Annotated in this window: 71 protein-coding genes (1 of these 71 cut by a window edge); 46 read left to right on the top strand and 25 right to left on the bottom strand. The window is 37.5% G+C overall.

Annotated elements, in window-relative coordinates:
• From QM481_RS22025 to QM481_RS22015, 3 genes are all read right to left on the bottom strand, one after another.
• A partial coding sequence (locus tag QM481_RS22025) for a (2Fe-2S) ferredoxin domain-containing protein (protein ID WP_283383354.1) occupies positions 1–246 on the bottom strand: 246 nt, incomplete at its 3' end.
• Between the two features lie 201 nt (positions 247–447).
• Positions 448–1599 (bottom strand): PepSY-associated TM helix domain-containing protein, encoded by a 1152-nt coding sequence (locus QM481_RS22020; RefSeq protein ID WP_283383353.1) that lies wholly within the window; start codon positions 1597–1599, stop codon positions 448–450.
• Positions 1600–1666: 67 nt separating this feature from the next.
• Positions 1667–4003 (bottom strand): TonB-dependent receptor, encoded by a 2337-nt coding sequence (locus tag QM481_RS22015; RefSeq protein WP_283383352.1) that lies wholly within the window; start codon positions 4001–4003, stop codon positions 1667–1669.
• 259 nt (positions 4004–4262) lie between these two features.
• Between QM481_RS22015 and QM481_RS22010 the strand changes: the two genes are divergently transcribed.
• The 5 genes from QM481_RS22010 to QM481_RS21990 all read left to right on the top strand — a co-directional run bounded on the left by QM481_RS22010 (position 4263) and on the right by QM481_RS21990 (position 10398).
• Positions 4263–4478 (top strand): hypothetical protein, encoded by a 216-nt coding sequence (locus tag QM481_RS22010; protein WP_166551181.1) that lies wholly within the window; start codon positions 4263–4265, stop codon positions 4476–4478.
• Between the two features lie 32 nt (positions 4479–4510).
• A complete protein-coding gene (locus QM481_RS22005) occupies positions 4511–4852 on the top strand; it encodes a DUF6686 family protein (RefSeq protein ID WP_283383351.1) in 342 nt (113 codons plus the stop codon).
• Positions 4853–5304: 452 nt separating this feature from the next.
• Positions 5305–8499, top strand: a complete 3195-nt coding sequence (locus QM481_RS22000; RefSeq protein WP_283383350.1) for a SusC/RagA family TonB-linked outer membrane protein — start codon at positions 5305–5307, stop codon at positions 8497–8499.
• Positions 8500–8531: 32 nt separating this feature from the next.
• Entirely contained in the window at positions 8532–10022 is a 1491-nt protein-coding gene (locus tag QM481_RS21995; RefSeq protein ID WP_283383349.1) for a RagB/SusD family nutrient uptake outer membrane protein, read from the top strand.
• 157 nt (positions 10023–10179) lie between these two features.
• Positions 10180–10398 (top strand): hypothetical protein, encoded by a 219-nt coding sequence (locus QM481_RS21990; RefSeq protein WP_283383348.1) that lies wholly within the window; start codon positions 10180–10182, stop codon positions 10396–10398.
• Between the two features lie 3 nt (positions 10399–10401).
• Here the strand turns inward: QM481_RS21990 and QM481_RS21985 are convergent, their stop codons facing one another.
• The 10 genes from QM481_RS21985 to QM481_RS21940 form a co-directional block, all read right to left on the bottom strand.
• A complete protein-coding gene (locus QM481_RS21985; RefSeq protein ID WP_283383347.1) occupies positions 10402–11469 on the bottom strand; it encodes a formylglycine-generating enzyme family protein in 1068 nt (355 codons plus the stop codon).
• 225 nt (positions 11470–11694) lie between these two features.
• On the bottom strand, positions 11695–14064 hold the full coding sequence (locus QM481_RS21980; protein WP_283383346.1) for a glycoside hydrolase family 127 protein: 2370 nt from the start codon (positions 14062–14064) through the stop codon (positions 11695–11697).
• A gap of 173 nt (positions 14065–14237) precedes the next feature.
• On the bottom strand, positions 14238–16319 hold the full coding sequence (locus QM481_RS21975; RefSeq protein ID WP_283383345.1) for a beta-galactosidase: 2082 nt from the start codon (positions 16317–16319) through the stop codon (positions 14238–14240).
• A gap of 233 nt (positions 16320–16552) precedes the next feature.
• The gene (locus QM481_RS21970) at positions 16553–17137 is read right to left on the bottom strand and encodes a LutC/YkgG family protein (protein WP_283383344.1); all 585 of its coding nucleotides are present in this window, start codon (positions 17135–17137) and stop codon (positions 16553–16555) included.
• 174 nt (positions 17138–17311) lie between these two features.
• The gene (locus tag QM481_RS21965) at positions 17312–18688 is read right to left on the bottom strand and encodes a lactate utilization protein B (RefSeq protein ID WP_166551188.1); all 1377 of its coding nucleotides are present in this window, start codon (positions 18686–18688) and stop codon (positions 17312–17314) included.
• Between the two features lie 134 nt (positions 18689–18822).
• On the bottom strand, positions 18823–19563 hold the full coding sequence (locus QM481_RS21960) for a (Fe-S)-binding protein (protein WP_283383343.1): 741 nt from the start codon (positions 19561–19563) through the stop codon (positions 18823–18825).
• A 234-nt stretch (positions 19564–19797) separates the two neighbouring features.
• The gene (locus QM481_RS21955; RefSeq protein WP_283383342.1) at positions 19798–21201 is read right to left on the bottom strand and encodes an FGGY-family carbohydrate kinase; all 1404 of its coding nucleotides are present in this window, start codon (positions 21199–21201) and stop codon (positions 19798–19800) included.
• Positions 21202–21346: 145 nt separating this feature from the next.
• Positions 21347–22621, bottom strand: coding sequence for a sugar isomerase (locus tag QM481_RS21950; protein ID WP_166551190.1), 1275 nt, complete (start codon positions 22619–22621; stop codon positions 21347–21349).
• Between the two features lie 33 nt (positions 22622–22654).
• Entirely contained in the window at positions 22655–22969 is a 315-nt protein-coding gene (gene rhaM, locus QM481_RS21945; protein WP_283383341.1) for an L-rhamnose mutarotase, read from the bottom strand.
• An 80-nt stretch (positions 22970–23049) separates the two neighbouring features.
• The gene (locus QM481_RS21940; RefSeq protein ID WP_283383340.1) at positions 23050–25194 is read right to left on the bottom strand and encodes a bifunctional aldolase/short-chain dehydrogenase; all 2145 of its coding nucleotides are present in this window, start codon (positions 25192–25194) and stop codon (positions 23050–23052) included.
• A 389-nt stretch (positions 25195–25583) separates the two neighbouring features.
• Between QM481_RS21940 and QM481_RS21935 the strand changes: the two genes are divergently transcribed.
• Positions 25584–25925, top strand: a complete 342-nt coding sequence (locus QM481_RS21935; protein WP_283383339.1) for a thioredoxin family protein — start codon at positions 25584–25586, stop codon at positions 25923–25925.
• A gap of 50 nt (positions 25926–25975) precedes the next feature.
• On the opposite strand, the gene QM481_RS21930 is transcribed toward QM481_RS21935, so the two are convergent.
• Positions 25976–27400, bottom strand: coding sequence for a replication initiation protein (locus tag QM481_RS21930; RefSeq protein WP_283383338.1), 1425 nt, complete (start codon positions 27398–27400; stop codon positions 25976–25978).
• A 926-nt stretch (positions 27401–28326) separates the two neighbouring features.
• On the opposite strand from QM481_RS21930, the gene QM481_RS21925 reads away from it, so the two are divergent.
• The 6 genes from QM481_RS21925 to QM481_RS21900 all read left to right on the top strand — a co-directional run bounded on the left by QM481_RS21925 (position 28327) and on the right by QM481_RS21900 (position 40460).
• Positions 28327–29283 carry a ParA family protein gene (locus QM481_RS21925; RefSeq protein WP_166551195.1) on the top strand — a complete coding sequence of 319 codons (957 nt, stop codon included), beginning with the start codon at positions 28327–28329 and terminating at the stop codon, positions 29281–29283.
• Between the two features lie 7 nt (positions 29284–29290).
• Positions 29291–30211 (top strand): ParB N-terminal domain-containing protein, encoded by a 921-nt coding sequence (locus QM481_RS21920; protein WP_283383337.1) that lies wholly within the window; start codon positions 29291–29293, stop codon positions 30209–30211.
• Between the two features lie 594 nt (positions 30212–30805).
• The gene (locus QM481_RS21915; RefSeq protein WP_283383336.1) at positions 30806–34231 is read left to right on the top strand and encodes a transglutaminase family protein; all 3426 of its coding nucleotides are present in this window, start codon (positions 30806–30808) and stop codon (positions 34229–34231) included.
• A gap of 269 nt (positions 34232–34500) precedes the next feature.
• Positions 34501–37074 carry a circularly permuted type 2 ATP-grasp protein gene (locus QM481_RS21910; RefSeq protein WP_283383335.1) on the top strand — a complete coding sequence of 858 codons (2574 nt, stop codon included), beginning with the start codon at positions 34501–34503 and terminating at the stop codon, positions 37072–37074.
• Positions 37064–37930: a transglutaminase family protein gene (locus tag QM481_RS21905; RefSeq protein WP_283383334.1), complete on the top strand. Its 867-nt coding sequence runs from the start codon at positions 37064–37066 to the stop codon at positions 37928–37930. The genes QM481_RS21910 and QM481_RS21905 overlap by 11 nt, the downstream gene beginning before the upstream one ends.
• A 208-nt stretch (positions 37931–38138) precedes the next feature.
• Positions 38139–40460, top strand: a complete 2322-nt coding sequence (locus QM481_RS21900) for a glycoside hydrolase family 3 protein (RefSeq protein ID WP_283383333.1) — start codon at positions 38139–38141, stop codon at positions 40458–40460.
• A gap of 69 nt (positions 40461–40529) precedes the next feature.
• Here QM481_RS21900 and QM481_RS21895 read toward each other — a convergent pair whose 3' ends face one another.
• A complete protein-coding gene (locus tag QM481_RS21895) occupies positions 40530–41594 on the bottom strand; it encodes a phosphotransferase family protein (protein WP_283383332.1) in 1065 nt (354 codons plus the stop codon).
• 11 nt (positions 41595–41605) lie between these two features.
• The gene (locus QM481_RS21890; RefSeq protein ID WP_283383331.1) at positions 41606–42817 is read right to left on the bottom strand and encodes an acyl-CoA dehydrogenase family protein; all 1212 of its coding nucleotides are present in this window, start codon (positions 42815–42817) and stop codon (positions 41606–41608) included.
• A gap of 618 nt (positions 42818–43435) precedes the next feature.
• Here QM481_RS21890 and QM481_RS21885 point away from each other — a divergent pair.
• Entirely contained in the window at positions 43436–43765 is a 330-nt protein-coding gene (locus tag QM481_RS21885) for a hypothetical protein (RefSeq protein WP_166551203.1), read from the top strand.
• Between the two features lie 86 nt (positions 43766–43851).
• Here the strand turns inward: QM481_RS21885 and QM481_RS21880 are convergent, their stop codons facing one another.
• The 3 genes from QM481_RS21880 to QM481_RS21870 form a co-directional block, all read right to left on the bottom strand.
• Positions 43852–44565: a recombinase family protein gene (locus QM481_RS21880; protein WP_283383330.1), complete on the bottom strand. Its 714-nt coding sequence runs from the start codon at positions 44563–44565 to the stop codon at positions 43852–43854.
• A gap of 163 nt (positions 44566–44728) precedes the next feature.
• Complete coding sequence (locus QM481_RS21875; protein ID WP_283383329.1) at positions 44729–45145, bottom strand: organic hydroperoxide resistance protein; 417 nt, start codon at positions 45143–45145, stop codon at positions 44729–44731.
• 93 nt (positions 45146–45238) lie between these two features.
• On the bottom strand, positions 45239–45670 hold the full coding sequence (locus QM481_RS21870) for a MarR family winged helix-turn-helix transcriptional regulator (RefSeq protein ID WP_283371300.1): 432 nt from the start codon (positions 45668–45670) through the stop codon (positions 45239–45241).
• Between the two features lie 136 nt (positions 45671–45806).
• Here QM481_RS21870 and QM481_RS21865 point away from each other — a divergent pair, with 136 nt between their 5' ends.
• A complete protein-coding gene (locus QM481_RS21865) occupies positions 45807–46799 on the top strand; it encodes a bile acid:sodium symporter family protein (protein WP_283383328.1) in 993 nt (330 codons plus the stop codon).
• Here the strand turns inward: QM481_RS21865 and QM481_RS21860 are convergent.
• Positions 46796–47401 carry an RNA polymerase sigma factor gene (locus QM481_RS21860; protein WP_283383327.1) on the bottom strand — a complete coding sequence of 202 codons (606 nt, stop codon included), beginning with the start codon at positions 47399–47401 and terminating at the stop codon, positions 46796–46798. The genes QM481_RS21865 and QM481_RS21860 overlap by 4 nt on opposite strands.
• A gap of 333 nt (positions 47402–47734) precedes the next feature.
• Here QM481_RS21860 and QM481_RS21855 point away from each other — a divergent pair, with 333 nt between their 5' ends.
• The 20 genes from QM481_RS21855 (at position 47735) to QM481_RS21760 (ending at position 79322) form a co-directional block, all read left to right on the top strand.
• Positions 47735–48784: a FecR family protein gene (locus tag QM481_RS21855; RefSeq protein WP_283383326.1), complete on the top strand. Its 1050-nt coding sequence runs from the start codon at positions 47735–47737 to the stop codon at positions 48782–48784.
• A gap of 228 nt (positions 48785–49012) precedes the next feature.
• Positions 49013–52402 carry a SusC/RagA family TonB-linked outer membrane protein gene (locus tag QM481_RS21850; protein ID WP_283383325.1) on the top strand — a complete coding sequence of 1130 codons (3390 nt, stop codon included), beginning with the start codon at positions 49013–49015 and terminating at the stop codon, positions 52400–52402.
• A gap of 86 nt (positions 52403–52488) precedes the next feature.
• Entirely contained in the window at positions 52489–54042 is a 1554-nt protein-coding gene (locus QM481_RS21845; protein WP_283383324.1) for a RagB/SusD family nutrient uptake outer membrane protein, read from the top strand.
• A 202-nt stretch (positions 54043–54244) separates the two neighbouring features.
• The gene (locus QM481_RS21840; protein ID WP_283383323.1) at positions 54245–55729 is read left to right on the top strand and encodes an arabinan endo-1,5-alpha-L-arabinosidase; all 1485 of its coding nucleotides are present in this window, start codon (positions 54245–54247) and stop codon (positions 55727–55729) included.
• Between the two features lie 166 nt (positions 55730–55895).
• Positions 55896–59249, top strand: coding sequence for a VCBS repeat-containing protein (locus QM481_RS21835; RefSeq protein WP_283383322.1), 3354 nt, complete (start codon positions 55896–55898; stop codon positions 59247–59249).
• Positions 59250–59465: 216 nt separating this feature from the next.
• Entirely contained in the window at positions 59466–61448 is a 1983-nt protein-coding gene (locus QM481_RS21830; RefSeq protein WP_283383321.1) for an alpha-L-arabinofuranosidase family protein, read from the top strand.
• Positions 61449–61539: 91 nt separating this feature from the next.
• Entirely contained in the window at positions 61540–62502 is a 963-nt protein-coding gene (locus QM481_RS21825; RefSeq protein WP_283383320.1) for an arabinan endo-1,5-alpha-L-arabinosidase, read from the top strand.
• Positions 62503–62953: 451 nt separating this feature from the next.
• Positions 62954–63655, top strand: a complete 702-nt coding sequence (locus QM481_RS21820; RefSeq protein WP_166551217.1) for an NUDIX hydrolase — start codon at positions 62954–62956, stop codon at positions 63653–63655.
• Positions 63656–63854: 199 nt separating this feature from the next.
• A complete protein-coding gene (locus QM481_RS21815) occupies positions 63855–65492 on the top strand; it encodes a ribulokinase (protein ID WP_283383319.1) in 1638 nt (545 codons plus the stop codon).
• Between the two features lie 111 nt (positions 65493–65603).
• Positions 65604–67109, top strand: coding sequence for an L-arabinose isomerase (gene araA / locus QM481_RS21810; RefSeq protein WP_283371288.1), 1506 nt, complete (start codon positions 65604–65606; stop codon positions 67107–67109).
• Between the two features lie 152 nt (positions 67110–67261).
• Complete coding sequence (locus QM481_RS21805) at positions 67262–68800, top strand: alpha-N-arabinofuranosidase (protein WP_283383318.1); 1539 nt, start codon at positions 67262–67264, stop codon at positions 68798–68800.
• 76 nt (positions 68801–68876) lie between these two features.
• On the top strand, positions 68877–69578 hold the full coding sequence (locus QM481_RS21800; RefSeq protein WP_095168303.1) for an L-ribulose-5-phosphate 4-epimerase: 702 nt from the start codon (positions 68877–68879) through the stop codon (positions 69576–69578).
• A gap of 284 nt (positions 69579–69862) precedes the next feature.
• Complete coding sequence (locus tag QM481_RS21795; RefSeq protein WP_166551221.1) at positions 69863–71518, top strand: sodium/sugar symporter; 1656 nt, start codon at positions 69863–69865, stop codon at positions 71516–71518.
• A 159-nt stretch (positions 71519–71677) separates the two neighbouring features.
• Entirely contained in the window at positions 71678–72622 is a 945-nt protein-coding gene (locus QM481_RS21790) for a glycoside hydrolase family 43 protein (protein ID WP_283383317.1), read from the top strand.
• Positions 72623–72630: 8 nt separating this feature from the next.
• Positions 72631–73287 carry an HAD family hydrolase gene (locus QM481_RS21785; RefSeq protein ID WP_283383316.1) on the top strand — a complete coding sequence of 219 codons (657 nt, stop codon included), beginning with the start codon at positions 72631–72633 and terminating at the stop codon, positions 73285–73287.
• Position 73288: 1 nt separating this feature from the next.
• Positions 73289–73945, top strand: coding sequence for a fructose-6-phosphate aldolase (fsa, locus tag QM481_RS21780; protein WP_166551224.1), 657 nt, complete (start codon positions 73289–73291; stop codon positions 73943–73945).
• A 159-nt stretch (positions 73946–74104) separates the two neighbouring features.
• Positions 74105–75268, top strand: a complete 1164-nt coding sequence (locus tag QM481_RS21775; RefSeq protein ID WP_283383315.1) for an aldose epimerase family protein — start codon at positions 74105–74107, stop codon at positions 75266–75268.
• A 175-nt stretch (positions 75269–75443) separates the two neighbouring features.
• Positions 75444–75803, top strand: coding sequence for a hypothetical protein (locus QM481_RS21770; RefSeq protein WP_166551226.1), 360 nt, complete (start codon positions 75444–75446; stop codon positions 75801–75803).
• A 148-nt stretch (positions 75804–75951) separates the two neighbouring features.
• Positions 75952–78297, top strand: a complete 2346-nt coding sequence (locus QM481_RS21765) for an efflux RND transporter permease subunit (RefSeq protein WP_283383314.1) — start codon at positions 75952–75954, stop codon at positions 78295–78297.
• 155 nt (positions 78298–78452) lie between these two features.
• Positions 78453–79322, top strand: coding sequence for a hypothetical protein (locus QM481_RS21760; RefSeq protein WP_283383313.1), 870 nt, complete (start codon positions 78453–78455; stop codon positions 79320–79322).
• A 202-nt stretch (positions 79323–79524) separates the two neighbouring features.
• On the opposite strand, the gene QM481_RS21755 is transcribed toward QM481_RS21760, so the two are convergent.
• Positions 79525–82125, bottom strand: a complete 2601-nt coding sequence (locus QM481_RS21755) for a TonB-dependent receptor (RefSeq protein WP_283383312.1) — start codon at positions 82123–82125, stop codon at positions 79525–79527.
• A 367-nt stretch (positions 82126–82492) separates the two neighbouring features.
• Between QM481_RS21755 and QM481_RS21750 the strand changes: the two genes are divergently transcribed.
• The 9 genes from QM481_RS21750 (at position 82493) to QM481_RS21710 (ending at position 89852) form a co-directional block, all read left to right on the top strand.
• The gene (locus tag QM481_RS21750) at positions 82493–83527 is read left to right on the top strand and encodes a sensor histidine kinase (protein ID WP_283383311.1); all 1035 of its coding nucleotides are present in this window, start codon (positions 82493–82495) and stop codon (positions 83525–83527) included.
• Positions 83517–84212: a LytR/AlgR family response regulator transcription factor gene (locus QM481_RS21745; RefSeq protein ID WP_166551231.1), complete on the top strand. Its 696-nt coding sequence runs from the start codon at positions 83517–83519 to the stop codon at positions 84210–84212. The genes QM481_RS21750 and QM481_RS21745 overlap by 11 nt, the downstream gene beginning before the upstream one ends.
• Positions 84213–84447: 235 nt before the next feature.
• Positions 84448–84831: a hypothetical protein gene (locus QM481_RS21740; RefSeq protein ID WP_283383310.1), complete on the top strand. Its 384-nt coding sequence runs from the start codon at positions 84448–84450 to the stop codon at positions 84829–84831.
• A gap of 162 nt (positions 84832–84993) precedes the next feature.
• The gene (locus tag QM481_RS21735) at positions 84994–86091 is read left to right on the top strand and encodes a cytochrome-c peroxidase (RefSeq protein WP_283383309.1); all 1098 of its coding nucleotides are present in this window, start codon (positions 84994–84996) and stop codon (positions 86089–86091) included.
• Between the two features lie 31 nt (positions 86092–86122).
• Positions 86123–86932 carry an MbnP family protein gene (locus QM481_RS21730; protein WP_283383308.1) on the top strand — a complete coding sequence of 270 codons (810 nt, stop codon included), beginning with the start codon at positions 86123–86125 and terminating at the stop codon, positions 86930–86932.
• A 249-nt stretch (positions 86933–87181) separates the two neighbouring features.
• The gene (locus QM481_RS21725) at positions 87182–88195 is read left to right on the top strand and encodes a cytochrome-c peroxidase (protein ID WP_283383307.1); all 1014 of its coding nucleotides are present in this window, start codon (positions 87182–87184) and stop codon (positions 88193–88195) included.
• A gap of 35 nt (positions 88196–88230) precedes the next feature.
• Positions 88231–89145, top strand: a complete 915-nt coding sequence (locus tag QM481_RS21720) for a transporter family protein (RefSeq protein ID WP_283383306.1) — start codon at positions 88231–88233, stop codon at positions 89143–89145.
• Between the two features lie 14 nt (positions 89146–89159).
• A complete protein-coding gene (locus QM481_RS21715; RefSeq protein ID WP_205690865.1) occupies positions 89160–89408 on the top strand; it encodes a YHS domain-containing protein in 249 nt (82 codons plus the stop codon).
• Between the two features lie 105 nt (positions 89409–89513).
• Entirely contained in the window at positions 89514–89852 is a 339-nt protein-coding gene (locus QM481_RS21710; protein ID WP_166551138.1) for a hypothetical protein, read from the top strand.
• A gap of 87 nt (positions 89853–89939) precedes the next feature.
• Here the strand turns inward: QM481_RS21710 and QM481_RS21705 are convergent, their stop codons facing one another.
• Positions 89940–93677 (bottom strand): ThuA domain-containing protein, encoded by a 3738-nt coding sequence (locus QM481_RS21705; protein ID WP_283383305.1) that lies wholly within the window; start codon positions 93675–93677, stop codon positions 89940–89942.
• Positions 93678–93935: 258 nt separating this feature from the next.
• On the opposite strand from QM481_RS21705, the gene QM481_RS21700 reads away from it, so the two are divergent.
• Positions 93936–94679, top strand: coding sequence for an NUDIX hydrolase (locus QM481_RS21700; RefSeq protein WP_166551140.1), 744 nt, complete (start codon positions 93936–93938; stop codon positions 94677–94679).
• A gap of 319 nt (positions 94680–94998) precedes the next feature.
• Here the strand turns inward: QM481_RS21700 and QM481_RS21695 are convergent, their stop codons facing one another.
• Positions 94999–96330, bottom strand: coding sequence for an FAD-binding protein (locus QM481_RS21695; protein WP_283383304.1), 1332 nt, complete (start codon positions 96328–96330; stop codon positions 94999–95001).
• Between the two features lie 167 nt (positions 96331–96497).
• On the opposite strand from QM481_RS21695, the gene QM481_RS21690 reads away from it, so the two are divergent.
• Positions 96498–97352 carry a sugar phosphate isomerase/epimerase family protein gene (locus tag QM481_RS21690; protein ID WP_283383303.1) on the top strand — a complete coding sequence of 285 codons (855 nt, stop codon included), beginning with the start codon at positions 96498–96500 and terminating at the stop codon, positions 97350–97352.
• 82 nt (positions 97353–97434) lie between these two features.
• On the top strand, positions 97435–100809 hold the full coding sequence (locus tag QM481_RS21685) for a DEAD/DEAH box helicase (protein ID WP_283383302.1): 3375 nt from the start codon (positions 97435–97437) through the stop codon (positions 100807–100809).
• 97 nt (positions 100810–100906) lie between these two features.
• On the opposite strand, the gene QM481_RS21680 is transcribed toward QM481_RS21685, so the two are convergent.
• Together QM481_RS21680 and QM481_RS21675 are read right to left on the bottom strand one after the other, a co-directional pair.
• Complete coding sequence (locus QM481_RS21680; RefSeq protein ID WP_283383301.1) at positions 100907–102244, bottom strand: alkaline phosphatase family protein; 1338 nt, start codon at positions 102242–102244, stop codon at positions 100907–100909.
• Between the two features lie 174 nt (positions 102245–102418).
• On the bottom strand, positions 102419–105150 hold the 3' portion of the coding sequence (locus tag QM481_RS21675; protein WP_283383300.1) for a TonB-dependent receptor. It continues 493 nt past the right edge of the window; only the last 2732 of its 3225 coding nucleotides appear in the window; the start codon falls outside the window, past its right edge — the gene reads right to left on this strand; it ends in the stop codon at positions 102419–102421.

The raw sequence follows: 105150 nt of genomic DNA, 5'->3' as shown, positions 1-105150 counted from the left end.
CTTTTTAAACAGTGCATCAGCTTGCCATACGGTAACTTCAGACAGCCATTGATTTTGCGGTTGAAAACATAATATGGGAGCATGTTTACAGCGATCAGTACATTCAATTTTCACAATTTCAACCTTGTCTTTGAGTCCATGGTCTTTTATAGACTCCTTAAAGAACTTCCGAAGTTCTTTATGTTTTCCGCATTTGCTACCATCGCAAATCAGAATGGTTCTTTCGGGAAATGTTACATGAGACATAACTTTTGAAGATTTTTAGTACAAGATAAAAAAAAACCTATCCAAAATAAACGGATAGGTTTCTGATAGCGAAATAAAGGTATAGAGGTCGACTTTCTAAATACAAATTGAAATGGCTTTTTGATTCAAAAGGACCAACTGCATTGCGCCAGTTGCACTACGCCAGTCGCACTGTGCCAATCCTTTCATCAGCCATTTTAGTTACTCAGTAATTAATGCGGTTTTATTTTTTTGTTTTGGTAAAGTATCTCTCTTTTTATTGCGGCGGCCCCACCAAATCATAAATCCAGTAATAGGCAAACTTGCTGAAATGAGACTTACTGAAAAAGCTAAAATTTTTCCTGCAATACCCCAAATAGCACCAACATGAATATCATAATTCATTCTGAAAAGTTTGTCAGACGCAGTAGCATCTTTGAGACGACCATAAATGTGTGAAACATTAATTTCTTTGAGAGTATATTGATCAAAGTATCGATAATCTGTTGTCCAGTAAGTACCTTTTTGATGATTTACATTCACAGCAATTGAAGCAGAATCGGATTCGGGAACGTGGACTTCGATGGATGCTGCGTGAGGTGTTTCTTTCAATACTTTTTGCCAAGCTTGGTCTATGGCTACTTCTGAACTTGAGGTAGGGACTTTTCTTGAAAGTGGTTCAACAAATTCTAAAGATTTTTTTCCGCCAATACCAGCATAAACTCCTTTAGAAAACCATTGAAATCCCCAAACCAATCCCGTTATAACCAATACAACCACCACCCACGAAGCATAAAAACCTAAAACGTTGTGTAAATCATAGTTTTTGCGACGCCATTGAGCATTCCATTTAATTGAAAATCGCTGTTTGGCAGCACTTTTATTTTTAGGCCACCAAAGAATAATGCCAGAAATAAGCAGGACAAAAAAGACCAGTGTTGCCGAAGCCACGATAGGTTGTCCAACTGTAGGAGGTAACCACAAATAATAATGCCCATCTAACACCCATCTAAAAAAATCCTTTGACATATCTTTCACATGCAGCACCTTGCCTGTGTATGGGTCGAGGTACACGAGGAAATAATGGTAAGGTTCGAAATGATAAAATATAGCTTGAACTGATTGATCGGACGTGCCGTACATAATTGCATGTAAATTTCTGGTAGGCAAAGTTTTAGTAGCAATCTCCTGTAATTTGGAAGGAGATAACATCGATGTTTTTTGGGGTGTAACAAAACGAAACTCCTCAGTTGCATTTTGTATTTCTTCCTGAAAAGCATACAAACAACCCGTAACACTAATGATAAAAACGATAATCCCTGAAGCCAAACCCAAGAATAAATGAATTTTTCCGACAAGTTTTTTAAAATTCATTGAAGAATAATTTTAGATGTATAATCAATAAATGAGCATCCCTCCTATTGGAAGGATGCCTCTACAATTAAAATTTGTATCCTACTGTCAAGCGAGCATTGCGTAGGGCTTCCGTTTGATAATAATAAAAACCACCCCAGTTGTAATAAGCACCTGAATACAAATAGGCATTAAGTAAATTATTGATATTCAATGCAAAAGATAATTTATTGACTTGATATGAAACTGCGCCATCCATTTTGAAATAATCTTTCAGAGGTTGTTTCGTTCCATCAAATACGTACCAAGACGAACGACCATTTTGATATTGAGCTCCCAACGAAACGCCCCAGCCTTTCAATTTTCCATTGGTAGCTTTATATGATAACCAAGCATTGGCAATGTTTCTGGTTGAACCGGGCACATCAACACCCTCATTTACAGGATTGGTATCTTTGGTAACTTTTGCGTTAGTATAAGCATAATTTAAGGTTAGGTCTAGTCCATGAAGGATTTGTCCACGAAGGTCAAATTCAACACCTTTTGTTTGAGTTTGTCCCAACTGCACAGAAAAATTAGGGTTGCTAGGATCAGCAGTTAGTACATTATTCTTGGTGATATTATAAGCAGCCACAGAGGTAGTCCACAAGCCTCCCAGCCATTCTCTTTTCAAACCAATTTCTTTATTATTGCCTGTAATAGGCTTAAAACTTACACCATTTTGACCAGCACCAGCTTGTGGAATGAATGCTTCATCAAACACCGCGTAGGCAGAAGTATGTTTATCAAGCGAATAACTTAAGCCAACTCGTGGTGTAAATTTGTTTCCAACAGCTTCGCCAGCATAAGGATTACCGTCAGTTGAGGACGTAAAGCGACCAGCCAAGGTTAATCTTAATTTGTTTTCAATCAGATGAATTTCATCTTGCACATAAAACGCATAGTATTTTTGGTAATAATGCGCCCCACGTTCTTTTAAGCTTTTACTTCTATCATACACAGGATATACCGATTCGGGAGTAATACCGTATTGTGGATTGTAAATTGCCAAAGGAGTAATTTCCTTTCCATCTACAAAATCATGATAATAATCCTTGTAACCAATGTCGGTACCTCCCAACAAAAGGTGTTTAAAAGAGCCCGTTTTAAAATCTCCATTTACAAAAAACTGTCCAAGCTTATTTTCACCTAATACATCCCAGATAGACATTTTACGATAAAGTGTATCGCCATTGGCTGATATACCAGTAGGCCACATCGATTGTCCCACTTGGCTATAATTCATATAAGCCACCTGTCCTGTAAACTTCCAATTAGGATTAAACGCATGAGCAAACGTCAAAAAAATCGTATTGTCGTTGATATTGGTCGGATCCATATTTTTCTCAGCAGTCGTAAAACTTGCTGGTAAATCAGCAAAACCTTTTTTCGAATAAGAATAATTAGACCCAATCATTGACATTTGGTTATACTGGTAGGTGTACTCAGCGGTCAATGAAGTTTTAGGTGAAATTTGGTATTTGATAACTGGTGCTACCGACACACGATTATTGTGCTCAAACAAGCGGTGCGAGCCTTTCGACTGCCCCATAATGTTTAGACGGTACAGTAATTTTCCATCATTCGTCAACTTTCCATCCAAATCCAATGTAGTACGATAGGTATTAAAACTTCCTACAGTACCAGTTACCTCGCCACGTGTAATCCCCGTTGGCTTTTTGGTTACTACATTGTAAAAACCCGCAGGTTCACCATTGGCAAGCATAAATCCAGCAGGACCTTTGACAAACTCAATACGCTCGACCATACTCATATCTTCAGCAAGAGGTCCCCAAGCCATTTGCACATTCATTCCATTTCTAAAAGCTGCAATTTGCGAACCACGCATATTCAAAAGTGCATAATTATCCCAGTGCTCAAGGCGTGTAACGCCACTTACATTGCGGGTTACGCCTTCGAGCATGTCAAAAATTTGTTGGTCTTGAAGGAGTTGTTTCGTAACAACTTGGATATTTTGAGGTAATTCGAGTAAAGGGGTTTTTAATCTTAAAGAGATTGAAGGATAATCTGTTACATATTTACTAGGGTTCGAGTTTACGATAACTTCCTGTAATTCTTTGGCACTTTCAGGTAAAGTCAAGGTAATTTCCAGTGTTTGTCCAGAGGTTAAACTTACTTTTTGTTGAACAGCTTCTAAGCCTACAAAACTAGCCTGAACTATATAGTTACCAGCTTTAAGCCCTTGAATTTCAAAATTACCAGCATCGTTGGTCACTACACCTTTATTAGTACTACGTAAAATTACATTCACAAATTCCGCAGGTTTGCCCTCTTTAGTTTTGACTTGTCCTTTCAATACTGCGGTTTGAGCTATTGATAACCATGAACACATCAATAGCATCAATGTAAAATAAATGTTTTTCATTATAGAAATATTTGAGAGTTGATCAAGTGGTTAGTGTCCACTATTTAGGGTATCCCCAAAGCCATATTTATAGATTGAAATCCCTAATTATTTTGATTTTGATGAAACAAAACTATAGCTTATTTAGACTAAATACAAATAAATACACGTTTTTATTTGGAACAATTCTAAACAAGTAAATATATTTGCTTAGAATTTAACACAAGAAAATATATTAATTATCTATTAATCAAATAGTTAAACTTAAATTAGCAAGCCTATGAATATTTTAATGTTTAGAACCGATATACAATCACCGATAGGTATCCAATCGGTATGGGAAGCTTTACAGCCACTCGGAATTAAATCATTCAGTATTGATTTTTCTGATTTTAATCACGCACTTTCTGTGGTGTCAGAAGAACTGATAACTCCTCAATCAATCAGTACTGCATTGAAAGGGATTGGGTATTACAGCGAATACCTTTCGAAGTAGATTTTGACCTTAAAGCTAAAAACGTATATACTATGCGTCATCAAGAACATCAAACTCAAAGCATTCTGGAAAAAGAAAATGCTTTTGTTAGTCACTGCACTTGTTGCAATCAATATAATCTTTCCTATAAAAATTTGCTTTTTGCACTTTCTTTAGCTGAGCTTAGACAATTTAAAGCTGTCATGGAGGAAAAAATAGGCTTTTATGAGTATCCAAGTTCTCATGGGAAAGAGTTGTTATTCAAAACTCCGCTACAGCACTTCTTTTTATTGTTTTCAGAAGCCGAAATCCTTGAACTATGTGATTTCATAACCGAAGCATTGTTGGTTATTGAAGCACGATTTATACTATCAAACAGTCAAATTGACGAATAAAAATATAAAAATTTAACAAGATGCAGAATACTATTTTGTATAATTAAAATAAGACAAAACAAAGTTTATAAATGCCCTAGTTTAACAATTGTAGACCGTTAAACTAAGGCATTTTTTATATACCTAAGCGAAGAAATATCATGATAAATAGCACATATTGAGAATAATTTGAAAGTAAAATTTAGGAATAAATACTCATCTTAAAGAAATTATATTAATCTTTTGTAAAATTTTAGTAAAAAATACGCTAATTTTACCTCAAATCAATAAAATTCCTGTTTTCCACATACAAGCAGTTATTTTATTTTGATATTTATAAAAACCACCATACATAATTTTTTCGATAAACCACAGCACCCCATTGGACTGCATTATTATTGGTACTTTTCATAGATATCTTCTTTTGCTAATTATTGTATTTTCTTTATCTACTAACTAAAAACGCACAAAAAATGAATAATCATTTACGAAATTTTCTCGTATTATTTCTGTTTGTGTTGACTTGTGGCTATGCCCAAGCTCAAACTACCGTGAAGGGGGTTGTTTCTTCGAAAGAAGACGGTACAGCCTTACCTGGTGTTACAGTTGTTCTAAAAGGTACTACCAAAGGTACGACCACCGATAAGGATGGTAAATTTAGTATCGCTGCTACTGGAAATGGCACTCTAGTTATTTCATCGGTAGGTTACACAAAACAAGAAATTGCTATCCAAAACCGTACAACTATCGATGTTTCGCTTGAAGGCGATGCTCAGATGCTGAACGAAGTATTAATTGTTGGCTATGGTACTGTAAACAAAGCTACACACGTAGGTTCGTCTGCTCAAATCGGCAAAGACGTAATTGCAACTAAACCAGTAGCAAACGTAATGAATGCCCTAGTAGGTGCTGCTCCAGGGGTTCAGGCTACTTTGTCTGGTGGTGCTCCAGGTTCTGAACCAACCATTCGTGTAAGAGGCTTTGGCTCACTTTCTGCTTCAAACAGTGCTCTTTATGTGGTTGATGGCGTACCTTTCAACGGTAGTACTGCAACATTGAACCCAGATGATATTGAGTCTATCTCAGTATTGAAAGATGCTGCCACTACAGCTATCTACGGTTCACGTGGTGCAAACGGTGTAATCATGATTACTACCAAAAAAGGGAAAGAAGGTCGTAATAACTTCAATGTAAGCGCATCAGTAGGTGTAATTGCTAGAGGTTTGCCGGAGTATGAAACTGTAAGCGCTCAACAATATTATCCTTTGATGTGGGAAGTAAACCGTAACACATTGGTTTATGGTTCTTTGAAAGTACCGCAGGATATAGCAAGTAGTATTGCCTCAGGTTTGACAACTGCTTATGGTGGTAGAACATTCTCTAGTACTTATAACTTATTAGGTAACTACAACCCATTCAACGTTTCTCCTACACAAATTGTAGACGTAAACGGACAATTGAACCCTAATGCTCAGCTATTATATCCAGAAGACTTGAACTGGGCTAATGCTATGCAACAAGGTGGAAAAAGCAGAAAAAACTATACGATCAACTATGATGGTGGTACTAGCAAATCTGACTATTTTGTTTCATTAGGTTATACAAAAGAACAAGGTTATTTGTTAAAATCTGATTTCGAACGTTTCACAGGTCGTGTTAGTGTAAATACACAAGCTACGAAATGGTTGAAAACTGGTTTGAACTTGAACGGTACATACAGTATGGCAAATATCGATGCAGGTTCTGATGGTGGTACATCTTTCATCAACCCATTCTATATTTCTCGTTTCATGGCTCCGATTTATCCAGTTTACAAACATGACCCAACTACAGGAGCGTATGTTTTGGATGCAAACGGTAACAAAGTTTATGACATGGGTGACTCTAGACCAAACTCAAGTGGTCGTCACACAATTTGGGAAAATGAGTTGAACCAACGTAACCAAATTCGTGGTTTGTTAGGTGCTCGTACATTCGCGACAATCTCTATTTTGCCTAGCTTGAAAGCTACAACAAATTTGAGCTTTGACTTACAAGATACTCACTACCGTACTTATGACAACCCTACGATTGGTGATGGTGCTCCTGCAGGTCGTTCATATCACTACTTGTATCGTACTACGAACTATACTTGGAACCAATTGTTAGAATATGACAAATCTTTTGGCAAACACCATGTAAATGTATTGGGTGGTCATGAGAACTTTACTTACAAATACAACTATTTGCAAGGTTCTCGTTCAGGAATTATCGTTGATGGCATTACTGAATTGCCAAACTTTGCAACAGTATTAGGTGTTTCTTCTTATGAGGATAATTATACTTTAGAAAGTTTCTTTGCTCGTGCTAATTATGACTTTGACAAAAAGTATATCTTGAATGCTTCTATCCGTCGTGATGGTAACTCTCGTTTCGCTCCTGGCGTACGTTGGGCTAACTTCTGGTCAGTTGGTGGAGCTTATAATATCGAAAGAGAAGATTTCTTTGATGTGAAATGGGTTGACTTGTTAAAAGTAAGAGCATCTTATGGTGTTGTAGGTAACGACCGTCTAAACGACCCTAGTGGTAACGCAATGTATTATCCTTACCAAGCATTATATACTTTAGGTAGAAATAACAACGCTGAACCTGGATTTACACAAGCATCCATTCCAAATCCTAATTTGACATGGGAAACAGCTAACAATTTTGACTTAGGTGTTGACTTTAGCTTGTTTAAAGGTAGACTATCTGGTAGCCTTGAGTATTTCAATCGTGAAACAGATGGATTGATTTTTAATGTACCGCTTCCATTAGCATCAGGAGGAACGACAAGTGGTGGATTTACGACACCAAAAAATATTGGTAACCTTTACAACAGAGGCTTAGAATTGCAATTGACAGGTGATATCATCAACACAGGTGATTTCAAATATTCAGCAACTATTAATGCGACTACTTTGAAAAACCAAATCACTAAAATGCCAGAAAACCAACCATTGATTATCTCTGGTTCAAAAGGTTTAAGTGTTGGTCACTCAATTTATGATTTCTACATGCGTCAATTCTATGGTGTTGACTCTGAAACAGGTAATGCTTTGTATAAAACGAACATCCTGACGACTAACGGTAAGGTAATCGGTGCTGATACAGTAACAACAGTATTATCGGAGGCGAACCTTCGTTACAATGGCGCATCTTCTATTCCAGATGTCTATGGTTCGATGAATAACAACTTCTCATACAAAAACTTTACATTGAGCGTACAATTAACTTACCAGTTAGGTGGTAAAGTGTATGATTCAGCATATGGTTCGTTGATGCACGGTGGTACTTATGGCACAGCTATGCACGTAGACGCATTAAGACGTTGGCAAAAAGCGGGTGACGTAACAGACGTTCCTCGTTTTGATAACGGAAACATCGCTAACCAAGCTGGTGGTAGTACAAGATTCTTAACAGATGCTTCATACTTAATGTTGAATAATGTTACCCTAACTTATAAAATCCCTTCAAACTGGTTGGCTAAGATTGGTGCTAAAAATGCAAGCATCTATTTCTCAGGTGAAAACCTTGGTCTATTGTCAGCAAGAAAAGGTATGAACGTAACAGGTTCATTCAACGGTACTGTAGACAACACCTATAACTTCAACAGAGTTATGTCAATTGGTGCTCGTTTAGGTTTTTAATTAGGAAATCATCAATAAAAGAGAAAAAGCAAATGAAAAATATACTTAAAAAAGGCGTTCTAGGATTAATGACTGTATTGTCATTATCTGCGTGCGAATCGGATTATCTCGAAACAGCACCTACAGACCAAGTTGCTACAGTAGATGCTTTTAAAACAACTAAAAATGCTTGGGCGGCATTAAATGGTATTCACCGTTTGATGTACTCACAAATTTTTAGCGTGCAGGCACAGGGTGGTCAGTCTGGTAACATGTTATATACCGACATTTTGGGGGAGGACTTAGTATTTCCTAACGTTTCAAACTCATGGTTGAGAAGTGAGTATCAATGGATTAGTCACCGTACTGCAACTAGCTCAATTTGTTATTATAGCTACACTTTCTATTACATGCTTATTAGTAACGCAAACATGATTATTGCGAACATTGATAAAGCAGAAGGGTCGGATGCTGATAGAAATGCAATCAAAGCAGAGGCTTTAACTTACCGTGGTTGGGCGTATTTCCAAATGGTACAGTTATTTGGAGAACGCTTTGTGGCTGGTGCTGCTAACAGTGGTTTAGGTGTTCCGTTAGTTCTTGAACCAAAAACTACTCCAACGCCACGTGCTACTGTTGCTGAGGTTTATACTCAAATCAACAAAGACTTAACAGATGCTATTGCTTTGTTTTCAGGCTATACTCGTTTAGACAAGTCTCACTTCAATATCAATGTAGCAAAAGGTATCAAAGCTCGTGTTGCACTTACTCAACAAGATTGGACTACTGCTGCTACCTTAGCAAAAGAAGCAAGAACTGGCTTTGCATTGATGTCAAATACAGACTATTTGGGTGGTTTCAACAACTATTCAAATGGAGAATGGATGTGGGCTTCTAGAATTGTAGCGGATCAGACTAACTACTTCTACTCGTTCTTTGCTTATATGTCGAACAACTATAGCTCAACGGCTATTCGTTCAACTCCAAAAGTGATGTTCTCGGCATTGTACAATAAAATTACTGATACAGATATTCGTAAGAAATTGTGGGATCCAACAGGTAAAAACACCGTTGATTTCCCTCTTCCAGCTTCTACGTTCAACAGATACGCTTACCATCCTAAGAAATTTAAGGTTGCGGATGTAAACTTAAGTATCGGTGATGTTCCTTACATGCGTGCTGCCGAAATGTATTTGATTGAGGCTGAAGCTTTGGCTCGTTCAGGAAATAACTCAGGTGCTGCCGATGCGCTTTATCCTTTAGCAATTAACCGTGACCCTTCTTATGTAAAATCTACAAAGACTGGAGATGCATTAATCGAAGAAATCATGACTCAGCGTCGTGTTGAACTTTGGGGTGAAGGTTTCCGTTTCTACGATTTGAAACGTACAAACGCTGCTTTGAACCGCAATGGTGGTAACCACAATGCTGCTTATACAAACGGTGTAATGGATGTATCTGCTGGTGATAAGAGATGGGTATTCTTGATTCCTCAAGACGAAATCAATAACACTAATGGTGTGGTTGTCCAAAACCCACAATAAGCTAATTTAGGGCTTAAAAATAGTAGGGCTGTTATCAACTTAGGTTAATAACAGCCCTCTTTTTTGAGAAAAAATGAAATAAATAGCGTGTATAATTTAAATTTTATACAATATTTGTTTAATATTTATTTGTCCAATCCATACTTTATAAAACTATATGTTATATCGACACAAAAAAAGCCTTTCTCGTATTAAGGTAATTAGTAGCTCCATCTATAATCGCGATATTGAAGCCTTCTGTGTATTGTTTACTCGATTCGACGATACAACTGAAGAACTATTCTTCATGACAAAAGATGAGTTTGATCAACAGTTCGAAGTACAAAATGCCTCCCACAAATCAAACGAAACAGCCTGTGTAAATATTCCTAGTTAGTACTTACATATCTTTAGCACATCGAAAACCAATATGGTTTGTCGAACTCATGGCCTCTCCTTTTCCTCTACTCCCCGCCTCATATCTCACACAATACTGATCACTGCACAGATAAGAGCCACCTCTTTGAACATACTTTACGACGCCAGGTTCTTCTGGATCAAAGCTATTTTTGGGTCCTTTAGGATTCTGCGCGGGACTCGACTTGTAATAATTCACATGATACAAATCACTACACCATTCCCAAACATTTCCTGTCATATCATACACACCCGTGGTATTAGCAGGGAATGACCCTACTGGAGCTGTAGCAGCATAACCATCCTTTTTAAGATTACTTGTCGGAAAGGTACCTTGAAAAATATTTGCCATCCATTTTCCATTAGGTAGTAACTGATTTCCCCATTCGTATTTGGAACTAGTATTTTTACCCTTCGAGGCAAATTCCCATTCGGCCTCCGTAGGTAGACGTTTTCCTGCCCATTTGGCATAAGCCACAGCATCTTCATGGGCAATATGAACAACGGGATAGTTCTCCTTCCCTGCAATATTACTCTTAGGACCTAATGGATGTTGCCAGTCTGCGCCAGCTACAAACTCCCACCATTCGAAGTAGTTGTCAAGTGAACTTACTTGCTTTGGTACTTTAAAAACCAATGACCCTGCCTTTAATTTTTCTAATGGAACACCAGGAAATGCTTTAGGATCGAGTGGTCTTTCTGCCACGGTGATATATTTGGTAGCTTTTACAAATGCTGAAAACTCCGCATTCGTTACCTCATGCGCATCTATCCAATATGAGTTGACTGTGACTTTATGAACAGGTACTGCATCTGAGAAGTCTTTATTTCCCATCATAAAACTACCTCCTTGCACAAACACCATTCCGTTGTCTTTCTTGTCTGCATTAGCCTTGATACTATTTTTCGTAGCTATTCTAGCCAAGCTTTTTTTCTTAGGTTCTGTTTTACAAACAACTACAGAAGGCTTTTGTTGAGTGGTGATAGCCTCAGGGGAAATTGGGTTTAAGATCCATCCCACCAGACTTGTCAGCATTATTATTCTCATCATGTTACAAAATTTTATAGAAAATAGGAGTTATCATTTTTATGGATAATGTTCAAATTTAGCAAAAACTCAAGAGTTTTGTATCCTTTAGTTTTATTCTCCTTACTATCCTAAAATCTGCTGATTATTTATCTTAAACAAAAAACGCTTCCTAAGGTCTGTACCTCAGAAAGCGTTTTATTGACAAAATTAGTTAGGTTACTGCAAGTGTTTGCATGAATTGAGCCTCTATTTCACCAATCGGATAGATTGTATAGCACCAGAACCATTTTCTCCTGTCGCGACTATTTTAATTTGAATGCTTTTCTGCATCAAAATATTTTCCCCTAAGTCTATGGTAAAGACTTGTGATTTTCCGTTTTCTGTACTAGTCTCTACTTTTTGAGTTAAGGTATCATTTAACCAAACTTCGAAAGCATGAGCTTTTGAATCTTTCAATATGGTTATTTCAATCGCTTTGGACTTTAAGTCTGGGTTATTTAGTTTATAAGACATCCATGCAGTTGTCGAACGCCAAAAATTACCAATACTCCCTCCTACTCTAGTCTGTTTTCCGTCAAAGGCGTGATCTGCTTCTGGTTGTTGTTCGCCCAAACTAATCCAATCTACAGTTTTTTGACGCAAAATAATATCAGCCTGCTCTTCTGCCTTCAATTTTTCCTGGTGCTGACTTACCTCATTAGCATTCATCAAAGGCCAGTACATCATGTAACGAGCATCATGCAACTGATAAAATGGCTTTAAAATCAAACTTGTTTTTTGAGTAAAAAACAAATTAGGATTTTCTATTTTATAAGCAAGAGGCTGGTTTTTAAGAGGCTTCAAACTCGCAATTACGGCATTTTGTGAACCCACCAATACAGGAGCTTGATTGATAGGATACAATTTACCCATAGCTTCATGACCCATTCTTGAATCATCCGCAACTAATCCCTTCAAATCCAAAGAATCCGTAGCAGCAGCCAAAATGATTGGCCCGTGAGCAAAAGCATACCAATTAGAGCCATCAGGCAATTGCTCCAAACGGGTTTGCATTGGTAATGCTAATTGAATTTTGTCGCCATTTTTCCACGTCTTCTCAAGTGAGACATATCCCTGTGCATCAACTGTTAAGTATTGAGATTGATTATTGACTTTCACCAATAATTTTTCGCTATTTAGCCAGAATGGCTTTCTCAGAAATAACTTAAATTTTTGTGTTTGCTTCAATGAAAGTTGAATGACAGTGCTTTCTTGATTTGGAAAATCTGTTTTTTGGATAAAACGAATACCTCTTTCTTTCCAATCAAGTTGTGATGGCATAAATAAGTTTACCCAAATATTTCTATCATCATGAGCATATATCAGCTCGGCATACTTCCCGTGGTTTTCTATCCCAGACCCAACGCAACACCAAAAACCTTTCTGAGCATCAGAATATACTCGATAATGTTGAGGACGAATCGGTGTAAAATAAACCAATCCTCCATGTTCAGGATGCTGGGAAGAAAGAATATGATTGTAAAGTGTTCTTTCGTAAAAATCTATATATGAAGACTTTGGCTCATGCAAAAATAATGCTTTGGTGAGTTTTAGCATATTGTACGAGTTACAAGTCTCAGGTCCTTGGTTAGACTCCAACATAGGCTTGAAATCGTTAGTCGCGTTGAAATGTTCACGATAACTATTTCCTCCAAAAGCCACACTACGTTTTTGGGTCACATTTTGCCAAAAATATTCACTCGCCGAATGCCAATCTTGACGGTTTTTCAACTCAGCAATTCTTTCAAAACCTATGACTTTCGGAATTTGTGTATTGGCATGTAAACCTGTTAATTTATCTTCATGGGATACCAATGGCGCAAGAATAGCCTGATGCGACATTCTTTCGGCTACATCCAGATATTTGTTTTGTTGAGTTATTACATACACATCTGCCAAAACCTCATTCATACCTCCATGCTCTGTTTTGAGCATCTGTTGAATTTGCGTATCGTTCAGGGGCGCTATTAGATTACAAAACCAGTCCGTAAGATGAATCAGCACTTCCTTAGCTTTTTGGTTTCCACCAATCAAATAGGCATCTCTTAAACCAGCAAATAACTTGTGAATGTTATACAAAGGCACCCAAGTATTATTCAAACCAAAGCCACTACCATCAATATCACCTTTACCAATCCTTTCCCAAAAAATTTTGCCATTGGGTATTCCACCCACATAACCATTCTTGTTTTGCTGTTGACAAAGCGCTAGTTCAGCGATACAATAATCTAGCTTTTCTTTCAAACGCTTATCATCTGTAGATGCATACATCAACGCCAATGCAGACAAATAATGCCCCCCAATATGACCGTCTAGGCCAGAACTCTCCCAGTTACCATACGCTGGTGCTTTTACGGGTAAACCTGCTTCCTTGCGATACGGCGCAAGCAATCTGTCGGCATTCAGTGAAAGAATATAGTCTAAATCCTTTTGTTGGGCATGCAGAAATGCACCGCGTGTCAATCTGACTTCATTCAAAGAAAAAGCCTCAATCGGCTTTGGAGAGTTTTGGGCATAGCTTACTGAAGAACTTATCGTAAAGCCAAGCCCAATGAGCATAGAGGTTACTTTTTTCATTATCGTCAAAAAAATAAATTGTGTATTTTTGACACAAATATAAATAACAGAAAAGTAACTAAATCATGATTTGTCATGGTTTTTTAAAAATAAATCTCTTTAAAATGAAATTGTCTTTCAAAACGAGTACAAAACTCTTTTGAAAGACAATCCATTAGCTAAAAAAGAACCTATTATTTCTCTTCTATTATCACAAATCCCCACGGCTCAAGCGATATTCCTTGATTAGCAGTCACTACCTTATTACCTAACAAATCATTGCCAGCATTTTCTTTGTAGGTAAAATTTTGAGAAGCTCCTGAATAATTAAAATAGTAATGTAATTTCTTCCCCAGTTGATTGGTACCCGAACGATGAACTAGTGGAAACTCCAACCCTGATTTCTCCTTTGGTAATTGAGCTTTATCTAAAACATTTTGTAAAACCTGCTTGTAAACAAACTCACTGGTCAAACATCCAACATAAGTTGCTGTTCCTTTACCAAATTGATTTTGAGTAATAGCTGCGTATTTTCCCCATTGAGGATGCTCATAATTAGCCAAAACTTTGGCTGTTGTTGGAGTCAGCAATTCCATCCATTGGGTTACCTTAGTTTTGTCTGATGTCCATTTTCCTTCTGTATCTTTCAAACTTACGCCATTGGGGATTGAAAATTGGGAATATTGTACTCCACAAGCTTCGGATATGATGGCAGGTTGTATTTCTGTTCTGACTTTGACGTTTTCGTCAGAAAAACCGCTCTTCAAAGTATAAACCACATGTCCGCCATTTTTGACAAAATCATTCAGTTTTTTCAAAAGATTTGTTGGAGCAGCATACAACGCTGGAACAACAATTACTTTGTATTGCGAAATATCCTCTGTTGAAGGGTCGATAAAATCAAGCTCGACATTCATTTTATATAAAGCATCATAGTAAGGTCTCAAAATATCATTATAAGTCTCACGAGCTCCCCAACCAAAACTAAATGCATTAAATGCTGTCAAAGCCTCGTTACTGAATAGAATTGCTACTTGATTATTCTTTTTAAGATTGATTAATTTTTGTCCAACTCTTTGAAAATCTTGACCTATCGTAATAGCTTCATTATACGTAGGATTAGGCTGAAAATCATGACTTAGCAAACCTTTCCAATACGTTTCGGCCGAGTTATGAATTGAGTGCCAATGCCAATATTCAACCATATTGGCTCCAGAAGCTAAATGACTAAATGCCTGTAAACGTAATTGATTAGGATATGGTGTCCATTGTGGAAAGCCTTGAGCTTCAGTTTCTAATACAAAATAATTCTTTCCATTCTTCATCGAACGAGTAATGTCTCCCCCCAAAGCAATTTCAGTCCCAGTTAATTGGTCTTGACTAGGGTGATAAATATCTATCCCTGCCACATCCAAGGTCTTAGCCGTTGCAAAATGATCTACATCAGGCTGAATCCCATAAGAATACCCTCGCCAATCAAGGTCAAAATTTTGGGTAATAAATTGCTCAGGACGCTTATATTCACGAACTATATCTGCTTGCCATTTCAAGAAATCAACCACCAATTTACGTTGGAACTTAGCAAATTCAGCAGCGAAACTTGCATTGATAGTCCCAACTGTTGAAGGAAAATCTTCCCATGTATTAATTCTGTTACTCCAATAATCAAAACCAAAAGCTTTATTTAGTTTATCAAGTGTTCCAAATTTTTGTTTACAATATTCTACAAAAGCCTTTTGTACATTGGGTCCTGCTGTACCGTAAGCCTTAGTTTCATTATCAACTTGATACCCTATTATAGCAGGATGCTTACTAACATGTTCCATTAGTTTGCGGATAACCCTCTCGCTAGCTTCACGATAGTGCACATTCGAAATATCCATATTTTGTCGCGCGCCATATTGATTCTGTCCACGAGAGGTCACAGCTAAAACATCAGGATGCTTACGAACCAGCCAAGTTGGTACAGCGTAAGTAGGCGTTCCTATAATTACAGCAATTCCAGCTTTGTGCATGGCATCTAAAACTCGATCAATATGCGAAAAGTCAAAGGTATTTTCTTGAGGCTCTAAAGTGCTCCAAGTAGACTCAGCAATACGGACCACGTTAATGCCAGCCTTTTTCATCATTTCAACATCTTGCTGAAGCCTATCATAGGGCATATACTCATCATAATAAGCTACACCATAATAAGGAGTTTTGGGAGAGAAATTCTGAGCTTGTAAACCATAATGAGAAGCAACAGCCAAGCAGATAGCGCACCAAATTTTTTTCATAGTAAAATAAGATATTTATTGAATCATAAAGATACAATAAATATAGTCAAACAAATACTTCGTAAAGTCTAAATTTAGTAAAGGGATTTTTGCAGATACTTATCAAAAAACAAAAAAGAAGCTATCCTATTCAGGATAGCTTCAATCGCTAAAACGCAGTGCTTGAATGAACATTTTATAAATATTATTCAAGTAAACATTTAAAAACAATTCCTGAAATCAGGATATACCAATTACACTTTTAAAAACACCGTTAAACCACGAGCCCCATGTGCACCCAATACCAATGATTGTTCAATATCTGCCGTTTTGGAAGGCCCAGCTAAGAAAGTCGCAAAACCATATTCCTCCATTCCGATTTGAGCATAAGCTTCATGCATTGATGATACTAAAGAATTTGCTTCCAAAACAATCGCCAAATATTGTGGAATAAATGCCGAAACACGTTGCTTCAAAAGGGATTCGGTAATCCATATAGCGCTATTTTCAGCAACGCCCAAATGACCTCGTATAATAGTGAAATCAACATTCTCCAAAGTATGCGGGTCATTATCGACCCAATCAAGCTCGGCAATATCCGCCAATTCGGGAAGAGTTGAGGTAATTCTGGCATTCGAATCGAAATGTTCGTGGACGAAAGCCTTTATTTCTGACCAATCCGAAAACTCGATTACTTTACCTCCAATACCTTCCAAAATTGTTTTAAACTGTTGGGCAGGGCTTTCATAGACGTTCCCCAATCCTTTCAAATCAGGTAATGCACTAAATTCTGGTTGATTTTGAGCTATTTTTGCTAAAATTTTATCTCTGCTACTCATGATATTTGGGTAACCAATGAAGGTTTTATCAATGTGATTCAACTTTAGTTTGATGCAAAATAGAAGAAAAGAAGGCGGGTGGAAAATCTCTCACCCAATCCGACTTTTACACCTCACTATGTCATGGATAAACTCCAAATTTTGCATTGTCGTTTGTCAATCCTCTCGGACAAACTAAGATTTTTTATTATTCAGATACCATTCTCTAAAAGATTCCTTTGGAGGCTCTGGCATTTCTCTATTTTTGAACCAAGGATTTAACCCATTATTAACCACAAAAGGTATATTACGCATAAACCATCGCCCAACTTTCCCTCCTGTTTGATAAATAGCAGGATTTGATAATGTAAAGGTCATTGCGCCCATTCCTAGTTTTTTGGAAGTGGTGGCATAGCCCTCTTTTACAATCACCTGACGCCATTTATAAAGTTGGTCATGAATATCAATTTTGACGGGGCATACATTCGAGCATGAACCACATAGCGTCGAGGCAAATGGTAAATCTGCATTCTTACGCATATCCAAATTAGGCGCTAAAATAGAACCAATTGGACCAGCAACCGCATTATGATAACTGTGACCACCACTACGACGATACACAGGACACGTGTTCATACAAGCCCCACAACGAATACACTTCAACGAGTTACGAAAATCCTCACGACCCAACTGCGTCGAGCGACCATTATCGACAATCACAATGTGCATTTCTTGACCTTCACGGGGCTTTTTGAAATGACTCGAGTATGTTGTAATAGGTTGCCCTGTAGCACTTCTCGCCAACAATCTCAAAAATACACCGAGGTGTTCACGACGAGGTATTAATTTTTCAAAACCCATACATGCAATATGAACATCAGCCAAGTGGGCTCCCATATCTGCATTTCCTTCGTTGGTGCAAACCACAAACTCTCCAGTTTGAGCTACTGCAAAATTCACACCTGTCAGTGCTATTTTACGAGTCAAGAAAGTTTCACGCAAGTGATGGCGTGCAGCTTCAGTAAGATATTGCGGATCTTTATTTCCTTTTTCAGTTCCTAAATGTATGTGGAAAGTTTCACCAACATCCTCTTTTTTCAAGTGAATCGCAGGTAAAACAATATGACTTGGTGGCTCATCGCGCAATTGAACAATGCGTTCACCTAAGTCAGTGTCAATTACCTCAACACCATTTTTGGCTAAATAATCGTTCAAATGGCATTCCTCGGTCAGCATTGACTTACTCTTTACCATACGAGTAACGCCATGCTTAGCAATAATACCATGTACAATCTTGTTATGCTCCTCGGCATCGGCAGCCCAGTGCACATGTACGCCATTGGCCAAGGCATTCTTCTCAAACTCGACTAAATAGTCGTGCATATTTGACAGCACATTATGCTTGATATTCGAAGCCGTAGAGCGCAATAATTCCCAATCAGGAATATTATGGGCAGCTTTATCTCGCTTACTTCTTACAAACCAAAGTGTTTCGTCATGCCAACCTACACGCTCTTTGTCTTTATTAAATACCTCCGAGGCTTTGCTATGTTCAAGAACTTTAGATTCCATATTTGATTACTGAATAAGTAAGTACTAGTGCTGAATGATGAGTTGTGAACTTTGCGTAAAACTGACAATTAGATCCTTACATTCACAATTTAACAGTTACCAATCAGCATTATAACTTAAGTTGGTAGCAAAATCTATTTGACTGTACTATTTAATATTTCCGCAATATGTATCACTTTTACAGGGCTTTGTTGACGACGAAGTATTCCTTCCAAGTGCATCAAACAAGACATATCTCCTCCAGTAATGAACTCCACGTTCTTGTCTTCATGGTCTTTCACACGGTCTTGTCCCATGCGTACCGAAATGGCTTCTTCGGTCACACAGAAAGTTCCACCAAAACCACAGCATTCGTCTTTTCGAGACAAAGAAACCAAATCCAATTGTTTGACTTGTTTCAATAATTGTTCAGGTTTTGAGAAAAAAGGTGCATTCAACTCCGTCATTTGTGCCAATTTCAAACCTCGCTGACCATGACAACTTTGATGCAAACCTACTCTGTGTGGGAAATTAGCCTCCAGATTCTCCACTTTTAGTACATCCGTCAAAAACTCTGTCAATTCATAAACTCGTTTACGAATCGTGGAAGCTTTATCTTCTCTTTTCTCCTCATGTAAGTGTTCTTTAATATGCAAAGTACAACTTCCAGAAGGGCAAACGATATAATCAAAGCCTTCAAAATTATCAATGAATAAGGAATTACATCCTCCTGTCAAATGTTCAAATCCTGAGTTGGCCATCGGCTGACCACAGCAAGTTTGATTTAAAGGAAAATGAACCTCACATCCCAATTTTTCGAGCAACTCCAAAGTTGCCACTCCTATCTGAGGATAAAATTGGTCAACATAACAAGGAATGAATAAGCCAACACGCATAATCTTGGATATTTCATATTGGTGGCACTTGAGCGTACCACTTTAAATGTATTTCAAATTCAATAAAAGTGATCTTCAAAAAAGCCTAAAGCTATTATAATCAACAAATTGTACTTTTTTATGTTTACCCAAATATGTCAAATATTTTCAATCACCACTCAAATAAGGTATTTTACTAAAAAACTACTCTTATTTCAGACTGGTTTTCTATAACTTGAGATATAGAGGTTCAACTTAACCTTTAGGTAAAAGCGTCGGCTGACACGCATAAAACTTCAAATCTATCAAATCTCCTGGCAAAGCTTTTGAATTCCAATGCTTATGAATCGCTAATGCAGCCCCTAAAGAACTAGCCTGTGCCATCGATGCCGCAAACACTTCTAATTCAGGAAAAGCAGCAGCTAAGAGGTTCATGAATATAGGATTTTTACTAAAACCACCATCTACAAAAACTCGCTTCACAGGGTAATTGTGCAAAACCAATTCCGTAGAAATTAATTGTTGGGTCATAATATCCAACATCAATTGATGGTAAGCTTCCTCAACCGATGAATAATCTGCCAAGTCACGATGTTCAAATAAAGAACTTTTTAATAGTTCATATTTATTATCCTCTTCCGAAACCGATGGGCTTTGTGCATTTTTCAATCGATCGATGATTTGTGCATCATAAGCTACGGTTTTGAAGAAATCATTTTCTACGCCAAAATGATGTGCAATACGCTTCGTTTGAATTTCATGTTCGTAACCCGAAAACAAACGAGAAGCTTTTACAGGCTTGCCTTGATAGTGCATATAACATAAACAGTCATATTGCAACTCTTCAAAAGTAAGCGGAATATCATTGAATGGGTTCAAGGTAATACTCCATGTTCCCGTTGAAAGCAAAATAAAAGGTTCTTGAAAATTTATCAAATAAGGAATCAAAGCTGATGAACTATCGTGTAAGCCAACCCCTACAGATACTGTCTTATCCTCATTCGCTAATTTTACCACTTCGTCTGAATAGAAAAGTGTTGGTAGTTTTGTTTCAATTTTTTCGCGAGAAGTCCATTCGTGATACTTCTGCACTCTGAAATCCCAGAGATTGGTATGACAGCCAATACTAGTAATATCAGAATAATATTTTTTTGTAAAGAGGCTATGTAAAAACTGAGGCAAGTGAAGACAATATTTTACTTGCTCAAATATTTCAGATTTTTCGTATTTCAAACGATAAATCTGCATACCAGAATTAAGAGAACCTAATACTGGAGAGGCAGTTCTGACTGCAAATTCTTCCTCACCGCCATAAGTATCATAAAACTGCTTTTGCAGCTCAGCCGAATAGGACTTTAGATAATTATAAAGTGGAGTCAATACATTTCCCTCTTCATTTACATAGACAAAACTTGCCCCATAAGTTGAAAAATTAAGCGCATTTACTACAAAGTTATCTAACGAAAGTACTTCATTCCATGATTCTAATACCCATGATTGCAGCAGGTTTACATCCTCGCAAGCATCCCCATCCTCGTCGGTAGTTTCGGGGAATTGCATACTTTTTTCCCAAACAATTTGGTATTGTTCGTCAAATAAAAACAGTTTTTTATTGGTTTTGCCAATATCAAAGATTGCGCAAACTGGTATCGGATTCATATTTCGGTAATGAATTTTAAAACAGCCTAAGGCCTCAACAGATATGTCAGTAAATGAAGGGAAGAATATTCCCGAGCTATTAGTCACTCGGGAATACAAATTCTAAAGTATATAGAAAAAGAGAAGAGGTTTCTCTTTTAAAATCTTACAAACCAGTAGATACAGTTTTCAGACCACGCTCAGCAATAAGATTTTCTCTTACTTTCAACTCACGGTACAATGCTACTGGGTTCAAAGCAGCACCTGCGCGCAAACGAGCCTCAGCTACGATAGCACGAACGTCGGTACGGAAAGCATTTTGAAGAATTTCTTGAGCACGAACCACATCGTTGTTTTCTTGAGCATCTTCAAGCGCTTTTCTGTCTACTGAAAGTGCTTGAGCATAAGCAATCATGATAGCCTCAACAGACTGTAACAAATCCTCCAAAGGATCTTTTACATTGTGAGAAGCATCAATCATCCAGCCCAAATCTTTGGCATGATTCATACCACGAGCGTCCATACCTTCAACTAATTCATTGAAAATCAAGAATAATTGATAAGGTTTTACTGAACCAGCCGTTAAATCGTCATCGCCATATTTAGAGTCATTGAAGTGGAAACCACCCAATTTCTCTTCCATCAACAACAACGACACAATTTGTTCGATGTTAGCGTTTGGTAAATGGTGTCCCAGGTCAACCAATGTGTAAGCCTTATCTCCCAATTTGCGAGCGTACGATAATGATTGTCCCCAATCCCCTACAGTCATTGAGTAGAAGTTTGGTTCAAATGCTTTGTACTCAACAAAGATTTTCCAATCATCTGGTAAAGCTGCGTAAATTTCTTGCAAACTTTCCAAGGTATTTTGATAAGCCTTTCTAAAGTTTAATTGACCCGGGAAGCAAGAACCATCTGACAACCAAACAGTCAATGAATCAGAACCCAACTCGATACCATGCTTAATCACCTCGATATTATGGTCGATAGCCTGCTTACGAATGGCTTTGTTTACATTTTGTAAAGAACCAAACTTATAAGTATGTTCTTGATCAGCTTGATCTTGGAATGTATTTGAATTTACTGCGTCAAACTTCAAACCATGCTGAGCAGCCAAAGCACGAATCGCCTTAGGATCAGTTGGAATATCCCATGGAATATGCAACGAAATAGCCCCAGAAGCTTTGTTCAAAGTGTGTAAAAGACCAACGTCTTCGATTTTTTCTTCCAAAGTACGTGGTTCACCACCACCTGCAAATCGTCCGAAACGAGTACCACCAGTACCTAAAGCCCAAGAAGGAATAGCAATTTGGAAGTCAACAAGTTTTTGAATGATTTCTTCAGTTCCAGCGATTTCAGAGCGAGTAAACGCCAATTTATTTTCGTGGCCTTTCAACAAAGAGTCGTTGTGTGAGGCAATTTTGTATGATTCGAGTAACATGAGATGTTTCTGTTAAAATTCGGATAGTTTGTCCTAAGGTAAATGAAATACATCAACGAGTGGTACACTTACTGGGGAGTTATCTGGATTGGCATCCATGATATCGCCCATATATTTCCACCACTTTTGCATAACTGGATGTTTAGGAAGTTCATCCATCAATGCAGGGTCTTCTATTTTTAAAACGCCAAACAAGGCATAAGTGTCTGGATCAAGGAAAATCGAATAATCTTCAATTCCTATGCTTTTGAGCAATTCTACTAGTTCAGGCCAAATTTCGTCATGACGACGCTTGTATTCTTCTACCTGTCCTTGATGCAATTGCATTTTGAAGGCAACTCGTTTCATAATTTATGGAGTGATTGAGCAAATGAGCAAATGAATGATTTTGTTTGTAAATCGCTCATTTACTCATTCGCTAAATAAATCTATCTATAGAAGCCCATTGCAACACCACCGTCTACGTTCAAGGCATTTCCTGTTGATTTACCCAACAAACCACCAACAAACGCAAAACAAGCATTAGCAATATCAACTGGCAAAATGATTTCGTTCAACAACGTACGTTTTGCATAATAAGCTGGCAACTCTGCTACTGTAATACCATACGCTTTTGCACGACCTTCAGCCCAGCCACCTGCCCAAATATTTGAGTCAGAGATAACCGCATCAGGGTTAACAGTATTCACGCGGATTTTGTCAGCACCTAATTCTGCTGCCATCAATCTTGTCAAATGCGCTTGAGCAGCTTTAGCCGAACCATAACCAGGGTTGTTTGGTCCTGCAACTACCGCATTTTTAGAAACAATATTTACGATGTCACCACCAAAACCTTGCTTACGCATTACTTCGATACCAGCTTTAGAAACGATAAATTGACCTTTTACCAAAATATCATATAATCTATCCCATTCTTCTAAGCTATGATCAGCAATAGATTTTGAAATACTGATACCTGCGTTATTGATAACAATGTCAACCCCACCAAATGCCAAACAAGCATTATCAAGCGCTTGCTCAGTACTAGCTGCATCTGTTACGTTCAACAAAGTAGAAGCTACCGCATCTTTTCCGAAGATTTGAACAAACTCAGCCTTTGCACCATCCAAACGCTCTTCGTTGATGTCGTTGATAATAACACAAGCACCTTCTTCTGCAAATTTCTTAGCAATAGCTTTACCAATACCACCAGCAGAACCAGTCACTAAAGCCACACGACCTGACAATGCTTTTGGTTTTGGCATTCTTTGCAATTTTGCTTCTTCCAACAACCAGTATTCAATATCAAAAGCCTCTTGACGTGGCAATGAAGTATATTCAGAAACAGCTTCAGCACCTTTCATTACATTCACAGCGTTGATGTAATATTCTGAAGCCAAACGAGCTGTAGTTTTATCTTTTGCAAAAGTAAACATACCTACACCAGGGTAAAGAATTACTACTGGGTTCGGGTCGCGCATCGCTGGCGAGTTATCATGTTTGCAAGTGTTATAGTACTCTGTGTACATCGCACGGTATGCCTCAAACGCAGGAGTCAATTTAGCTTTAATACCTGCTACATCAGACAAATCTTCGCTTGGAGCCAATTCCAATACTAAAGGAGAAATTTTAGTACGCAAGAAGTGGTCAGGACATGATGTACCAAGTGGAGCTAATTTCTCTAAATCGTTAGAGTTGATGAATTCCAAAACACGTACATCATCTGTGAAATGGCCAATCATTTGGCGCTCTGATGAGCAGAAACCACGTAAAATTGGCGCAACTTTAGCTGCTTGTAATTTACGATCTGCTTCTGGCAAACTATCGATTTTAGCACCTCCAAACACTGGACGAGATTTACCGTAGTTAGATTCCAAATATTCAGCACATTTTTCAATTACTTCCAACGTGTTGATATAACTTTCGTAAGCAGTGTCGCCCCAAGTAAACAAACCGTGAGAACCCAACATGATACCACGAAGTTTGATTCCTTTTGCAGCAGCTTCTTCCAAACAAGCACGCAATTGCAATCCTAAGTCGAAACCTGGACGTTGCCAGCCTACCCAGCCAATTTCGCCATTAAATAATTCTTCTGTGATTTTTTGACCATCTTTCGCAGCGGCAATTGCAATCGCAGCATCTGGGTGAAGGTGATCGATATGGGCAAATGGAAGGAATCCATGAAGAGGCGTATCAATTGATGGCGCTTTTGAATCCAAATCAAAAATACAATGGTTGAACAATGCTACCATTTCATCTTCAAATTCGATTCCACGATATACATTTTCCAATGAACGAAGTCTATCTACGTACAACGCAGCACAACCGCTTTTTTTCAAAGTACCGATGTCACCACCCGAACCTTTAATCCACATTATGTCCGTTTCCTGACCTGTTAATGGATCCACATCCTTGAGCTTTACAGAAGTGTTACCACCGCCATAGTTAGTCAAACGAAGGTCGGCACCCAACATGTTTGAACGGTAAATGAAAAGAGCTACTTCATCGCCTGCCAACGCTGCTGCTTTGGCATCGTCCCATAAATAGCTTACATGCTTAAATTTAGTTGCATCCACTGTTGAAATCGTTGTCATTGTTTTTTGGTATTTGATATTCAAGCGAATTTGCATCGCTTTTGAATAGATTGTTTTATTTCTGTTTAAAGGGTAATTAAAGATAGATTTAAAATTTCGTTATGTGATTAATCCCAAAAATCTCTCTATCATTTATTCTATATCGAATTGTTTTTTTCTTAGATAGCACAAACTTAACAGTTGTAATTCAGTCAACTTTCCTTTACCGTCCTGTATCAAACAAGCAAATAATCATAAGTAATTGACTTACTGAATGTTACATCATAAAAATATTTTGTTTTTTTATAAAATTGTTTAATTTTTCTACCTAAAAACCACACCTTTGGTAGAAAAACAACTTTCCTTTATGATAAAAGGAGTAATTTTGACTTGAAAAGAGACGATCCACAATGAAAAAAAAGTCAATAGAGCTTCCTGCTTCACTCGAAGCTAATATTAATGCTAAAACACCGCTTTTGTTGGTGTTTCATGCACAATGGTGTCAGCCTTGCAAAGGACTTGCTCCAATCTTAACTGATTTGAGCAAACAAATGGGTGATGGGATATTGATACAAAAAATAGATGTGGATAGAGAGAAAAATATAAGCGACTATTTTGGTGTAAAAAGTATGCCTACCCTGTTTTTATTTCAACAAGGCGAGCTTATTTGGAAACACGTGGGTATTATCACCAAAAGTTCATTGGAGCAGGTTATTAAGACCAAAACTATCAAACCTTATTTACTCAAATAACAGAAAATGCATTGGACTAATTAGTTCAATGCATTTTCTGTTATTCTTTACTAGTAGGTCAATCTCAAGCCTATTTCTTTTGCTTTAGGTAGATATTCATCTTTGATATATCCAAATACGGGAAATTCGGCCTCCAAGATATTCATTACGATTCCATAAAAACCCGTTCCTAGGTTAAAATAAGTCAGAAACGTATCAATTGATATTTGTCCACCACAAAACTGGAGATAACTATCATACTGCATCGATCCAAGCAAATTAGCGCTCATTCTGTCGAGAATACTTAAGTATAGCTGAGGATTTTGATTTAGTATGTTATTGGCTTCATACCGCTTGGCATTTGTATACTCCTCTAATAGTTGATCTTTCCGATATTGTTGTTCTTTTTTACTTTGAACTTCCGCCTTTTGACTGGCTTGTATTCTTTTGGCTTCCTCTTTCTTTTTTACCTCCCGTTGCTGTGCTTGCATTAGGTCTGGACTTTTTACCATGGTGGTCAGATAACCTCCAATATTTTTGATATTTCGTCCAGTAGCAAGTTCTTTTTTCAGATAGTTAATTGCTAGTTGTATTTGTTCTATTGATATTTCATCAAGCCACTCTTTAATGGTGTGCTGAGTAATCCCAAAATCTTTTACCTGCTCGTAAATTAAGTTTAGTGTCTCGTTTGCTTGAATTTCTATAGATTGCGTTATCAACGGCAATGGGTCTTTATTAGCCTCTTTAAAACTAGCCGATATTTGCTCTACCAATGGATCTTCAACTTCCTCTAGTTTATTTTTCTTTACTACAAACCTTAATTTAACTACTTTTTTCCCTTGTTTGATTTCGTTAAACTCAAAATACAATTCCGAATTTTTCATTAATTCGTTTTGTGCTTGTACGACTACTTTCATTTTAAAATCAAAGTAGTTTTTGTACTTGTGTTCAATGTTAAACATTCTTTTGAGCTTATCTACTTCAAATTCAAATGTCCCGATGCGTTCTTTCTCTTTACATATTTCATAAAAACGCATCGCATACGAACTATCTAGCCGTAAAATATTTCGAATATCTAATACCGTAAAGTTTTCTTTGAGTTGTAATAAAAAAGGTTTTAGGAGGTTGGGAAATTCTAATACAAAATACCCTTCTTTTTTGAAATATACATAGCCACTTATCAAGTGTGAATCTAATTCTATGCGATCGTCTTTGTAATAAACTTTCTTGTCAATCATCTTCTTCACCTCTTGTTGCAGGTGCGAATACAAGCTTCCTCCTTCTACACCAGTAAATTTTTGAAAGTCTTTCACTGTGATAGTTAGTGGAACAAAGCTTTCTTTGCTGATGTCCAATAACGACAGCATGTAAATAAAAAGCTTCATTTGAGTCGGAGTCAACTCAAAACGAGCTTCTATCAGAGGATTGCCCTTGACAATCCGATAAGGGTCTTTGGTCACGCTATCCAAAGCTTGCTCTCTTTTCTCTGTCTTCATATCTTCCATGACATTAGGGAAACCGAGTATTTATACTAATTGGCTTAGAATGAAATACTTAATTTTTTATTAAGACCCTTAATCAAAAAATTGTCACAGACTTCGGTTTCTTTCCTTTATTGTACAAAAATAAGAGTAATTAAAAAAAAAGCATCACAAAAACTACTTTTAATTTATACAGGTAGTTTTAATCACCATAAAAGTAGTTTTAATACACCATAAAAGTAGTTTTAATCACCATAAAAGTAGTTTTAATACACCATAAAAGTAGTTTTAAGCACCATAAAAGTAGTTTTAATGGTGCTTAAAAAACTGAAAATCAAATAGTTACAGACCCCTAAAAGATTTAAAAGAATAAAAGATTTAAAAGACAACAAAGGAAATTGTTGATTTTTTATTAATTTTTTTCTTAAAAATTCAAGTTTAAAAATCTTCTAAAATTAGTCATGGATAAAAATCGTACGAGAAAGAATTGAAAGTGGAGACACCATAAAAGTAGTTTTTAGTGAAAGTAGTTAAAACAGCACCAGCACCATAAAAGTAGTTTTTATAAAATGATAAAAATTAACGAAACACCATAAAAGTAGTTTTTTAAAAGCTGTAAAAAATCCTCATGGCACCATAAAAGTAGTTTTTGGGTAACTCGATAGAGGAATATAGACACCATAAAAGTCGTTTTTTGAATTTATGATTAGACCTTGTAACGCACCATAAAAGTAGTTTTTTGAAATTCCATCAAAATTATAAATGACACCATAAAAGTAGTTTTTATTGGTGGCTTATCTTTTGCAAAGTGACACCATAAAAGTAGTTTTTACTTTCAATAAAATATGTTGCTTGAAGAAAGAATTATTATAAAGCAGTTGTATCAAAACTGATACTTTTTTGGTATATTTGTATGAAATGTAATACAAACGATTTTACCTATGATAAGCCAAGAATTAGTCCTAAAATTCTTAAGACATAATCCAGCACTTTCTGTTTCGACTGTAGAAAAGGAATCAACACTAGCGAAAGGAACACTTACCAAAGCCATCACAGGCGAGCGAAATCTTAATGAAAGGCATTTAGCTGCGCTATTACCAGTATTGACTAAATATGGATATTCGCCGAATCTTTATCAAAACGCTCGTGTGATTTCGATAATTAATCACAAAGGAGGTGTTGGTAAAACTACTACGACAGGTTCTTTGGGTGAAGCTTTAGCCAGAAAAGGATTTAATGTATTATTGATAGACATGGATCCTCAGGGAAATTTGTCTCAAATACTAGGAGTAGATACCCCAGAAAAGCAAGTTGTAGATGCCCTGCTGAAAGCAGATGAGTTGCCAGTCATGAATATTGCTCCAAATTTAGATCTTAGTCCATCAGATATAGATTTGGCCAAGGCCGAAATTGAATTAATTATTTCTTTGGGGGGAGTGTCGAGGCTCAAAAACAAATTAGTCCCATTGATGGAGCAATACGATTACATTCTGATCGATTGCCCTCCCTCGCTCAACGCACTTACCTCTTCGGCATTGATTGCATCCAAAAGCTGTTTAATCACACTTCAACCAGAAATATCAGCCGTTAAAGGATTAAACACCCTTTTAGATAGAATTTCAGAAGTTCGTACAAGCTGGAACCCTGCTATTGAAATTGACGGAATCGTGTTTACCATGGTAAAGAAAAACTCTGTACACGATGGCGTGAAAGAACACGTTAGAGAAAGTATGTCACAGTTCAGAGTATTTCGTACTGAAATAAAACATCTTGTAGATTTTCAAAAAGCACAAATAGAACAAAGCACAATATCCAAATTTGCTGAAAATTCGGAAGCAGCCAAATTGTATCGTGAGTTTTCGGAAGAGTTTATACAGTATTTACAAGTGGTAAAATAGAGATTAGATGAAAGCAAATTTTAAAGACGTTATAGCCTCCAAAACCAAGCAAGCCTTGGGTAGTAATCTCATATCCCTCGAGGCCATCAAGCAAAATATACAAATCCTTGAAGAACTTCGCGATTTTATACCTCCTTTGAGTGATGAAGAATCTCAACAACTTGAACAAAACATTTTAAAATACGGATGTAAAGATGCACTATTGATATGGGAAACCACTCGAAGTGTAGCTGGATTAAGTCCCACAGAAGACTCCACACCAGCCTATATCCTAATAGATGGACACAACCGCTATCGAATTTGTCAAACCAATCAATTGAATTTTAATATTCAATTACTGTCTTTTAACACCTTGAAGGAAGTAAAAGACTATATGATTGATTTGCAATTGGGGCGTCGTAATCTTACACCTCAACAGGCATCTTATTTCAGAGGTTTGCGCTATAACAACGAAAAATCTGAAAGAGGTAAATATGACCGTGTTACTGACGAAGGACTCATTAACGTCGATGATTATTTTGAAAGTAAGAAGGTGAAAGTTTCCACAGCATCGAAACTATCTGAGGAATATAAAGTAAGTCCTGCTACAATTCGCCGTGATGCTGAGTTTGCAGAAGGGCTGGGAAAATTGTCTACCACCTTACGAAATGAAGTCTTGGCTGGAAATCAAAATATTGAAAAAGGGCTTTTACAAAAAGTCGCTAAAGTAAAGGAGTTACCTAAACCCATTGAAAGCGCTGATGAATTGGTAACGGTGTTACAAACAAGTGGATTGGTAGAAAGAGTTGAAACCGTTCCAACAAACCATACACTTGTCAATTGTTCCAATGAAATTATAGCCCTTGTAAAGAAAATTGTTAATGCAAAGGATAAAGAAAGACTAGAAGAATTAAAAAAGTTAGTTGGTAAACTAGAAGAATTACTTTAACAAAAAAGAGGTCAATCGACCTCTTTTTTGTTATCAGCCATATTGCTCATTTTGAGCATTATGGTTTGGGCATTCTCATCACTATCATATTGCTCATTTTGAGCAATATGGTTTGAGCGTTTTCATCACTATCATATTGCTCATTTTGAGCACTATGGTTTGAGCGTTTTCATCACTATCATATTGCTCATTTTGAGCATTATGGTTTGAGCGTTTTCATCACTATCATATTGCTCATTTTGAGCATTATGGTTTAGGCATTCTCATCACTATCATATTGCTCATTTTGAGCACTATGGTTTGAGCATTTTCATCACTATCATATTGCTCATTTTGAGCATTATGGTTTGAGCATTTCAGACAGCATGATCAATGACAAATAGATATCAAGGGCAAGTTGCTATTTCTCAATAATGCTAAAATATAATTTTGAATAAAGAGCGTATTCTAAAATAATCAAAAAGTAAAATGAATATTAAGTAGAATATAATTTCTTTAAGAGAATGTATAAATTTTCATTTGGAGGTTGATATTTTATGGATTTTTTCACTTTTTTTACATAAATCCATGATTGAACCTTCAAAATAATCTCGTATGTCTTTAAAAGTTGCGATTTCTCATAAAACTAAGTATAAGTTTGATCGTAGCGTCAGCTTGTCTCCCCATATTTTTAGATTAAGACCTGCACCGCATTCACGAACTGCGATTGAAGGATATTCTTTAAAGATTACTCCTGAAGAGCATTTTATTAACTGGCAGCAAGATCCATTTGGAAATTATCAAGCAAGAGTTGTCTTTCCTGAAAAAACAAAAGAGCTAAGTGTAGAAGTTGAGGTAATAGCTCGCATGGAAGTGATTAACCCTTTTGACTTTTTCGTGGAAGAATATGCCGAAAAATTTCCATTCAGATACGATGAGATTTTAGCAAAAGAATTAGTGCCATATCTAGAGGCACGTGAATCAGGACTATTATTGACGGAGTTTTTGAAAGAAGTAGAAGCTCAGGAAGATATTAATACTGTTGATTTTTTGGTGTATGCCAATCAAAAAGTCTATGGTCATCTTGATTACAATATTCGAATGGAGCCAGGGGTACAAACTTGCGAGGACACACTAACCATTAAAAGTGGGAGTTGTCGTGATTCAGCTTGGTTACTGGTTCAGATTCTACGTCATAAAGGTATTGCTGCTCGATTTGTATCTGGCTATTTGGTTCAACTAACGCCAGATATAAAATCCTTGGACGGACCTTCTGGCCCAGAAGAAGATTTTACAGATTTACATGCTTGGGTTGAGGCATATATCCCAGGTGCAGGATGGATTGGATTAGATCCAACATCAGGATTATTTGCAGGAGAAGGACACATTCCATTGTGCTGTACACCTGATTATGCAAGCGCGGCGCCTGTTACTGGGGCTACAGATATTTGTGAAGTAACTTTTGAGTTTGATAATAAAGTTTTCCGAATTCATGAAGACCCAAGGGTAACCAAACCGTATACTGACGAACAGTGGGAGAAAATCATGAAAGTTGGGAATATCGTAGAGAAAGATTTACAAGAAGGGGATGTGCGTATGACGATGGGAGGAGAGCCAACCTTTGTATCTATCGACGATTTTGAATCTGCTGAATGGAACTCGACTGCCGATGGACCACTCAAGCGCCAACTTGCCTATAATCTTGCTTTGCGCCTTAAAAATCGCTTTGCTCATGGAGGCTTATTGCATTTTGGGCAAGGGAAATGGTATCCGGGTGAATTGTTCCCTCGTTGGCAGTATGCCCTTTACTGGAGAAAAGACGGACATACTATTTGGAAAAATGATGACCTTATCGCAAAAGAAGGACAAACAAATTATACCTTCCATGATGCAGAACTATTTGCTACAGAGCTCACCAAATATTTGGGTATCCGTCCCAGTAATTTATGCCCTGCTTTTGAAGACCCTATTTATTGGACGTTAGAAGAAGGTAAATTACCTGTGAATGTAGACCCATCGGCAGTCAACCTAAAGGATTCGATTGAACGTCGAACCTTAGCCAAGGTATTGGAAAAGGGCTTAAATAACCCTGTCGGTTTTGCCTTACCCATACGATGGAACTGGAATACCAGCTCATGGACAAGTTGTGTTTGGGAGTTTAGAAGAGAGAATTGCTTTTTAATTCCGGGTAATTCTCCTGTAGGTTTAAGATTGCCGTTAAATTCTTTACCTGCGATTTCTAAATTTCAAAGAGAAGAACCGCTAGAACGTAGTCCATTTGAAGATTTACCTGAACTGGGAGATTATAGTGCAGTTGCCGAGGCACGATATGGATCTGAAGCACCTGACTATGTGGCTCCTGTCAAAAAAGCCTCCAAAATTAAGGATGAAGAAAAAATAAAGAAGGCAGATGACTTGGAAGAAAAGCCTTTGTTGTTTGAGGTAAATACGATTCAAACAACCTTGGTAATTGAGGAAAGAGAAGGAATCCTATATGCCTTCCTGCCTCCAACAGAATACCTAGAGCATTATTTAGATCTTATTGCTTCTATTGAGGCTACCGCAGAGATACTGCAAATGCCTGTAAGAATCGAAGGATATACGCCTCCATCTGATTATAGAATGGAGAAACTTGTGGTGTCGCCAGACCCTGGGGTAATTGAGGTAAATATTCACCCATCAAAAAATTGGCAGGAGTTAGTTGACAATACCACGGCTTTGTATGAAGAAGCATTTCTGTCGAGATTAGGTACAGAAAAGTTTATGGTAGATGGACGACACACAGGAACAGGCGGTGGTAATCACGTAACGATTGGTGGAGCAAAACCTGCTGATAGTCCGATTTTACGTCGCCCTGATTTATTGCGTAGTTTAGTTACTTATTGGCAGCATCACCCTGTATTGAGTTATTTATTTGCTGGGTCATTTATTGGTCCAACAAGTCAAGCACCACGAGTTGACGAAGGTCGTGACGAGCGTTTATATGAACTCGAAATTGCTTTTGACCAAATCCCAGACGATGGCAATGTGCCATTTTGGATGGTAGATAGAATTTTCAGGAATCTCTTGGTTGATATTACAGGAAATACACACCGTACCGAATTTTGTATAGATAAGCTGTATTCACCCGATTCTTCTACAGGTCGTTTGGGAATTTTGGAGTTTAGAGCGTTTGATATGCCACCACACAAGCACATGAATTTAGTACAAAATTTACTAGTTCGTGCCTTGATTGCTAAGTTTTGGAAACAGCCATATAAGAAAAAACTAGTTCGTTGGGGAACAGAATTGCATGATAGATTTTTATTGCCTCACTTCGCCTATTTGGATATGATTGATGTAGTAAACGATTTGAAAGATGCAGGCTATGACTTTGATATTTCATGGTTTGATGCCTTTTTCGAATTCAGATTCCCACACCATGGTGGGGTAACTGTCGATAATCTACAACTGGAGCTTCGTTTAGGAATCGAGCCTTGGCATGTACTTGGCGAAGAACTCTCAAATTCTGGCACCGCTCGTTTTGTGGACTCATCATTAGAAAAACTACAAGTTAAAGTTTCTGGATTTGTTCAGGATCGACATATTTTAGTTTGTAATGGATGTCGAGTGCCATTACGTCCAACAGGAACTAAAGGCGAATATGTAGCTGGAATTAGATACAAAGCTTGGAACCCACCGTCTGCTCTCCATCCTACAGTTGGTGTCGATGCACCATTGGTATTTGATATTGTAGATACTTGGAATAACCGTGTGATTGGTGGATGTACCTATTTTGTATCACACCCAGGTGGAAGAAGTTTTGATACGTATCCGATTAATAGCTACGAGGCGGAGTCGAGAAGAATTAGTCGCTTCTGGGGTTTTGGACATACTCCATCGACAACAGAGATGGTGCCTGCTCCTGTTAGATTTAATACAGCGCCTTCACGATTTGTGGCTGAAAACAAAAAGGAAATGAAAATCGATACGCCTGTTGAGCTGATTAATGCTGAATATCCTACTACACTCGACTTGAGAAGATTCTGGAAGGCGAGATAAGTTTATCTGTAGTGCTAGGAGTGGTAAGGTATGAGTTTAAAAATATTTACAGACTCCTAACTTATCATTTGTAGAAAACAATTGAGTAAGACTTTTGAAAGGGATAGGTTATCTGATGTTTTTTGATTCGTCGGGATAACCTATCCTTGTATTTTTTTCGTAAATACTTACATTTATACTTTTTACGCTCATAGAATTATATGAGATAAATAAATCGTAAATGATTTACCATTTTGCAGTCAATATTTTGAGTGCTTGCTTATGATAATATGATTACTGAAGTGAAAGATAGTTTACTCAAAGCATACCTTGGCGAAATAGAGTCTTACGACGAAATTTTGGACGCCAATCAACAAGTAAAACCTTATTGGAAAAAAATGTTTGATACCCTCGAAAAGTTGGGTATGGAACAACTCGTGGTGCGTAGTCAGGAATTAGCTAATAAACTACGTGAAAATGGTGTTACTTATAACGTATATGGTAGTTCTGAGGTAAGCGCTAGACCTTGGCAATTAGACCCTATTCCTTTTTTATTGGAAAAGTCAGAATGGGATTTGATATCGGAAGGGTTGAAGCAAAGAGCCGTGGTGTTGGATTTGATGCTGAAAGATATTTATGGACCTCAACTTTTAGTAAAAGAAGGTATATTACCTCCTGAGTTGATTTACGAAAATAGTGGCTTCTTTCGCCCTTGTATGGATGTAAAATTATCATCCGAAAAACAATTACTTGTTCATGCAGTAGATATAGCTCGTGGACCAGATGGTCGCATGTGGGTAGTTGACAATCGTACTCAAGCGCCCTCAGGGTCGGGATATGCACTGGAAAACCGTACAGTTATGAGTGCCATATTGCCTGAACTGACCACTGGTATGACAGTTAACCGTCTTTCTCCTTTCTTCAAAACTTTTCATAAAGAAGTTACTGCTCTGACAGGAAAAAGTCGAGAACATCCGACTATTGTGTACCTGACCCCAGGTTCAGGTAATGAAACCTATTTCGAACATGCGTATTTGGCTTCGTATTTGGGCTATACTTTGGTTCAGGGCGATGATTTAGTAGTGAGAGATGGTTTTGTATGGCTACGTTCAATAGATGGCTTAGAAAAGGTTGATGTGATAATTCGTCGAGTAGATGACGATTGGTGTGATCCGCTTGAGTTGCGGGAGGATTCTCGATTGGGCATTCCTGGCTTATTACAGGCTATGCGCTTAGGCAATGTTGCAGTGGTCAACACACCAGGAGCTGGAGTTCTTGAAAATAGTGGACTTTTAGCATTTATGGCGGCTGCTTGTCGCTTTTTTCTGAAAGAAGAGTTGATATTACCTTCCATTGCCACATGGTGGTGTGGACATCAACATGAACTCAATTATGTGATTGAAAACCTGCCTCAACTTATCATTAAAAAAGCGAATCGTAAGCAAGTTTTTCGTTCTGTATATGGCAGATTGTTAACGCCAGAACAGCGAGAAGAGTTAATACAACAAATTTTACTGGCACCTCACGAATACGTTGCCCAAGAAGAAATTGGACTTTCGACCACACCAGCCTTGGTAAATGGGAAGTTGGTGCCTCGTTTGGCGGCGCTTCGAGCTTACTTGGTAGCCAATGGCGACGACTATATGGTTATGCAAGGCGGGCTGACAAGAAGTTCTGCTGTAAAAGGTCGTTTTGAAGTTTCGCATCAACATGGGGGGTGTTCTAAAGATACTTGGATTGTATCTGACACTGAAATAGCGCAAAAGGAGATTCGCATCGAAATGCCCAAAGAGTCGGTGCATCATCATACTTCCTTGCCTAGTAGAAGTGCTGAGAATCTTTTTTGGGTTGGTCGTTATGCCGAGCGAACTATGTCGACTACCAAATATATCAAGTTGTTGATTAATGCACTCCATGAAAGTGTCAAGTTTGGGAATGCTTCAAAATCAGAGCATATCGAAGTTTTGTTGAAAGGTCTAACACACTTGACGTTAACTTATCCTGGATTTTTAGATGAGGAAAAACCTGAACTATTGGCTAATCCCTACTCCGAAATACACAAGATTGTTCATGATCTTAAAATATTGGGATCCGTGGCTTCCAGTACTGAGGCTTTTTTGAGAGGTGTGATTTCTGTTAGTGATCGGTGGAATCATGATACATGGCGTGCTATTTACTCGATTGAGAATACATTTAAAAAAATTAAACGACCCGACGATGCTTATTCCAATAGCAACACGATGCAAAAGATATTAGATAAACTTCATGCACGTTTATTTACTTTTTATGGAATTGTAGCCGATACTATGCCAAGGGATAGTGGGTTTTATTTGTTCGAATCTGGAAAGTTTATTGAAAGAATTTTACTAAAAATCAGTACAATTCGTGCTTGTTTTAGCTTTAAAAGCGAATCCCACATTGAGAATGAACTTATTGAAGCAGTTCTTATCAACCATCATTTGTTGATTCATTATCGACAGCTTTATAAATCCAACTTGAATTTGGAAGCCATGCTTGATATGATTTTTTTGGAAACAAAACTACCTTATTCTTTGGCTTTTCAGTTGGATGAACTGGGGCGTTGTTTATCAGAATTACCCAAACCATCACATACAGAGCGTCTAAATTTGGCGCAGAAGGCTGTCCTTCAGGCAACTATGAAGATCAAACTCGCCGATGTTTCTCAAATGGTCATTTTCGAGCAAGATACCTTGTATCGTGAATACTTAGATAGCTTACTGGCAGAAGTATTTGATTTAATCTTATCAGTAAACAACTCTTTGACAAATTTGTACTTTACTCATACCGAAATACAACATTCTTTTTTGAGTAGTACCGAAAATTCGAGTCAGAATGAAATATAACTTAATTCATAAAACTTCCTATAAATATTACGAGACAGTTAATAATTATCATAGTTTGGTGTGTTTGAAACCGAAAGATTTGGAAGGTCAAGTTTGTGATAGTTTTAAATTAACAATAACACCATCTCCCAATGAAATTATTGAAAGAAAAGATTATTTTGGAAATACAGTACACTATTTTTCAATCCATGTTCCTCATCAAGAATTGATTGTGCAGGCTGTTAGTAAAGTTCAGAGTTTACCCAAAATTCAAAAGAATATATCTACCTTAACAGTTCAAGATTGTAAAAATATACTTTGGAATAACCGTGAACTTAAAGTTGAACTTTTACAATATATGCTACCAAGTCCTTTCATTAACTGGGACGCTGAAATACAAGAGTTTGCGCTTGGTTGCTTGCAAGGTAATATTGTACTTTATGAAGGTGTCATGCAGTTATGTCATAAGATTTTCAAAGAGTTTAAGTTTGTTTCAAATGCTACTTCTATTTATACGCCTATTAAAACGGTGTTAAAAGAACGAAGAGGTGTTTGTCAAGATTTTTCACATTTGGCGATTGCTTGTCTTCGAAGTGTGGGACTGGCAGCGAGATATGTTAGCGGATATATCGAAACGCTTCCTCCAATTGGACAACAGAAGTTACAAGGCTCGGATGCTTCTCACGCTTGGATTTCGGTGTATATCCCTGAGATGGGCTGGTGTGAATTTGACCCGACTAACGACATGGTTCCTCAAGAGCGCCATATTATTACGGCTTATGGTCGTGACTACAGTGATGTTGCACCATTGAAAGGAGTAATCTTTAGTTCTGGGGGGCACCAATTATCGGTTTCGGTAGATGTAATCCCTGTTTAATAAATGATAAACAAAAGATAATAATTCAAGTAAAATAGTGATAGAAAGGATAACTCAGTAGGGTTATCCTTTTTTTGTATCTATCGATTTATTTCCCTTATCTGACTAAAAATTAACGTGAATTATATAAAAATTTAATCAAATAATGGTAATAATCCCTTTCTTTGTATCATGTTAATTCAATAATAACCTTATTAATTTTTACGATATGAAATATAAACATATACCATTATTTGTTGCTACTTTGGCGCTATCACTGAGTGCCCAAGCTCAGAAATATACAGCACAATCGAAGAGCGATTTTACTCTTATTCAAAACAAAGGTGGCGTTAAATTAGGCTATGCTCCGAGTTCTGGTGTGAAAATATTGACAGTAGATGGCTGGGCATTTAAAGATTTGAACAAAAACGGAAAGCTTGATAAATATGAAGACTGGCGTTTGCCTATCGACGTTCGTGCTAAGGATTTAGCATCAAAGATGTCAGTTGAGCAAATTGCAGGCTTGATGTTATATTCAGGTCACCAGTCGTTGCCTGCACGACCTGTGGGATATTTTTCTGGAACTTATAATGGTAAGCCTTATAAGGAAGGTGAAACTGACCCTTCGGACATGACCGATCAGCAGAGAACATTTTTGGATAAAGATAACTTAAGACATGTTTTGTTGACTACAGTAAAAAGTCCTGAGGTAGCTGCTAAATGGAATAATAAAATGCAAGCTTTTGTCGAAAGTACCCCATTAGGTGTTCCTGCTAACAATAGTTCTGATCCTCGACATGGAACTTTGGCGAGTGCCGAATATAATGCTGCAGCTGGCGGGACGATTTCGATGTGGCCAAGTTCATTAGGCTTAGCAGCCACCTTTAATCCAACTATTATGCATCGTTTTGGAGAAGTAGCTTCTGCCGAATACCGTGCTTTGGGTATTGCAACAGCATTATCTCCGCAAGTAGATATTGCTACCGAACCTCGTTGGAGTCGTGTGAGTGGCACTTTTGGCGAAAACCCTTATTTGAGTGCAGCGATGGCACAAGCATATTCTGATGGCTTTCAAACTTCTTATGGTGATAGAGAAATTAAGGATGGTTGGGGTTTTGGAAGTGTGAATGCGATGGTGAAACACTGGCCTGGTGGTGGTTCTGGCGAAGCTGGTCGTGACGCTCATTATGCTATTGGGAAATATGCGGTTTACCCTGGCAAAAACTATGCACAACATTTTATACCTTTTACTGAAGGTGCTTTTAAACTAAAAGGTAAAACTAAGATGGCTTCTGCTGTGATGCCATACTATACAATTTCGTGGGGCTTTGATACAAAAAATAACGAAAACGTAGGTAATAGTTACAATAAATATATCATCACAGATTTGCTCAGAGATAAATATCACTATGATGGTGTTGTGTGTACTGACTGGGGTATAACTCATGCTCACACAGTAATGGACAACTTCGTAGATGGTAAGCCATGGGGCTTAGAAAAACTCACTGAAGCGGAGTTGCATTACAAAGCTTTGATAGCTGGAGTGGATCAATTTGGAGGTAACAATGATTCTAAACCTATTATCGATGCTTATGCTATGGGTGTAAAAGAGCGTGGAGAAACATGGATGCGTGCTCGTATGGAAAAATCAGCGGTTCGTTTGTTACGTAATATTTTCCGTGTAGGTTTGTTTGAAAACCCGTATTTGGATGTTCAAGAAACCGTGAAAGTAGTGGGTAATCCTACATTTATGCGTGAGGGCTTTGAAGCGCAGACTAGCTCAATTGTAATGCTTAAAAACAAAGGAAATATTCTACCGCTTCGCTTAGGTAAGACTGTCTATATTCCAAAACGTTTTGTTCCCAAATCTCGTAATTTCCTAGGAATGGAAACACCTGAATCGTTGGAGTATCCTGTCAACTTAAATATTGTTAAGAAGTACTTTACAGTTACTGATAATCCAAATGAGGCTGATTGTGCCATCGTATTTGTGAATAACCCTGCCTCTGGCATTGGCTATGATAAAGCAGATTTGGAAAAAGGTGGTAATGGTTATTTGCCAATAAGTCTACAGTATAAAGAATATACTGCTACTGAGGCTCGTGAAACGAGTATTGCTGGTGGAGATCCATTGGAGGCTTCAACGAACCGCTCTTATAAGGGTAAAACCATAAAGGCTTCAAATTCGACTGACTTGGATATGATTTTAGAGACAAAAGCTAAGATGAAAGGAAAACCTGTTATCGTTTCAGTATCGATGGAGAATCCGATGGTATTCAATGAATTTGAGAAGGAGGTAGAGGGTATTTTGGTAAACTTTAAAGTACAGGATCAAGCTATTTTTGATATTATTTCTGGAAAAAAAGAACCTTCCGCTCTGTTGCCCATTCAAATGCCTGCTAATATGAGTACTGTTGAAAGACAAGCAGAAGATGTGCCACATGATATGGAATGTCACAAGGACTCAGAAGGTAATGTATACGATTTTGGCTTTGGCTTAAATTGGAGAGGTGTTATCAAAGACGGTCGTGTTAAGTTGTATAAAAAATAATATAACATGATCCATTATTTGTAATTAAAAAGACAGGCGAAAATAGTTCCTTCTCGCCTGTCTTTTTAATTACTTATTCTTAATAATTCTTTTGCAACGCCAGTTGAGATAATTGACCATAAACCAAAAGTTTTTGAACGCAGGATTACTAGTCTGTTTATGATGATACCGAAAATAAATTTGCTGAATTATCACCAATAATCTAAATAGCCCATATACTTCATAGAAGGTAAAATCTACATTTTTTAGGCTCATTCGCTCACAATAGTAGCTAATGACTTCCTTACGAGTTAGCATCCCTCTTAGATGTGTGGGTTGTCTTCTAAACATCTTGAATACAAAATCATCATTTGCTTGAATCCAATAGGCTAAACTATTGCCCAAATCCATCAGTCCATCGCCCACCGTTGCCATTTCCCAATCCAGAATACCGATTACCTCTAAATGCTCGTCAGCTGAAAGAACGATATTATCAAAACGAAAATCATTGTGAATAAAACAGGTATATTCTTCAGACGGAATGTTGTTTTGTAGCCAATGAATCACATATTCGCAAGAAGGTACATTCCATGTTTTGGCTTTTCGGTACCGTTCTACCCAACCCGTGATTTGCCTATTTGCGTAGCCTTTTCCTTTGCCAAATTCTTGTAAATCAGTATTTTCAATATTGATTTTATGTAAATCAACTAATTTGTCTATTACTCTAATACATAGATTTCGTACCTTTTCAGGACTTAATTCTAAACCTTTAGGAAGATTTGCTCTAGGAATAATTCCTGAGATTTTTTCCATTATATAAAACTCTCGACCTATTATGGCAGTATCCTTACAGTGTAACTCTATTTTGGGTACGTATGAATAGTAAGGTGCTAATACCGACATTATTCTAGACTCTCTTGCCATATCATGTGCCCCCTTGGCTTTGGTACCTTTAGGCGGACACCTCAGAATGTATTCCTTTTCATTTATTGTAATTTGATACGTTAAATTAGAGGCTCCACCACTAAACTGCTTCAAGGTAATGGAGTCAATAGTAATAGAGAACTCTTTTGCTAAATAGCTTTTCAATGTATCCAAATCTAGTTGGTCTTCGTTACGAACCTCTTTGGGTTTATCAATCAATAAGTTTTCCATTTCTAGCCCTTTTAGGATTCTCGATATTTCTTTAGTTCTAGTTTGGCCACTACATTTCTATGAACTTCATCAGGGCCGTCAGCTAGTCTTAAGGTTCGAGCGTAGGCATATAACCCAGCGAGTGGCGTATCGTTGCTAAGTCCTTTACCTCCAAATAGTTGCATTGCTTGGTCTATGATTTTACAAGCAACTGTCGGTGCAACTACTTTAATTTGTGAGACCTCACTCAAGGCACCTTTGATACCATAAGTATCTAGTAAAAAGGCAGTTTTCATAACGAGCAACCTTGCCATATCGATTTCCATTCGAGCATTGGCTATAATATCTGTATTTCCTCCAAGTTCAATAAGCGACTTTCCAAAAGCGGATCTTGATTTTCCTCTTTCTATCATTAGTTGTAAGGCTCGTTCACTTGCTCCAAGCACTCGCATACAATGATGAATTCGACCAGGACCTAAGCGACCCTGTGCTATTTCAAAGCCTTTCCCTAGTCCACCAATAAGATTTGATTTAGGGACTTTGACATTTTCAAAACTCACCTCCCCGTGACCATACGGCGGGTCATAAGTACCAAATACAGGTAACATTCGTTTGATGGTTACGCCCTCTGCATCTAGCGGAATTAGTACCATTGAGTGCTGGGCGTGCTTGGCTGCTTCTGGATTTGATAAACCCATAAATATCGCAATTTTACAATTAGGATGCCCTATGCCAGTACTCCACCACTTGGTACCATTTATGAGTAAATAGTCACCTTTGTCTTCAATCGTAGCCTTCATATTAGTTGCATCACTTGAGGCAACTGCTGGTTCGGTCATACAAAAAACCGATCGGATTGAGCCTTCTAAGAGAGGAGTAAGCCATACTTCTTTTTGTTCAGCAGTTCCGTATTTCCAGAGTACCTCCATATTGCCTGTATCAGGAGCATTACAATTAAAAACTTCTGGAGCCAATAACGAATATCCCATTGCTTCGGCAAGAGGCGCGTATTCAACATTGCTCAAACCACTAACTTCTGGAAGAAAGAGGTTCCACAATCCTTGAGATTTTGCTAGTTTCTTTAAAGATTCTATCTCTTCATCGAGAGACCATTCTTGAAATTTTGGATTCGAGATAAAGGGTTCTTCTCGAAATTTTTCTTCAATGGGTAAAATATATTTATGGACGAAGTGCTCAACTCTTTGAATCAAGTCAAGTGTTTTAGGAGAATGAGAGAAGTTCATACAATGTTTTTTCAAAGTGAATTATGATAGGAATTTACAAAGAAAAGTTTAATATTTTCTTGAAATGAGAATAATCACTTTGGTATAGGCACAAAAAAACTGACACCATAAATATTATAGTGCCAGTAACTACACCCAATTTTCTATAAAAACTATGATAATATGTTTTAGCTCAGAGAGCGCCTAAAATCATGAGAATTACCTGTGATACAGGAAAATAAGATTTTTTTGTAAAAGTAATATATTACCGCAAATTTGACAACTAAATTAGGATAGTATTCAAATTATTTCAACGAGGATGAATATTTTTTTTTACGCAATCGTTATCGGTAACGTTTTCGTTTGGATTATGATAGTAATAATTTGAATATTTCTTTTCAAAACTCCATTATTAAAAGCACACTTTGCCTATTCTTTACTATAAAATATCCTCAAATTTTTAGCCAAACTTATTAAGCGGACAGATTCCTAGGCAAAATTATTTTTGAATAGGCTTCTATTAGATAAAAGGAATTTGATTCTTCCTAAGTTTTGGAGTTATACAAGATATTGAAAAAATTAGTATCTTACTAACAGTTTGGTTTGAGTTTGCCAACTCGGTAATTTTGATTGAATCCGATGAGATATTCACTTTTTAACGAACAACCTATTTGGTATTTGGATGTTTTTGCTGAATCTATCCTAGAAAAAGGTCGTGTACGATTACGCCCTCTGGATGGACAAACAGCTGATAGCACACTTCGTATAGAGTGCAGTCGAAAACTTCGTCAGAAATATGGAGTAGGTACGGTTTTTAAATTGGATGTTCGACTGGTACGTCCACATAATAAGAAGCCGTATTTAATTTGTCGGAATAGAAAGGAATTGACTCGTGCACTTGAATATTTTGAAAGAAATAAGCGTGTGCAAATAGAGCATCTGATAGGCACGCAACTAACTCTTTTTTAAGGAGTTTGCTAAAAAAATAAAAGCGTCGAAGGCGCTGAGAATTGAATATTCTCGATAACAGCCTACGACGCCTTACAATAAGCTACCTACGACGCCTTCAAAATGCTTGAAACAGGTACTTTTCGGCGCTCAATTAATCTTTTTACGGTAGTTGGGTGAAACATTTTTCCCTTCGAAGTCCTAAATCCTTTAGAGTTTAGCTCATCTGCAATTTGTTGAAGGGTGTACAATCCTCGGTCGAATCTTTCAATTAAGGCCGAAGCCAAGCGATTGTTTAAATTTTTTAAGGCTTTTTGTTTTGTCGATGCGGCTCCCACGGCTCTTGATTCATTTGTAAAATTTTCAGGTTTACCTAATTTCACGCCCCGATTCTTTTTTGCCTGCAAGGCAGCTTTAGTTCGGATGCTAATCAGTTCACGTTCACGTTGCGCCAAACCTGCAAAAACTGCTAACGTGAAGGTATCCAAAACCCCGTTTTGAGTAGGAATGTCACAACTTACAAATTTCCCTCGAACTTTTTCTAAAATATCAAAAGTATCTTTCACGTCACGACTGAGTCTATCTAACTTGGCTACTATCAAAAACGCCTCTTTGTCATTTAAGCAGTCGGCAATCGCAGATTGAAGCATCGGTCTGTTGTCTATATCTTTACCCGACTCCGCTTCGATATACTCTTGCGTTACTTCAATTTTATCAAGAGTTGCATAATGATAAATGATAGCTCGCTGTGCTTCTAATCCTAAGCCTGAGCGTTCTTGTCCTTTAGTCGAAACTCTCAGGTAGGCTATATACTTCTTCATATAACAGTTTAGAAAATTTTACAAGGCTACAATGCTCGTTATTGTCTTGTAAAAATAATAGAAAAATACATAAGTCCAAATGACATCCACTCTTAAAGACAAAAAGTCTGACCAACTCGTGTGCTGATCAGACTTTTTGACAAAACTTAAGCTATTGCTAGTTTTACACAATTTCTAGTGTAACTGGCATATTACCTCTCGTTGCATTTGAGTATGGACATACCTCATGGGCTTTTTCAACCAACGCTTGTGCAACATCTTTTTCTACACCTGGAATATGTACTTTCAATGTTGTTGATAAACCAAAACCTCCTGCATCGTTTTTACCAATAGCAACCTCTGCTGTTACGGAAGTTGTACCCGTAGTTACTTTTTGCATACGAATCACAAGATTCAAAGCGCTATCAAAACACGCTGAATAGCCAGCAGCAAAAAGTTGTTCAGGGTTGGTAAATGCACCTCCTGTTCCTCCTAATTCCTTGGGCATTCTTACTTCTAAATCCAATACTCCGTCTGAAGATTTTACTTGTCCATTGCGACCACCTGTCGCTGTTGCCGATGCCTGATATAATGCTTGCATGATTGTATAATGTTATTGCTTTATTAGAAAATTGTACCACTAATAAGAGCAAATGTTAGTTTATTGAATTATGATTAAAATTGTATTTTTCTGTTATTTTAAAGCTGAGGTTGTCTCCATTAGTTTATCTAATTGGGCTTTCAAATTGATAAACTCTTCCATCGAAAGTGCCAAGCATGAGGCTAACTTGAAGGGGATATCTTTCGCCTCATTTTCTAGTGTAATTCCTTTCTCAGTCAAGCTTACGAATACGACTCTTTCATCTGCTTTGTCACGTTGACGGATTACTAATCCATCTTGTTCCATACGCTTTAACAGCGGAGTTAATGTCCCACTATCGAGTAATAGCTTTTTCCCTAAATCCTTCACAGATAAACTTTTGGATTCCCATAAAACCAACAAGACGAGATATTGTGGGTAGGTCAAGTCGAGTGGTTCGAGCAATGGTCTATACAGGGCAGTTATTTGCCTTGAAATAGCGTAAAACGGAAAGCAAAGCTGGTTTTCTAACTTGAGTTGATTCATTTGCTTGTTTTTTGTGTAAAATTAAATTGTTTGCAATTTAATTGCAAGCTATTTAATTAAAATTTTCTGAAAATGCTAAAACAAAGTCATGAAGCCCTATTTTTGTTTTTTTAGGAAATCAATAATTAAAGTAAATATGAAATTTTTGGCAAAATATGGAATAGATGGATTTATTCTTTCTTTGATAGGAGCTATTGTCCTTGCTTATCTATATCCACAATTAGGAGCAGTTACCTTAGATAAAGCATTGGGTTTTGCAACGACTTACGGGGTTAGTATGACCTTCTTTTTATATGGTTTGAAATTAGATACCAAACAGTTATTAGTCGGAATCAGTAATTGGAAATTACATACTTTGATCCAAACGAGCACATTTATATTTTTTCCTGTACTCGCACTTTTGGTCAAACCTTGGTTCGATTCTATAGGGCAACCTGTCTTATGGTTAGCGATATTTTATTTAGGCGCATTGCCTTCTACGGTTTCTTCTTCGGTTGTAATGGTCTCATTATCAGGCGGAAATGTGGTGTCTGCTATTTTCAATGCTACGCTTTCGAGCTTGTTGGGAATTGTATTAACACCATTATGGATGTCACTGTTTATGGGGCAAGTCAACAGTAATTTCGATTTGACAGATGTCCTAATGAAGTTAGTTTTACAAGTAATAGTACCTGTAATTATCGGGATGATCCTAAACAAATTTGGGGGTGCTTGGGCACAAAAAAACAAAGTTGCCTTAAAGATGGTCGATCAAACAGTAATCATTTTGATTGTATATCAATCTTTCTGTGATTCGTTTGACCACCATATATTTGCAACGTTACCCATAAGTAATATCATTTGGTTGTCTGTAGGTATGATTGTACTATTTCAAGTAGTGTATCAATTGATAAAATGGTGTGCGCATCAACTTGGGTTTAACGAAGCTGACACTTCAACAGCCATATTCTGTGGATCCAAAAAATCATTAGTGCATGGTACTGTTATGAGTAAAGTGTTGTTTGGTGCAGGTGCTGAGGTTGGGATTTATTTATTACCCATTATGATTTATCATGCTGGACAACTCATTGGTGCAAGTTATCTAGCCCGAAAGCGGGGTGAAAAAATGGCTCAGCAAGCCAATCATTAATTAGTGGTTAGGCATATAGCCCACAAAGCTGTAATAGCCTGTGAAACATGCTGTTGTATGGTCAAATCTTCAGATAATGATTCTAGGGCACGATAGACTAAGGCTCTCGCTGACTTTACTTTAGTCATAGCCATAATCTGGGCAATTTCTTCATAACTTAGCCCTTCAAAAAAGTATAAGGCAATAGCTTCTCGTTGTTTTTCGGGAAGCTTTGCACATGCTTCTTTTATGATCTGACTGGTATCTGCTGAAAATATCTGATTAAATAAGTCATTTCCATCAGCAATATTAAGTTCAAAACCGCCTTCTAAGCCTATGAAAGCAAACTGTTTTTGTTGCTTTTCTTGTACTCTCATCAGTTTACGTTTCAAACTCGCATATAAGTAAAACTTAATCGAAGTTGTATCTCCTAGACGCCCTCTTGATTGAATCATTTCGCAAAATAAATCCTGAATTGCATCCTTTACTTGGTCTGCTTCAGCACAAAACTGTCTGCCATAGTTATATAACTTTGGGGCATATTGATAGTAGATAAAACTTAAGGCTTCATCGCTTCCATCTTTAAATGCTTTCCAAATTTGCTCTTCGGAGAAATTCTTCATGGCTATTCAATTAAAATATATGGCTTGTTAATTCAATTTAAAGGCCTATATGTGTCATTATTACACAATTGAGACTAAATAAAAAGGGAATTGTTCATTCCTTAGGTCAAATGTAGGATATTTTTTGATTTACTACTCAATAAAATGCAAAAAAAAATTTATAAAGTTATTAAATAGCTAGTATTTGATAATTTTTATTGATAATGTAAATGTTTCATTATCAGAATGTTAAATGGTATAATTTTATTTTTTCTAAAAAAAGTAAAATTTTTTCTTCGATTACTATGGTCATTCCTTGAGTTTTTGTCTTTCTGTATTTGAAAGAACTAAACTATGGAATCGAATCAACCCAATATAGAGCAATTTCTGAGTAACTCTTCATTTGTAAAATGGGTAAAAGAGCCAGATGATGTTTCAAATGAGTTTTGGAACAATTGGCTTTTGAATAATCCTGACAAAAAAGAGACGTTTGAGCTTGCCAAAAATATTATTCAAAACCTTGCCTATAAGCATCAGTATCATTTAGACAAACAGGAGTTAGATGCGATGTTTGAAAGTATCAAATCGACTGTTGCTCAAAATTCTGACGCAGAAAAGCAACACGCTATTTCAATTTTCACGAATAATCTTAAAAGATTTTGGTGGGTGGCAGCTTCCGTGGTTATTGGAATTACCTATTCATTACAAACAGAATTTGCTAAAGAGCGTTTGATGACTTCTGTTTTGACCATGGGAAATAAGCAATTTTATGGTGCTAATCCAGGCGAAAGAATAAAAGTGATTCTTCCTGATGGCTCAATTGTAACGCTTCAAGGAGGAAGTTCTATTTCGTATAATTCTGATTTTCAAGATACAATTAGAAAAGTTGAACTGAATGGACAAGCATTTTTTGATGTTGTGAAAAATCCACAAAAACCGTTTGTGGTAGAATCAAAACATTTGAGAACTAGAGTTTTGGGAACAAGTTTTTCTGTAAATGATTCTGAAAAAGATGCCATTGGAAAGGTGGCTGTAAGAACAGGAAAAGTAAGTATGAGTGTTGTCGAAAATCATCAATCAGAAATACTTACCCCTAGCAAAATGGGCGTTTGGCATAAAGCTCAAAAGCAGATAGAAGTCAGCACGTTTGACTCAAAATCTGAACTCGCTTGGAAAGACAATATATTGTACTTTTCTAAGGATGATATGCCAAGCGTTTTATCAAAAATCGAAACTTGGTACGGCGTGAAAATCATAGTTGACCCAGCCCTAAAATTGAAAGGGAGATATAGTGGTGAGTTTTATGACGAATCTCTCGAAAATGTTTTGACAGGTATAGGATTTACTTCAGGATTTGATTTTGAAATCAAGGGAAAAGAAGTAAAAATCGTATCAAATAGATAAGCTATTTCCAAAAGCAATATCACCAACCATATTCATATTTTTCGCTAACATATCTAAACATTAATTATGAATTCTTTGCTTCAAAACTCCAGCTAACCAAACAAAAAAAGCCGACTATGCGTCGGCTCCTTGATTGAGTTCTGAGCTATCTAAAAAGATTGGCGTCTGTGCGATAGAGCAGAACTAGGAATTTTAATTATTTCAATCATCAAAATCCCAATCAAATATATGAAAATCCTTCGACCCAAGTCGCTTCTCCAGTTAAAAAAACGATTTACGACTATGTTAATGCTCCTCATGAGTATTTTACAAATTAATATTCTAGGCATTTTTGGTGCACAAGCCAAAAATATCGAAGATACTCGTCTGAACATGAAAGTTGAAAAAGCTACGATTGTTCAGGTATTCAAAGAAATCGAAAAGCAAACGCAATTTCATTTTTCATACAATGATGCTTATCTCAACGAGCAGGTAAAAGTTACGCTGAATGTACAAAACAAGAGGCTTTCGGAAGTTCTTAATTTCTTGACCAAAGAGGTAAACCTTCAATTCAAGCAAGTACGTGGTAATATCCATGTTTTGAATACAGCCAATACCGACCGAAATTTTAACCCAAACGTACAGTCAAACGCCATTCTCGAAGATATTATAGTGTCTGGCGCAGTATTGCACGTGTCTGGTCGAGTAACAAGCCGTGAAGATAATCAGCCTGTGGCTGGTGCTACTATTCGTATAAAAGGAACAAATAAAGGAACGGTAGCGGATGCACAAGGAAACTACAAAATTGAGGTAGACGATGCCAATGCTGTCATTGAAATATCATCTGTAGGGTTCTTAAAACAAGAAATTCGTGTGGGTGGTCGCAGTACTATCAATGTTGAGTTAACGGCCGACATTGCCAAACTAGACGAAGTTGTTGTGGTTGGTTATGGTACGCAAAAAGTCAAAGATTTGACGGGTTCTGTAGGTATCGTTAAAATGGAAGATGCCAAGAAAACAGCGACTTATGATGTAGCCAAAATGCTCCAAGGTCAAGTGGCTGGGGTTACAGTGCATGGTTCTGGGGAGCCAGGCGGATTTGTAAGTATCAAAATTCGTGGGATTAGTTCTTTCAATAACAACAGTCCATTGTTCGTGATTGATGGTGTTCCTGTAGATGCCCCATTTGATTTTTCACCAGATGATATAGAAAGTGTTCAAGTTTTGAAAGATGCCTCTGCTGGTGCTATCTACGGAGCTCGTGCAGCCACTGGCGTTGTGATTATTACAACGAAAAAAGGAAAAGCAGGACCGTTGAAAGTTGATTATTCAGGATATGCTGGTGTGCAAGAAATTGCTAGACGTATTCCTGTGACCAATCGCGTTGGTTATCAAAATATTACAAGTGCAGCAGAGTTGAATGCTGGTTTGTTAGTAGCGCCTGCCAATGATCTGAAAAGCCCGTCTTATATCAGTAAAGTAGATACTGATTGGCAAAAAGAAGGTTTTAAAACTGGTAAAATTACCGACCATAACCTCAACTTTTCGGGTGGTACTGAGGCTCTAAGAGGAAGTGTTTCTGTAGGCTATTTTGACCAAAGTAGTACCTATACTGGTCCACAAAACTATACTCGTTATAGCTTGAATGGTAACTTGACAGGTAAAAAAGGTATTTTCTCATTTGGGGCAAAGTTTGCTTACACACAGTCACATAAGGTAAATAATGCCAATACAAGAGAGCATGCTGTTTTTGGTGGAAGTGTAACCAGTTTATTGACTGCCATTCCGACTATGCCTGTATATGATTCAAATCGTTTGGGCGGTTATGGTGGTAGCGACAATAATACACAACGAGCTATTACTTTGAACGTAGTAGGGATGAATGCTTTATTGAAAAGTACAGGAGATCGTAACCGTATTTTAGGCAATTTCTGGGGCGAATTGGAATTAGCTAAAAATCTAAAGTATAGATTAAGTGTTAGTTACGACCGTACTGATTGGAAGGACTTTTTCTTTGAACCAAAATATGATTTAGGTTTTTACTACTTAACTCCGTTGGCATTTTTATCTCAAACTCGTGGTGGTGCCAATACTTTCTTGATTGAAAATACTGCAACCTATTTGAAAGAAATTGGTAAACATAAGATTGATGTGTTGGCAGGTATTACGCACCAAAAAGATGAGTGGGCGTCCATGACAGGAACGGCTCTAGGACTTACTGAGCCTTATTTCTTAACACTAAGCTCTGGATTAGAGGCATCTGGTGGTCGTGGTATTAGCGAATATCAGTGGAATGCTGCGCTTCAATCGTATCTGGGTCGTGTGAACTACAATTATGGAGATAGATATTTGTTAACATTCAATTTCCGTCGTGATGGCTCTTCAAGATTTAGTCCATCTAATCGTTTTGGTAACTTCATGTCACTAGCTGCTGCTTGGAATGTTCACAATGATATTCAGTTGCCAGAATTTATCAATAGCATGAAAGTAAGAGGTGGTTTTGGCGAATTAGGTAATCAGTCTATTGGTCAATATCTCTATGATACCTATGTCAATACCAATGCTAATTATGTATTCAACAATACTTTAGCTCCAGGTGCTACTCGTACACAAGTGGTTGACCCATCTATTAAATGGGAATCTAAAAGAACAACCAACGTAGCGGTTGATTTTGGTTTCTTGAATGATAAAATCTCATTTACTGCTGAATATTTTGATAACCGTGCTTATGATATGTTGGTGGGTATTCCTATTCCTGCTTCGGTGGGTTCTACCAACGCGAGCGTTACGACCAATATCGCTTCTGTTAGCAACTCAGGTGTTGAATTAACGGCAACTTATCGTAAAAAATCTGGAGATTTTAAATATGAAATCTCTGCTAATGCACATACGCTCAAAAACAAAGTATTAGCCTTGGGTGGAAACAACGAACCGATTTACGGTGCAGCCAGTAAAACAGAAGTTGGACATTCTGTAGGAGAGATTTATGGATATGTAACTGAAGGTATATTCCAGAATACGGATGAGGTAAAAAATCATGCTACACAATTGAACGCTGCTCCTGGAGATATTAAGTTTAAAGACCTTAATGGCGATGGTAAAATCACAGCCGAAGGCGACCGCACCTATTTGGGTTCTTCTATTCCAAACTTCTATTATGGTTTGAACTTTGGCGCATCATACAAAAACTTTGACTTATCATTCTTTATGCAAGGTCAGGCAGGTAATAAGGTTTACAATGGTGTATATCGTGATTTGATGGCTGAGCAATACGGTAACCATCACGTGGATGCTTTGAATTACTGGACACCAACTAATACCAATACCAATGTGCCACGTCCAGTCATTGGAGATCCTAATGCCAATACACGTGATTCTGACAGGTTCGTAGAAAGTGGCTCATATTTGCGTATGCAAAATGCACAAATTGGATACAACGTTCCTCAGAGTATTTTGAACAAAATTAAAGGTGTAAGTAAAATCAGAATATACGCATCGGGTCAGAATATTTTCTTGATTTCGAAGTATCGTGGATATGACCCTGACTTTGCAAGTGATGGTTTGTTGAGTAGAGGATTAGACTATGGCTCCTATCCAAACCCTCGTACCATTATGCTTGGTTTGCAAGTAGGTTTCTAATTTGATGTAGACTGTTGTACATGCCATTTTGGGCGTACTATCTGTCTGAGAGTTACTTTACAAAATCGTTTAATTTTAGATTTTCCATGAATAAAAAATATATAATAGCGTTCGTTGCCACAATGGTGTTGGCTACAGGCTGTGAAAAAGACTTGGAGCAAACAAACCCCAACCAGCAAACTTCGGCTACTTTTTGGCAGTCACAAGATGATGCGATTAAAGGGGTAAATGCTGCCTACCAAACGTTGATTATCGATGGTGGCTATATGCGTAGTACGCCTTTGATGCTCGATACGCGTGGCGATGATATTAAGAGCAATAGTCCTTGGGACCAAATGTACAATTCAGGGAAGTTTGCCTTGAATACAGGGAACGATGCGATTTATGGCTGGGCTTTTGGTGCGTATTATGAAGGTGTTTCAAAGGCCAATCAGGTATTAGATTTCGTGCCAAAAATTGCCATGGATCAAGCGGTAAAAGACCGTGTTTTGGGACAGGCTTATTTCTTGAGAGGACTGTATTTCTATCATTTAGTCAATTTGTTTGGCAATGTGATGCTACCAACTACTTCGGTAAAAAGCACAGCAGATTTTTATGTTAAACAATCTACTGTAGAGGAAGGTTGGGCACAAGTAATTTCTGACTTGAAAAAAGCTTCTGAATTACTTCCTGTAAGTTATGATAATGTAGCCGGTCCTGATAAAGGCCAAACAGGTCGTGCGACCAAGGGTGCAGCTTTAGGGTTTTTAGGAAAAGCGTATTTGTTTACTAAGAAATATTCCGAAGCTGCTACGCAGTTCAAGGCGATTATCGATTTGGGTGTATATGATTTGATGCCAAATTACCGTGATAATTTCACTGAAGTTGCAGAGAATAATAAAGAATCATTGTTTGAAGTGCAATTTTCACGTGATGCGGGCGGTAAAGATATGAACTGGGGTGGCGAGCCAGCTCCAGGCTGGGGAACGGTTTCGAGTCGTGCAATTACTTATGGGCCACGTGGCTTTGGCTGGACAGACGTGCAACCAACTCGCTCGGTATTCAATGAATTTTTGGTAGAAAAAACGACTGCTGGGAAAGATGACCCTCGTTTGGAGGCAACGATTTTTTATAACAAACCCGGTGGTATGAAATTGTATGGAAAAGACTTTGCTACTTTTTATACAAATCCCAACGACTTAAATGATTTGTTCTGTCGCAAATATGAAAACGATGAAACCAAAGCCGATGAATTTGATTGGCGTTCGGGCATCAATGATCGTTTGTTGCGTTACTCGGATATTTTGTTGATGTATGCAGAATGTTTAAATGAAACAGGACAAACAGCGCAGGCTTACCAATATGTTCAACGAGTTCGTTCGCGTGTAGGGTTACCAAATTTGGCAACTACAAAACCCAATATGACGGTCGCTCAAATGCGTGATCAGTTGGCACACGAAAGACTATTGGAGTTTTGCTTAGAAGGTCACCGTTTTGATGATATTCGTCGTTGGGGTTGGTTGCAGGATGCCACAAAGCTAGCAGAGCTGAAGCTTCGTGACCCTGAGTTTAACACTTACCAAGCAGGTAGAGAGTTTTATCCAATACCACAACGTGAGGTGAATACGAATCCTGGTGTTAAGCAAAATGCTGGCTACTAGAATTTGGTGTAACAATTTGATTACTAGTAAAATACAGATAGGCTGTCGACAGTAGGCAAAGTAAGTGTTTCTCTTTGAAAATTACTTATGCTGCCTATTGTCTATGGCTTACATCTCTCAAATTTAGGCTTTGCCTCTAAACCTAAAAAGTATTTGATGCTTCACTGGTAACTACCAATAAGGTATTTCAACTTAAAGACGTATGCTTTTCTCAACAAAAAAATATTCATACATTACCTTATTCTTACTAATCATTGGAATAAGTGCTTGTTCAAAAAGTGCAGTTGATCCCACGCCAACTCCAACCCCCACTCCTACGCCAACTGCGCCAGCTTTTGATATTAATTCTATCAAAGACTCTTATGCAGATGTGGCTGCGGCAAGTAATTATTTGCGTTGGGGATCATATAACGTACATGACCCATCAATTATCAAGGAAGGTGATACCTATTATTGCTACAACACTGATGTAGCTTATGGTACGGATATTCGCCCAGGAATTCAGATTCGTCAGTCAAAAGATTTGATAGAATGGAAGTTTTATGGTTGGGTATTTGACGGTTTGCCAACGTTAGGAGCAAATTTTATCAAGCAAAAAGGAATTCAGCCATTTAATTCTTTGTGGGCGCCTTATGTAATGAAAGTTGGAAATGAATTTCGATTGTACTACTCACTTTCTTCTGGCGACCCTCGTTTAAGTGTGATTGGTTTGGCTACTGCTAGTTCTCCATTGGGTCCTTGGAAAGAACAAGGTTTGGTGGTTACTTCTCAAAATGATAATACACGTCAAACTAATGCGATTGACCCAACTGTGGTAGTTACACCAACAGGCGAACACTATTTTTATTATGGTTCGGCTTGGGATGGAATTTATATGCTGAAACTTAATCCTGCCACTGGTTTACCATTGGTAGCAGGTGATAAAGGTAAAAGAGTCGCGAATCGTGGATTTACCAATGGGCAATATAATGGTAATATCGAAGGACCTGAAATTATCTATAACAAAGACCTCAAAAAATACTTTTTATTTATCTCTTATGATTGGTTAGCTACCAAGTACAATGTCCGAGTAGGGCGTTCTGACTCTCCCGAAGGACCTTTTTATGATTTCGAAGGCCGCAACCTGAATGAGGATATTGACCATGGTCCGATGATATTGGCTCCTTATCAATTTGCAGGTCATGCGGGTTGGCAAGGTGTAGCGCATTGTAGTGTTTTCGAAAATGCTGGACAGTATTATATGGCGCATCAGGGTCGTCCGGGACAAGATATTAATTTTATGATTTTGCATGTGCGTAAAATCTTTTGGACAAAAGATGGTTGGCCAGTGGTTTCGCCTGAACGTTATGCAGGAGAATTCACTACTGCTATTACGAAAGAAAATATAGTAGGTGATTGGGAGCAAGTTATTCTAGGATATAGAGTTGTGCCTGGGTATGACAAGGAACAAAATTCGCCTGATTTTCAAGTAGCCACTACTATTTCATTAGATGCCAATGGCGGCATTAATGGAAGTACTGCCAATACATGGTCATATTCAGCACCTTGGCTTACTATGAAATGGAGTAATGGTTTTACCGACGAAGTATTGGTAGAGAGAGGTCGTGATTGGGAAAACAAGAAGGAAACAATCCTTTTTTCAGGGTTGAATAATAAAGGAACTGCTATTTGGGGAAAGAAGAAATAGTTTTGAGAAATGGCATTGTGTAAAAAATTAGTAGTAGTCACACCATAAACTTTAAAATTCAATATTCAGGAATTGATAAGCTCATAATAAACGACGTACCACTAAAATAACTTACCAAATGCTTACGAGCCATTTTTTGTTGACATTTTCAAAAAGATATACCCTTTTGTTTTTCATCTTTTTGGGTGGAATTACTTCATGTCAAAAGAAGTCTAACAGCCCTTTGCATTTTGTGTCCATTTCGAGCAGTCAATCGCATATCGATTTTAGTAATACTTTAACTGAGTCTGATTCTGTGAATTTTTACACGAATGAATATATGTACATTGGCTCAGGTGTAGGTGTTGGTGACTTCAATAATGACGGTTTACAAGATGTGATTTTTGTAGGTAGTCAAGTACGTCCTCGCTTGTATTTGAATAAAGGAAAAATGCGATTTGAGGACATCACTACGAAAGCTAACATTCCAGAGTTGTCTTGGTGTACAGGTGTGAGCATTGTAGACATTAATCAAGACGGGTGGCAGGATATTTACCTTTGTGTTTCACACCATAAAAATCCTCAAAATCGAAGAAATATTTTATTGATTAATCAGAAAAATTTGACATTCAAGGAAGAAGCTCAAGCCTATGGACTGGCTGATGAAGGCTTTTCGACACAAGCTTGTTTTTTAGATTATGATAAAGATGGCGACTTGGATGTATATGTATTGAATCACCAACTATTTAATCCTCAACCCAATAAACTGGTTTCGCCAGATTCTTCTGGAACATCGCCTGCCGCTGACCACCTTTATCAAAATCTTGGTTTTGATAAGAAATTAGGACATCCTGTTTTTCAGAATGTATCTCAGCAGACAGGTATTTTGGAAGATGGCTATGGCCTGGGAGTAACAGTTGCCGATTTTAACCAAGATACCTATCCCGATATCTATGTTGCCAATGATTATCTTGGTAATGATAAATTATGGTTGAACCAACAAAATGGAACTTTCAAAAATGTTATAGCTCAAGCCACACAGCATCAGAGCTATAACAGTATGGGGGTCGATGCCGCTGACCTCAACAATGATTTGTTGCCTGATATCATGGTTTTGGATATGCTCCCACCCACCAATGAGCGTAAAAAAATGATGGCATTGGGTGTTAGTCTTGAGAAATATGATTTGCAAAGAAAATTAGGTTATCAACCTGAGTTTTCTCGAAATATGCTACAGCTTCATCGAGGAAATCAACGTGTGAATCAACAGCAGATTCCTGTTTTTAGTGAAATAGGTAATCTTGCAGGTGTGGCAGAAACAGATTGGAGTTGGAGTGTGCTTTGTGCTGATTTTGATAATGATGGCTGGAAAGACATACATATCACTAATGGATTAGCCAAGGATTTGACCAACAATGATTTTCTGAATTTTACCAAAGAAGCCCAACAAAGTAGTTACCAATTTGGCGGTGGCAACAATAGTTTAAATGCTTTTGACACAAAAAGTATTCATGATTTACGAAAAAAATTGGATGAATTCGGAGCCATTAAGTTGAATAATTTTTTCTTTAGAAATACCCAAAACCTTCAATTTGAAGATATTACTCAAGATGTTGGACTTGAAAATCCTTCTATTTCGCATGGTGCTGCTTATGCCGATTTTGACAATGATGGTGATTTAGATTTAGTCATCAATAATACTAATCAAAAGGCATTTCTTTACCAGAATACTTTGAATGATGATAATGATAAGGTTCACTTTTTAACGATTACCTTAAAAGGAAATGAAGGAAATCTAGATGGTTTTGGTACAAAGGTTGAAATTTATACAGAAGGTAAAGTACAAATGCTCGAACAACAACCCGTTCGTGGATATGCTTCTTCTGTCGAAAATCGTTTACATATTGGCTTAGGAGAATCTAGTCTAATTGATTCATTAATAGTAACTTGGCCTAATCAAAAAGTGCAAAAGATTTTTCGAGTAAAAGTAAATACAAGCTTACTTTTAAAACAAAATGATGCGAATGATTTATCAAATATCCATACTGTATTCTTTGAAGACAAAGGTATTGGACTTGATTTTGTACATCAAGAAATTCCTTTTTTTGATTACTATAATCGTCGATTACAACCTCAAAAGTATTCGCAGTTAGGTCCATGTCTTGCTAAAGGCGATGTCAATGGTGATGGGCTCGAAGACTTTTTTGTAGGAGGAGCTTCTCGTCAAAGTGGATGTTTTTTTATGCAGGAAAAAACGGGTGGTTTTAAAGCGAAAGAATTAGTTCAAACCTCAAAATTACAAGAAGATTTGGCTTCGGTTTTGGTAGATACCGACAACGATGGCGATTTGGATTTGCTTCTGGCAGGTGGAAGCACCGAGTACCCAAGAGGCTATCAAAGTTCGATACAATTATTTTTAAATGATGGGAAAGGCAATTTTCAGCAGAATTTAATGGCAATCCCTGCACAGCTTCAAACTTTTTGTACTACCTTAGCAGTTGCAGACGTTGACCATGATGGTGACCAAGATATTTTTGTAGGTGGTCGTCTCGATGCCGAACATTTTCCTCAACTTCCTCAGAGTTATTTATTGATTAACCAAAATGGTTTTTTTAAAGAACAAACAGCTCAATTAGCACCTGACCTTCTGTATGCTGGAATGATTACAGGGGCAGTTTGGACAGATTATAATCACGATAATCAGATTGATTTAGTAATCGTAGGAGAATGGACTTCCGTTCAATTTTTCAAAAATCAACATGGAAAATTAAGCTTAGATATTGAAGCTAGCGAATTGTCTCAAAGAAAAGGAATGTGGCGAAGTATTATTGCCAAAGACTTAGATGCCGATGGTGACCAAGATTTGGTGTTGGGAAATTGGGGAATGAATCAAAAATATCATATTTCAGAAACAAGACCATATCATCTTTTTGCCAAAGATATTGACAATAATGGTACAAATGAGTTGCTTCCAGCCTACTTTTTGAAAAACAAAACAGGAAATTTTGAATTGTATCCAGATTTAGACCGCAATCAATTTGCGGAACAAACGCCCACGATAAAAAAGAAATTTTTATTGCACCGCGATTTTGCTGAAATAAATATGATTGATTTAGTGGAACATATTGGAAAAGGGTCACTTATTGATTTGAGCTGTAACTATGATCAAAGCGTTTGGCTCGAAAATCAAGCAGGAAAGTTTGTCACGCATGAGTTACCCATTGAGGCTCAACTAGCGCCAATTAACGCTATCGAAGCTACTGATGTCAATGCCGATGGAATACTAGATTTGATTCTGGGAGGCAATGAATTTCAAACCGAAATAACCACAGGAAGAATTGACGCCAGTTATGGGTTAATTTTATTAGGAACAAAACAAAAGCGCTTTGTACCTCAACCTATTGGTTATCAGGGTTTATTTCTAAGAGGTGACTTTAAGGCAATTCAACTCATTCGTGGTGCTCAGAAGTCTTATTTGGTGGTAGCAGAAAATAATCAGAGACTAAAATATTATCCTGTAAGTATTAGTGCTGAATTGTGAGTTGTGAATGTAAATTTTAATTATCAAATCTTACATCTGCAATTGATTAAATAGATTTTACTCGCTTTAGGCTGTAAGCTCAATAGTACCTAACGCCCACTACTTATAGACTTTAATAATAGATCTAATCTAATAACTAATACACTATTAACCGGTAATTTTTTACTAAAAGCAATATACATACGAAACATTAACTTATCCCATTTATCTATTTATATGAACCGTATAATAAAGACCGTTAGTCTATTTGTGGCTACCACTTTGTTGGCGCAAGCACAAGCACCTACTCCGATAAAGGTGAATGTTGCGCAACCAGTTTCAGAAATACAACCTACTATGTGGGGGATATTTTTTGAAGATATCAACCTCGGTGCCGATGGCGGTATTTATGCCGAATTGGTTAAAAACCGCTCTTTTGAATTCCAAAAACCATTGATGGGTTGGAAAATAGAAAGAAAAACTTTTCACGAAGGAGAAGTATTGATTCAAAATCGTGCTGATAAAAACACTGCCAACCCTCGCTTTGTGAGTGTTAAGGTTGAAAATGCACAAAAAGGAGACCTTGGATTGACCAATGAGGGTTTCCGTGGAATGGGTATCAAAAATGGATTAAGATATGATTTTTCCGTGATGTACCGCCAATCAGGAAGTCCTGTTAAAGTTCATGCTGAGTTACTTGATGCCAAAGGACAAGTAATTGGAGAAGGTACGCTGACGCCATCTCAAACGGATGGACAGTGGCATAGACAAGCCGTGAGTTTCAATGCCAAAGCTACTGAGGCAAAAGGTAAACTTCGTTTGTGGTTTGAAGGAAATGGTCAAATCGACTTAGATATGATTTCCTTATTTCCAGAAGATACTTGGAAAGGACGTCCTGGTGGGATGCGTGCCGATATGATTCAGAAGTTGGCCGATTTAAAACCAGGCTTTATTCGTTTCCCTGGAGGATGTATTGTTGAAGGCTTTGATTTGAACAACCGTTACCAATGGAAAAAAACAATTGGCCCAATCGAAGAGCGCCAATTGATCATGAACCGTTGGAATATCGAGTTTGCACATCGTCCTGCACCAGATTATTTCCAAACATTCGGTTTAGGATTTTTCGAGTATTTACAATTGGCAGAAGATATTGGTTCTGAGGCTCTTCCTATCCTAAACTGCGGTATGGCTTGTCAATTCAACTCGGCAGAAGTTGTACCTATGGATCAACTTGAACAGTATGTACAAGATGCCTTGGATTTGATTGAGTTTGCCAATGGCGATATCAATACTACTTGGGGAAAAGTGCGTGCGCAAATGGGGCACCCTGCACCTTTTAATCTGAAAATGATGGGGGTTGGTAATGAAAACTGGGGACCACAATACATCGAGCGTTTGAAAGTATTTACGAAAGCTATCAAAGCAAAATATCCTAATTTCAAATTGATAAATAGCTCTGGTACAGACCCTAACGGCGACCGTTTTGACTATTTGAATAAAGAATTGCGTGCTATGAACGCTGATTTTATTGATGAGCATTATTACCGTGCACCAGAGTGGTTCTTGAAAAATGCAGGGCGTTATGATAGCTACGACCGTAATGGTTCAAAAGTTTTTGCAGGAGAATATGCATCTCATACCAACAATGGCGCTTCTGCTAGCAATCGTAACACTTGGAGAGCTGCGCTTTCTGAGGCTGCATTTATGACTGGCTTGGAACGTAATGCTGCTGTGGTTCAAATGGCTTCTTATGCTCCGCTATTTGCGCATGTTGAAGGCTGGCAGTGGAATCCTGATTTGATTTGGGTGGACAACTTGCAATCATTTGGTACTCCAAGTTATTATGTACAACAACTTTATTCATTAAACAAAGGTACACACGTTTTATCGATGACTCAAAATAATCAACCATTGATAGGACAAGATAGCTTGTATGCCTCAGCAAGTTGGGACAAAGCTAGTAATGAAATTATCTTGAAGATTGCGAACAATAACAGTCAAGCTCAAGTGCGTGAAATTCAATTGGATGGTGTAAAAAAACTGGACCCAAACGCTAAATTGATTGTGATGCAAAGTGATCCAAATGCCGTAAATACTTTTGAAGAAGCCCTAAAAGTGAGTCCTTCTGAAAAGAAAATTGTGGTAAATGCGAAGACTAAAAAAGTTAGTCTCGAACTAGCACCCTACTCATTTTATGTGGTAAGGATAAAAACGCTATAGCAACTCATTTGCGAATTTGATTCAATATTAGGTTAGTTTGAAGGGGAAAATTTCTTTAATTTTCCCCTTCTTTTTTTCAACTCCTCCCAAAATGAAATCTATTTATATCGGTTGTATGGCACTACTGTTGTGGTGTCAATATGAAATTTCTTTGGCTCAAACTGAGCATCCTTATGTGCATGACCCAAGTGCAATTATTAAAAATGAGGATACTTATTGGTATTTTTCGACTGGATGGGGAATTACGCCAGCGTTTTCAAAAGATTTGAAACATTGGGAAACCAAAACGCCTCCCATATTCAAAAAAGGAGAACATCCTGCTTGGATTGATAGCACTGTAAAAGGCTTCAAGGGACATTTTTGGGCACCTGATGTGATTTTTATGAACGGAAAATATCATGTGTATTATTCATGTTCAACTTTTGGCTCCCCAACCTCTGCTATTGGATTGGTGACGTCATCAAGCCTCAATCCTGATAGTCCCAACTACGGATGGACAGACCAAGGTATGGTTGTAAAATCACAAGAGAAAAAAGATTTTAATGCCATTGATCCTAGTATTTTGAAAGATGCTGATGGGCGGGTATATATGGCGTATGGGTCTTTTCATGCGGGTATTGCAGGGGTTGAGTTGGATACTTTAACAGGTAAGATCAAAGTGGGAGCTTCAATTGTCAAATTAGCTGGTGGTCGCGAATCCGATTGGGAAGCGTCCTGTTTGATTCGTGAAGGAAAGTACTATTATCTTTTCGTAAATAATGGCTTATGTTGTAAGGGTTTGAATAGTACCTATTATATCGTGGTGGGTCGTTCGGAAAACCCATTGGGACCTTTCATAGATCAATCTGGTCGTAGGCTTACCGAAGGTGGTGGTACAGTTTTGCTTCGCAGTCAAGATACGAGGTTGGGACCTGGACATGTGGGATTATTACGTGATGGAAAAAAACTTATTACTTCCATACATTTCTACGATGCTTTAGAAGAAGGAAAGTCAAAGTTTGGATTGATAAATATGAAATTCAAAAATGGTTGGCCAGTGCTTTCTTGGGAGTAACAGAGATAGCCCTTTTGTTCAAAACTGAATACCCCTATCCTTTTCTGTAGATGTTTAAGTACTCAAATCATTTGTTTACAGGGGCTTATGGGGTATAATTTTTATAATCTTCTAAATTTTTCTCATTATTTTTTGTATTAATCAAATATTTGATTTAAAATTGTGTCATAATAACACGTTTTGAATAATCATAGCGATTTGTATTTCATAAATAGTGTATAGTGGGGGAATCACTGGTTCCCTTCACTTCCTGAAAAAGGATTAAAATTGAAATAATTTCTTCATTTTAGTCCTTTTTTGAGTGAAAATAAGTTATTTCGAAGTTTTAAAGTAGAAAATAAATCTCACAAGGCTTATTTTCCACTTTACCTTAATCGAATAACTTATTTTACTAGGAGTAATCAGGCTATTTATGACAAAGCCCAAAGCTTTATAAAAACTATAACAAATAATGTTAACAAGATACAATCATAGTACTCGAATCCTTATAGCCCTCGACTGTATTGTATTTGGGTTTGATGGAGAAGAGTTGAAGTTATTATTAATCAAACGTGATTTTGAACCTGAACGTGGTAAGTGGTCATTGATGGGTGGTTTCTTGAATGAGGATGAGGATTTAGAGGTAGCAGCCAACCGTATTTTGTACGACTTGACAGGTTTGAAGGATATATATTTCGAAGAAATTAAGACTTTTGGCGAAATCAATCGTGACCCAGTGGAGCGAACAGTTTCAGTTTGTTTTTTTGCTTTGATTAATATCCACGCACACAGTCAGGATGCAGCAAAAGCACAAAATGCATTTTGGATTAGTCTGAAAGACCGCCCAGATTTAATTTTTGATCATAGCAATATGGTTGATTTGGCGCTTGAAAGATTGCGATATCGTGCAGCGTTGCATCCGATTGGGTTTGAGTTATTGCCTGAGAAATTTACGATTCCTCAATTGCAAAAACTCTATGAAGCGATTTATGATACGCCTTTGGACCGACGCAATTTTAGCCGTAAGATTCTATCGACAAAATTATTGATAGACACAGGCGAGAAAAACGAAAATTCGGCGACCAAAAAGGCGATTTTATATAAATTAGACCAAGAAAAATATCAAAAACAGTTTAATGCTTTTCATTATTTTGTGTCTGATTTTAAAGTCTAAAGCACTAAAATACCAAGAGCGAATAAGTGAAGCCATATAAATCTGAATAGGCCATGAGTATTTTGTAAATAACTTGTGCTTAGGGAAATAACAGAAGGTTTATAAGAAAAAATACTTATTCGCTTTTTTGAAAAATAAAATTGTGTCAATTTAACGCATTTGGCTGATTTCAGCTCGGCTTTAAACATATATTCAACGAATGAAAAATCAATTTGTAATCGGAGTTGATTACGGAACAGACTCGGTAAGAGCATTGGTAGTAAATACCGCAACAGGCGAAGAAGTTGGTACAGCCGTTCATTATTATGCTCGTTGGAAGCAAGGTTTGTATTGCGACCCTGCTTCATCACAGTTTAGACAACACCCTTTGGATTATTTGGAGGGATTGCAAAATTCGATAGCTGGAGCATTAGAAGGTGTGAGCGACGAGGTAAAACAAAATATTGTAGGTATTTCGGTAGATACTACTGGCTCAACTCCTGTGGCTGTTGACCAAAACGGTACACCTTTGGCTTTGTTGCCAGAATTTGCTGAAAATCCGAATGGTATGTTTATTCTTTGGAAAGATCATACTGCCAATGCTGAAGCTGAGGAAATTAATCACTTGGCACATCATTGGGATACGGATTTTACGAAATATGTTGGTGGAATTTATTCGTCTGAATGGTTTTGGGCAAAAATCCTTCGTACCCTACGTGTGGATGAATCTATTCGTGAAAAGGCGTACTCTTGGGTAGAGCATTGTGACTGGGTTTCAGCTGTACTAACAGGCAATACAGACCCAATCGCCATGAGAAGAAGCCGTTGTGCTGCGGGTCATAAGGCTCTTTGGCATCAAGAGTTTGAAGGTCTTCCTTCTGAAGAATTTTTGACAAAATTAGATCCACTTTTGGGTGGTTTGAGAGATAGACTTTTTAGCGAAACTTATACTTCGGACAATAGTATGGGTACCATTTCAAAAGAATGGGCTGATAAACTAGGTATTTCAGATAAAGCTGTAATTGGTGTAGGTGCTTTTGACTGTCACATGGGGGCAGTTGGGGCAGACATTCAGCCTTACTCTTTGTGTAAAGTAATCGGAACGTCTACTTGCGATATGTTGGTAGCGCCAAACGAGGAAATTGGACATTTGTTGATTCGTGGTATTTGTGGTCAAGTAGACGGCTCAATCATTCCTGGCATGTTGGGAATGGAAGCAGGACAATCGGCATTTGGCGATTTGTATGCTTGGTTCCAAAAAGTGATTGTTGGACCTGTGCGTGATTTATTAGGTCAGGAAGCAGCCGACAAACTTAGTGCTGAATTGATTCCTTATCTTTCAGAAAAGGCTTCAGAATTACCTGTAAAAGCTACCGATATTGTCTCTGTTGACTGGATGAACGGACGCCGTACGCCTGATGCAAAACATACCCTTAAAGGAGGAATCATTGGCTTAAACTTGGGTAGTGATGCTGTGAAAATCTTCAAATCACTAGTTGAGGCAACGGCTTTTGGAGCTCGTGCTATTTCGGACAGATTCCAGCAAGAAGGTGTACCTATCAAGCAAGTAATTGCCATTGGTGGAGTAGCCAAAAAATCACCATTTGTAATGCAAACCTTGGCAGATGTATTGAATATGCCGATTAAGGTAGCGAGTTCAGATCAGGCTTGTGCTTTGGGTGCAGCGATTTGTGCTTCGGTTGCAGCTGGTGTATATCCAGATATGGCCTCAGCACAGAAAAATATGGCTTCAGCATTTGATGCAACTTACGAACCTCGTCCAGAAGTTGTACCTATCTACGAAGCATTATATCAAAGATACCAAGGCATCGGTCAGTATATTGAGGAGAATATATAAATAGCAGTCGGCATTCAGCATTCAGCTTTCAGTTTTTCCCGATAGCCGACTGCCGATAGCCGATTGCCAAATCTAGTTCCAAAAAATTATAACATCAAGACAATCAGAACAATGAGTAATTTAAAAACATTTGGCGGTTTGCCATTAGAAGTGTGGTTTGTAACAGGTAGCCAACATTTATACGGTGAAGAAACACTTCGTCAGGTAGATGAACATTCGAAAATCATTGCGGACTCGTTCCAAGCATCTTCGATTATCCCTGTAAATGTGATTTTCAAGCCAGTGGTGAAAACACCAGATGAAATTTATAATATCTGTCAAGAAGCAAACTTTGCTCCTAACTGTATTGGTATTATTTCATGGATGCACACTTTTTCTCCAGCAAAAATGTGGATTCGTGGTTTGAATATTTTGAAAAAACCATTGTTGCACTTGCATACACAGTTCAACCGTGATATTCCTTGGTCGAGCATCGACATGGACTTTATGAACCTCAACCAATCGGCACATGGTGACCGTGAGTTTGGTTTCATTATGTCTCGTATGCGTTTGAGCCGTAAAGTAGTGGTTGGTCACTGGCAGCAAGAAGATGTTTTACAAAAAATCAATGTTTGGGCACGTGTAGCGGCAGGTCGTTTCGAAATGCAACGTTTGAAAGTGGTTCGTTTCGGTGACAATATGCGTCAGGTAGCAGTAACAGACGGCGATAAGGTAGGTGCTGAAATGACTTTTGGATTCTCAGTAAATACACACGGTGTTGGTGACTTAGTAAAGGTAATCAACCAATTCTCTGATGCTGAAATCAACCAATTGGTAAAAGAATACGAAGATACTTACCAAGTAATGGATTCTTTGAAAGCAGGTGGTGCTATGCGTGAGTCTTTGTTTGAAGCAGCACGTATCGAGCTTGGTTTGAAAGCATTCTTAGAAGATGGTGGCTTTGGCGCCTATACCAATACTTTCGAAGATTTGTATGGTATGAAGCAACTACCAGGTATTGGTTCTCAACGTATGATGGCCGCTGGCTATGGTTACGGTGGCGAAGGTGACTGGAAAACTTCTGCTATGGTTCGTGTCATGAAATTCATGGCTAGTGGTTTGGAAGGCGGTAACTCTTTCATGGAAGATTATACTTACCATTTCGATCCAGCTAATCCAATGGTATTGGGTGCACACATGTTGGAAATCTGTCCAAGTATTGCGAAAGGTGCTGTAAAATGTGAAGTACATCCATTAGGAATTGGCGGTAAAGAAGATCCAGTACGTTTGGTATTCAATGGTGGTGCTGGTGCAGCCTTGAACGTTTCTTTGATTGATATGGGTAACCGTTTCAGAATCTTGGTAAATGAAGTAGACGGCGTAGATGTAACAGAAGAATTACCAAAATTGCCAGTAGCGCGCGTATTGTGGAAACCACAACCAGATATGGCAACAGGATGTGCAGCATGGATTTTGGCTGGTGGTGCTCACCATACAGTATTTAGCCAAAACCTTACTACAGAATATATCGAGGATTTAGCTGATATGTTTGGCGTAGAGTTAGTCGTAATCAATAAAGATACTCAGTTGCGTAATCTTAAAAATGAGTTGCGTTGGAATGAAGTAGCATTCAAATAATCCTAAACGAGCGAGTAGTGTTCTCGACACTATTCGCTCGTTAAACCTTGCAAGTAATAAGGCAGAATTTTGAGTGATGAATAGTGTTTAAAATATACTCATTGCTTTAAAGACTGCACTCAAACTGTCCTCCTAAATTAATTAACTAAACTATGAAAAAATGGATTTCGACATTAGCGCTTGCAGCTATGTCATTACAAGGATTTGCTCAAAACGAAGTAACGCTTGATGCCTCGCAAGCTAAAACTCAAATCAACCGTCAGATATATGGTCACTTTGCGGAACATTTGGGGGCTTGTATTTATGGAGGTTTGTATGTAGGTGAAAATAACACGAAGATTCCTAACATCAACGGTGCACGTAAGGATGTGATTGAGGCCTTGAAAAAAATGAAGATTCCTAATCTTCGTTGGCCAGGAGGATGTTTTGCAGATACTTACCACTGGAAAGATGGTATTGGATCTAAAAAACAACGTCCTTCAATCGTTAATGCTTGGTGGGGTGGTGTAACAGAGGATAATAGCTTTGGTACACATGATTTTTTGAATTTGTGTAAAGAATTAGGTACAGAACCATACTTGGCTGGTAACGTGGGTAGTGGTACTGTAAAAGAATTGTCTGACTGGGTTCAATACGTAAACCATAATGGCGTAAGTCCAATGGCAAATTTGCGTAAAGAAAACGGACAGGATAAAGCTTGGGGTGTGAAGTTCTGGGGTGTTGGAAACGAAGCTTGGGGTTGCGGTGGTAATATGAAGGCTGAATATTATGCCAACATTTATCGTCAATATGCCACTTTTATGACGGATTGGGATAACGGTTCGAAGTTGTTTAGAATCGCTTCTGGTGCCAACTCGAAAGATTATAATTGGACAGAGGTATTGATGCGTGATATTCCTCACCACATGTTGGAGGGTATTGCTTTGCACCATTATTCTGTTATTAATTGGGACAAAAAAGGTCCAGCAGCCAATTTTACGGAAGAACATTACTTCAAAACGATGCAACAGGCTTTGTTTATGGACGAGCTTATCCAAAAGCATACTGCGATTATGGATAAATACGACCCTAAAAAGAAAGTTGCTTTGGTAGTTGACGAATGGGGCGGCTGGTATGAAGTTGAACAAGGAACAAACCCAGGGTTTTTGTACCAACAAAATACCATGCGTGATGCTGTGTTAGCGGGTGCAACTTTGAATATTTTCCACAAACACTCTGAACGTGTAAGAATGGCAAACTTGGCTCAAATCGTAAACGTATTGCAAGCGGTAGTGTTAACGAAGGAAGAAAAAATGATTTTGACTCCAACTTACCACGTCATGGAAATGTACAATGTTCACCAAGATGCGACCAATATTCCTGTTGAAATAAAGTCGAATGACTATGTATTTGGTACTGAAAAATTGCCAGCGGTTTCTGTTTCGGCTTCAAAAGACCAAGCGGGTGTTGTTCATATTTCATTAACTAACATTGACATTAACAAAGGACAAGAGATTTCTATCAACTTGAAAGGAATCACGGCGAAAGCGGTTACAGGTCGTGTGTTAACGTCGGCAAAAGTACAAGACCACAATACTTTTGATAATCCTGAAAAAGTAAAGCCAACTACTTTTACAGGGGCAAGTATTTCTGGTGGTACGCTTAAAGTAAAATTACCTGCTACTTCGGTAGTAGTATTGGAGCTGAAATAATAAAGCTTTTACTATACAATTGTAAAAACTCGCTAGAAATCTCTGGCGAGTCTTTTACCTAAAATTAATTACAATCATGACTTATCAATCTCTACGTGAGGAATGTTATGAAGCAAACATGCAGCTTCCTAAACTAGGTTTGGTGCTTTTTACTTTTGGTAATGTAAGTGCTGTTGACCGTTCTCAAGCGGTGTTTGCTATCAAACCAAGTGGTGTACCTTATGAGTTTTTGAAACTTGAGGATATCGTTATTATGGACTATGATGCCAAAGTGGTAGATGGCAAAATGCGTCCTTCTTCAGATACCAAAACACATGCTCAGTTGTATAAAAACTGGGAAGGTATTGGCGGAATCACACATACACATAGTACGTATGCTGTGGCTTGGTCACAAGCTGGTTTGGACATTCCTATCTTCGGAACTACGCATGCGGATCATACTCACCAAGATATTCCATGCGCACCTGTGTTGACTGACGAAATGATTGAAGGTGATTATGAATTTGAAACGGGTAATCAAATCTTCAACTGTTTTGCTGATAAAGGTCTTTCTTACAAAGAAATGGAAATGGTTCTTTTACAAAACCATGGTCCATTTACTTGGGGAAAAACGGCTGAAAAGTCAGTTTATAGCGCAGCTGTTCTAGAAGAAGTCGCACGTATGGCTTATTTGACATTACAAATCAATCCTAATACCCCACGCATTAAAGACACTTTGCGCCTAAAGCATTATGAGCGTAAGCATGGCAAAAATGCGTATTACGGTCAAGGATGCTAAGTGATGAGTTTAGATTTCTGAGTTTTGAAAACTAATTATTATAGCGCATTTCTCTAAAAGTAAAAAAGGTTTCGCTATTGGTTTTTATTTTCTTGAAAACTAATAGCGAAACAACCTACAAGTCAAACACTATAAAATAAATAAGTGTGCTGAGTTGAGAAGATAAGGAAGGTTTTTATTAACTAAACTTTTCATTCTCAATTCGGTACAGAAACGTAATTTTCAAATTAAACCTAAAAGCCCTTGGTGAAGCCTCACCATCTTTTATCTCCTTCTATTAATCTATGAAGCTCGGATTAGAATCTCTCGACTACATTATCTTTTTTGTATACTTCGTAATCGTGGCAAGCTACGGTTATTGGGTTTACAAAAATAAGGGTAAGCAAACTGCTGACTCAAAAGACTTTTTCTTGGCGGAAGGTTCACTTACTTGGTGGGCTATTGGTTCGTCGATTATTGCCTCAAATATCTCAGCCGAACAATTTATCGGTATGAGTGGACAGGCATTTCAATTAGGTATTGCTATTTCGGTGTACGAATTGGTGGGAGCTTTCTCGCTGATTTTGATTGCGGTATTCTTTTTACCGATGTATATCCGAAACAATATTTACACTATGCCACAGTTTTTGGCAAGTCGCTATGACAATCGTATCAGTACGATTATGGCAGTATTCTGGTTGTTTTTGTACATTTTGGTCAACCTAACTTCTATTATCTACCTAGGAGCATTGAGTCTTGAAACGATGACAGGCTTTAGTTTTATGGCTTGTGCAACCTTCTTGACTATATTTGCGATTTTTATTACCCTTGGAGGTATGAAGGTAATTGGTTATACCGATGTAATTCAGGTTGTTTGTTTGGTCGTAGGTGGTTTGGCAACGACTTACTTGGCATTAGATTTACTTTCAGCAAAAGTGGGTTCTGGAGCAGGTATTTTCGAAGGCTTAAGTTTGATTAAAGACAAAGCGGATAGTCATTTGCACATGATTTTTGCCAAAGGACAATACCAAGTGCATGATGGTCAGGGAGGTATGATTGATGCGTACAACCAATTGCCAGGCTTGTTAATGTTTATTGTTGGTGGTCAATGGATTGTAAACCTTAATTACTTTGGTTGTAATCAATATATCACGCAACGTGCTTTGGGTGCAGACTTAAAAACAGCTCGTTCAGGTTTGTTGTTTGCTTCATTCCTCAAAATGTTGATGCCAATCATTGTTGTATTACCAGGTTTGGCAGCGTATGTACTATTCCAAGAAAATGCAGATATGGCAATTGTCGAAGGAATTAGAGAAGGCGGTATTGTAAAACCAGATAACGCTTATCCAGTTTTATTGAACATCCTTCCTACAGGTTTGAAAGGTATGGCGTTTGCAGCACTTACCGCAGCGATTGTAGCATCATTGGCAGGAAAAGCCAACAGTATCTCGACGATTTATGTATTGGATATTCATAAGAAATTCTTCGCACCAGACCTAAACGAAAAGCAAATGGTATGGATGGGGCGTGTATCTATTGTAGTGTCTTTTGTGATTGCATTGGCTATTAGTCCATTGTTGAAAAACTTAGGTCAAGGTTTCCAATACATTCAAGAATACACAGGATTTATTTCTCCAGGTATCTTAGCAATTTTCTTGTTAGGTTTCTTCTGGAAAAAGGCTACTGCCAACGGTGCATTAGCCGCTACTATCTTGAGTATTCCGATGTCGGCATTGTTAAAAGTTCAAGCGCCAGATATGCCTTTCCTTAATCGTATGGGTGTTGTATTTTGGATTTGTGCACTGGTAACTGTTGTCATCAGTTTAATTGAATCAAAAGGGAAAGACCATCCAAAAGCTTTTGTTGTGGATAGTACTTGGTTTAAATCTGACAAAGCTTTCCGTTTTGGCGCACTTTTGATTACTGCCGTTGTCGTATTGATTTATACGATTTTCTGGTAGTACTTTCGATTTGAAAATTTGAAGATTTTATAATTTGAAAATGAATTTGTATCTGTGGCGAGTACTCCTAACCATGGATACAAATTTCAATAAATCACTTAACCACTAATTCAATAAATCACTCAATACTTATCCCCACCCAATATTTCAGTTATTGATATGAAAATTCGATTTTTTTTAGGACTCTTTGTTGGAATGCTTCTCGGACTTGGAACAACATCTATGGCACAGAATGATGTCTATTTGTTTTCTTCTTTCAGAGATAATGGTCAAGATGGTTTGCATTTGGCTTATAGTTATGATGGTTATAATTGGACTGCATTGAAAAAGGATAGTTCATTTTTACGTCCAACAGTTAGCAAAGACAAGCTCATGCGTGACCCTTGTATTTTGAAAGGTCCAGATGGTTACTTTCACATGGTATGGACAGTTTCTTGGAATGACCTTGGCATTGGCTATGCACGTTCGAAAGATTTGGTGCATTGGTCAGAACAACAATTTATCCCTGTGATGTCACATGAGCCAACCGCGCTCAACTGCTGGGCACCAGAGATTAATTATGATGCTAAAACCAAGGAATATTTGATTTATTGGGCTACTACCATTCCTGATAGATTTGCCAGTACCGAAGGTGGCAAAGGCGATGGCAAATACAACCACCGTATGTATTCGACTACAACAAAGGATTTCAAGACTTTTACTCCTACTCGCTTATTTTATGACCCTGGTTTCAACGTAATCGACGTATCAATTTTTCAAGTTTCCAAGAAAAAATATGCTATGATTATGAAAGATGAGACCAAAAACCCTGTAAAAAAGAATTTGAAGCTTGCTTTGAGCAAACATTTGAACAGTGGTTTTTCGCCTGCATCTGAACCAATCTCAAAATTAGATTGGATTGAAGGACCAACGGTAACTAAAATTGGTGAAGATTGGGTTGTATATTTCGACCAATATACACGCCACAAAATGGGAGCTTTGAAATCGAAAGACCTAAAAAATTGGGTAGATATTTCTGAAGAAGTTCATTTTCCGAAGGGTACTCGTCATGGAACGGTATTTAAGGCAAGTAAGGCCGATGTTGAGTTTTTACTAAAACAATAATTTTTGTGATGCAAAATGCTCTAATTTTTGATATGGACGGAACCATGGTGGACAACATGATGGTTCATCATCGTGCATGGCAAAAGAAACTCGCCGAACTAGGGAAGGAAATGACTTTGGAAGAAGTTATCACTACATGTCATGGCAAAAATGATGAAATTTTACAGCGTATTTTTGGAGAGCAATACTCTTTTGAAGAACGTGATAAAATTTCATTTGAGAAAGAGGCAATTTACCGAGAGGTATTTTTGCCTGAACTCAGATTGGTGGATGGGTTAGCACAATTGCTACAAACGGCTCATGAGGCTGGCATTCCGATGGGAATTGGTACAGCAGCGCGTGCCGAAAATGTAGATTTTGTGTTAGACAATTTGAACATTCGTCATTATTTCAGGTCGATTGTTTGCGATCGTGATGTGACTTTGGGTAAACCAGACCCAACGGTGTTCTTTAAGGTAGCTGACCAATTGGCCGTGCCTTACGAACAATGTTTGGTATTTGAGGATTCGCCCACAGGAGCCCGCACCGCACTCAATGCTGGAATGAAGGCTGTCATTATTACTACGACGCACAAAGCGGACGAGTTTGACGGGTTTGCAAGCGTATTGTTTTGCGTGCCTGATTACACAACCCTTAATCTGTTTTCAACTTTAAAACGTATTTGACATGAAATTTTTTATTGACACTGCCAATTTGCAGGAAATTCAAGAAGCACAAAATTTAGGTGTATTAGATGGTGTAACAACCAATCCATCATTGATGGCGAAAGAAGGCATCAGTGGTAAAGACAATATCATTGCACATTACAAGGCTATCTGCGCTATCGTTGATGGAGATGTAAGTGCCGAAGTAATCTCAACTGATTATGAAGGCATGATTGCTGAGGGAGAAATACTTGCAGCATTGGATGAAAAAATCGTAGTGAAAGTTCCTATGATTAAAGATGGTATCCGTGCGATTCGCTATTTTTCTGATAAAGGAATTAAAACCAACTGTACTTTAGTGTTTTCAGCGGGACAAGCTTTATTAGCGGCAAAAGCTGGGGCAACTTATGTTTCTCCGTTCGTGGGTCGTTTAGATGATATTTCTTTTGATGGCACTGAATTAATCGAGCAAATTCGTACGATTTATGACAATTATGGTTTCGAAACAGAAATTCTAGCGGCATCTATCCGCCATCCTGTGCATATTCTTAAGTGTGCTGAAATCGGTGCGGATGTGATGACTGGTCCTTTGAGTGCTATCTTGGCATTGCTTAAACATCCTTTGACTGACATCGGTCTAGAGAAGTTTATGAAGGATATGGCAGGAAAGTGGAACTAATTGAGCGTGGCGTTTTGAATTATTAGAAAAAAAATAGGCAATTTTGGATAGGATTTTTGATTTCAAGATATGGGAAACTTTATCAATTCGAAATCAAAAATCCGACATCCGATATAATTCTTGATAACCCAAATTTTTCCATTTTACAGTAAAAAAACTATGAAAAAAAACAATCTTCTCGTAGCAAGTTTATTGACAGCCAGTTTGTTGTGGGCTTGCGAAAGTAAAAAATCTGAATCTACTCAAGGTACTTCTGATAGCTTGAAAATCGAACAATCGGCTTTCGGAAAAGTTTCTGATAGTACACAAGCTACGCTTTACACCTTGCACAATGCAGCAGGAACTACCGTTCAAATCTCTGATTTTGGGGGTACGATTGTATCGTGGACAGCTCCAGACAAAAATGGTAAATTTGATGATATTACACTCGGATGTGATTCACTTGCGGGTTATCAAAAAGGTGTTCCGTATTTCGGCGCTTTGATTGGTCGCTATGGCAACCGTATCGCCAAAGGACAATTTACATTGGATGGTAAAAGCTATTCACTTGCTAAAAACAACGGACCAAATGCTTTGCATGGTGGTTTGAAGGGATTTGATAAAGTTCTTTGGAAAGCTACTCCAATTGAAGGTGAAGAGCCATCATTGAAATTGACTTACACCGCAAAAGATGGTGAGGAAGGCTACCCAGGTAATTTGTCAGTAGAAGTTGTTTATACTTTGCAAAAAGATAATTCATTAAAAATCGACTATAAAGCAACTACAGATAAAGCGACGGTTGTAAACTTGACAAACCATGCTTATTTCAACTTGAAAGGTGGTTTTGATAGCGATATCCTAGATCATGAAGTGACTTTAAATGCTGATAAATTCTTACCAGTAGACGCAACTTTGATTCCAACAGGAGAATTGAAGCCAGTAGCTGGAACATCATTTGATTTTACAAAGTCATCTAAAATTGGTGCTAGAATCAATGATACTAAGGATGAGCAAATTAAATTTGGATTAGGATATGATCATTGCTGGGTATTGACAGACTCAACAAAGAATTTGAAATTAGCAGCTTCTGTATATGAGCCAACAAGCGGTCGTGTGTTGGAAGTATTCACAACAGAGCCAGCTATTCAGTTTTATACGGGTAACTTCTTGGATGGAACTATCACAGGAAAAGGTGGTAAAGTGTACAAGCATCGCTTTGGTCTTTGTTTAGAAACACAACACTATCCAGATTCTCCAAACAAACCAAAATTCCCAAGTACAGTTTTGAAGCCTGGTGAAACTTACGAAACAACAACTGTTTACAAGTTTTCGGTAAAGAAATAAGAAAAATACAAAATACTGAATGGAAGACAGCTCTCGATGGGCTGTCTTTTTTTATTTATCTCAAAATGAGAAATTAGATTTTTACTATTTTATGTATGATTATAAGATGAAAAATTTGGAAAAGTCCTATTTTTTTGGGCAACTCCCGACATCTACACTAATTTTGTAACAAAGCATGATATATTTTAAAAGTAACATATTGCCCATTTTTGCTTTGATGCTATCAGTAATGGTTATTAGCTACAGCATTACAGGGCGAACTATGTTGCAATATCAATGCGAAAATGGTCTATTGGCCAAATTGACGCTCGAACAAGCAGATACCTATTTTGATGAAATGACGCTAGCGTTTTCAAAAAACATAGGAAGTATTCTCAAAATATTACATGACTTTGACAAACTAAGTTTCAAATTAGAATTTAATTGCCTTAATGCACTCATAAGATTCAAGCCTTCAAATGCGTTAAGTAATATATTTCTTCTCGTTCCGTATCAGTTATTAACCCAATATTATATCGACATCAATGCTCCATGAATTTTGGGTAATACAACTGAACTCTTCAGACATACAATTTATTTTTACAGTTAGGAACAAGCCAAATCACTGAACACCGCCTTTTTGAAGTATCGCATACAAACAGTGATTTAAAAAAAGGCCCAATCATCATTTAACATTACACATTATGTGGAATAAAATTGCCGAGCTAATCATCCGAAATAGATTATTTTGGATTGGATTGATTATAGTATCAACCATTTATATGGGGTATCAAGCGAGTAGAATCCAACTTTCGTATGAGTTTGCTCGAATCCTTCCTGCCAACGACCCTATTGAACAAGAATATCAACGCTTTAGAAAATTATTTGGTGAAGATGGTAGTCTAATGGTGATTGGATACCAATCATCTGAGATGTATAAATTAGATAACTTCAACGATTGGTATGACCTTTCGCAGGCAATCAAAAAACATGAAGGTATCAAGAATGTGATTTCATTGACCAACTTGATTGATTTGAAAGTAAATGAAATAACAAAGCGTTTTGACGTAAAACCTTTGTTGACTCAAAAGCCGAAGTCTCAAGCTGAGGTTGATTCAATCAAAGACAAAATTGCTAATCTGAAGTTCTACGAAGGAATGGTGGTTAATTCGAAAACCAACACTACTTTGATGGCAATTACGTTCAATGAGAAAGATTTAAATTCGAAGAAACGTATTTCAATTGTTCAAGAAATCAGAGACTTAGCTCATCAGTTTGAACTAAAACACAAAACAACACTCCATTTTTCAGGTATGCCTTTTATTCGTACTGCTACGATGCAAAAGGTATCTCATGAAATGGAATTGTTTATGGGATTGGCGGTATTGGTAACTGCGGCGATTTTATGGTTTTTCTTCCGTTCGATTCGCTTTACCTTAGTTTCGATTCTTGTGGTGCTGATTGGCGTAGTATTTTCGGTAGGTACATTGGTGATGATGGGCTATAAGATTACGATGCTTACAGGTTTGATTCCACCATTATTGATTGTGATTGGTGTGCCAAACTGTATTTTCTTGATTAACCGCTACCAAGCTGAGTTGCTAGCGCATGGTGACAAACAGTTGGCCATTCGCAACATGATTACGGGTATTGGTTTATCTACATTCTTGGCGAATATGACTACTGCTATTGGTTTTGGGGTATTTTACTTTACCAATAGTAGCTTGTTGGTCGAGTTTGGGGTAGTGTCAGCGCTCAACGTAATGGTAACTTATGTGCTATGTTTGGTGTTGGTTCCTATTTCGGTGTACTATATGGGCTTGCCTCAGGTAAAGCATTTGAAGCATTTGGACGGACAATGGGCAAAGAAATTCTTGTCTTGGATTGACCATACGGTACATAATAACCGCCCAGCGATTTACTTGACGGCGTTGGTGGTTGTGTTGGTATCTGCTTATGGTGTGACCAAAATCAACGTGATTGGTTATGTGGTAGATGATCTTCCTAAAAAGGATCCAATTTATACAGATTTACGCTTTTTCGAAGAAAACTTCAACGGAGTATTGCCGTTTGAAATTATGATTGATACAAAACGTAAAAATGGTGTTTTTGATAATCAAGCAGAGGCTTTGTACAAAATTAAATCGCTACAGAATCGCTTGAAGCAATATAAAGAGTTTTCAAAACCATTATCGATTGTGGAAGCAGTTCGTTTCTTGTATCAATCTTATAAAGGTGGCGAAGCAAGATACTTTATTATGCCAAGTGTGTTTGAGTTGTCAAAACTGTCGGAATATCTTCAAACAGATTCTTCGTCAGCTTCAAAACAAATCAAGCCATTTTTGAACAATGATAAAAGTATTACCCGTATCAGTTATCAAATGGCTGATGTAGGCTCGGTGCGTATCAAAGAATTGATGAAAGAAATCCAACCACAGGTGGATGAAATTTTCCCGAAAGACCAATATAAAGTAAGTCTAACAGGACATAGTTTGGTGTTTTTGAAAAGTAATGACTACTTGTTGGGCAACTTGTACGAAAGTTTATTGATCGCCATTGTGTTAATTGCTTTGGTGGGAATGGTGCTTTTCCGTTCGATTCCTATTATTATTTTATCAAAACTGCCTTGCTTGATTCCATTGGCATTGACAGCGGGAATTATGGGCTTTTTTGATATTCACTTCAAGCCTTCAACAATTCTAATCTTTAGTATTACCTTCGGTATTGCTTCGGATGGAACAGTTTATTTCTTGACACGCTATCGTCAAGAATTGGAAGATAAAGGCAATAGCGTTCGCGAATCGATTACTAATACGATCTTTGGTACGGGTTTGAGTATGATTTATACTGCTATAATATTGTTTTGTGGCTTCTCTATTTTTGCAGCTTCAAGTTTTGGTGGAACTGCTGCTATGGGTGTGATGGTTTCTATTACACTTTTGATTGCGATGTGTACCAACTTGATTTTGTTACCAGCATTGTTGTTGACAATCAATCGTAAAAAATTGGATGTTAGAAAAACTAAAGCTGTAGTGTTGGAAGAACAATAAGATTGCTTTAAGCAGAATATAATATACCAGAGGGATGATTGTTTTAAACAATCATCCCTCTTTTGTTTTTGACCGAATAATAGATTATGATGTTTTATGAATGTTGAATTGCCTATTTTGCAGAAAATCTATCATAACACACTTTTTAATCTCTTATGAAACACCTACTACCACTTTCTATCCTAAAACAGTCTGTTTTAGCAATGGTTTTGTCTCTACTTTTTACCTCATGTAACGTTCTCAAAAATGAGGTTGACAAAATTGATTTGACCAAACCCCTCAATAAAGCCGAACCTGCCTTAAGTGATTTAACCTCAAAAGCAGGAGAAAACTTTGTGCTGGGTGCTACCAAAGCCCTACCACACGCTGCTTCTGGACTGAAGGGATTTGCAGATACGCTGAACCCTGATATTAAAAAACTCATTCATGCGATTGCTATTGCAGGCGATACCACCAATATTCAGTTGACAAAATTGGGTGATAATCTGCATTGGCAAATAGGGCGACTCAAAGGTGATTTGAAATTCACCGATGAATTGGTTGCCAAAATCATGCGAACACTCGACAAAAATTCGCAAAGACTTTTGACTAATATGTTACAAAATGCCTTGGACTCCATGAATAGCCCTGCCTCTAAAGCAAAATTGGATTCAATTATTGGTAATATCTTGAGTGAGAAAACCTCTATGCGCACCCAACAATTAGTCAATAATACCCTTCAACCGACCATAGATACGCTCACAAGTAGGATTGACAAGATTGTTCATAAAGATATACCTTTCGTGCAACGTCAAGCCTCCATGATTATCGGAGGTATCACTTTGGCAGCGTTACTGATTATTGGATTTGTTTGGTATCAACGCCGAAAGTATTTGAGACTGATTAAGGTGTTGACTTATCAAATAGACCAAATTGGTGACCAATCTATTTATGATAATCTTACCAAGCATATAAGTTCACAAACTAAAAAGGAAGACCTTGAGCCTTTGTTGAAAAATATCCTGAGCGAACAAGGAATCAATTAATAGTGTGGAGTTTTGAGTTGTGAGTGATGAATTGTCCTTTGTCCTTGCCTAAAATAGGTTGCCCTCAAAACTGAACTCGATTTTAGCCTATATCCCAAAGCCAAACAAAAAACCACCGTACAAAATGCGCGGTGGTTTATTCAGTGCATTACAATATCATAATACACCTTGTCACTATTTCTATGATTTATTATCCAAAAAACTACTGCATTTGCATACCGTCCATCGATGAGGCATTTTTAGAACTTCTCTTAAATATGCTCATATCCATCTGTCCAAAACGAATCGAGAGGTTCAATCTCACCAATTGTGGGTTATTCAAACGATAGTAAGTTTGTGTAAATCCTTCACCGTACGATACTTGTGTGTTTCCTCTAGTTCTGAAAATATCGTTAACAGAGAGTGTCGCTGAAGCAATATCATTTTTCAAGAAACTCTTCTTGATGGCAATATCAACTCCATAAAAAGGTTTGATATATCCTTGTGATGAACTTTGTGCCTGACTCATTGGAGGACCAAAACCTTGATTTTGAGTAATTGGCATATTGGTTTTGCCTTGATAGTCACCCGAAAGCTGGATTACCCATTTTTGAGGTAAAGTAAAACTGTTGTTGATTTTACCAAACACTGTCCAAAGAGCATCTGTAGCTTGCGCGTTTTCGATGTTTTGAGTATTGATTTTTGAGTTATAAAAGTTCAAGTTCGCCGTTAAATCCCAAAATGCTTTCAATTTAGTTGTGTAAGTAAACTCAGTACCATACGTTACACTCGAATTGGCATTGATATAGGTATTAATCAGATCCGTTTTGCCACTTATTGGGTTGATTTCTTGACTCAAATATCTAGTGATTAGGTTATTAGTATATTTGTAATAGCCCGAAGCTAAGAAAGTTGAGTTACCTTTTGAGTGACTATATGATATCTCGCTTGAGGTAGTAAATTCTGGTACCAAGTTGGGATTACCTCTAGTAATATTCAAGCTATCGCTATAATCTACGTAAGGAATCTGTTGGAAAAAGTTTGGTCTGTTTACTCTTCTTGTTACGCTCAATTGTAATTGGTCTGTCTTAGATAATTCTCTGGTTAAGAATATCGAAGGGAATAAACTTATTGGATATTCGTTGCTGAATTTTTGGTTGTTGGCTAAAAGCGAACCATCATATTTTGAGCTTTCACCACGTAAACCAACTTTGTAAGAAAACAATTTTGGTAACTTTCCTGCAAATGAAACGTAAGCAGCGTACACATAATTTTCACCTTCATAATTTACAGAAGCAGAAGTAATATCTTTGTAAATGTCAGAACCTACAGCTTTTAAGGTGTTGTTATTCAGGTTTTTATTGTAATTGATTTGGATTTTTGCCCCAGTTTCTAATGTGATTTTTCCCTTTAAAGGTTTTACATAGTCTGTCTGAACGGTCAAAACTTTATTGTTCCCTTCACCAATATTTTTCTGGATTTGATTTCCTGTAATAGCATTTTGTGCATTATAATAATTGGTAGAGTAAACCGCATTTGAAGAGTTGTCACCACCAAAGTAGTTTAAGTCAGCAGAAAGTTCTTCTCCCTCTGTTTTGAAGTTTTGTTTAAACCCTAATTGCAAACCTCTTGGTTTGAAAGCTCTTTCCGTATTCGAAAGTCTATTACTAAAGCTCGTAACACCATTAATTTTGGTCGTAATTTTCAAATCTTCAGTTGGATCAAAATTACCTTGTCCGAAGAAACCAGCCACCGAAAGTGTTGCACGGTTCGATACATAGTAATCCATGCCTAAGCGACCAAAAGTCATGTTGCCTTTTGTTTTGCTATTGATGTCCTGCGCGATACTCGATTGTGTCCCACCAATGGTGCTTGAGCGGTCGCTGTTACCTGTAACGTTGTTACGCATACGCATATTCATAAACATCAATGAAACGTTTACTTTGTTTTGACGAACGCTTAGGTTTCCCATGATATTTGAGCCACCAAAACGGTCAGCCCCTACGTTTACCATACCATTGTAACCACTCTTTTTGTTTTTCTTCAAAACCAAGTTTAAGATACCAGCAGTACTTCCAGAAGCATCATATTTCGCTGACGGATTGGTGATTACCTCAACTTTTTCGATAGCATCCGCAGGGATTTGATCTAAGCTCAATGTTGTTGGACGACCGTCTATGTACAATACAGGAGATGCATTTCTTAGCTTAACATTACCGTCAATGTCTACTTGCAACGAAGGAATATTGCGCATGATGTCTACCGCAGTACCGCCCGAAGTAACTAAGTTTTTAGAAACATTAAAGCTCTTTTTGTCAATATCCATTTCCAATAATGGCTTAGAACCGTTAACGGTTACTCCATCAAGGAGAGTAGACTCTGAAGCTAATTTGATATTTCCTAGATCTTTGTCCATCGCTGCCATCATTTTTGCCATCATCGCAGGGTCAGGTTGTTGACCTGGCTTTGGTGCGCCACCTTCCATTTTAGGCATAGATACTGCCAAAGGCATTTCCAAAGTTTTATAGCCTACCGAACTGATTTTAAGTTTTAATTTAGCCATCATAGGTAAACCAGAAAAACTAAAATCACCATTTAATTGGGTCTGTTGAGCTTTTACCAAAACATCTTTTTCTTTTTTGGTATCCTTATCAAAAATGCTTTTAAGTACTACGACTGAAGCAAATTCTACGGGCTTGCCTTGCTCATCTACTATTTTGCCATACGCTTTCCATTCAGGCATTTTGCCTGCACCACCTGAGGGCATCTGTGCGAATCCCGACATTGAGAAAAGCACCAACATAATTGTTAATATCTTATTCATGATTGATAGAGTTAATTCGAGAGTTTATCAGAGGAAATTTTTATTTACTACATTTTGAATAACATCACTCTCTCTTGCGATTGATGATTCAAATTTGCGGGCAATTTCTCGAAATTCCATTCGGCTGTAGACGCAATGATGTGAACTGTATATGGATGAACATCGTGGATTAGAATCTATTCAGTAAGTTTGTTGTCGAAATGAATAACAAGTCACGAGATTATGTGTTTTGTATTAAGTTGTTTAAAATCAATAGATTAAAAATGTCTAACAAAAAGCTATTTAAGCTAAATAAAAAGTACTCTCAAAGTAGGACTTTTCCATGACTGATAACAACCTTACAATTAATCAATAACATATTAAACTTATGTTGAAGCAAGCCATCAAACCATATACGGGACATATCCTTACGTGGACAATCCTTTATCTGTTTCCCTATATCATTTTTTTGTATGAACCCAGCAAGCTTCAAAAGCTTGATTTTGCTTTTTTCAAAACTCATACAACCAACATGATTGTTTGGGCAATTATTTTTTATTCACACCTGCTTTACATTGGTCCTAAACTATTCTTTTCGACCAAGCGATGGAAATACTTTGGCGTGTTGTTACTGGGAGGATTGACTTATGCGGGTATCAATTATTTAATCTCACTGATGGGACCGCCACATCCTGTAAAAGTAGGTACTTTGGATTTTTTGTTTGCTAGAATTATTGGTCCTTTATTTTTTTATACAGTTTGTATTTTGGCAAGTACGATGTTGTTTTTGTATAATGAGCAAGCGCGCCAAAAGGAATTATACAAACAAATGGAATTGGAAAAAACTGTGGCTGAGCTAAATATGCTCAAACTCCAAATTAGCCCTCACTTTTTATTTAATACCCTCAATAATATTCGTTGGCTAGTACGCAAAAGTCACCCTAATTCGGAAGACACTATTATTAAGCTTTCAGAAATACTTCGATATATTATTTATGAAGTGAGCGATTCGAATGTTGACATCAACAAAGAAATTGAACATCTGAGAAACTATATAGAATTACAAGCTTTGCGATTGCCCATTGAGGGGAAGGTGGAGTTTCAAGTGTCTCCATCTATCAAGCCATATAGCGTTGCACCTTTGCTGTTTATTCATTTTGTCGAGAATGCTTTTAAGTACGGAATCGATAGTAAAAATTCACCAGAAATCATTTTTACTTTACAGAATACAGAGCATGGAATTTTGTTTTTGTCAAAAAATAAAGTGCTGTTGAACAAGACAACGCTCAACACAGAGGGTATTGGTCTTAGTAATATCAAACGACGATTAGAACTACTGTATCCTCATAAGTACAACTTAGAAATTAATAATCAAGAGGGCTATTTTGAGGTAAAACTTGAACTTATTTTAGATGAAAATTAGATGTATTTTACTTGATGATGAGCCGTTTGCGCTCAATATTCTGGAAGATGACCTACTGCAATTTCCAGAAGTAGAAGTCCTTGGTAAATTTCATGATCCAAGTGATGTACTAGATTTTCTACAAGTTCAGGAGGTAGATGTACTATTCTCGGATATTCAAATGCCTGAGGTTTTGGGAACACAATTTGTCAAAACATTGGAAAATCCTCCCTTGGTGGTTTTTACGACAGCTTACAATCAATATGCAGTGGAAGGCTTTGAACTAAATGCGGTCGATTATTTGGTAAAACCAATTCGAAAAGAGAGGATATCGGCTGCCCTTAAAAAGATAGAGGACAGATTAAAATTGAGAACTTTGCCCCCACAAGAGGAAGTTCAACAGTACATTATTGTGAATGCTGAATACAAAAAAGTCAAGATATTTTATGATGAAATTATCTATATCGAAGGCTTAAAAGACTATGTAAAAATCTATATTCACGAAAAAACGTACCCTATTCTGACACGTAGTAATTTGCGAGGAATCGAAAGCCGACTGTCGGAACAAATCTTTGTAAGGATTCATAATTCTTATATAGTCAACAAACAGAAAATCACAGGATTTCACCATTCGAAGGTTCTATTATCGAAGGTTGAATTACCAGTTGGGAAAAAATATATTGATAATATCAAAGCACTTGAATAAATAAGATGCCAAGCTAGAAATTGTATTAATATGGCTAAATGATAACAAAAAAAGGGATTTTGCGTTAGTAATATTGGAAAGAATAAAACGCCATAACTCCTAAATTTAATTTGCAGAAATACTACTTTATTCAACGCTAAATACAAGAGCAAGGGTCAGCTGAGTCAATTCCTGATTCTTATCATTTTTTGAAAAAAACGTAGTATGACTCAAATTACAGGTTTATCTTTGCGCCATGGTAAACAAAGTCATAGCAATACTTCTACTTTTTTTACTAAACATTCCATTGTTTAGTAAGTGGAGCTTTGTGGTGTATTACCAAGTCAATAAAAGTTATATTGCCAAAGAGCTTTGTATCAATCGCAACAAGCCCCAACTACATTGTGATGGGAAGTGTTTTTTAGCGAAAAAACTCAAAGCCGCTGAAGAAAAAGAACAAAAGGCTACTTCTGAGAAATTAGAAAAAATGCCTGAAATTGTACTTTTCTTCGACAATAGCCATGTTGACTTATCAGGACTTAGCTCTTTTGAAGAGTTACCTAAGCTTCATTCTTTTTCTTATCTAGAGCCTAGTTATGGCTCGCCACTTCTTGGGATTTTTCAACCTCCCAAAATATAATCCTCAATTTCCACAATGTAATGGAATTCCCCATCGGTGGGACATGGATTGACTATTGCTTTATGTTTTCGGATATATTATTAGCTCGTTGATAAGTACGGAATATTTGTACTTTTGTCAACGCCAGCAGAGTTATTTCTATAAAAACGAATCACGATAGTCATGAAAAAACACTTGTTATTAATCCTCGTATTATTTGTTATGGCTTGTCACAAAAAAACAGATGAACCTAATCCTGAGGTTTATTTTGTGGCACCCAGTCATTTTCCTAAACCCGTGTATCCCATTGATTCTAATGTGATTACAGCGGCGGGTTTTGATTTGGGAAAAAACTTGTTTTACGACGGAATTTTATCGAGAGATAGTACCATTGCTTGTGGAGAATGTCATCGACAAACCTATGTTTTTACCCATCACATGCACGATTTGAGTCATGGGATTGACGGAAGAGTGGGGCTTCGAAATGCACAATCTTTACAAAACTTAGCATGGCGTGAGCGTTTTCAATGGGATGGTAAAGCGGCAACTTTAAACGAGCAACCCATTTTACCCATTGAGCACCCCGACGAAATGGACGATAAAATTGATAATGTCGTTGCCAGATTGGCACGTCACCAAGGCTATCGTGACAAGTTTAAAGCGGCTTTTGGTTCGGAGGGAGTAACCAAAGAGCGTATGCTCAAGGCACTGACTCAATTTATGCTAAGTTTGGTATCATATCAGTCCAGATACGACAAATATCTTCTGAAAGATGCATCGGTGAGTTTTACACAAGATGAGCTAGACGGGATGAGTTTGTTTAGCTCAAAAGGCTGTGCCAATTGCCATAAAGGCGTTTTGTTCACCGACGAAAGTTTTAGAAGTAACGGACTTTCAAAGTTTGAAAGAACAAAAATTGAATATATTAATGAGAAGCCCGTATTACAGATCGTAGTAGACGAAGGTAGATTTAGAGTTACGGGAAATGCGAATGATAAATTCAAATTTAAGGTGCCAAGTCTGCGAAATGTAGCGGCATCTTCGCCTTATATGCACGATGGACGTTACACGACCTTGCTCGAAGTATTGAATTTTTATGATGCTAGTGTACAAGATTATGGAACACTCGACCCGATTTTACGACAATCCAATGGGCGCTTAGGTATTCAGATGACCGCAGAGGAGAAAAGAAAGATTATAGCTTTTCTGAATACACTCACAGACGACACTTTTTTAAAAGACAAACGCTTTGCAGAGCCTGATGGCTTTCCTGTAAGGTAAATCAAAAACATTATAAAAGACATTTTACAAAATGAAATCTTTATTCAAATCATTATCAATTATTGCTCTTACATTTTTTACGGTAATTTCATGTACTAAAGATGATGTAGAGCCAATTGGCGCAAGTGATAAAAACGATGTAAGCCTTGAGTTTGATAACTTGATGGGCGGACAAAAAATTGTGTTGGGTTCTACCACTGCTAAAAATACTGCTGGTGAGGATTTTACAATTACTACTCTAAATTATTATATCAGTAATGTTTCGTTGAAAAAAGTTGATGGTAGTAAAGTTGACCTCAAAAATCAATATTTTTTGGTTCGTCAAGCAGATAGCAAAACCTTGGTTCAATCATTAAAAGATGTTCCTGCGGCTGATTATAAGGAAGTTACCTTTACCATTGGTGTAGATAGTGTAAAGAGTATTTCGCCAGTAGAAGAACGTACAGGTGTATTAGACCCAGCAGGATTCTCGGATGATGGTATGTACTGGTCATGGAACTCAGGTTATATCTTCATGAAATTAGAAGGGACTTCGTCAGCGGTAGCTGCAAATGCGGCTGGTTTGAGAAAATATCAATACCATGTAGGTGGTTTTGGTGGTCGTACTAGTGTTACTCCAAATAACTTAAGAACCGTTACACTTTCATTGCCAAGCACCATGACCGTACGAAAAAGTATTGCTCCGACGATTCATTTTGTGGCTGATGTAACTAAGGTATTTTCTGGCACTACTACGCTAAAATTGGCTGATGCTCCTGTGATTATGTCTCCTGCTTTGGCAACTCCAATTGCGAATAATTATAAAAACATGTTTGTTGTAGATCACGTACACAATGACTAATATTTAGCCTATTGGGACAAATGTGTTTTGTCCCAATGGTTTATCTTATAAAGTGATGCTTAGAAGATACGAGCTTGAAAAATGGCTTGAAGGCACTGGAGTTGTGTTACTTCCCAAGCCAAGTTTTGCCGAAAGGGTATTTGAAATTATCCGTTTGACTAGTGAAAGCAGATTAGTTTTTTGGCTATTTCTATTTCATTTATTCTCATTTGGACTATTGCTGTCGGGAATACTATCAATCTTTTTGAAATGATGAAATATGTTCAATTAACACTTTTGATGACTTTTATAAGTCTGATAGCATGTACAAAATCAGAGACAACGCCAACCATACGATTTGAGCAACCTAGTAATTTTCCAGCGCCAACCTATGATTTAGCTCGTAATCCTATTACGCCCGAAGGATTTGAATTAGGCAAAGCTTTGTTTGCTGACCCACTTTTGTCACGCGATAATACGATTAGCTGCTCAGAATGTCATAGTCAGAGTTTCGCTTTTACGCATCATGGACATGATTTGAGTCATGGAATAGATGGAAAAGTCGGGATAAGAAATTCGTTGCCAATTCAAAATTTAGCTTGGCAGTCAGAATTCTTTTGGGATGGAGGTGTTGGCGACTTAGATTTTGTACCCCTTGCTCCTATCGAAAATCCAGTAGAAATGGATGAGAAAATAGGTGTTATTCTCGAAAAACTCCGCAAGACTTCCTATTATCCAAGTCAGTTCAAAAAGGCTTTTGGAACTGAAGAAATCAATACACAAAGATTCTTAAAAGCTCTTTCGCAGTATATGCTTACCTTGGTTTCGGCTAACTCGAAATATGACCAAGTGATGAGGAAAGAGAATGGGGCTATTTTTACAGCGGATGAACTAGCAGGGAAAAGTCTTTTTGAACAAAAGTGTGCCTCTTGCCACAGTGGAGTTCTATTTACGAATCAATCCTATCGCAACAACGGATTAAGGATTCAAGGACCTGAAGATTTTGGCCGTGGAAAAATTACCGAATTAGAATCCGACAAGTACAAATTTAAAGTGCCGAGTTTGCGCAATATCGAAGTATCAGGACCTTATATGCACGATGGTCGTTTTTATACTTTAGAGGCCGTTTTGAACCATTATACCGACGATGTTCAGAATACTCCTAACCTCGACCCTTCGCTCAAAGGTGGTGTTTCGTTGACGGATGTGCAAAAAAAGCAGGTAATAGCTTTTCTAAAAACGTTGACAGACAAGACTTTTTTAGCGGATAAAAGATTGCAATAATCTTATTGAAGAGGGTCAATTTTAACCATGTTTTTATGCGATTCAAGATATTTTTACTCATATTCTATTGTACATTTTTTTACGAAAGTCGTGCTTGTGATATTTGTGGATGCTCCAATGGGAATGCCTTTTTTGGTATATTGCCACAATCTCACCGAGGGTTTTTAGGATTGCGTTATCGCTATTCAAACTTTGATTCGCACCTAAATTCACAATTGTTGAAAACCAAAGAAAGTTTTCATACCACCGAACTTTGGGGACGATTTTACCCTTTGAAAAAAGTACAAATTCTAGCTTTTGTACCTTATAACTTTAATGCTCAAACGCAGATTTTACCAAATATCACCAATACCATTCAAGGTTTGGGCGATATTACAGTATTAGGTCATTACAACGTTCTGAACACCTTTTGGGATAGTACAGCGCATCAAGTAAATCATAATTTGATGCTTGGTGTGGGCGTAAAAGCTCCGACTGGGAAGTTTAAATATGACCAAAATAGTGTAGAAGAAGTGGCTAATCCTAATTTTCAATTGGGAACAGGAAGTACTGATTTTTTGCTAAATGCCATTTATACAGTTCGTTATGATCAATGGGGTTTGAATACCGATGTAACTTATAAGATCAACACCGAAAATAGTAATCAATATCGCTATGGCAACAAGCTGACAACAGCATTGACGGCGTTTTATGCCAAAAGTTTTGGTCAAGGAAATACCCTAATGCCCAATGCAGGTGTTTATTGGGAATATGCCCAAAACGACCATGATAAAGGTATTATCAACAAAGATACTGGGGGTTATTTGGCTTCAGCAAATATTGGATGTGAGGCATTTTTTAAGAAATTTAGCCTTGGTCTAACGCATCAAATGCCTTTTGCACAAGAGTTGTCGAGAGGTGAATTAAAAGCAAATGCTCGTACGACTGCCCATATTACTTTTATGTTTTAATCCAGAATTCCAAAATGAAAACAATCTTATGCTCGATGTTGGTACTTGCAGCAAGTTTCCAACAAGCTCCTAAAGACAAAAAAGCAGCTAGCGAAAGCAAAAAAGAGGCAGTGGCAATGGAAGCCAAAGACCCTGTTTGCAAAATGCACGCTGAAAAAGACACAAAGTTCACAAGTACCTACAAAGGAAAGCAATACGGCTTTTGTAGCGTAGTTTGTAAAGAGATGTTTGATAAAAAACCTGAAAAGTTTGTGAAGAAATAAAGAAAAAGGGCTGGGAATTTCTTCCAGCCCTTTACTTTTGTGAAAATCTTTTAGGGCATCACTTTAAAAGCATTTACCCAAATCAAAACAAACTATCGCTAAAGCATGAGAAGTACGTATATCATCAGAACAGTTATTTTATTAGGAATGATTTTTATCCTTGTTGACCTTGGCTTCTTTTTGAAAGGTGATTTTCACACAGGACTAAACGATTACTTCAGAATTATTGATTGGAGCTGTTTTGGATATTCTTTATACCAAGTTTTTCAATTAAGTCGTTACCGTTTGCCAGACCAAATGATGAATAAATTGACTGTACGTTTGGTAGCGTTTACCCTGATTTACTTTTTATTTATATTCGTTTTCAAAAGTTATGTTGTGCCAGCAGGGGTATTTATTGGACATATTTTGATTTTGAGAAATGAGCTAAATCGAATAGGGTAAATTATTGATTTTCAATGATTTTCCTAAAACAAATAAGGCGAATTGCAACATTGTACAATTCGCCTTATTTGTTTTTAAGCTAATATTCTACTGTTTTTTACCTTCAAAGCTCATACCCATTGCTTCGAGTTTAACGCCATTAACTTTTCCAGCATCATCTCTTACAAACTGTACTTTTGCTTTTCCGTCAGCATCATATTTGTCTGGCTCAAGTTCTGTTAATGCACCGCCTTGACCTCCAGCGTTGAGTATTACTTTTCCGTCTTTTACCTCGACTTCAATAAACTCAAATGGCAAACCTGTCATTTTATATTTTCCGGCATAATCGCTCAAGTCTTTCGGTTTGGCTGGCTCAGCTGCTTGTGCAGGAGCACTATTCCCTAGTTCATCTTTGAAGGCTGTTCCCATAATAACCATCAAAGAACCATCAGCTTTAGGATTTTGGAAAACGATATACAAATCATGAGAGCCGTCTGTTGGATTAATTGGCACACTCAATGGCGCAGGAGCAAACCCTACTTTGTCACTTGGTTCTAAGAAAACAGATTCTCCAACTATTTTACCCGTTGGCGAGCCTAAATGGATTTCTACTTTACCTCCTTGAGCATTTACTTGTGCTTTAGGAGCAGCTGCTAGGAATTCCAACTGTTTGATATTAGTCAAATCAGCATTTTTTAACACAATATAAGAACCTGATTTGTTAGGAATCATTAATTCATTTCCTCCAAAACTCATTTTTGAAACAGCCTCGTACTGGTCATATCCATGTGGACTGATACGTGGATTACGCAAGGTAAATGTTTGTTCTGAACTTAAAGAAGGAATACCATTTGCACCTTGGTCTTGGTAAGAAGCACGTAGGATATATACTCCTTGACCTTTATCTCCAGCGCCAACTTTTGCAGTGAAGCTACCTTTTGTTGGAAGGGTTTCTTTTGCTTTTTCATCTGCCAAAGTCAAAATATATTTTACCATTTCAGCAGCGTCGCCTGTTGATAATTGTGGGTGACCAGCCATGGCTACTTCGCCCCAAACGCCACTACCACCAGAGATTACTTTTTTAGTCAAACGCTCTAATGCACCTGCATCGCCTTTGTATTTTTTAGAAACCTCACGGTAAGTTGGACCAACTGATTTTTTGTCCATGCTATGACAAGCCTGACAGTCACTTGCATCAATCAGTTTTTTGCCTTTTACAAGTGCCGTACTAGCATCAGCCGAACGGTGACCTTGTGCAATAGCAATTTTGTCAAATCCTTCTGCCAAATAATCGATATTTACCGCTACTTGCTCTGGTTTGATTTTACCATTTTCAAGACTACCATCTTCTTTATCTTTTACTTTTACTTCGTAATCAAAAGACTTATTAGGGAAGAAGAATGTTTTGTTACTTTTTGGCAAATCAAAAGACAATACAGGCGGTTCGTTACCAGCTGAAACTTCCATAGCTTGTGTGCTTACCCCACCTTTGCCATCAGAAACTGTCAATGTCACATTATAAATACCTGCTTTGGCTAAAGTTACATCTGCTGATGGAGAAGCAATTACTTTATTGAATCCATTTTTCGAAGAAATTTTCCAAGAATAGGTCAAAGCATCGCCATCTGCATCTTTCGTTCCTTTTGAGTCAAGGCTAAGCTTGAATGGTAACGCTCCTCCCATTTGGTTGGCAGCCATTTGAATAGCTGGTTTACGATTACCACCATTATATTCGATACGAATCAAACGTGCATCGTCGTTGGCGGTAAACCACCCCGAACCGTACTCAAGCATATACAAATCGCCATTTTCGTCAAATTCCATATCCATTGGATTGCTAAAGCGATAACTTGGCATAAACTGTTCCATATTGGTTAAGTTACCTTGTTTATCCATTGTTACAGCCATAATCCAACCACGCATCCAGTCATAAACGATTAGTTTTTCGTTGTAATATTTTGGAAAAGAACGCTTTGCATTTTTAAAATCTTCACTGTAAAATACTGGACCAGCCATCGCATTGCGACCACCACTTCCTACCAAAGGGAACTCAGCCGAAGCAGCATAAGGATACCAAATAAATGCTTTTTGAGCAGGAGGTAATACCTTCAAACCTGTGTTGTGTGGAGAGTTGTTGGTTGGTGCAGCTGCATCCCATTTTTCTAAAGAAACGTTTTTAACGAAATCATATTTATTGTATGCTTTGTTGTCACCTACAAAATGAGGCCATCCAAAGTTGCCAGGTTTACGTGCTTGTCCTACTTCATCGTGTCCTTCAGGTCCACGGTCTGCAGCAGGTTTACTGGCATCTGGACCTACTTCACCCCAATATACAAATCCTGTTTTCTGGTCAACCGAGATACGGAATGGATTACGGTGTCCCATTGTATAAATTTCAGGGCGTGTATTTGGCGTACCCTTAGCAAATAAATTACCTTCAGGAATAGTATAAGAACCATCAACAGTAGGTTTGATACGGATAATTTTACCTCTTAAATCATTGGTATTAGCCGAAGATTTTTGAGCATCCCAAGGCGCACGGTCAGGACGTTCGTCACTCGGACTGTAGCCATTTGAGCCGTGAGGATTGGTATTGTCACCTGTCGAAAGGTAGAGATTCCCCATTTTATCCCAAGCAATTGAGCCTCCTGTATGACAGCACTGTTCACGTTGGGTAGGAATATCTAACAAAATCTTTTTCGAAGACATCACTAATTCATCGCCCTTTAATTCAAATCTTGCCAAAACATTTTTAGATTCTTTTGGGTCAGAATAGTACAAATAAATCCAATGGTTTTGAGCAAAATTTGGATCTTTGTTCAAACCCAACAAGCCATCTTCAGCTTCTGATTCTTTTCCTTCCTTGTCTTTATATTTTGTACTTACCTCGATATTGGCAATGGTTTTAAGCTGTTTTGTTTTCAAATTGTACAAACGAACTGCGCCATGACGCTCGATAAACAAGATGCGACCATCGTTCAAAACGCTCAATTCCATTGGCTCATTGAGCTTTTCTTCTAAAATGACTTTAGCGAAACGATTTTCTTCAGGACGCGCTTTTGAAAAGTCTAAAGGTTTAGGAGAATCTCCACCCATGACATAGTTTAAGCCAGCAGAAATATGGTCTAAGAAAAGAGGCTCAGCAAATGTTTCATCCGTATGACCCATAGCAGTATAGAACGAACGACCACCATCAAATTCATGATACCAGCTAATAGGATGGTTATCACCATTTTTTCCACCTATATAACTTTTCTCATCAATTTTTACTACAACATTAATGGCAGGATTGATATTTTTGAAGCTATAAAACTCATCACTACGCTCAAACTCACTTGGCATATTTTTGGTAGCCCAATTGTTTTTGTCAACTACAAAAAACTTACCTTTTTGAACATTGCTCGGAGTCATTGGATGGTCAAGAAAATAAGCACCTGCCAACTTGCCATACCAAGGCCAATCATACTCGGTATCTGTAGCCGCATGAATACCTAGATAGCCACCGCCTGCTTGAATATAACGCTCAAATTCAGCCTGTTGGGTTGGATTAAGCACGTCGCCTGTTGTACTCAAAAATACAACAGCATTGTATTTGCGAAGATTCTCATTGGTAAAAGCATTAGCATCTTCTGTAAGGTCTACAGAAAAGCCTTTTTCTTTTCCCATTTTTTGAAAAGCTACTTTACCTACTTCAATAGAAGCGTGTCTAAATGCAGCGGTTTTACTGAAAACTAATACTCGTTTACCTACATTTTGAGCATAGGTACCAAACTGAATGATGGTACAGCCCAAGGCTAACAACAAGAGATTCAGTTTTCTCCATTGATTGAAAAGAAGGTTCTTCATTGGAATAGTGTTCTGAAGGGTTGTGTTAATTGGATAAGTTAAATTCTTAAAAGGTATATTTTTATTATTTTCCCATTTTGGGACAATAATACTTGAAATTTTAGAAGTAGCAAAATATTTATATAATTTTGTGATTAACCGTACTGATTGTGTAGACCGATGACATAAAATAAATAGTGTAGCTCAAATCAGGTATCTGACGGGTATAAATTGTTACTTTTAGCTCATAGTAGAAAATTAAATAGTAGAAGGTATCACATGGAGAGAAATGTTGATTTGAATGGATTTTTAGAAAATAAGCAAAATTTTATTCCTCACTTGTCAATTGATAGTGTCATTTTTGGTTTTCATCAAGATCAATTAAAAGTGTTGCTTCTGAGAGTTCATGATTCAGGAGTATGGAGTTTATCGGGTGGATTTGTGCGAATGGAAGAAGGTATCGATCCTGCGGCTTTGAGGATTTTGCGTGAAAGAACAGGTTTAGAAAATGTCTATTTGGAGCAATATCATACTTTTGGTCATGAAGACCGCTCCAAGAAAAATACCTTGGCAGATATTCTTGATTTTGGACATACAGAGGAATTTAGAAACTCGTGGCTCAACAAGCGATTTGTATCGATTGGCTATTATGCGTTAGTGGATTTTTCAAAAGTGAATCCAACACCTGATTCATTTAGTGATATCGCAGAATGGTTTGATTTAAAAGATTTGCCACCTATGATTTTTGATCATAGAGAAATGATACACAAAGCGCTGGAGTCGCTTCGGGCTAACTTGGATACTAAATTGGTAGGATTTAATTTATTACCCGAAACCTTTACTATGCCTGAACTTCAAAGTCTTTATGAGACTATTTTGGGGTATCCGCTTCGCAGAAATAACTTTCAGCGCAAAATGCTAAGTATGGATATTTTGGAAAGAATCGAAAAACTATACACTGGTGCCGCCAATAAAGCGCCATATCTGTACAAGTTTAAAGCTCCAACCACAGAAGTCGTTTAAGTATGAGTGCAAAATTATGAGTTGTGAAAATGACTAGTTCAAGACTTTGTCTTGGACTTATTTTTTTAAACAGTTTAAAAACTGAAGCAATGACTAGTCCGAGACTTAGTCTCGAACTAGTCATTTTACATTAGTACTGTACGAAGGTTTAGCTTTAAGATAAAATTGATGTAGTGACAACTCTTGCAGTTGCCATTTTGAAGGGGACAACTGCAAGAGTTGCCACTACATCAAAAAACACTAATCATAAGAACTCTTTTGAAAGAAAGAAAATCCTTCATATAGTCCTAATTCTCCACTCATAATTCTACTTTAAGAATCAGTACAAATTCTGTTGAATAAATGGATTTCTAAACTTGCCTTTTGGATCGTAAGTGGCTAAAAGTTCTTTAAACTGTGGCAAAGGTTTAATAAGTGATTGAAGCTTTTTAGGATTCATCGTAAACAATTTTCCCCAGTGCGGACGAGCATTGAATGGTGCTAATTGCGCTTCAATTAATGGTAAGAGTTGTTTTACAGCATTCCAATCTTGTTTCCATGTAAAGTGAAAGGCTACGGATGGTTGATGGTAATTAGCGCTCATCCAAAGGTCGTCGCCTGTCATCGTTCTTATTTCTGAAATAAATAAATGTGGGCTTACTTTTTCATGTAGTTTTTCGATAGCCATCATGGCTTCATAACCATGCTCGAAAGGAACAAAATATTCTGATTGCAATTCTTTTCCGCTACTTGGTGTAAAGCCCATTCTAAAATGGGGCATTCGTTCATACCAAGGTCCAGATACACCCATTTGTCCTGTGCAGTTTTCGGCCGAAAGGCCCTCCAAAGGATGAAGATTACGTGTTGCCAATTTTGCTCCAAAATACTCTGTATCTGGCGTCGAAACATCCTCACTACGTTTTTTCAACCAAACTTGATTGACATTTTTGTTACGCCAATCTGTAAACAAACTTACACTGTAACCATTGGAAACGATGCTTTCAAAGTTTTTTTCCAAAGCTGACATGGGCATATTTTGATATACCAACTGTTTCATCTCAAAGGTATCTTGTAATGCCAAAGTCATGTTTGAAACAATACCTAAACCACCAAGAGCAACTACAGCTCCTTTTAAAGCTTCAGTATTTTCGTTTTTTGAAAAACTAACGATGTCGCCATTAGCAGTGATAATGTCTAATGCTCTTACACTAGTAGCCAAATTTCCATTTTTCACACCAGAGCCGTGTGTCCCTGTTGAACATGCTCCTGCCACCGAAATATGTGGAAGTGATGCTAAGTTTGCCAGTGCAAAACCAGCTTCGTGGATTTCTTTACAAATTTGTCCATAGGTAGCGCCACCTTCAATGGTTACTTCTTTGTTTGCTTTATCAATTGATAAAACTTTCTGCATTGATTTCAACGAAATCTGAGTCGCAGGAGTATCAGCAATGCTATTGAAAGAGTGTCTGCTTCCCAAACCACGAATGATCGGTGTTTTTTTGACAAGCTCTTGTGCTTCAGCAATCGTCTGTGGCTCAAAATATTGCTTGGCACTGTATCGTAAATTTCCTGCCCAGTTGGTGCGAGGGGTATCGTTTGCTAAAATCATTTTGGGTAAAAAAGCGCCTCCTACCATTAAGGAAGATGTTTTAAGGAATGTACGTTTATTCATTATTTATAAGGGGAGTTAAGTGAATATTCTGACATTAACTAATTGGATAGGTACTTTTTGGCAATTGTTTCAATATTTTAAGAATAAACCAAGATAAAGTATTAAATATTAAAGGGTAATTTACGGAAAACTTACTGTAATAATCGATTTAAAAATCCCCTTTTCTTATGAGAAAATATTCACTTTTGTTATTGATTGCTAATCTGATATTAGGATTGACTGCTTTGGGTCAAAAATCTAAAAAGCTTTATACCTTCCCAATTGGTGCGCAAGCCTATACTTTTAGAAATAGTTTTCCTAATGGAATAGTAGCTACACTCGATACTATCAAAGCACTTGGTATTACCGAACTGGAAGGGAATGTTCCGAAAGGAATGGAAGCAACAGAGTATCTTAAATTGTTGAAAGAGAGAAATATAAAGGTTCCTTCGACAGGGGCAGGATATGAAGAGATTGTTGCAAATCCTATGAGTGTGGTTGAAAATGCCAAAAAGCTTGGTGCAAAGTTCGTGATGGTGGCATGGATACCTCATAAAGATGACTTTGATATTTTTGAGGCGCAACAAGCAGTCGAAGATTTCAATCAAGTTGGGAAAATTTTAGCAGAAAATGGTATTACTTTTTGCTATCATATTCATGGATATGAATTTATCCCGTATCAGGACGGAACACTTTTTGACTTTATCGTTCGACGCACTAACCCTAATTATGTTTCTTTTGAACTAGATATGCTGTGGGCGTTTCATGGTGGTGCCAATCCCGAAGGACTTTTGGACAAGTATCCTACCAGATTCAAAATGCTTCATGTAAAAGATTTGAGAAAGGGCGTTCAAGGAAATCATTCGGGTTCGACACCTGTGACTAATGACGTAACTTTAGGAACTGGTCAAATCGACGTGGCTGGCATTATCAGAAAGGCTAAAAAATTAGGAATAAAGCACTATTTTATCGAAGACGAAAGCCCTATCCAAAATATTCAGGTGCCACAAAGTATTGCCTATTTGAAGAGTTTGAAAGAATAAGCCAGAGCGTTGAGATAGGAGTTGCTTTGCGATTTTCACAAAAATCCTGTATCTATGTAACCAACTACCAACAGACTTTGTGATGAATTCAGTACACCGTTCGGCTTTTGTGAATGACCCTCGTAATGTTTATACGATTCCTGCCTTTAGCATCCATCTCCTCAACGAAATTTTGATTATTCAACATAGCGAATCTGTCCCTGATACAAGTATTAGGGGCTTTTTTGATTTACCAGTTGGTCATATCGAAATCAATTGGGTTGTATTTGAGCATCCGATGGGCTATTTAATACAGGTCAATCAGGTTGCGGGGGCATTACAAACACATTGTAATTGTGGTGCCTCCAAAATCAAAATGTGTGATCATCAGGCACAAGCTTTACATAATGTACATAAGTATCAAGACTTACTGATTTTTTTTGACGAAGCATTGAGGTTTAGAAAAATGCGAGCTAAAGCTTATGATTATGGATTGGAGGCGGAGCCCGATTTGGTGAAGTATTTTCGGGTACATTATCAAGAAAAACAAACACATATTCTTCCCAAAAATCCTGCTCTTTTTGCTTTTACCAACGATACAAAAGTGGCATTGCAAGACCAATTGCTGTCAGCAAATCACTGGCAACATTTGTCTAATTCGTCGGCACAAGAGAATCTGATTGTAGTTTTTAAACTACATAAATATTTCGACCATTTTCATTTAGAGCTATATCAAGCTGATTTTACCAAGGAGGGAAAACCTAAAAACCCATTGATTTCAAGAGCGCCCCTAGATAAAATTTGGCAAATTGAAGAACCTGATGTATTGAAGTTTTTTATGGCAGTGGCTCGCTTTCAACATAATTATGAGCAAACACCTCCTGAAGAGGATTTAGCTAGCTTGAAAGCACTTGTTAAAAATCCTTTGGCATTGCCTGTCTTTTATCATAATCATAAAACTTCAGTCAATATTGCCTCACAGTCGATTGTGCCTGTGCAATTGAGTACGCTTCCAATTGAATTACAGTTGGAGGTTTTTCAGCAAGATGAGATGTATGAAATTAAGGTATATCTTCAAGTAAATGGGCAGGTATATCCATTGCAAGATTTGACTTTAAAATATGGGTATTTTATCCAAATTCATCAAACGATGTATTTGGTGGATAATCTTCATTTTCTCAAAGTAATTGCCTTTTTTAGAAGACATAATTATTATTTAGTCTTACACGAATCAAAATATACGGAGTTTCAAAAAGAGATTCTCGACCCACTTGAAAGACATGTTCGTGTCAAATATTCATACTTAAAACCAGCTAGTCCTGAACAAATTCAAGAAGTAAATCTCAATCAAGCTTTAGTCAGAATGATATATTTATCTGAATATGAAGACTATATCTTGCTGACGCCAACGATGGTTTATGGAGAAGTAGAGATTCCTGTTTTGTCCAAAAAACAACTCTATGCGATCGACCGAAAAGGAAAGCCTTTTACATTACCACGCAATGAACCAGAAGAGCAACGATTTTTAGGAATATTGATTCGTCAACATCCTGATTTTGAGGAACAATTACATCATGAGAGTTTTTATTTACATCGCAAGAGGTTTTTAGAAAATGAATGGTTTTTAGATGCTTTTGAGGTTTGGCGAGAACAACAAATCAAGATTTTAGGTTTTAACCAGTTCAAGAAAACTAGATTAAACGCTCATAAAGCCCATGTGAGTGTGGTGGTTAATTCGGGTATGAATTGGTTTGATACAACCATCAAAATTCAGTTTGGGAAACAACGAGTTTCGTTAAAGCATTTGCAAAAAACGATTAAAAACAAAGAGAAATACGTAACCCTCGACGACGGTTCATTGGGTATTTTGCCTGAATCATGGGTTTCAAAATTTGCGGATTACTTCCAAGCTGGAGAAATCGTCGAAGAAACTTTGCGAGTCCCACAATCACGTTTGGGAAGTCTAGAAGAGCTTTTTGATGCTGAAATGCTGACGCAGGAAGTAAAGGCTTTGAGTCAAGATTTTAGAGATAAGATTGAAAATTTAGATAAAATAGCACCTATCCAAGTAACCTCATCACTTCACCCTCAGTTACGGAGTTATCAATCAGAGGGTTTGAACTGGTTGGCTTATTTGAATCAATTGAGTTTGGGCGGGGTATTAGCTGATGATATGGGTTTGGGTAAAACCCTTCAGGTATTAGCCTTATTTCTATGGCAAAAAGAAAAAAGTACCTTAAAAACTAATTTGGTGGTTGTGCCTACGACATTGATTTTTAACTGGCTACAAGAGATAAAAAAGTTTGCGCCTAGTTTAAAAGTGCTAGTCATGCACGGACCTAATCGTCCTGAAAATACACTTGGTTTTGAGGAATATGATGTTGTTATTACGACCTATCATACGCTTTTGTCTGATATAAAGTTTTTACGAAAATACCTGTTTAATTATATTGTTTTGGATGAATCTCAAGCTATCAAAAATCCTGAATCACAGCGATATAAGGCTGTTTGTATGTTGCAAAGTCGCCATCGTTTGGTAATGACGGGGACACCAATCGAGAATAATACCTTTGATATTTATGCACAGTTTTCCTTTGCTTGTCCAGGACTTTTGGGAACAAAGCGGTTTTTCAAAGAATACTATTCTATGCCGATAGACAAGTTTAAAGATTTGCCTAGAGCACAAGAATTACAACAAAAAATCAAGCCTTTTGTCCTTCGAAGAACCAAACAACAGGTAGCCAAAGAACTTCCCGAAAAAACAGAAATGGTACTTTACTGCGAAATGAGTACTGAGCAACGTCGGGTATATGAAGCTTACGAGCGAGAGTTTTGGGATTATTTGAATACGCAAAAAGAAGGAGATATACCGAAAGAAAGATTACATATTTTACAAGGTTTGACCAAACTCCGTCAAATATGTAATTCGCCTGCCTTGCTCAGTGATGAAGAGTTTTATGGACATGAATCTGCCAAATTACAGGTTTTGATTGAAGAGATAGAGAACAAATCTCCCAAACACAAAATATTAGTTTTTTCACAGTTTGTAGAAATGTTGGAGTTGGTCAAGAAAGAATTGCAACTCCGAGATATACCATTTAGTTATCTGACAGGACAAACTACAAATCGTGCAAAGGTGGTGGAGCAATTTCAGAATGATGACCAAATTAGAGTATTTCTGATAAGCTTAAAGGCTGGAGGCATAGGACTGAATCTTACACAAGCCGACTATGTGTATTTGATTGATCCTTGGTGGAACCCAGCCGTAGAAAATCAGGCGATTGACCGAGTATATCGTATAGGACAACAGAAAAATGTGGTTGCCGTTCGCTTGATTTGTCCTGATACCATTGAAGAAAAAATGATGGTATTGCAGTCTAATAAACAACATTTGGTCAATGAGTTGATTAAGACTGACCAAGATATGTTGCAACAAATGACCAAAGATGATTTGTTGAGGCTCCTAAAACATGGATAAATAGGCTTTTTGTCAAAAAGTAATCCAGTAGAATAGAGAAGGCGCTGAAACAATCATTTTATGTTTCAGCGCCTTCACATTTAATACTTACTGTAACTTATTTTACTACACTCGGATACAAAACACCGTCAAGATTGGTCATTGATAAACCTAATAATTTTGCCACGATTGGAGCAATATCTTCGAGTCCCATGGTTGGAATCACTACATTAGATTTTATATCTGCACCATAAGCAATAAAGCCCGTTTCTATTTCTTTGAAGTTTGGAAAATACCCATGCGTTCCACCTTTCGCAGGCTTTAGGAATGGTTCTTCGAAAGAATCTGAAAACGAAAATCCTTGTTTGGCAGTCAGCGCGAGGACTGCTTCTGGGTCAGCACCAATAGCTTGATAATCTTCAGTTTTTACAATATCAAATAGCTTTTTTGTGCTGGCTGGCAAATCATTCAAAATATTTTGTACTTGCTTCAAAGTTTGCTGGTCATTTTTATCTTTCAAATACAAAAATGCCATTCCGCCTTGTGGATGGAAAGTCGCTTTCCAATTTCCTCTATCTTTTTTCTTTTCCATCAAACCTGCTTTTACGAGCCATGTGTTTGGTGAAAGTTGTGCATGAATATCCACAAATCCATGATCACCAACAATCAAAAACGTAGTACTATCTTTGATACCTGCGCGTTCGGCAGCTTCCATGATTTTACCTACAGCACGGTCAGCACCCGCGATGGCTCTTTCAACACTTGGACCATTGCGACCTTCTTTGTGTTCAAAGTGATCTAAATTGAAAATATGTACGGTTGTCAAATTTGGTTTGTATTTTTCCAACACATAAGCTGCCATACGAGCAAGATTTTCATCCATCGTCAAATAATCGCTATCCATTGCTTTAGAGGTCAACTTACCCGTTGCTTCACGTTCAATTTCTTCAAATAAACCTTGTGGTTTGGCAAATTTGCGCATTTGAATCAATGGATCTGCTACATTTTTTTCGATTTCAGTTTCTGGAATATTATAGTCTACAGTTTGTGTACCAACTGTTACAGGCCAGTGAATAGAAGCCGTTTTTAGACCTTTTTTGTGAGCTGCATCCCAGATTGTTTCTGCTTTAATCAAATTGTTTTCCCAGTTCCAACGTCCTGTTTGTCCAGCCGGCTCAAATGGAGTATTATGAAAAATTTTGTGTTTGTTTGGTAAAACTCCTGTCACAATGGTAGTATGCGAAGGATAAGTAACTGTGGGGAAAACGCCTCTTACGCCGTCTGAAGAAGCGCCATTTTGAGCCATTTCATGAAGGTTTGGTGTTGGCCATTGTGCTTGTCTATAAAAATCAGGGCGAAAGCCATCGAGACTGATAACAACTACATACTTTGATTTTTGGGCAAATGTTATCGAAGCCGAAGTCAACAATAACATAAGGAAAATAGCTTTTTTCATTTTTGAAAATTTAAAGGTAAGATTTTGAAAGAAGGCTGTTAGGTAAGGCATGAGCATAGCCTAACAGCCCCAAGAAGTATTAGTGATGAATTGTGAATGATTAATTCATCACACCTTACCGATGTATCAATATAACTTTGAGACTAAAGTATTCACAATTCATCATTCACCCCACTAGAATGCGTATCTTAAACCAAGTTGAATACGCCAAGGTGTTCCACCAGCTGTTGATTGTTTACGACCAGCGCCACTTTCAACTGTGTAAGTATAGTTTTTTGTAGTTTGATCAAAACCAGTCATCGTTACCAAGTTGATATTACCGTGGTTGTAGCTAACCCCCTGAGTTTTGTCCAAAAGATTCATAAAGTTGAAGCAGTCAGCAGATACAGAAAGGGTTCTACTAAGAATTTTTATATCCTTGGTTAAGCGTAAATCAACTGTGTAGTAAAATGGATTGACACCGCCATTTCTCTCTGCTACTTTACCAATATTTTGTCTGATGTAATTTTTGACACTTTCTGTAACTTCTGGGTTATCCAACAATCCTTGAATCCCTTTTCTGATTGGCTCTGGAACACTTGGGTTATTTGGGTCAAAAACAAAAGCTAAGTCATTCGTTAGTACAAAGTCTCCGTTCAAACTCTTATTACCACCAACCATAAACGAATAGCGAGTTCCACCTACACCATTGAGAATAGCCCCTAATTGAAATCCTTTCACGCTTGGAGTAGCTGCTGAAATCACTAATTTGTCTGAGAATTGGTCATCAGAATATGAAACAGTTTGGTCACGAGGGTCGTCTACTACTGGTCTGAAAGTAGATGTATTGGCTACACAACAATTGAATGAGGTATTATCTTTGGTGTCATTTTTGGTATAACTCACTGATAAATACCCATCTTGTCCGATTTTCATACTCGCATCTAATACAATGGCGTATTGGTCTAACACACCTGTAGACTCTAGTTCAAGCACGCGACCAAGGTTTTTATCTTTTCTACCTTGTGTCCAGTCTGTTGAGCCATTGGCAGGAATAGTGTTAGCAGGAACATAAACACCACGATTTGCCTCGTTACTCAATCTGAAATAAGGCTCGTCTACGATATTTCGGTCATAGTACACATAGTTGTTGACTGTTTTTGACCAAAGTAAGTTTACCCCTGCTCTGAATCTTTCGTTGAAAAATCTGTTGTAAGAAAGGTTTACTTTATAAATAGAAGGAACTTGAAAATCTTTACTTACCGCATTAATTGTAGACACATAACTTGCTCCTGCTGGAATACCAGGTGTAGTAGAAGGGTTGTTACGATACGAAACAAAATCAGGGAAAGGAACACCGGCACCTGAAATATCAATTGAACCAACCATTGTTCCACTGTTTTGAATATTATTCAACTGCAAATAAGACACCGGTTGTGCCGAGAATATCCCACCACCTAATTTGACAATATCTTTTTGGCGACCTTTTACATCCCAAGTCAACTGAAAACGTGGTTGGATATTGTTATAATCTGCTAAAGTATTGTTTGTTTTGATGCCTAAACTTGTTTCAGTTTTAGGATTAGCATCACCTTGACGGAAGAAAATAGTAGCATCATAACGTAAGCCAAACATAGCACTTACGTTTGGAGTCGGATTAAAATCTACTTGAGCGAATAGCGCTAAATCAAGTAAAGATTGCTTAACGGCTGGATTAACCAAGGGAACTTCTCTAGCATAACGACTTGGTTTTTGGTCGATAAAATCTTGCAAGCTATTGAAGAAAAAGCGACCATTCATTTCGTTGACAATTGTTGAGTTCAAAAAGGTCAACATGTTGTCAGTACCGAATTTGTAGTTAAAGGCTCCTTTGCGTAAATACGTGGTATTGGCTAATTGGATCGTTTTATCTCTTGTGGTTTCAGTACCAAAACGTTGTCCACCAAACTGAACCGTTCTTGTTTGTGTAGCACTTGGGTTAGTTGCTGTTGGAATCACAGAACGTACTGTTATAATCGCTCTAGGAATATTGGCACTTGGCAAATCATCATTGACGATATAGTCACGCGCAACAGTTTGATACTGCACTTTCAATTCGTTGGTTACGTCTGGGCTCAGTGATGAACGTAACGAAACTAATGTGCTATTTTCAAGAGATTTAAAGCCAATCCAACTTTCAAGTAAATTGATATTTGAATTGTCAGTCGTAGAGTTTGGACTCAACCAAGTAGTAAGGTTATTACGAAAAGTAAGTTTATTTTTATCATTAATCTGCCAATCCAATCTGGTAAAAAGTGCATTAGCTTCTGTTTGTCTAGAAAAATCGCCATACTGTTGCGTATTTTTCATACCATATTTTACCCTTGCTACTTCAATCAATTTATCTAAATTTTCTTTAGTAATCCCAAAGTTTTGTTCCTGCGTTTGGTCATAAACTGGCGCAATCTGATAAGGGATCGTTTCTGTCTGACGGTCATAAGCTACGAAGTAGTGAAGTTTATCTTTTACGATCGCTCCACCTAGAGAGAAGCCATATTGCTTCTGGTCAAAAACCGTAGTTCGAGGTGTTCCATTGATATTGTACTCACTAGCCAAAGGGAAAAGCTTGTTACCTACAAAGGTTGCTTGATTGGCACGTTGGAAAAAGAAGGCAGAACCTTCGGTTTTATTAGTACCATTTTTGGTAACAGCATTTACCGAACCGCCACCTTGACGACCCTGCGTCACATCATAATTATTAGTTGAAACCTGATATTCACGTATTGCTTCTTGTGAAATGGTATAGGGACCATTACCTACTGCGCCGTTGGTGTACATACTACGAGCATTTACCCCATCCATAGTTACGTTGGTCGAGGAGCTACGCTGACCGCCAAAACTACCATTTTTACCTTGAAGTGGAGACAATGCCGTTAGCGCCGTAAAGT

Source organism: Flectobacillus rivi (genome assembly GCF_030056655.1).
In the GTDB taxonomy this organism is placed as follows: Bacteria; Bacteroidota; Bacteroidia; order Cytophagales; family Spirosomataceae; genus Flectobacillus; species Flectobacillus rivi.
The sequence above is the reverse complement of the archived record's forward strand: the minus strand, read 5'-3'. Positions and strand labels throughout refer to the sequence as shown.

Coding starts and splice junctions, on each gene's coding strand:
- QM481_RS21960 (WP_283383343.1), bottom strand. CDS start 19,563: ATGCGTGTTGGCTTATTCATTCCTTGTTATGTTGACCAATTTTATCCT.
- QM481_RS21785 (WP_283383316.1), top strand. CDS start 72,631: ATGCAAAATGCTCTAATTTTTGATATGGACGGAACCATGGTGGACAAC.
- QM481_RS21990 (WP_283383348.1), top strand. CDS start 10,180: ATGTTATATCGACACAAAAAAAGCCTTTCTCGTATTAAGGTAATTAGT.
- QM481_RS22020 (WP_283383353.1), bottom strand. CDS start 1,599: ATGAATTTTAAAAAACTTGTCGGAAAAATTCATTTATTCTTGGGTTTG.
- QM481_RS21685 (WP_283383302.1), top strand. CDS start 97,435: ATGAATTCAGTACACCGTTCGGCTTTTGTGAATGACCCTCGTAATGTT.
- QM481_RS21900 (WP_283383333.1), top strand. CDS start 38,139: ATGAAATATAAACATATACCATTATTTGTTGCTACTTTGGCGCTATCA.
- QM481_RS21700 (WP_166551140.1), top strand. CDS start 93,936: ATGGAGAGAAATGTTGATTTGAATGGATTTTTAGAAAATAAGCAAAAT.
- QM481_RS21840 (WP_283383323.1), top strand. CDS start 54,245: ATGCTTTTCTCAACAAAAAAATATTCATACATTACCTTATTCTTACTA.
- QM481_RS21955 (WP_283383342.1), bottom strand. CDS start 21,201: ATGAATCCGATACCAGTTTGCGCAATCTTTGATATTGGCAAAACCAAT.
- QM481_RS21805 (WP_283383318.1), top strand. CDS start 67,262: ATGAAAAAATGGATTTCGACATTAGCGCTTGCAGCTATGTCATTACAA.
- QM481_RS21930 (WP_283383338.1), bottom strand. CDS start 27,400: ATGAAGACAGAGAAAAGAGAGCAAGCTTTGGATAGCGTGACCAAAGAC.
- fsa (WP_166551224.1), top strand. CDS start 73,289: ATGAAATTTTTTATTGACACTGCCAATTTGCAGGAAATTCAAGAAGCA.
- QM481_RS21715 (WP_205690865.1), top strand. CDS start 89,160: ATGAAAACAATCTTATGCTCGATGTTGGTACTTGCAGCAAGTTTCCAA.
- QM481_RS21925 (WP_166551195.1), top strand. CDS start 28,327: ATGATAAGCCAAGAATTAGTCCTAAAATTCTTAAGACATAATCCAGCA.
- QM481_RS21980 (WP_283383346.1), bottom strand. CDS start 14,064: ATGAAAAAAGTAACCTCTATGCTCATTGGGCTTGGCTTTACGATAAGT.
- QM481_RS21905 (WP_283383334.1), top strand. CDS start 37,064: ATGAAATATAACTTAATTCATAAAACTTCCTATAAATATTACGAGACA.
- QM481_RS21895 (WP_283383332.1), bottom strand. CDS start 41,594: ATGGAAAACTTATTGATTGATAAACCCAAAGAGGTTCGTAACGAAGAC.
- QM481_RS21705 (WP_283383305.1), bottom strand. CDS start 93,677: ATGAAGAACCTTCTTTTCAATCAATGGAGAAAACTGAATCTCTTGTTG.
- QM481_RS21740 (WP_283383310.1), top strand. CDS start 84,448: ATGGTAAACAAAGTCATAGCAATACTTCTACTTTTTTTACTAAACATT.
- QM481_RS21730 (WP_283383308.1), top strand. CDS start 86,123: ATGAAATCTTTATTCAAATCATTATCAATTATTGCTCTTACATTTTTT.
- QM481_RS21725 (WP_283383307.1), top strand. CDS start 87,182: ATGATGAAATATGTTCAATTAACACTTTTGATGACTTTTATAAGTCTG.
- QM481_RS21820 (WP_166551217.1), top strand. CDS start 62,954: ATGTTAACAAGATACAATCATAGTACTCGAATCCTTATAGCCCTCGAC.
- QM481_RS21890 (WP_283383331.1), bottom strand. CDS start 42,817: ATGAACTTCTCTCATTCTCCTAAAACACTTGACTTGATTCAAAGAGTT.
- QM481_RS21865 (WP_283383328.1), top strand. CDS start 45,807: ATGAAATTTTTGGCAAAATATGGAATAGATGGATTTATTCTTTCTTTG.
- QM481_RS21985 (WP_283383347.1), bottom strand. CDS start 11,469: ATGATGAGAATAATAATGCTGACAAGTCTGGTGGGATGGATCTTAAAC.
- QM481_RS21885 (WP_166551203.1), top strand. CDS start 43,436: ATGAGATATTCACTTTTTAACGAACAACCTATTTGGTATTTGGATGTT.
- QM481_RS21735 (WP_283383309.1), top strand. CDS start 84,994: ATGAAAAAACACTTGTTATTAATCCTCGTATTATTTGTTATGGCTTGT.
- QM481_RS21915 (WP_283383336.1), top strand. CDS start 30,806: ATGTCTTTAAAAGTTGCGATTTCTCATAAAACTAAGTATAAGTTTGAT.
- QM481_RS21695 (WP_283383304.1), bottom strand. CDS start 96,330: ATGAATAAACGTACATTCCTTAAAACATCTTCCTTAATGGTAGGAGGC.
- QM481_RS21880 (WP_283383330.1), bottom strand. CDS start 44,565: ATGAAGAAGTATATAGCCTACCTGAGAGTTTCGACTAAAGGACAAGAA.
- QM481_RS21800 (WP_095168303.1), top strand. CDS start 68,877: ATGACTTATCAATCTCTACGTGAGGAATGTTATGAAGCAAACATGCAG.
- QM481_RS21870 (WP_283371300.1), bottom strand. CDS start 45,670: ATGAATCAACTCAAGTTAGAAAACCAGCTTTGCTTTCCGTTTTACGCT.
- QM481_RS21790 (WP_283383317.1), top strand. CDS start 71,678: ATGAAAATTCGATTTTTTTTAGGACTCTTTGTTGGAATGCTTCTCGGA.
- QM481_RS21910 (WP_283383335.1), top strand. CDS start 34,501: ATGATTACTGAAGTGAAAGATAGTTTACTCAAAGCATACCTTGGCGAA.
- QM481_RS21845 (WP_283383324.1), top strand. CDS start 52,489: ATGAATAAAAAATATATAATAGCGTTCGTTGCCACAATGGTGTTGGCT.
- QM481_RS21770 (WP_166551226.1), top strand. CDS start 75,444: ATGATATATTTTAAAAGTAACATATTGCCCATTTTTGCTTTGATGCTA.
- QM481_RS21815 (WP_283383319.1), top strand. CDS start 63,855: ATGAAAAATCAATTTGTAATCGGAGTTGATTACGGAACAGACTCGGTA.
- QM481_RS21680 (WP_283383301.1), bottom strand. CDS start 102,244: ATGAAAAAAGCTATTTTCCTTATGTTATTGTTGACTTCGGCTTCGATA.
- QM481_RS22000 (WP_283383350.1), top strand. CDS start 5,305: ATGAATAATCATTTACGAAATTTTCTCGTATTATTTCTGTTTGTGTTG.
- QM481_RS21765 (WP_283383314.1), top strand. CDS start 75,952: ATGTGGAATAAAATTGCCGAGCTAATCATCCGAAATAGATTATTTTGG.
- QM481_RS21750 (WP_283383311.1), top strand. CDS start 82,493: ATGTTGAAGCAAGCCATCAAACCATATACGGGACATATCCTTACGTGG.
- QM481_RS22010 (WP_166551181.1), top strand. CDS start 4,263: ATGAATATTTTAATGTTTAGAACCGATATACAATCACCGATAGGTATC.
- QM481_RS21710 (WP_166551138.1), top strand. CDS start 89,514: ATGAGAAGTACGTATATCATCAGAACAGTTATTTTATTAGGAATGATT.
- QM481_RS21825 (WP_283383320.1), top strand. CDS start 61,540: ATGAAATCTATTTATATCGGTTGTATGGCACTACTGTTGTGGTGTCAA.
- QM481_RS21850 (WP_283383325.1), top strand. CDS start 49,013: ATGAAAATCCTTCGACCCAAGTCGCTTCTCCAGTTAAAAAAACGATTT.
- QM481_RS22005 (WP_283383351.1), top strand. CDS start 4,511: ATGCGTCATCAAGAACATCAAACTCAAAGCATTCTGGAAAAAGAAAAT.
- rhaM (WP_283383341.1), bottom strand. CDS start 22,969: ATGAAACGAGTTGCCTTCAAAATGCAATTGCATCAAGGACAGGTAGAA.
- QM481_RS21995 (WP_283383349.1), top strand. CDS start 8,532: ATGAAAAATATACTTAAAAAAGGCGTTCTAGGATTAATGACTGTATTG.
- QM481_RS21920 (WP_283383337.1), top strand. CDS start 29,291: ATGAAAGCAAATTTTAAAGACGTTATAGCCTCCAAAACCAAGCAAGCC.
- QM481_RS21970 (WP_283383344.1), bottom strand. CDS start 17,137: ATGAGTAGCAGAGATAAAATTTTAGCAAAAATAGCTCAAAATCAACCA.
- QM481_RS21830 (WP_283383321.1), top strand. CDS start 59,466: ATGAACCGTATAATAAAGACCGTTAGTCTATTTGTGGCTACCACTTTG.
- QM481_RS21935 (WP_283383339.1), top strand. CDS start 25,584: ATGAAAAAAAAGTCAATAGAGCTTCCTGCTTCACTCGAAGCTAATATT.
- QM481_RS22015 (WP_283383352.1), bottom strand. CDS start 4,003: ATGAAAAACATTTATTTTACATTGATGCTATTGATGTGTTCATGGTTA.
- QM481_RS21855 (WP_283383326.1), top strand. CDS start 47,735: ATGGAATCGAATCAACCCAATATAGAGCAATTTCTGAGTAACTCTTCA.
- QM481_RS21775 (WP_283383315.1), top strand. CDS start 74,105: ATGAAAAAAAACAATCTTCTCGTAGCAAGTTTATTGACAGCCAGTTTG.
- QM481_RS21720 (WP_283383306.1), top strand. CDS start 88,231: ATGCGATTCAAGATATTTTTACTCATATTCTATTGTACATTTTTTTAC.
- QM481_RS21795 (WP_166551221.1), top strand. CDS start 69,863: ATGAAGCTCGGATTAGAATCTCTCGACTACATTATCTTTTTTGTATAC.
- QM481_RS21690 (WP_283383303.1), top strand. CDS start 96,498: ATGAGAAAATATTCACTTTTGTTATTGATTGCTAATCTGATATTAGGA.
- QM481_RS21950 (WP_166551190.1), bottom strand. CDS start 22,621: ATGTTACTCGAATCATACAAAATTGCCTCACACAACGACTCTTTGTTG.
- QM481_RS21755 (WP_283383312.1), bottom strand. CDS start 82,125: ATGAATAAGATATTAACAATTATGTTGGTGCTTTTCTCAATGTCGGGA.
- QM481_RS21940 (WP_283383340.1), bottom strand. CDS start 25,194: ATGACAACGATTTCAACAGTGGATGCAACTAAATTTAAGCATGTAAGC.
- QM481_RS21860 (WP_283383327.1), bottom strand. CDS start 47,401: ATGAAGAATTTCTCCGAAGAGCAAATTTGGAAAGCATTTAAAGATGGA.
- QM481_RS21760 (WP_283383313.1), top strand. CDS start 78,453: ATGAAACACCTACTACCACTTTCTATCCTAAAACAGTCTGTTTTAGCA.
- QM481_RS21875 (WP_283383329.1), bottom strand. CDS start 45,145: ATGCAAGCATTATATCAGGCATCGGCAACAGCGACAGGTGGTCGCAAT.
- QM481_RS21975 (WP_283383345.1), bottom strand. CDS start 16,319: ATGAAAAAAATTTGGTGCGCTATCTGCTTGGCTGTTGCTTCTCATTAT.
- QM481_RS21745 (WP_166551231.1), top strand. CDS start 83,517: ATGAAAATTAGATGTATTTTACTTGATGATGAGCCGTTTGCGCTCAAT.
- QM481_RS21965 (WP_166551188.1), bottom strand. CDS start 18,688: ATGGAATCTAAAGTTCTTGAACATAGCAAAGCCTCGGAGGTATTTAAT.
- araA (WP_283371288.1), top strand. CDS start 65,604: ATGAGTAATTTAAAAACATTTGGCGGTTTGCCATTAGAAGTGTGGTTT.